Raw genomic sequence first — 115,343 nt, forward strand, 5'->3', positions numbered from 1 at the left:
ATGACGGCAAGGATCGGGTCGCCGTCGCGCAGCGCGTCCGAGAGCCGGCGAACGAGGATCATGCCCGCCCCTTCGCCGCGCACATAGCCGTTGGCTTGTGCCGAGAAGGTCTTGCAGCGCCCGTCGGGCGATAGCATGCCGGCCTTGGCGAAATTGATATGCGCTTCCGGCGTGACGATGGTATTGACGCCGCCGACCAGCGCCATCTCGCAGTCGCCGCCGCGGATCGAGCGGACCGCGCGGTGCAGCGCGACGAGGGAGCTTGAACAGGCGGTTTCCACCGGCTCGCTCGGCCCATGCAGGTCGAGGAAATAGCTGATGCGGTTGGGCCCGACCGAGGGCACCGCGCCGGTGGCGACATATCCTTCGCCGCCGGTGTCCTCGCCGATGAGCTCGCGATAGCCGCTCGACGAGGTGCCGACAAAGACCCCGACCTTACGCCCTGCGAGATCGCGCGGCGAGTGGCCGGCATCCTCGATGGCGTTCCAGGCATGCATCATCATCAGCCGCTGCTGCGGGTCCATCAGTTTAGCTTCGCGCGGCGAGATGCTGAAGAACAGCGGGTCGAACTCGAAGACGCCGTCGATGAAGCCGCCCCAATGGATGTTGGTCTTGCCGGGATCCGCCTTGGGGTCGCCGTCCACCTCCTGCCAGTCCCAGCGGTCGGGCGGAATGCGGGTGATGCAGTCGCGCGCCGAAACGAGGTTCTGCCAGAAGGCATCGGCATTGCGCGCCAGCGGGAAGGCGCAGCTCAGCCCGACGATGACGACCGGATCGTCCGACAGCGGCTCATCGCGCAGGGGCGCAAGCGTTTCACGTGCCGATTGGCGAGGCACCGGCACGGGCTGGGTCGGCTCCGCCAGCGTGGTGGTCGGCGCGGAGCCGGCCGCGACATCCGGGCCGATCAGCCCGCCGACATGGCGCGCGAGGCGGGCAAGCGTCGCGAACTCGAAGAAGTCGGCCGGCGTCAGCGAGAGGTCGAGCTCGTCATTGATGGCGGCGGCAAAGCCCGTCATCGTGATGGAGTCGAAGCCGAACTCGCCCAGCTCCGTCTCCGTGTCGAGAACGGAAGGGTCGACTTCCAAGACGCGCGCGGCGATGGCGGTCACGCGGTGAAGCACGGCCGTTGCGGCTGGTCTCGTGGACGGCGCCTCCTCCACCGGCGGACGGACAGGCGCCGACGGGCTGACGGTGCGGGCGGCGAAGCCCTCGAAAAGCGCCAGAACGCGGCCTGTCTCGTCGCAGAGCCGCAGGGTATGCGTGGCCTCGTCCCGTTCGCCGACCGCCCACATGACCGGTTCGGTCGGGCCGGCCACGACAAGCCGGCGCAGGGCATAGGGCACGGCGAGCGCGGCCTCGGCGCCTGCGGAGAGCGCCAGCAGCGACTGCAGCGCGCCGTCCAGCATCGACGGATGCAGGGCCATGCCGTCCGTCGCGGCTGCCGGGAGTTCGAGCCGCGCAAGCACGCAGCCATTGCCGGTCGCAAGATAGGTGATCGGCCGGTGGGCGGGGCCGTAGCCGAGGCCCAGCGCCTCGAACCGGGCATAGAGCCCGGACGGATCGAGCGCGCCGGACATGGCTCCGCGCAAGGCATCGAGATCGACCGGCAGCAATACGATGTCCGGCGCTGCGCGGACGCGGCCCTCGCCATGCACCTGCCGGCCCTCGCGGCCGGAAGTCACAAGATGATAGCCGTCGCCGGCCTCGTCCATCTCGACCTGAAGCCGCACGGGCGCCGCATCGACGACAACCGGCCGCAGCCAGGTGTGCCCGGTGAATTCCAGCGGCAGGTCCGCAAACCCGCGCCGTTCCAGCTCGGCCCGCACAAGTTCGAACTGGACGACGCCGGGGAGGACCTTGCGCCCGCCGACAAGATGATCGCACAGGAAGCTCTCGCTCCCCTCCAACAACAGGCTCGCGGCACTCGCCGATGCGGATTCGCCGCCGCGCACCCAGTGGCGCGTGCGGGCGAAAGGATAGCCCGGCAGCCGCACGCGCCTGCGCCCGGCGCTGCCGGGAAGCTGCGTCCAGTCGACGTCGAGCCCGCGCACCCACAGGGCCAGCAACTCGTCGTGGCGACCGCGCGAGACGAGGCCGGCGGCGGCCTGCCTCAGGTCGGCATCGCCTTCCAGCACCGAGATGACAGCGCGGTTCGCCCGCACCCGGCCGAGATGCAGACCGCCCGTCTCCTCTCCGGCAAGGAAAGCGTCGAGCCGCCGGATCGCCTCACTGCTGCCGCTGGCCACGAAGGCAAGGCGGTGCTCCATGGCATCGCGCGCCACCTGCAGCGTGTGCGCGACATCGGCCAGCGAGACCGCGTCTCCCGCCTCGTCCAGATGGCGGCGCAGATCGCTTGCCATCGTCCGCAGTTGGTCCTCGCTGCGGGCGGAGAGAACCAGCACGGCCGGCGCGCCGGTCTCGGCCGGCCGGGCCACCGACGCGGCGACATATTCCTCCAGCACGACATGGGCGTTGCTGCCGCCGAAGCCGAAGGAACTGACGCCGGCCCGGCGCGGCAGCTCGCGGCCAGACCCGTCGCGGATGCGCGGCCAGTCGCGCGCCTCGCGCACGACATAAAAGGGGCTGCCCTCCAGCTTGAGATAGGGGTTCAGCCGGTCGCAATGGAGCGTTGCCGCCATCTCGCCGTGACGGATCTGCAGCAGCACCTTGATCAGGCCGGCAATGCCGGCGGCAAGCTCGAGATGGCCGATGTTCGACTTGACCGAGCCGATGCCGCAGGACGGCGCGACGCCGGCGCCGAAACGGTCTTCCGCTTCTCGCGCGAGATCGGCGAAGGCGGCGGAGAGTGCCTCCACCTCGATCGGATCGCCGAGCGGCGTGCCGGTGCCGTGCGCCTCGATATAGCCGACGGTGCGCGGATCGAAGCCGGCGGCGCGATAGGCGCTGCGCAGCAGCTCTCCTTGCGCCTTCGGGTTGGGCGCGGTCAGCGAGGCGGCGTGGCCGCCATGGTTTTCCACCGAGGCGCGGATGACGGCGAGGATGTCGTCGCCGTCGCGCTCGGCCGCTTCCAGCGGCTTCAGGAAGACGAGGCCGACGCCCTCGCCGCGCGCATAGCCGTTGGCCGCATCCGAAAACGGCTTGGAGCGCCCGTCGGGCGACAGCATGCCGGCGCGCGAGAAGCCGACAAAGGCTTCCGGCAGGAGCAGGGCATTGATGCCGCCGGCGATGGCCGCGTCGCAATGGCCCGAGCGGATCGCCTCGACGGCGCGGTGCACGGCGACCAGGGCGCTGGAACAGGCGGTCTCGACGGCAACGCTGGGGCCGTGGAAATCGTAGTAATAGCTGATCCGGTTCGGCCCGAGCGAGGGGGCAAGGCCGGTCATCGAGTAGCCTTCAACGCCGCTGCCGGAGGCCGCGACCAGCCGGCTGTAGCCGGTGTCCGCGGTGCCGAGGAAGACGCCGGTGCGCGAGCCGGCAAGATGCGAGGGAGCGTAGCCGGCATCCTCCATCACCCGCCAGGCCTCGGTCAGCAACAGGCGCTGCTGCGGGTCGATCATCCGCGCTTCGGGCGCGGAAATCCCGAAGAAGGCGGCATCGAACTCCGCAAGCCGCTCGCCGATGAAGCCACCCCATTTGACATTGGTGCGGCCGGGTTCGCGCTGCGGATCGCCCCACCAGTCGCGCCAGTCCCAGCGCTCGGCCGGCACCTCGGAAATGCAGTCGCGGCCCTCGACGAGGTTCCGCCAGAAGGAGGCGACATCGGCAGCGCCGGGGAAGATGCCGCTCATGCCGATGATGGCAACGGCCCCGGAGGCGATGTCGGCGACAGCAGCGGGACGAGGGACGGTCGCGGCGACGGGTGCCGGCGCGGGACCCGTTGGCGCAACCGGCAGCAAGGCCTCAGGTGCCGGCGCGCCGCCGAGGACGGCGATCATCGCTGCGGCATGATGCTCCGCCAGATGCGCGGCGAGCGTTTCCAGCACGGGATGCTCGAAGAACAGGGTCGGCGTCAGATCGAGGCCGAAGCGGTCGTTCAGCCGGTTGGCGAACTGGGTGAAGCTGATGGAATCAAAGCCGTATTCGGTCAGTTCCACATCCGCGTCGAGATCGTCGAGCGCGACCTTGAGGATCGCGCCCGCCTCCTCGGTGACCGCGCGCAAGACCCGGAGCCGGAGATCGCCGGTATCGACGGCGGTGGGCTTCGGCGCGCTCTCGGCTTTTTCCTGCGGGCGGATGGCGGTGCGGGTAACGAGATCGCGGATGCGCTCGCGCTCGCCCACTGTTACCAGCACGCGGGCGGTGCCCGGCGCGATCTCGCCGGCCAGCAACCCGGCCAGTACGCCGAGCCCCGCGCCGGTTTCCAGCGGAACGAGGCCGGTGGTCCGGCGCATCAAGGCCTCGCTGGCCGCGTCCATGCCCATACCACCGTCGCGCCATAGCGGCCAGGCGACGGAGAGCGTGCGGCCATGGCATGCGCCGCGCCGGCGCCGGGCCTCGCGATCCTCGGCGAAACCATCGAGGAAGGCGTTGGCCGCGCCGTAGTCGGCCTGCCCCGGATTGCCCAAGACGCCGGAGATCGACGAGAAGAGAACCAGGAAGTCGAGAGGCGCGGCCCCGAGGGCCCGGTCGAGAGCGACGAGGCCGCGCACTTTCGGCGCGAAGACCTCCTGCAACTGCGTCGCCGTCTTCTTCTTCAGCGCCTCGTCGCGCAACACGCCTGCGGCATGGAACACGCCGTCGAGGCGGCCATGCCGTGCGCGGATCCCCTCCACCAGCGCCTGCGCGGACTGCGCGTCGGAAAGGTCAGTCGCCGCATAGGACAACCTGCCTTCGGCATGCGCGGCGGCGCTCCGGCCGGCAAGCACCACCTTCGCATTCGGGGCTGAGGCAAGGATCGCCCGCGCAAGATGCCGACCGAGCCCGCCGGTCCCGCCGGTTATCAGATAGACGCCGTCGTCGCGCAGCGGCAGGGCGCTGCCGCCGATCTCTTTCCCATCCTCTTCCCATATCTCGGCGGCAAGGCCGTCCAGCCCGGCGCGGAAGCGGTCGAGCGGAAGATGGCTGGCCGCTCGCAGGAGGTGCGCGGCGACCGAGGCGGGATCGAGACCCGGCGCCAGCGCGATCAACTGGCCGGTCAGCCCGGACGGCTCGCGCGCGGCGCTGCGCAGCAAGCCGACGAGGCCGGACAGCGCCCCATGCCCCTCCGCGTCCGGCACCAGCACCTGCACGAGCGCGCCGCCTGTCTGTGCCTTCAGCACGTCGAGCAGATCGAGGGCCGCCGCCTCGAAGATTTCGGCAAGATCCTGTCCGCGTGCGCCCGCAAGCGGTCTGATCTCGGCGCCGGGGAGATGCCGGGCCAGTTCCTCGCGGTTGGCGGCCTCCGGCACGACGAGCACGAGGTGCCGGGCGGGCCGGCTTGCTCCGCCCTCCCCCTCGACGCTGCGCCAGATCGGCACGAAGCACGGGGTGTCCTGAGGCGGCGCCTCGACATAGCTGCGGGTCGCGAAACCGCGCAGGGCGACGCGCGCCGTGCCGGCATCGTCCAGCAGCAGCAGGTCCATGCGCCGGGTGCGGGGATCGCCGCCGGACGCGGGGCGTGTCTGGATATGCACCCAAAGGTCGGTGTCGAGCGGGCCGAAGATCTCGACCGCCTCGATGGCAAAGGGGAGCGCCGCGCCCTTCGGCGCCGTGCCATCTTCCTCCATGACGAGGCCGATGGCGGCCTGGAAGGCCCCGTCCATCAGGCTCGGATGCAGGGTGAAGGCCGAGGCGGTGCCTGCCACCGCGTCCGGCAGGCAGAGATGGCCCAGCGCCGAGCGCTCACCGTTCGCGTCGCGCCCAAGGCCAAGCGACAGGATCGCCTTGTGCCCCGGCCCATAGGCAAGACCCATGGCGCCGAAGGCGGCATAGACCCGCTCCGCCGGGATCATGCGCGGATGCGCCAGCCTCAAGGCAGCCAGATCGGACGCGGCCGGGGCTTGAGACACACCATCGGCCACCAGCATCTGCGCATGCAGGCGCGGATCCTCGCCGGCCGCAAGGCTCAGAACCTCGGCGCGGCGGGAACCATCGGCGGCCCCGGTGAAGACCACCCGCACCCGCACGGGTTTCTCGACGGCAAGCGGGCTCATCCAGACGACCTGGCGCAGGAGCGGCTGCCCAATCCCTGCCTCCACGGCCGCCGCCCGCACCAGCTCCAGATAGGCGACGCCGGGCAGGACCGCCCGCCCGCCGATCCGGTGGTCGGCGAGGAAGAACTCGTGCCCCGTCAGGTCGATCTCGAACGTGTCGGCGCCGGCCGGTTGCGGCGACAGGCCGGGCGCGACAGCCGCCGGCGTGACTTCCAGCGGCAGCCAGTAGCGCTTGCGCTGGAACGGATAGGAGGGAAGCGCCAGCCGCCGGCGCGGCATGCCCGCATGCAACTGCTGCCAGTCGACGCCGGCGCCGCCGACCCAGGCACGGGCGACGTCGAGCGGATCGCGGCCGGCAGGATCGAGTGCCGGCTCTTCGGCGCGCCGGCCGCGCGGAACGGAGCCGCGAAGCGCGTCGCCGCCCTCCCCCGCCAGCACGGCATCGATCTGGCTGAGAAGGTCGTCGGCATCGCGCGCAACAAAAGCGATCCGTTCGCGCATCGCGTCGCGCCCGACTTGCAGCGTCCAGGCAAGGTCGCCGAGATCAGCGCCGGCCACATGCGGCCGCAGGCGGCGGATGACATCGGCCAGCGCGTCCGGCGTGCGGGCCGACAGCGGCACGATCATCGGAGACGAGACGGGCGCCGGCACAGGCTGCGGCCCGCGATATTCCTCGATCACCATGTGGACATTGGCGCCGCCCGCGCCGAAGGAGCTGAGCCCGGCGCGGCGGGGTTGCTCGACGCCTTCGACGACGGGGCGGTCCCAGCTTCGCGCGGCCTGCAACAGGTAGAAGGGACTTCCCTCCAGTTCCAGCAGCGGGTTGGGTTCCTCGCAATGAAGGCTCCGGAACAGGGTCCCGGCGCGCATGGCGAGCAGCACCTTGATCAGCCCGGCAACGCCCGCCGCCGTTTCCGCATGACCGATATTCGACTTGACCGAGCCGAGCCCGATATGCGGCACGGCCGGCGCGGGGAGACCCTTCTCGCGGTAGAGCTCGGCAAAGGCGGTCTTCAGCCCCTCAACCTCGACCGGATCGCCGAGCGGGGTGCCCGTGCCGTGGCACTCGATCAGGCTGACGCTGCGCGGGTCGATGCCGGCGAGGCGATACGCCTCCGCCACCAGACGGGCCTGGGCCTTCGGGTTCGGCGCGGTCAGCGAGGTTGCCCCGCCGCCGTGATGCTCGACGGAAGCGCGGATGACGCCGAGGATCGGGTCGCCGTCGCGCTCGGCAGCGTCGAGCCGCTTCAAGAGCACCGCGCCGACGCCGTCGGCGCGGGCATAGCCGTTGGCGGCGGCCGAGAAGGTCTTGCAGCGCCCGTCGGGCGTGATCATCCCGACCTGCGAGAACATGATATGCTGCATCGGCGACAGCATCAGGTTCGAGCCGCCGGCGATCGCCATCTCGCAGCCTTCATGGCGGATGCTCATGATCGCGCGGTGGATCGCGACGAGCGAGCTGGAGCACGCCGTGTCGATGACCGAGCTCGGTCCGTGAATGTCGAGCAGGAAGGACAGCCGGTTGGGACAGAAGGCGTGACCGAGGCCGGTGAGCTGCTGGGCATCCATGATGCCGGCCCGGTTCACCATGTCGGTGTAGTCGAGCAGGTTGATGCCGAGGAACAGCCCGACCTTGCGCCCGGAAAGCGAGCCAGGTGCATGCCCGGCCTTCTCGATCAGGCTCCAGACGCATTCCATGAACAGCCGGTGCTGCGGGTCCATCAGCTCGGCTTCGCGCGGCGAGATGTTGAAGAAAGCGGCGTCGAACAGGTCGTGCCCCGGCGTGAAGCCGCCATATTTGACGTCGGTGAAAGGTCCCTTCTTCGGATCGCCGTGGACCACGCGCCAGTCCCAGCGGTTCGCCGGCACTTCCTCGATGCAGTCGTCGCCGGCCGCCAGATGCGCGGCGAAGGTCTCGAGGTCCGGGCTCTGCGGAAAGCGCCCCTCCATCGAGATCACCGCGATGGGGACCTGCTCGCCGGTCGCGGCCGCGGCCGACAGAGGCTGCGGGGCGGGACGCGCCGCTGCGCCGGAGCGTGCGGTTCCCCCCCCCGTTGCGAAGGCGCGGTGACGGGCGAGCCATGCCTCCGGCACGTCGGCGGCCTCATCGGTGGCGGTCGGCGGAAGCGATTGTGCCGGGGCAATAGTCGGAGCGGCCTTCGCCGGCGCCGGCTCAGGGGCGCGGGCAGCGTAGGCGGCCTCTACCGCCTTGCCGTAGCGGGCGAGGAGGATCGCCGCGAGATCGTCGAGATGCTTCGCCTCGAAGAAGGTCGTCGGCGCGACGGTGATCGCGAAGTGCCGCGAGATGCGCGCCATCACCTCGGTGATCGCGATGGAATCGATGCCGAGATTGGCAAGGTTCTCCGTCGGGTCGAGCTTGTCCTGCGGGATGCGCAGCGCCTCGGACGCCAGCCGGTGAACGTCCTCGGCGAGCCGGACGGCAAGCGTTGCCGATGCGGACGGCGCGCCCACGTCCTCAGGCTCCGGCCGGCGCGAGGCGGCGCGCGCGCGGGCCCGCTCGACCAGTTCCTGGTCGAGCTGCCGCGCCATGCGCGCCTTCAGATCCTCGGGCCGCCGGTCGTCGGTCATGGCGCCAGCGTCTCCACCAGTTCCCGGCCCGGCGCCGGATCGCCCTCCGCCAGCATGTCGCGATAGCGGCGCATATGGGCGAGCAGCTTCCACAGATCCGCCTCCCACCGGTGGCGGTAGCTGTCGATGAAATAGCCCTGCCCGAGATCCGGCTGGTCGGTCTTCTTCGCTGCCAGGAAGCGCTCGAGCCCGGCGCTGCGGGCGAAGAGAGCGCGGGCATAGTTGCGCACGAAGAGTCCTTGCGTCTTCAACCCGTCGCCGAGGCCGCCGGCGGCATTGATGAAGCCCATGAAGAGCAGGCTGTCATGATTGCGCGGGGTCGAGTGCAGGAAGAGGTCCGGAATCTCGCCCTTCCACTCCAGCAGGCCCCGGTCGAGGAAAGGAAAGTCGCGGCTGTAGCCGGTGGCATAGAGGATCGTGTCGAATCCGCCAGAGCTGCCGTCGGCGAAGGTGACCGTGTTGCCGTCCAGCGCGACAAGGTCGCCCTTCGGCATGATGTCGCCATGGCCGATGTGATAGAGGATCAGCGAATTCATCACCGGATGGGCCGCATCCAGCGGATAGTCCGGGCGCGGCAAGCCGTAATCGGCGCCGTCATAGCCGGCGAAGCGGAACACTTCCTCGATATAGGCCAGCGTTTCCTCGCGGGTGGCGAACTTGTTGCCGAGTTCCATCATCCATTGCGGGGTCGGCTTCCCGTTGATGAATTTCGGCTGGTAGTAGTAGCCGCGGCGGGTGCTGTGATGCACGCAAGCGGCCGTGCGCACCGCATCGACGGCGATGTCGCAGCCGGAATTGCCGCCCCCGACGACCAGAACGCGCCGGTCCTTGAACTGCTCGGCGCTCTTGTAGTCGCGGGCATGCAGCACCTCGCCGGTGAAGGTTCCGAGCCCGCTCGTGTCGGGGAAGCGCGGCACCCGCTGCAATCCGTTGCAGACGATCACCAGGGGATAGGTCTGGGAATGCCCGGCGGCGGAGCGAAGGCGCCAGCCGCCCGCCTGCGGCTCCAACCGCTCGACGGCGGCATTGAAGCGCGTGCGCTCATAGACGCCATGCGCGCGGGCATAGTCGCGGATATAGGCCAGCATCTGGCGATGGTTGGGATAGGCCGGATAGTCCTCCGGCATCGGGAAATCCGGCACCTGAGTGTTGAATTTCGGCGAGATCAGGTGAAGCGAGGCATAGGCGCGCCCGCAAGGTGCGTCCGCGTTCCACACGCCGCCGAGATCGGCCTCGGCCTCATAGAGATCGACGGCGAACCCGTCCTCAATCAGCTCGCGCGCGACGCCGATGCCGGTCGGGCCGCCGCCGATGATCGCGATCTTGTCACTCATCGCGCCGCCTCCCTGACAAGACCGATCCGGCTGCCGCCGGCCTCCGGCGATCCCAGCCGCACGTCCCGCATCACCATGCACGCATTGCCCTGTTCGTCGTAAAGGGAAAGAACCAGCGGGAGGCTGTTGCCGCCCTCCACATGAAGCACGGCCCGCTCGCCGGCACTCGCCCAGGCGAACATGCTCTCGATGGCGGCGGGTGCCGAAAGAGCGCTCGCCACCGCTTCGGCGAGATGACCGCCGAGCCGGAAGGCCAGCAGCCGCCAGGCCGCATCCAGCCATGCCGGATCGAACAGCATGGCGCCCGCCGAGCCCGTCTCGCCGCGCGGACGGCGAAGCTCTGCGACAAGGCGATCCCCGACGAGGCTCACCCTGCCGACACTCGCGGCCTCGGGCACTGCCGGTCCCGAATGGATGGCGCAGCGCTCGGCGAAGGCGCGATAGGCCTCGCCAAGGTCTGTGCCGGCAGCGGGCGCGAGCCGTTCCGCCCTAGCCGGCCGTGGCGGAAGCTCATCCTCTGCGACCGCCGCACCGAAATGCCAGGGCGCGGCTTCCTCGCCGTCCGCCACGACACGATAGAGCAGCCCCTGCCCGTCGTCGCCGACCACGACCGTCAGATGCCTCGGGTGGCCGTTGACGGCAAGCGGTGCCCCCCACAGCAGATGCCGCAGCCCGTGGACCGGGCTGCCACCGGTACGCTCCAGCGCCCCGCGCGCCAGCTCGGGCAAGAAGAGACCGAGAACCAGCCGCCGGTCGGCGGACAGATGGCTGGTGAGATAGGGTTCATCGCCCGTGAGCGAGACGGAAAAGCGAGCGATCTCGCCACGCGCCGCGGCGCCGTCCAGCAGCGGATGGGTTTGCAGCGCGGGCGGCACGACGGTTGCCGGCGGTGCCGCCTCGGCACTCTCGCCCGGCTCGACCCAATAGCGCTCGCGGGCAAAGGGATAGCCCGGCAGGCGCAGGCGGGCTTGCGGCGGCAGCACCGACCAGTCGACGGCAAGCCCCTTGGCCCAGAGTTCGCCGACGCGCGACAGGCGGTCCCTGTCGCCGGAAGCGAGCCAGCGTGCGACAAGCGCCCTCGCCTCCGCGTCCGCCTCGAACGGTGCGGTCGCCGAGCGGTCGCCTTCGGAGACATGCACCCCGGCGAGCGGATGCCCCGCCGCGACCGAGGCGAGCGCACGCAACAGGTCCTCGCGGCCGGCGAAGGCAAAGGCGAGCCTGCTGGCGAAGGCCGTGCGCCCGACCTGCAGCGTCTGCGCCAGCGCGCCGAGATTGAGGCCCGGCGTCGCCGCAACGAAGCGCTCAAGACCGGCGGCATAGTCCTGCAAGCGCTCGCGGTCCCGCGCCGACAGGACCAGCAGCCAGGGGCCGGACGACGCCGGCAGCCTCGCCGGGGCCGGCGCCTCTTCGAGCACCAGATGCGCATTGGTGCCGCTGAAGCCGTACGAACTGACGGCGGCGCGGCGCGGCGCACTGCCTTTCGCAGGCCACGGCTCCGCCGCATGGGTCAGCGCGAAGGGCGTGCCCTTCAGCGAGATATGCGGGTTCAGACTGTCGAAGTTCACCACCGGCGGCCGTTCGGCCTGCTCCAGGGCGAGCATCGCCTTCAGCGCACCGGCAACACCGGCGGAGGCGAGACAATGGCCGATATTGCTCTTCACCGAACCGATCCGGCAGTCCGCGTCCGCCGGCACGCCGTGGAAGGCGTCGCGCAGGCCCTCGATCTCGATGGGATCGCCGAGCGGGGTGCCGGTGCCGTGGCATTCGACGAGGCCGATCGTCGCCGGATCGATGCCGAAACGGGCCTGCACGGAGCGCATCAGCGCGGTCTGGGCCTGCGGGTTGGGCGCGGTGATGCCGTTGGTGCGGCCGTCCTGATTGGTGCCCCAGCCGCGAAGGACCGCGCGGATCGGGTCGCCGTCGCGCAAGGCGTCGTCCAGCCGCTTCAGCAGCACGGCGCCGACGCCCTCGCCCGGCACGAAGCCGTTGGCGCGGGCATCGAAGGTGAAGCAGCGGCCGTCCTTCGACAGCATCGCAACCTTGGACGTGTCGATGAACATCTTCGGGCCAATGAGAACGCAGGCACCACCCGCCAGTGCCATGTCGCAGGTGCCGGCAGCGAGGCTCTCGCAGGCCTCGGCAATCGCCACCAGCGAGCTGGAACAGGCCGTGTCGATCGACAGGCTCGGGCCGCGCAGGTCGAGCAGGTAGGACATGCGCGCGGCGAGGATCGAGCCGGAGCTGCCGAGCAGACTGTAGGCGTTGCGCTCCTCGATCAGGTCTTCGTAGCCGCTCGGGCCGGAGGAGACATAGATGCCGCAGTTCTGACCGCCCAAGGCCTGCGGATCGATGGCCGCATCCTCGATCGCGTGCCAGGCGACCTGCAGGAACAGACGCTGCTGCGGGTCCATCAGCTCCGCCTCGCGCGGAGTGATGCCGAAGAAGCGGGCGTCGAACAGGTCGACCCCGTCGAGGGCGCCCATCCACTTGCAATAGGACGAGCCGGGATGCGCCGGGTCGGGATGATAGAAGCGCGCGACATCCCAGCGGGAGGGCGGCACCTCCTCGATGCAGTCGCGCCCCTCGCGGATGTTGCGCCAGAGGGCATCAAGATCGCCGGCCTTGGGGAAGATGCCGGACGCGCCGATGATCGCAACGGCGGGCGGCTCGTCGGACTTCGGAGCTGGTGCAGCGACGGCGGCAGCGGCTGGCGCGGGCGGCGGCGGAGCCGCGCTCTGGGTGACGGCCGGAGTGGCGGCCGGGGTGGCGAGCGGGGCGGGAGCTTTGACCGGGGCCAGGTCCGCCACATGGCGGGTCAGCGCCCCGATGGTCGGATGCGCATAGACCGCGGTTGCCGGCAGATCGATGCCGAACAGCGCGTTCAGCTTGCGGATCCAGGTGACCGCGAGGATCGAGTCGAGACCGAGCTCCAGGAACCCGGCGTCGTCGCGGATCTCGCCCACGTCGATCATCAGGTCCTCGGCGAGCGAGGCGACAAGCCGCTCGCGGATCCCTGGCTGATGCGCGTCGGCCCCGCCCGTTGCGGGCGGCGGGGCGACCTCGACAACCGGTGCTGCCGGCGCAGGCACGGGCTGCGGAACCGCCGAGGACGGAACGAGCGTCGCGACATGATCGGCCAGCGCACCGACCGTCGGGTGCGCGTAGACGGCGGTCGCCGGCAGTTCGATCCTGAACAGCGCGTTGAGCTTGCGGATCCAGGTGACGGCGAGGATCGAGTCGAGACCGAGGTCCAGGAACCCAGCCGCGTCGCGGATTTCGTCTGCGTCGATCATCAGATCCTCGGCGAGCGAGGCGACAAGCCGCTCGCGGATAGTCGGCCGCAGGTCCGCACGCCCGGCGGAGGGGATCGTCGCTCGCGGCGGCGGCACGTCGCCGAACTTCTCCGCGATGCGGGCGCGGACGCGGGCATTGCCGATGAAGGTCGTCTGATGCATGGCGAATTCGCGCTCCAGCACCTCGTCGAGATGCCGGGCGACGGTGGCCGCCCCTTCCGCCTTCGCCGCAATCAGCTCCGCCTTCGGCTGGCGGGCCAGCGCATGCGCCCGCGCCAGCGCCTCGTCCAGCACCCGCGCGGCCGGCAGCACATCGAGATGCGGCGCCCGGCCGGCCAGCTCGCGGCCGCGATACTCGCGCGCGCTGAACAGCACTTCCCGGCCGAGATCGTCACCCAGCCGGTGCGGGAAGATCAGCGTCGCGCCTGCGCCCGGCGTGAAGCCGTACCAGAGATAATTGCTGTGATAGAGCCCTTCGGTCGCGAAGATCGCCGCGTCGCAATAGAGCCCGAGCGACCAGCCGGCGCCGATGCCGTGCCCCTGCATGGCGGCGATCACCGGCAGCGGACAGGCGAGCGGCAGGCTGTAGATGCGCCGGTCGGTGAAGCGCGCTTCGCCGGCCTGCAACTCGGTCAGGCCCTCGGACGTCCCGCCGCAGGCGAAGTAACCGTCGTGACCGGTGAGGACGACGATCTTTGCCTCCGGCATCGCGGCAATGGCGGCAAAGGCCTCCTCAATCCCGTCCATGAAGGCGGTGGTGAAGGTGTTGCGCCCTGCCCGCTCCAGCATGCGCAGCAGCACGACGCCGTCCGGGAAGGCCTCCAGTTCCATCACGGAGGTCGCCAGCGGCACCCGGCGCGAAGACATCGCAGGCGTGCCCGAGGGTCCCGCATCGCGCATGAGCTGCCGCAGGCGGTCTCGCTCCGGCGATCCCGTGAGCCCGACGCCGACAAGCTGAGGCATGGCCTTGCGCATATGCGCCTTCAGCAGCACCAGCGCCTCGCGCGGCGCCTCGGCGATGGAGGCAGCGAGCTCTGTCGCGGTGGTTTCGACGCGGTTCGCGGCAACGGGTTCCACTCCCATCTCGATCCGGCGCGCGGCGAGTTGCCAGGGCAGCCCCTCCGGCAGGACCGGCACGGACGAGATGGCCGCGCCCTCGGCACGGACGACGAAGTCGGCCAGCAGGGCGGACGCCGCACCGTCTCCCGCGACCGGGGCGTCAATGACGGCGACCACCGGCAGCGGGCAGTCGAGCAGCGCGGTGGTGAGCGTGCCGCCGGTAGCTGCGCCCGAGGAACTCCAGCCCTCACCGCCCTGGACGACGACAACGCGGAGCGTCGCGTCCCCTCCCGCCTCGCGCAAGGCACGCTCCAGCTCGCGGCGTATCGCCTCGCTCCAGCGCCCCGTCAGCTCCAGTTGGCGCACGCCGTCCTGATCGCCGGCAAGGCGCACGCCGCCCGTCTCCTGCAGAGGCTGCGCCGCAGGGGAAACAATGGCGACCTCCAGCGGCGCAAGCACCACCGGAACCCTGTCCCTTGCGCTCACGGCATAGGGGCCGGCGAGCGCCGCCGGATCGGCAAGGCGAATGGGCAGAGCCGGTTCGGCAGAGGCAACAGGCGCGGGGTGCGGCTCGATGCGAGGGGTTTCGGCCGCCACGGCCCGGGATACCGATTGCCGGGCAGCGTCCTTCGGCGCCTCGGTCACCCAATAGGATTTTCCGGCAAGCGGCGAGGCCGGCAGCGGCACCCGGCGGCGGCCGGCGCCGAACAGCCCCGCCCCATCGATCTTAGCGCCCTTGACCCAGGCGCCGGCAAGCTGCTGCAGCCCGTCGCGCCAGGCTTGCGGATCCGCGCCTTGCGAGGCTGCAAGGGCACCGACGATCCGGCGGCAGTCGGCCGCAAGCGCTGCAGTGCCGCTCTCGTTCGCCGGCGATGCCGCTGCGCGGTGGACACCCTCCGCGGTTTCGCCGCGCAGCCATGCGCGGAGCTTCGTGGCAAGATCGCGAGTCCCATCGGCAACGATGGCGAGCCGCTCGGCCATGGGACGCCGACCGACGAGCAGCGTATGGGCGATGTCGGCCGTCTCGCTGTCGGCTGCCGTTTCCAGATGCTCCGCCATGCGTTCGGCGAGCTGGCGCAGCAGCGCCTCGTTGCGCGCGGAAAAGACGAAGAGGAACGACGGCAGGTCGCTTGCCGCCTGTGGCTGCTCGGGGGCTTCCTGCAAGACCGCATGCGCGTTTGTGCCGCCGAAGCCGAAGGAGCTGACCGCTACCCGGCGGGGGATTCCGTCCTGCGCGGGGAAGCCAAGCGGCTCGCCATTGATCCGGAACGGGCTTTGCGAGAAATCGATGCCAGGGTTGCCGCCGCCGAAATGCAGCACCGGCGGCACCATGGCGTGCTTCAGGCTCCACACCGCCTTGATGAGGCCGGCAATGCCGGCGGCCGTCGTGGCGTGACCGATATTCGCCTTGACCGAGCCGAGCAGCTTTTCGCCCGCCTGCCCGCCCCCATACACACGGGCAAGCGCCGCATGCTCGATCGGATCCCCGAGCGGGGTGCCGGTGCCGTGCGCCTCGACCACGGCAATGCTCGCCGGATCGATGCCGAAACGCTCATAGACCTCGCGCATCAGGCGCTCCTGCGACAGCGCGCTCGGGGCGGTGATGCCGTTGGTGGTGCCGTCCTGATTGGTACCGCTGCCCAGGATGACGCCATGCACCGTGTCGCCGTCGGCCAAGGCCTTCGACAGCGGCTTGAGCAGCACGGCGGCCACCGCCTCACCCGGGACGATGCCGTCTGCGCCCGCCCCGAACGGGGCGCAGCGGCCGCTCGGCGACAGCATGTTGGCCTGATTGGCATAGAGGAAGAAGCGCGGCGAGCTCTGGACGAAGACGCCACCGGCGAGCGCCATGTCGCATTCGCCTTCGCGCAGGCTGCGGCAGGCCATGTGGACGGCGACCAGCGAGCTGGAACAGGCGGTGTCGACCGCAATCGCCGGCCCCTTGAGGTCCAGCCAGTAGGAGAGCCGCGAGGGGATCAGCGACGTGGTGTTGCCCCAGAACGCCTGGCCCGGCGGCTGCTCGCGGAACAGTTCCTGATAGTCGCCATGGGCGCAGCCGACGAAGACGCCGCAGCGCGCGCCGACGATATCGGGGCCCGCGTGGCCGGCATGCTCCAGCGTCTTCCAGGCTTCCTCCAGGAACAGCCGCTGCTGCGGGTCCATCCAGGTCGCTTCGAGCCCGGAAATGCCGAAGAACACCGCATCGAAGCGGTCGACGCCCTCGATGAAGCTGCCGTGCCGGCCGTAGCTGCCCTCCGGCACATCCCGGTAATTCGGCGCAAGATCGAAGCGGGTGACGGGGCCAACGAGATCGTCGCCCGCCATCAGGTGCTGCCAGAACTCTTCGACGGTCTGCGACCCGGCGAAGCGTCCGCTGGCGCCGATAATGGCAATGGGCTCGGCGGCGCTTTCCGCCGAGCGTGCCGGAACAGGAGCAGGAGCCGGAGCAGGTGCTGGCGCGGCGAGCGGCATGGTCGGCGCGGCATCCGTGCTGTCCAGCGCGGCCAGCGCGTCGGCATGCTCCCGGCGCAGGAAGGTTTCCAACTGGCCGACGCTGGCGAAATCGAACAGGCGTGTCTGGTCGAACGGGATGCCGAGCGCCTTGCGCAGGCGATGGGCGAATTCCGCGCCAAGGATCGAGTCGAGACCGTAATCGGCGAAGCTGCGCGTCGTGTCGATGCTCTCGGGCGCGACGTTCAGCGTCGTCGCGACGAGCCTCAGCAACAGGCCGCGCAGGTCGTGGCTGGCCTCGCTTGCCGCCGCCTGCGGGCGGGATGCCGGAACTGGGGCGGCAGCCGGCCGTTCCGCAGGCGCCGCAGCCTGCTCGGCCATACCTGTGGCACGCCCGGCAAAGAGCTGCTGGCCGAGGCGTCGTTCGGCCTCTCCCGAACCGGCGATCCAGTCAAAGCCCGCCTCGCGCAGGGCTTGCGCCCAGCTTTCGGGCGCCAGCGACGGCGTGCCGGGTATACGGCGCTCGCCATCGGTGAAGCGCCACCACCCCTCCAGCAGGCCGAAGGTCACATGGGTGAACAGCGTCGCCCGGCTCGTCTCGTTGACCAGCAGCACGCCGCCCGGCGCCAGGGTCTCGCGCACGGTCTTGAGCGTGCGCACGATATCGGCGGTCGCGTGCAGGACATTGGCGGCGATGACGAGATCGTAGCGGCCGGGCTCGACGCCCTGCCCGGCAAGCGGCTTTTCGATATCCAGCAGCGCCGTCCTCAGGCCCGGCACCCGGCCCGCATAGCGGCGCTCGGCATGGATCAGGAAGGCGCGCGAGACGTCAGTGTAGCAATACTCAGTGATGCGACCGGCAAGCGGCGCGAGCGCTGCGAACACCGGCTCGCTGGTCCCGCCCGTCCCGGCGCCGATCTCCAGGATGCGCAAGGGGCGCTCCGGTCGGCTTGCGCCGACGTGTTTCGCGGCGGCCTTTGCGAGGGTCTCGCTGAAGCGCGCGGCAACCGCGTTCTGCTTGTAGACCGCCTCGACCAGCTCCAGCGACCCTTGCGGGAACAGCACGTCGGTTGCCTTGCTTGCCCCCGTCAGGATCTCCGGCAGGGCCGCGAGCGAGGCTTCGGCAAGGCGCATCTGGGCTGCGAGGCCGCCCGCCTCGCGGCAGGCGTGCCAGCGGGCCCAGGCGTCGTCCTCTGAGAGGGCGTCCACGCCGTCCCGCGCCAACAGATCGCGCGCCGCGCGATGCCAGCGGCGGAGGTCCTGCGTGACAGCTCCCTCCGGCACGCGGGCAAGCTGCGCCGCCAGCACGCAGGCGACATGCCGGTCGAGCCGGTCCTGCTCGGCCTCCAGCCGCGCGTCGCCCTGCGGGGCTGTGATGGCGCGCAGAAGGTCGGCCGACGCCAGCGCTTCGGCCTGCGGCAGCCAATAGCGATCCCGCGCGAAAGGATAGGTCGGCAGCGACACGATGGCCGGGCGGGTGCTGCGCGGCAGGCGCGCCCAGTCGATATCGATGCCCTCTGCCCACAGCGCCAGCAGCTTGTCGAGCCGCCCCTCCTGCCAGGCGCGCTCCGCGAGTTCCTGCAAAACGCCGTCGCCGCGCAGGGTCGCCAGCAGTCCGTCAGCGGCCTTCGCCTCGGCGGTATGGATGCCCGTTCCTGCCTTGCCCGCGAGCCAATCGCCCAGCCGCGCGACCAGCTCGTCGACGCTTTGCGCCTCGATGCCGAGACGATGGGCGAAGGCCTCGCGCCCGACCTGCAGCGTGTAGGCGACCGCGTCGAGCGGGAGGGCTGTCCTGCTCTCCGCCGAGAGCCCTTGCGCAGCCAGGGCTTCGGCCAGCGTCTCGATACTGGCGAACCGGTCGAGCGACGGCAGGCGCGCGGCGGGAAAGCGCTCTTCGAGCCGGTGCCGCAGCGCCAGCAGCTCCGGCCCCTCCAGCCCCAGAGCATCGAAGCTCTCGCCCGGGTCGATATCGGCCACCTCGACGCCGAGCACGGCGGCAAGATCGTTCGCGATGCCGGCCGCAACCGCCGGCGGGGCAGCAGGCGCGCCCGCCGCGGCACCGGAGCGCAGCGCCGCCACTAGGTTCTCCGCCTGCGCGCGCAACTGCTCCGGCGTGCGCGCCGACAGGACGATGGCCTGCGGTGCGGGTGCGGGCGCGGCGCTTGCAGGTTCGCCCCGCCAGTCCTCGACGATCACATGCGCATTGGCGCCGCCTGCCCCGAAGGAGGAAATGCCGGCGATGCGCGGTCTGTCCACGCGCCACTCCGCCGCCTGCCGCTGGAGCGCGAAGGGCGTCGCGGCAAGGTCGAGATTGGGGTTCGGCGTCTCCGCATGCAGCGTCGGCGCCAGCATGCCGTGGCGCATCTGCAGGATCACCTTGGTCAGACCGGCGATGCCGGCGGCCGCCTCAAGGTGCCCGATGGCGGACTTCACCGACCCCAGCGCGCAGAAGCCCGCCTCGGCTGTATCCGGGGCGAAGGCCTGGGTCAGGCCGTCGACCTCGATGGGATCTCCGAGCACCGTGCCGGTGCCATGCGCCTCGATGTAACCCACATCGCGCGCCGACAAGCCGGCCTGCTCGAGCGCGGCGCGCACCACGTCGCGCTGCGCCGCCGGGCTCGGCACCGTATAGCCGGTCGCACGCCCGCCGTGATTGATCGCGCTGCCGCGGATCACCGCATGGATGCGGTCGTCGTCGGCGAGCGCGCGCGACAGCGGCTTCAGCAGCACGCAGCCGACGCCTTCGCCGGGCACGAAGCCGTCGGCCGCTGCGCCGAAGCTGTGGCAGCGGCCGCTCGGGCTCAGCATGTGCGCGGCGCAGAGTTCGACATAGTTCGAGGGGTGCAGGTAGAGATTGACGCCGCCGGCCAGTGCCATGGCGCAATGTCCTGCGCGCAGTTGCTCGCAGGCCTCGTGGATCGCCGTCAGCGACGAGGAACACATGGTGTCGACCGGCAGACTAGGCCCCGCGAGGTCGAGTGCGTGCGAGACCCGGTTGGCGACGCTGGCGAAGAAGGTCGAGGGGCGCACCATCGCCCCGCCCTCGCCCCGGAACGGGCCGTGCAGCGCGTAGCCGGTCTTGGTCACGCCGGCGAAGACGCCGACATTGGCGCCTTCGCGTCCGCCGGCTACTTGCTTCAACCGCGCGCGGGTGTAGCCGGCATCCTCGCAGGCCGCCCAGGCGCACATCAGGAACAGGCGCTCCTGCGGATCCATCGCTGCCGCGTCCCTCGGCGAGATGCGGAAGAACAGCGGGTCGAACCCGGCGAAGTCCTGAAGGAACGCACCCCAGCGGGAATAGCTGCGGCTCGAGGCCACCGCCTCATCGACATCCGGCTCGAAAAAGCCCGCAAGGTCCCAGCGCTCGGCCGGGATCTCGCCGACCATGTCGCGGCCGTCCCGAAGGTTCTCCCAGAAGGCATCCAGCGTGTCGGCGCCGGGATAGCGACCGGCAAGGCCGATCACCGCAATCGGCTCGGCATGGGGTAGCGGCGCGGCGCGCGAGGGGGCAACCGCCGCCTGTGCCGGTGCCGCGATGGCGGGTGCAGGGGTGGCGCTATTGTCGCTCAGGCCTGTCCAGCGGCGGCAGGCGTCGGGCTGGCGCTCCGCGAGCCAACCGGCAATCGCGGCGAGCGTGCGATACTGGAAGAACAGGGTTTTCGGCAGCGCCTCGAAGATCCCGCCCAACTCGCTGTTGAGCCGGGTGATCACAAGAGAGTCGATGCCATAGTCCTCCAGCGGGGCCTGCGGATCGATCCGCCCGGCCGGATGGCCGCTGACCTTCGCGAACAGTTCGCCGAGCCGGGCGGTCGTGCGGGAGAGAAGCTGCGAGGACACGGCGCCGCCCCCTGTCACGGCCTTGGGCTCGCTCGGCAGGGTTTCGGGCGCCTCCTGCCGCGAGAAGAAGCGACGAGCGCGCAAACCATCGCCGGCAATGACAGCGGCTTGCGCATGGCCGGCGCCGAGAATGGCATGCAGCGCGGAAAGACCTGCCTCCGTTTCCATCGGCCGCTGGCCCATGCGCTCGAACAGCGCCGCCTGCACCTCGTCGCCGGCCGCCATGCCACCGTCCCGCCACAGCGGCCAGCCGATGGCGGTGATCCGGCCGCCAGACTGCCCGGCGAGCGCGTCGAGGAAACCGTTGGCGGCGGCATAATCCGCCTGCCCGGCATTGCCGAAGGCCCCGGCCAGCGAGGAAAACAGCACGAAGGCTTCGAGGTCCAGCCCGCTGCATGCCTCGCGCAGGGCCAACGCGCCCGTCACCTTTGGGGCGAGAACCTCGGCAAGGTCCGCATCCCGCTTCCAGGCGAGATGTCCGTCGCGGAGCGTGCCGGCGCAGTGCACCACCGCATCGAGCCTGCCATGCACCTCGATCACATGGGACACGAGACCTGCGACCGCATCGGCATCGCCCATGTCCACCTGCCGGTAACCGGCGACCGCACCCAGTGCACGGAGTTCGTCGAGGAACGCCTCTCGGGCGTCATCGAGTGGCCGGGAGCCGGTCAGCACGATCACGGAGCCCCTGGCCGTTTGCGCGATATCGCGCGCGACCAGCCGGCCGAGCCGCCCCATGCCGCCGGTGACCAGCGCCACGCCGCGCGGCCGCCAGGCGAATGGCGTTGCCGCCACCAGGTTCTCGCGCCAGCCCCGCACGAACCGCCGGCCGCTCGGATAGCGAATGCGCTCACCCGCCGGTGCTCCGGCCTCGGAGGCCAGCAAGCGGGCGGCATGATCGGGCGCGGCCCCTTCAGGAAGCTCGATGACCTGTCCGGCGACGCGAGCATCTTCCAGCGTTACGGTGTCGAGCATCGCGCCAAGGCCCGCAAGCAAGGCGCCGTCGCGCGTCGGCGAGAGCGCCAGTTGCACCAGCACCCTGCCCTCGCCCGGCTGCCTCACGAGATCGCGCAGCAGGCTCAGCAGATGTGTCGCCGCCTGGGCATAGCGCGTGGCGGGACTGCCCCTTCCCAATGGAAGCGTGACAAGTTCGCAGCCCGGACGCGCCTCGATATCGACGCCGCAGGCGACGACGATGCGCCGACCCGCAAAGCGTCCTGCCGGGGCGTCCTGCTCCCGCCATTCCGGCACGAAGATCAGCGTCTCGCTCACGGGCGTGCTGCCGGGAATCCAGTAGCGCGTTGCGGCGAAGCGGCGCGGCGGCAGCGGTGTGCGCCGCGGCTGACCGTCGGCCGCGTAGTCCTCAAGCACCACATGAGCATTGGTGCCGCCGAAGCCGAAGCTGCTGACGCCGGCCCGGCGCGGCAGCAGGGTGCCGGTATCGTCGCGGCGTCGGGGCCAGGCCTCGCGGGTGCGCACCAGACGGAACGGGCTGCCGGCCAGCTCCACATGCGGATTGATCTCGTCGCAGTGCAGCGTCGGCGGCACTTCGCCCCGTTGCATCGCCATCAGCACCTTGACGACACCGGCAAGCCCCGCCGCCGCTTCCAGATGGCCGATGGACGACTTGACCGTTCCGAGCCCGATATACGGCTGCGCGACGCTCTCGTGCCCGGTCAGGTTGGCGAATGCCCGCTTGAGGCCGTTGACCTCGACCGGGTCGCCGAGATGGGTGCCGGTCCCGTGCGCCTCGATATAGCCGATGCTGGCCGGGTCGATCCCGGCCAGCGCCTCCTCGACCAGCGCCGCCTGCGCCTTCGCATTGGGTGCGGTCAGGGCACCGGCGCGGCCGCCATGGTTCTGCGCCCCGCCGATGATCGTGCCGAGAATGCGGTCGCCGTCGCGCTCGGCATCCTTCAGCCGCTTGAGCATCAGCACCGCGACGCCCTCGCCGCGCGCATAGCCGTCCGCACCGGCGCCGAAGCTCTTGCAGCGCCCGTCCGGCGACAACATGCCCGCATTGTGCGGCCCCTCGAAGCCCTCCGCCGCCAGACAGAGATTGACGCCGCCGACGAGCGCGACGTCGCAGCGCCCGTCCTTCAGCGCCTGCGCGGCGCGCAGCAGGGCGACCAGCGAGCTGGAACAGGCCGTGTCGATGGCCTCGCTCGGACCATTGAGATCGAAGGCATGCGACACCCGATTGGCGACCATGGCGAGCGAGTTTCCGGTCGCGACATAGCCATCCGCCGCAACCCCATGGGCCGCCAGCAGGGCCGCATAGTCGAGGCTGGTGACGCCGACGAAGACGCCGGTCGCCTTCGGCAGGTCGGACGGCTCGATGCCGGCATGTTCGACCGCATGCCAGGCGGTCTCCAGCAGCAGCCGCTGCTGCGGGTCCATCCGCTCGGCCTCTGCCGGCGAGATGCGGACCGCCGCCGCATCGAAGCGGTCGATATCGGAGAGGAACCCGCCGCGCCGGGGGAACGATGCGGCCGCAACGCGGGTACGATAGGCCTCGCCATACCGCTCGAACGGCAGGTCACCCGTCAGGTCACGCCCGGCCAGCAGATTGTCGAAGAAGCTGTCGATATCCGGGCTGCCGGGGAAGCGGCCGGCCATGCCGACAATGGCGATGCGGCCGCCTGGCGCCTTCCCCGCAGGGCTGGCGACCGGCTGCGAGATGATCGGCGCTGGCGCTGCGGCCAAGGGCGCGGCGCGGACGGGCGTTGCGGGAGAGCCGTCCGTCGGCGCCCCGATCTCGTAGCGGCGCACCAGGTGCTCGGCCAGCGCCTCGACATGCTCGCATTCGAAGAAGATCGCCGGCGAGAGCTCGATGCCGAAAGCGGCGCCGATCTCGCCGGCATAGCGGGTCAGCGAGATGGAATCGAAGCCGAGATCGTGGAACGGCTCGCGCGGCCCGACATCGTCGGGGTTGAACTTCAGGATCGCAGCGGCGATCCGGCGAAGCTCGTGCGCAACCCGGTCCGCCGTCTCGCCGCTGCCCTGTGCAACGGCTTTTGCCGGCTGGAGATCTGAAACGGATGCCGCGACGAACTCAGCCACGGGAACGGCCGCAACGCCCTCGCAACGCGCGACGATGCCTCCCGCCGCATCCAGGAACGACAGGTCGTACGCGCCATCACTGCCCGGCTGGCAGAGCACGGCGGCAACGTCGCAGCTTGAGACCTCCGTGCGACTGATACCCGCCAGCGCCAAGGGTTCACCGCCGCCCGCCAGCAGTTCCAGCGCCTGCCAGGCGGCGCCGAGAGCGGTGGAGGGAAGGGCTAGGGTCTTGCGGAACCAGTCCTGCTGCGGCGCGTCCTCGCGCAGCACGCAAAGCAGGCCGCCATCGGCAAGGCGAAAGGCGCGCGCGATCCCCTCCAGATAGGGGCCGAAGCCGAGGCCAGTGCGGGCAAGCTCGCCATAGATCCGCGCGTGCTCCAGCACCTCGGTGCTGGCAGCCTTCAGTCTGTCGACATCGGTCCGTCCGGCGGGACCCGCAGCAGAGGATATGCGCGCCTCCAGCCAAGGCGTTTCGGCCTCCTCGCCACCCTGCGCCACGACACGCGCAAGGAACCCATCTCCCGCCGGCTCCAGCGTTAGGGTGAGGTGCTTGACCACAGGCCAGTCGGGCAGACCGAGAACCTGCAGACCTTCGACCGCAAGAGGACCGGCGAGCCCGGCGATCCGCGCCAGGGCCGCGACCGTCTCCACCGCCGCCATTGGCAACACGGTCTGCCGGCGGCCCTGCATGTGCACATAGTCCAGCAACTCGCCGAGATGGATGTCCGTCTCGTAGCGCAGGCCCGACAGGGTCGAGACATTGCGCCCGATGAAGGGATGCAGCTTCAACCGGGAGCCGAGCGGGTTGACCACCGAGGGCGCGTCCGGCTGCTCGGGATACCAGCAGCGGACCTTTTCGAACGGATAGGTCGGCAGCGGCACGCGGCGCGGCTCGCGGCCCTCCCAGAGCGCGAACCAGTCGATGGCCGCGCCATGCGTCCAGGCACGAGCCACCTGATCGAGGTCACGCGCGGCGAGGGCCTCCGCCAGTTGATCGCGGTCGTCGGATGGATCGACGTCGAGGATCGAACGGACATAGTGCCAGGCCTCGCTCACCCCCGGAGCTGCCGCGAAACCCGCAAGGCTTCGGCGCGCATCGGCCAGGTCGCTCCCCCCCAAGGCCAGCCGGCACGGCAGCTCGGTGCGCCCGACCTGCAGCGTGAAGGCAATGTCGGAGAGATCCGCCTCCGGATGCTGTTCCATCCAGGAAAGATGCCGCTGGACCAGCGCCACCAGCCGGTCCTGGTTCATCGCCGAGAAGACCAGCAGTTCCGGCCCACCCTGCCCGCTCGATCTGGGGCGCGGCCGATATTCCTCGATCAGGATATGCGAGTTCATGCCGCCCGCGCCGATGGAGGTCACACCGGCGCGGCGCGGCAGTTCGTGCCCATCCCGGCCGCGCGGCCGCAGCCAGGGCGCAAGCGTGCGCTGGACGCGGAAGGGCGAGGTCGCGAAGGGAATGTCGGGGTTCAGCGTCTCGGCATGCAGCGAGGGCGCCAACATGCCCTTGTCCAACTGGGCCACCACCTTGGCGATGCCGGCAAGGCCGGAGGCCCCGAGCAGATGGCCGACATTGCTCTTCACGGTACCGATGGGACAGGCGCCGACCGCATCGGTGTGCTTGCGGAAGGCCTGTGTCAGCGCCTTCACCTCGATGGGATCGCCGAGCGCCGTGCCCGATCCGTGCCCCTCGATATAGCTCACGGTGTCGGCGGTGATGCCGGCATCGTCGAGTGCCCGCTCGATCGCCACCGCCTGCTGGTGCGGGTTCGGCACGGTGAAGCCATTGCGCACGCCGGCATTGCTGATGCCGGTGCCGATGATGACGCCGTGGATATGGTCGCCGTCGCGCTCGGCATCGCAGAGCCGCTTCAGCACCAGCGCGCCGACCCCCTCTCCGAGGATCGTGCCTTCGGCACCAAGGCCATAGCCGCGGATCACATCGGCCGATTTGGTGGTGAAATGCTCCTGCGAGGTGGCGATGAGCTTTTGCGGGTGCAGCAGCAGGCTGACGCCGCCGGCAAGTGCCATCTCGCAGCGGCCCGCACGCAGCATGTGCACCGCCTCGTGCACACAGGTCGAGGCGGCCGAGCACATGGTGTCGAGGAAGTAGGACGGGCCGGTGAAGCCGTAATAATAGGACACCATATTGGGCACGGTGCCGGTATAGCTGCCGCTGGCGGGCGAGCCGCGCATCAGCATGTTCTGGAAGCCGTAGAGATCGTATTCGTTGGTCATCGACCCGACGATGACCGCGACGTCGCCGGCGTAGCGCCGCTGCAGCGTCTCGCGCGAATAGCCGGCATTCTCGAACGCCTCGACGCTCGCCTGCAGGAACAGGCGCACCTCCGGCGACATCAGCTCCGCTTCGGTCTGGGAAATGCGGAAATAGCGCGGATCGAACCGGTCGATATCGTCGAGGAAGCACCCCGTGCGCACCACGGTCTTGCCGAGAACGTCGCGCTCGGGATGCAGCAGGGCCGCGTGGTTCCAGCGCTCCTGCGGATAGGACCGGAACCCGTGGATGCCACCCGCCAGCATCTCCCAGAACTCGTCCTGCGTCGCCGCGCCGGAGACATGCAGCGACAGGCCGACGATGGCGATGGCATGGCTGTCGGTCTCGGGGTTGGGCTGCGAGACGCTCGGGCCAGGGTCCGCGCGCGCGGGGATCGTCTCGGCGGGAGCCGTCTTCTGCGGTGGAACAGCCTCGCCCAGTCCGTCCTCGGCAAGGGCGGCGGCCAGCGCATTCCGGTGGTTCTCGACGAGATGGCCGGCCACCCCCTCCAGGTCGACATATTCGAAGAACAGGGTCTTCGACAGCGGGCCGAGCCGCTCCTCCAGACGGTTCGTCGTCTCGACGATGGAGATCGAGTCGAGGCCGTATTCTTCGAGCTTGCGGTTGAGGCGGATGCGCGCAGGATCGAGCTCCAGGACATCGGCGAGGATATCGCGCACGAACAGCGCGCCCTGTCGGGCAAGCGCGCCATCATCCGGCGCAGCCACGCCTTTCGGCGCTACGGCCCTATCGTCGCTCGGGGCCGCTCTCTCCCGCTCGGCGAGAAACGCCCCGATCCGAGCCGTGTCGCCATAGAGCACGGTGGCGCATGGCGCCTGCCCGGCGACAAGCAGCCGCTCCAGAGCGGCAAGGCCGGCCGCGCTCGGCAGCGGCACCGTGCCGAAGCGCCGTTCCATCGCCTCCAGCGTCGGCCTGTCGACGCTCATGCCGCCCTCGGCCCAGAGCGGCCAGGCAACGGCGAGCGTCCGCCCCCGCCGCTCTCCGCGCGCGACCATCTCCGCGCGCTCGATAGCGAAGCCGTCGAGGAAGCCGTTGGCGCCGGCATAGGCCGCCTGTCCGGCATTGCCGAACCGGGCCGCGACCGACGAAAACAGCACCAGGAAGTCGAGCGGCGCTGTGCGCGTTGCCCGGTCGAGGTGGAGCGTGCCGGCGAGCTTCGGCGCGAAGACAGGCGCGAAATCCCGTCCCGCCTGCGTCAGGATATAGCCGTCGTCGAGCAGGCCCGCCGCATGGACGACGCCCTTGAGCGGGCCGATCTCGCGCGCAATCCGCTGCGCCAGGTCCTCGACCGCCGACGCATCGCCCATGTCGCAGACGGCATAGGTGACGCTCGCGCCGTCCGCGCGCAGCGCCTCGAAACGGCTGTTCTCCTGCGCGCTGCGACCGCTGAGGACGATGTTGCGTGCGCCGCGCGCCGCCAGCCAGCCGGCCAGGATCAGCCCGAGACTGCCGGCGCCGCCGGTGATCCAGTAGGCGCCCGCCGGATCGAGTTGCATCTCTTGCGGCGAGGCGGAGAGGTCCACCGGATCGATGCGCAGCGCCTCGCGCGTGCCGTCGGCGCGGTGGCGCAGTTCGGTGAAGGTGTCGGCAGCCCCGACTTCCTGCCGCAGGATCCCGGCGAGCCGTCCTGTGTCCGCCGGGCCTTCGATCCGCACCAGCGCGCCGGAGATCTTCGGGTTCTCGGTCGCGGCCGTGCGCAGGAGCGCCGCAAGCGGCGTGGTGACCGACTGGGGCAGGCTCTCCGGCGCCAGCACGAGGAAATGCCGGGGGCGGCGCGGCTTCTCCCGCATCGTCTCGACGATCCGCGCATGCAGGGCGTTGAAGAGCCCGGCCGCCGCAGCCGCCGGATCGCCCTCCGGACCAGCGGCAAGCACGCTGACGCTCTGCCCACTCGCCTCCGACAGATTTCTGGCGAAGTTCGCCGCCGCAAAGCCCGCCAGCAGCACGGAGACATCCCGCCCGGCGGCGTTGCCGATGCCTGCCGGCGCGGGTCGCCAATGGCTCTCGGCCAGTACCAGCGGCAGTTCGTCGGCGACCTCATCCCCGGATGCCTCCGTCGGCACCTCTTCGGAAGCGACGATGCGCAGAGCCAGGTCCTCGAAGGCGACACGCAGGTTGCCGTCCCGGTCCAGCATGTGGATGTCGAGATGGCGCACGGCAGCCGTCGCACGCGCCGTTCCCCGCTCGGTGACGAGCGCCCACATCATCGGCTCGCAGGCCCCGTGCACCACCACCCGGCGGCAGGCAAACGGCACGGCCGCGCCGGACGGACCCGCCTCGTCCAGCGCGATCCAGGCCTGGATCGCGGCATCCAGCATCACCGGATGCAGCGGCAAGGCGGCCAGCGTCGGATGCAACCGCCGCGGCAGCTTCAACTGCGCCAGAACGCGGCCCCCGCCCCGGCCGACCCGCGCAAGCGCCCGAAAGGCGGGGCCATGATCGACGCCGCTGGCCTGCAGGCGCTCATAGCAGAGCGCCACCGGCACCTCCTCGCGCAACTCGGCCTGAAGGTCCGACAGCACTGGCACGGACGGCGACGCTTCCACCACCGGCGAGAGGGTGCCGCGCACATTCGCGCCCTGCCCACCGGGGTCGCGGATCTCGAAGCCGATGCTGCGATCCGCCTGCCGCGTCAGATGCGTCTCGACCGTCACCGGCGTCTCGCGCGCCGCGATCGGCCGCGACCAGACCACATCCTCCAGCGCAAAGGTGCCGCCGAGCTCCGCGCCGGCAAGATCGGCAGCGGCACGCGCCAGTTCCAACGCCGCAACACCCGGCAGGATCTGGCGACCGCGCACCCTGTGCTCGGCCCAGAAGAGTTCGGGCCCACGCAAGCTGCTTTCGAAGACCGGCCCGGCAAAGCCGGAGATATTCCGCCGGATCATCGGATGCGGCGCCGGCCGGTCGTCCTTCACACCGAGCGACTCGTCCATCCAGTGCCGCTCGCGCGCGAAAGGATAGAGCGGTGCGCGCACCCGCCTGCCCTTGGGCAGGCCGGCGGTCGTCCACTCGATTGTCTCCCCTGCGGCCCAGCGCGCGGCGAGGTCGACCAAGACACCGCCGTCCGCGCTCGCCTCCGCATCGACCACCGCCGGATGGGCGATACCGCCGAGACGGGCGCGAAGGGCATCCGCCAGTTCCCGCCGGTCGCGGACGAGAAAAGCGACACGGGCCTCGAGCGGATCCCGCCCGATCCGCAGCGTATGGGCAAGATCGGCAAGCGCCGGCGCATCAGGTGCCTCTACGGCCTCCAGCAATTCGCCGAGAAGCGCCTGCAAGCGCTCCTCATCCGCAGCCGACAGCGGCACGAGGTGCACCTGCCCGTCGCCTGCTGCGGGCGCGGCCTCCACCTTGGGTGCTTCCTCGATCAGCACATGCGCGTTGCTGCCGCCGAAACCGAAGGAACTGACGCAGGCGCGCCGGGGCGCACCGTCGATGCGCGGCCAGGGGCTTGCCTCCGTCTGGATGCGGAAGGGCGTGCCGGCCAGATCGATCAGCCGGTTCTGCGCGGTGAAACCGACATTGCCGGGCAGGTCCTCGCGGGCCAGCGCGATCAGCACCTTGACGATGCCGGCAACGCCCGCCGCGCCTTCCAGATGGCCGATATTGGTCTTGACCGAGCCGATGCCGCAACTCGCCGCGCGCGGGGTGGTGCCCGCCTCGGCATGCAGGGCGGCAAAGGCCTCCTTCAGGCCGGAAATCTCGATCGGATCGCCCAGCGGCGTGCCCGGCCCGTGCGCCTCGACATAGGACACGCTGTCCGGCGCAACGCCCGCCTCGCGGTGCACCGCCTTGATCAGCGCGGCCTGCGCTCTCGGATTGGTAACGGTGAGCGAGTTCGTCCGCCCGCCATGATTGACGCCGATGCCGCGAATGACCGCGTGGATCGGATCGCCGTCGGCGAGCGCCTGCTCCAGCGGCTTCAGCAGCAGCACGGCGCCGCCCTCGCCCCGGACATAGCCGTCGGCGGCATCGTCGAAGGCATTGCTGCGGCCCGTCTTCGACAGCATGCCGGCCTTGGAGAAAGCGACGAAATGGTTGGGCGACCAGATCAGGTTGACCCCGCCAGCCAGCGCCATGTCGCATTCGCCGCCCTGCAGCGCCCGCACCGCCTCGTAAATCGAGGTCATCGACGCGGCGCAGGCCGTGTCGTTGGTGATGCTCGGCCCCTGCAGGTCGAAGAAATGCGAGACCCGGTTGGCGATGATGGAAAAGGCGATGCCGGTCGGCAGATAGGCGTCGACATGCGGCAGATGCTTTTCCAGCAGTTCCGCATAGTCCCAATGGCAGACGCCCATGTAGACGCCGGTGCGGCTGCCGGCGAGGTCCGAGGCGCGGTAGCCGGCATCCTCGATCGCGTGCCAGGCCATCTCCAGCGTGAAGCGCTGCTGCGGGTCCATCCAGGCAGCCTCGCGCGGCGAAATGCCGAAGAAGGAGGCGTCGAAGCAGTCGGCATCCTCGACGAAGCCGCCCCAGATGCTGCTGGTCCTGTTGCCGCGCGCCGGATCGCCCAGCAACTCTTCCGCATTCCAGCGGCTCGCCGGCACCTGCGAGATCAGCGAGCGGCCGACGGCAAGATGCGCGCCGAACGTCGCGAGGCGATCCGCGCCCGGAAGCCGCAGCCCGACGCCGATGATCGCAACCGGTGCCTTTCCCCCCTCACGGCTCATCGGCTGCCACCTCCTCCGCCGATCATCACCGAAAGCCGGCGGCCGAGCACGTCGGCCGCGCCCTCCAGCAGCCGGGCGGCGATGACATCGGCATGGCGGGCGCGCCAGGGGGCGAGGTCGCTGCCTTCGACCCACTGGTTGAAGGCGCCCTGCGCCGGGCCGCAATGCACCTGGAAGTCGACCTTGTGGTCGAGATCGCCGGCAAGCGCCCAGGTGGTCGTGTCCTTGAAATAGCGGCGGAAGACGAGGCCCATGCGGTGGCGGGGCGAGCGCTCCGCGCGTTCGATCTCCGCTGCCGGATAGCTCTTCGCCACATCGCGGAACACCTCGTCGAAGCTGCGGCGGAAATAGCGTTCCTCGATCTGCTGGCGCAGCTTCGGGTCGATCTCGTCGAGGCTCTCGTGCTGGCGGTAGAGCGAGACCAGCTTCTCGGCGCGCGCGGGGAAGAACAGCCCCTTCTTCAGCACCTGCACCTTGGCGCCCAGCTCGAACATCTCGCCCGACGGCGCATAGGCCGTGTCATGGACGTTGATGCCTTCCAGCAGGTCCTTGACCGCCTCGCTGGTCCCGGCCTCCACCGTGCACTGGTTGACGGAGCCGGTGACGATGAAGTCGGCGCCCAGCATGAAGACGGCGGCCGCCGCCTCCGGGGTGCCGATGCCGCCGCCCGAGCCGACGAAGATCGGGCCGAATTTCGCAAAGCGCGCCTGCGCCTCGTCCCGCACCTTGAGCACCGCCGGGATCAGCGCGAAGGGCATGCCCTGGTCGGTATGGCCGCCGGAATCCGCCTCGACGCAGATGGCATCGGCCATCGGCACCTGGCGCAGCAGGTTGGCCTCGTCGGCAGTGATCGCACCGCTTGCGAGCAGCTTGCCCAGCAGGCGCTCGGGCGCGGGCGCGAGAAACTGCGCGGCAACGTCCGGCCGCGACACCTTGGCGATGATGCGGTTGCGCGCGGCGATCCGCCCGCCGCCCTCGTCCTTGAGTCCGGCGGCGCGGTAGCGCACCAGCGCCGGCGTCACTTCCATGAAGGCGGACGCCTCGATGATGCCGACGCCATGCCGGATCAGCAGATCGGTAAGCTCGTCCTCCAGATGTGGCCGATTCACATGGGCGATGAAATTGATGCCGTAGGGCGCCCCTTCGGGAAGCTCGTCGCGCAGGCGCAGGATCGCGCGCTCCACCTCGGCCATCGGCAGGCCGCCCGCCCCGAAGAAGCCGAGCAACCCGGCCCGGGCCATACGCTCAACCAGCTCGACCGAGGCAATGCCCTGGTACATCGCACCAGCGACGTACGGATAGTCGAGCCCGAAGGCCTCGCAGAAGGCGCGCGAGCCGAGGTTTTCCGGGCGAAAGCGGAACGAGGCATGGCCGTTGAGCTGGGGCGCAGGGTTTTCGTCCGGCGCCTCGCGGGCGGGTTGGGGCTCCGGCTCGGCGATCCTCGCGGCTGTGGCGGCCTCCGCCTCCTCGCGCGCCAGCATCCCGGCATCGAGCGGCCCGGCCTCCAGTTCCGTGCGCTTCACCATCGGCTTGACGACGGCGCTGCCGGCCGGCCCCAGCTCGGTGACATCGGCGAAGGTGACGCCCTTGGCCAGCAGATAGCGGATGCTCTCGGCCCAGCGCACCGGCGCGGTGATCTGCTCGACCATCCGCTCGCGCAGCCGGCCCGCCTCGTGCGGCCGTGCCGTCACGTTGGAGATGACCGGGATTTCGGGCGCGTTGAAGGCCAGGCCCGCGATGTGCTCGGCGAACGCTGTACGCGCGGCCTCCATATAGGGCGTGTGGAAGGCGCCGCTCACCGGCAGCACGACATAATGGCTGGCGCCGGCCTCGCGGAACATCGGCTCGGCGGCAACCACCGCGTCCCGCCGGCCGGACACCACGATCTGCCGGGGCGTGTTGTAATTGGCGGCAAAAACGTCGCTCAGGCCGTGGCGCTCGATCACCACCGCGATGCCGTCGGCATCGAGACCAATGACGGCGGCCATGCCGCCGCCGCTCGCCTCGCCCATCAGCGCGCCGCGCCGCGCCACCATCTTCAGGCCGCTGGCAAAATCCACAGCGCCTGCGGCAAACAGGGCGACATATTCGGACACGCTATGACCGAGGACATAGTCCGGCCGCTCGCCGCTCTCGCGGACATGGCGAAGATAGGTCAACGCATTGACCACATAGAGCGCCGGCTGGGTGAACTCGGTCCGGGTCAGCCGCTCCATCGGCCCCTCCAGACAGAGCTGTGCGACCGAGTATCCAAGGACAGCGTCCGCCTCGGCAACGAGCTGCGGGAAGGCCGCAAACAGGCCCTCGCCCATGCCGACGCGCTGCGCGCCCTGCCCTGGAAACATGAAGGCCTTCATTGCTCCTCCAACTCGGCCTTGTCCTTCACCCATTCGATCTGACCAAGGTCCATCCGGATGACCCGGTCGGCCACGCCCCAATATCGCTCATCGTGTGTTGCCGCGATGACAAGTTTTCCTGACGCTTTGAGTTTCGGGATAAACGTCTCGTAAAAATATTCGCGAAAATGAATATCCTGTTCCGCCGACCACTCGTCGAAGACATAGATCGGCCGGTCCTCCAGAACAGCGGCGATCAGCGCCAGACGCTTGCGCTGCCCCGTCGACAGGTGAAGCTGCGAGAAGCGACCGTCGGTGAAGCGGACCTTACCGGCAAGCCCCATCTCGTCGATCAGCGCGTTGACGCGGTCCGGATCGATCCGCTCCAGCCCATACAGCCGGTCGAACAGGTGGAAATCGACGAAGATCGCCGAGAACAGCTCCCGATAGCCGCCAAGCTCGGCGCCTTCGACCGCATGCCCGTCCACGTCGATGCGCCCGCTCGCCAGCGGATAGAGGCCGCACATCATCCTCAGCGCGGTCGACTTGCCGCTGCCATTGCCCCCGACCAGGAACACCACCTCGCCCCGCGACAGGGTGAGCGACAGCGGCCCGACATGATAGCCGACGCCTTGCTGCGCCGGATAGCTGAAGCCGATCTCGCGGAAGTCGATTTCCTTGAAGGACCGGAAGGCGTGGGCGTGTTGCCGTGCCTCATCCGTCGAAATGCCCTTGGCGGCGGCGAGTTCGCGCTCCACCGTCAGGATCGACTGCAGGCCGAATTCGGCGCGCACGAACATCGGCGATTGCGCCACCGTCTTGGTCAGCGTGCCGAGGCAGAACAGCAGCACCGGCACGAGCTGGAACACAATCACCGTATGCCCGGACACGAAGGCGGGAAAGCCGAAGGCGACGACGCCGAGCAGCGCGAAGGTGACCAGGCTGCCGAGCAGGATCAGCGATACCCAGTGGTCGATGGTGCGCACCAGCATCACCTCGAGCACGTTCGACCGCTTGCGATAGGCGTTGGACACCGCCTCGCTGCGGCGGGCGTTGAGGCGCAGTTCCTTGCTACCGTGGATGATGTCGGCAATGGCGTCGAGCATCTGCGCCTGCAGCGTCTCGACAAGGCCGAGAATCCGGCGGAAGCGGTTGTTGATCGCCTTGTAGCCGTAGACGCCGCCCATGACCGCCAGCGCGAAACACAGGAAGGCTGCCGGCGACAGGTAGAGCAGGTAGAGCAGCGCCACCGCCAGCAGCACCACCTGCTGAACCGCGTCCATCACCAGCGGGAAGGTCACCGAGAGGTGGTTGGTCTCCTTGGCGACAAGCCCGTAGAGCCGCCCGCGGCCGATGCGATCGACGGCGAGCAGTTCCGACTGGCGCAGCTTTTCCGCCAGTTGCAGCCGCAGATCGTTGAGGCGCTCCTCGATCAGCGTCGTCGCCCGCACCAGCGCCAACTGGTTGGCGAGGTAGTAGACCAGGAACGCGACGCCGAAGGCCGCCCAGACGATCAGGCCGGGGTGCTCCGCCCGGGCGACCCGCTCCGCCACCGTGGTGATCACCACGACCAGCACCGCGTTGGCGATGCCGGCCAGCAGGCTGAGGGCGAACATCATCTGAAGCTTGCGGCGGCCGGCGCCGCGGACAAAGGCGACGAGTTCCATGCTCATGCCTCCCCTGCCGATTCGGCAAGGCGGCCGAGATCGAGTTCCAGCCGTCGGTCACAGCAGGACCAGAAGCGGTCGTCATGGGTCACCGCCACCACCGTCTTGCCGCGCGCTTTCAGATCGGGCAGCAGTTCGGTGTAGAACACCTCCCGGAAATGCGCGTCCTGGTCGGCCGCCCATTCGTCGAACAGATAGACCTCGCGATCCTCCAGCAACGCTACGATCATCGCCAGCCGCTTGCGCTGGCCGGTCGAAAGATCCGTGGTGGAAAAGCGCCCGTCCTCGAACCGCACCTTGTCGCCGAGTTCCATGCGGGCGATCAGCCGCTCCACCTCGCGCGGTTTGATGGTCTCCAGCCCGTAGAGCCGGTCGAAGAGATGGAAATCGGTGAAGATGGCAGAGAAGAGCTCCCGGTAGTCGCGCCGGGTCTCCGCCGTCACCGGCGCGCCGTCGCAGGCGATCTCGCCGCCGTCCGGCGCATAGAGCCCGCACAGGAGCTTGAGCGCCGTCGACTTGCCGCTGCCATTGCCGCCGGTGAGGAACAGGATCTCGCCGCGCTTCAGCGTCAGGTCCCAGGGTCCGGCGGCGAACAGGGCGACCCCTTCCGCATCCCGGTAGCTGAAGGTGACGCCGCGCATCTCGATGGTCCGGAACGAGCGATAGCGCGAGGGCGCCCGCACCGCTCCGCGCGGCTCCGGCGTCAGGCCCGCATCGAGGCGCCGTTCGAGGGCGTAGACATGGGCAAGGCCCGCCTCGGCACGGGCGATCAGGCGCGCAACGGAGGTGATCGCCGCGATCGGCCCGAGGGCGAAGACGGTCGCGGCGGTGATCTTGTAGATCGTGTCCGTGTAGCCCTGGAAGAACACAGGCAGCACCAGCACGACGACGCCGACCAGCAGGAAAATGAAGGCATTGGCGAATTGCAGCAGGCTGACCCAGCGGTCGCCGAGCCCGACCACCACCTGCCGCAGCCGCGCGGTGACGTCCGCGAAATGCGCCTGCAGCGCGTCGTTCTTGTCGGCGTTGAGCCGGATTTCCTGAAATCCGAGTGTGAAATGCGACAGGCTGTCGAGCATCTCGGCTTCCCGGTGATGCACCTCGGCCAGCGCTCCGGTCAGCGCGCTCTGCCGCCGCCAGAAGAGATAGAGGCCACCGGCGAGGAAGACCGTCACCACCAGGAAGGAAATCGGCGACAGCAGCGCCACATAGAGCAGCAGGAAGGCGAGCAGGAAGGCGTTCTGCCCCGCGCCGATCAGCAGCGGCAGGGTCTGCGACAGATGGTCGGTCTCCTGCGATACGGTGACGAAGACGTCGCCATGGCCCAGCCGTTCCAGCGTCCGCAGGTCGACGCGGCGGATCTTGCTGACGATGCGCCGGCGGGTCGCTTCCAGCCGCGATTGCACGAAACGGTTGGCCTCATGCAGCGAGGCCCGGCTCGACAGCAGCACGAAGGCAAGCGTCGCCAGATAGATCAGCAGCAGTTGGGTGCCGATCGGCTCGGCGAGTACGGCCTTTTCAGCCGCCTCGTTGATCAGCCCGACCAGGCCGGCATTGCCGAGCCCGGCAAGGCTGGTGATCAGCAGGATCGACCGGCGGTTCACCGGCGGGCCGGTTCTGAGCAGCCGCAAGATGTTCATACTGATCGAACCACGGTGAATGCCCCTGTGCCAATGCCGTGCGATCCGCGCCCAAGCGCCCCCGGCGCTCCGGCGGCAACCTGTTCACCGGTCTGATTTCGCTGGTCTTTCGCTGTCGTCGGGTGGCAACGGCCGCCTCCCGAAATGCTATTCAGCGAGCCTTCCGGTTGCAAGTGCGCGCCTTGTCGTGGCGTCCGGGATTGTCCCCCTTGCATGCATCCCCATCCCTTTCACAGTTCGCTCATCAACATGTAGCGGAAGGGCTGTTGCGGCGCACACTTATTCGATACCGTAGGGTCGTTCCGCCTCGGGCGGCGCATCGGGGGGCGAAACGGGATGTCGCGTGGCGGCCTCCCGCCGACCAGCCTCCCCTCAAACTCCACCGGGTTTCCGGCCCCTGCTGCAAGCGATCGGAGCGTATGGATAAAATTCGGGATTTCATCGAGAACCAGTTTCTGATCGAGTTCGACGACTCGTTTCCCGAGGACTCCGATCTGTTCAAGGAGGGCGTGATGGACTCCTTCGGCTATGTGCAGTTGATCCGCTTTCTGGAGCAGGAGTTCGACATCCGCTTCACCGAGCAGGAAATGACCGGCGACGTGCTGGTCAGCCTCGTCCAGATCCGCGACACCGTGGCCCAAAAGGTCGCTGCCCGCGCGGCGGGCTAATCGCCGGGCGCCAGACGCCAGCAAGCAACGATCGACCAGGGGGCAAGCGACTTCATGTGCGGCATCGCCGGTTTCCTCAGTGCCGCCCCCATCTCAGGGGATCAGGGCGCCCGGATCCGCGCCATGCTCGCGGCAATCGCCCATCGCGGACCGGACGGCGCCGGCTATCTGGTGGACGACGGTTTCGCCATGGGCACCGTGCGCCTCGCCATTCTCGATCCGGCGGCCGGGCTGCAACCGGTCAGCGACGAAAGCGGGCGCTACTGGCTCTGCTACAATGGCGAGGTCTACAACTACCGGGAGCTGCGCGAGACGCTTGTCAGTCTCGGCCATGTCTTCCGCACCGGCTGCGACACGGAAGTCGTGCTGCGCGCCTGGATCGCCTGGGGACCGGACTGCCTGACGCGCTTCAACGGCGGCTTCGCCTTCGCGCTCTACGACCGCGAGCGGCGAGAGCTGTTCCTGGCGCGCGACAAATACGGCAAGCGCCCGCTCTTTCTCGCCCAGCATGGCGAGACCATCCTCTTCGCCTCCGAGATGAAGGCCTTCCTCGCCGTTCCGGGGTTCCGGTTCGAGCAGGACCTGAAACAACTGGCCTCCATTCTCGGCCAGTGGACGCCGCTGCCGCACCAGTCGGGCTTCCGGGGCATCGAGAGCCTGCCGATGGGAGAATGGGCAAGGGTGCGCGAGGGGCGGATCGAGCGCTTCGCCTATGACACTCTGTCCTTCGCGCCGACCGAGGCCGTCGCCAGCGAAGGGGATGCCATCGAGCGGATCCGAGAGCGCATGACGGATGCGGTGTCCCTGCGCCTGCGCAGCGATGTCGAAGTCGGCGTCTATCTCAGCGGCGGAGTGGACTCGGCCATCGTCGCCGCGCTCGCCCGCGAGTTGACCCCGCATCCGCTCTCCACCTTCTCAGTCGAGTTCGAGGATACGGAGTTCGACGAATCCGCCGAGCAGCGCCTCGTCGCGGAGCACCTGGGCACCCGCCATCACGCCCGCCGCATCAGCCATGCCGATATCGCCGAGGCCTGCCCCGATGCGGTCTATCACGCGGAAGTTCCCGCCTTCCGCAGCGCCTTCATCCCGATGTTCCTGCTGTCGCAGCGCACCCGCGAGGCGGGCATCAAGGTCATTCTCAGCGGCGAAGGCGCCGACGAGGCCTTTCTCGGCTACGACCTGTTCAAGGAAACCCTGCTGCGCGCCGCGTGGAACGAGCTTCCAGAGGACGTGCGGCGCAGCCGGCTGGAGCGGCTCTACCCGCATCTCGCCCATTACGGGCCGAAGGACATTGCCGCCGTCACCGGGCTCTACCACCAGTTCTCGGCTGAGAAGATGCCGGGCCTCTTCTCGCATGAGCTGCGCTTCCAGAACGGTCAGTTCTCGGCCCGCCTGCTGAACGCGCCCAGCGATCCCTTTGCCGAGATTTCGGCGCTCGTTGCCGGCAGCCCCGAGTTCGGCTCGATGAGCGCGGTCGAAAAGGCGCAGTGGCTGGAATACAAGACCTTGCTGCCCGGCTACCTGCTGTCGACCCAGGGCGACCGCATGAGCCTTGCCCACGGGGTGGAGAACCGCTGCCCGTTCCTCGATCCGTCCGTGATCGGGCTCGCCGCCTCCGTCAACCTGCGCTTCGACGACGGGTTCACCGAGAAACGGCTGTTGCGCGAGGCCTTCCGCGACCGGCTGCCCGGCGCCGTCGCCGACAAGCGCAAGTTCCCCTACCGGGCACCGGACGCGGCCGCCTTCGCCGCGCGCCGGCCGGACTATCTCGATCTCGTCCTGTCGGAGAGCGAACTGGCGAACCTGCCCTTCCTCAATGCGAAATTCGCCCAGCGCCTTGCCGCCAAGGTGCTGACCAGGCCGGCCGAGGAGGTCAGCACCAAGGAAAACCAGACCTTCCTGTTCCTGCTCTCCATCGCCCTGCTCGACCGGTTCTTCGTGCGCAGGCAGGGCCTCGGACAGGCAGGAACCTCAGGCGCCCTACCGCCGCTGCAACGCGCGGTGGACCTGCGCGAGGAGGCCGCGCCTCACGCCTCCCAGGGGAACTTGGCGTCCCTCACGTAGCGGCGGATATCGGCCCGGATCCGCGGATCGGCGAACATCTCGCGATTGGCGGCGAGCGCCGCTTCGCGCTGCCCCTCAAGGTCATCGAGCCCCGCACCGGCATGTGCCTTGAAGCGGGCGATGCCCGCCCGTCCCGGCAGCCGCAGCCGCATCAGGTGCTGGCGCAGGACCTCGTCGGCCCGCTCGCCCAGCGCATCGACCAGCCCGAAGGACAGGGCATCGCGCGCGCCCACCGGCCGCGTCATCAGCGTCATGTAGCGGGCGCGCTGCGCCCCCACGCGGCGCGCCAGGAACGGCAGCACGCAGGCCGGATAGAGGCCGAACAGCAGCTCCGACAGGGCAAAGCTCGCGGTCTCGTCCGCGATCACGATATCGGCGGCCGCCGCCAGTCCGACGCCCCCGGCATTGGCCCTGCCGCGCACCACGCTCACGGTCACAAACGGCCCGCGCGCCATGCGCAGCCACAGATCGTAGAGCGGCGCCGGGTCCATCGGCTCGGCATCCTCGGCGACCGCGTCGAAATCGCCGCCCATGCAGAAGACGTCGTCGCTGCTCTCCAGCACCGCGACCGTGACGGGCCGGCCATCCGCCCCCTCGCCCGCCTCGCAAAGGTCGAAGGCCGCCTGGAGCTCCGAGACCATCTGCGGTGTGATGCTGTTGCCCGCCTGCGGCCTTGCGAAGCGGATGCGGCAAATGCCTTGAGCGATGTCGCAGGAGATCGTCGAGAACTCTGTCATGCCGCACCTCCCTCCGGCGCCCCGAAGACCAGCGCGATATTGCTGCCGCCAAAGCCGAAGGAGAGTTTCAGCGCATGGCGGATGCGGTGTTCCTGCGCCGCGCCCCGTACCCAGCCGAAACCCTCGTCCAGCGGCGTCTCGAGATACAGCACCGGGTGCAGCAGCCCCTCGCGCATCTGGATCAGCACGGCTGCCGCCTCGACCGCGCCGGCCGCGCTCAGCCCATGGCCGATGATCGACTTGGTGGCGTTGACCCGCGCATGGGCGAGGCCGAGCCGGCGCAGGGTCTCAAGCTCGGCGTCGTCGCCGGAGGGCGTTCCGGTAGCATGGCCGTTGACATAGTCGATGTCGGCGGCCGCCAGTCCGGCGGCGGCCAGCGCGTCTTGCGCGGCGCGCACCTGCCCGTCGGAGTTCGGCTCCGGCCCTCGACTGCCATCGGCGCAAAAGCCCGCTCCCAGCACGCGGCCATAGATCGTGTCCCCGGCATGCTCCGGCCGGGTGATGACCAGCGCGGCGCAGGCCTCGCCATAGAGGAAGCCATCATGGCCCCTGTCCATCGGCCGGCAGACTGACCCCGCGCCCAGCGCGCCGAGCGCCCGGAAGCCCTGCAGGTCCATCAGGGACACGTCCTGCAAAGCGCCGAGGGCGATACAGGCGTCGACCCTGTCGCTCGACACGGCCTCGACCGCCGCGACGATGGCGGCCGCGCCGCTCGCCGAGGCCGCGCCGATCGTGTGGGCAAAGCCGCGGATCGGAAACTGCGAGGCGCACAGGCCGCAGATATCGGTATCGAGGAAGACATGGCCGTGGCGCGGCGGCAGAAAGTCCAGCCGCTCGGCATAGTCGCGCAGGCTCAAGAGTTGCTCGCGCGCCATCAGGTTCGTTCCGCCGATGATCAGGCCGATGCGCTCAGGCGCCACGCGGTCCAGCCCCGCCTCGCGCCAGGCCTCGTCGAGGACGGCGACCGCGGCGCGCCCGCTGAGGCCGGCGGTGCGCTCGATCCGGGGCGGCAGGATCGAGGGCGGATCGGGCATTTCGACGCCGAAGAACGGCGGGCTGCTGTCGCCGCGTTGCCGGCCGGGACGGGCAAGCAGCGCGAAGACGCTCCGCCCCTCGAACAATCCCTGCCGGAACGCGTCCTTGCCATGGCCGAGGCCGCTGGCGACCCCGATGCCGGTGACGACGGGCGGACGGGCGTCAGGCCTTGGACTTGGCATGCAGCAGATCGGCCAGTTCGCCGATGTTGCGGGGGCCGTGCAACTGGACCATCGGCACTTTCAGGCCGAGGACCTCCAGCGTTGCCAGGATGACCTCGCTGCGCTCGATGGAATCGACCCCGAGATCGGCCATGGAATCGGCGCGGGTGATCGGCTGCGCCTCCAGCTCCGGCACGGTGCTGCGGATCTCGGCAATGATGATCTCGGCAATCCGGTCGCTGTCCAACTCGCCCCCTTTTCCGGCTCCGTCGCTGTCGCGGCAGCCCGGCTCAGATCCAGATATACTTGCGGTGGTAGCCGACGACCGCATCCAGCACAAGCCGGTCGCCTGCCGCATCAACCGGCCAGGCATCCGGCACGATCTGGTGGTTCAGTTCCGCGTCCCTGGTGCCGAAGCGAACGACGCTCTCGCCGCGCAGCAGGGTCTCGTAGTCCGCGATGGTGAGGCGATGGCGGCGGTCGAGTGCGGCCGGGATCCGCATCGCGCGCAGCCGCGCCTGGCTCTCCGGCGTCACCACGCCGCTGTAGAATTCCGAGCAGCAGCCCGAGCCGTAGGAGAACAGGCCGACCCGCATCGGCGCATTGATTTCTGCCGTCTCCAGCATGCCGGCCAGCGCCACGAAGACCGAGCCCCCGGCGGTGTTGCCGACCCGCTTGCCGAAGGCAAGGCTCGGCGCGAGGCGCGCCTGGAAGTCGGCCTCGATCTCCTTGGGCGGCGCCTTGTAGAGCCGGCGCATCAGGTGCCGGTGGGCGCCCTTGACCATGCCACCGAACGGCGTGTGGAAGCACAGTTGGCCGAAGCTTTCGCGGAAATCGACCTTCTCCACCCGGCGGCTGTAGTCGCGGAACGCGCCCTCGCAGCAGTCGAGATAGGCCATCAGCGACAGGTCCGCGTCGCCCGCCTCCGTGTCAGGACCCGGGCGGCAGGTGTCCATCACCTCGAAGGCATGATTGCCATAGGCGCCCGGATCGATGCGCAGCACATGCGGCGTGTCGGAGACCAGCATCGCCACCGCGCCGGCACCGGAACTCGGCTCCGAATAGGCCCATTCCTCGATAGCGCCGGCATCGGCGAGCGCGAAGCGGGAAATGTCGGTCCCAACCACCAGGGCCTTGGCGCCGGGCGAGGTCTGCGCCAGCACGAAATTCACCGCCATCTGCAAGCCGGCGGTCCCGGAATAGCAGGCCTGCTTGATCTCGAAGAGCCGGCAGTTGGACGGCAGGTCCAGATGCGCATGCACATAGGTGCTGAGCGACTTGCCGAAGTCGATGCCGGACTCGGTGCAGGTCACCACCATCTCGATGCGGGCGCGCTCCTCCGGCGCCAGCGCATCGATCAGCGGCCGGGCCGCATTGACCGCGAAGGTGACCGGGTCCTCGTAAGGAAGCGCCACCGTCTTTTCCTGCATCAGCAGGTTCTCGAAGCGGGGCATGTCGAGACCGCGATGCAGGCACAGCTCCTTGACGTCGAGACAGGCCATGCCGCCATAGACGTTCATCGCCTCGATGCCGGCGGCGCGGGCCTCGATGCCGACGGCACGGGTCATGCAGCACCTCCAACGCGGACCGGCAGCCGGCCGAGCCCGCGGGCGTTGAGCCGGTCGAGCCGCCACTCGGGCTCGCCCGCCAGTTCGATGGAGCCGTAGCGGTCAAGCAGGGCGGAAAAGGCGATCTGCGCCTCCAGCCGCGCCAGCGGCGCGCCGATGCACACATGCGGGCCGGATCCGAAGGTGAGCTGGGCATTGGCGGGGCGACCGATATCGACCTCGTCGGCGCGCTCGAAGCGGGCCGGATCGCGGTTGATCGCGCCGATGAGGCCGAGCACCGGGGCGCCGGCCGGGATCAGCGTGCCCTCGACCTCGACGTCCTCGCGCGCCACCCGCAGGATCATGTTGCCGCCCGGCTCCATGCGCAGGAACTCCTCGATGGCGGTGCGCAGCAGGCTGCGGTCGGCCCGCAGCCGCGCCATCTCGCCGGGGTGCCGGAGAAGCAGCAAAAGGCCGTTGCCGATCAGCGTCACTGTGGTCTCGTGGCCCGCGACCAGCATGGAGACGAGATTGGTCAGCGTCTCCTCCTCGTCGAGCGTGCCGTCGTCCTGGGCGCGGATCGCAAGATCCATCAGACTGTCGCCGGGGCGCGCACGGCGGGCGGCGATGTGCTCGCGCAGGAAGGCCTTGAACTCGGTCAGCGCCTCCAGCGCTTCGCTCTTCTGGTCCGGCGTCATCAGGATATCGCCGATGCGGATCAGCGAGGCGCTCCAGCGCGCGACCGTCTCGTCGAGGCTCTGCGGAATGTCGAAGAGCTTGCACAGGACCCGCAGCGGCAGGGGGCCGGCAAAGGCCTCGATGATGTCGACGGTCCCCTCGCGCGGCATCGCCTCCAGAAGCTGCGCCGCCTCGGCCTCGACCAGGGCGCCAACGTCGCGCACCGCCTGCGAGCGGAAGGCCGGCTCGTAGACCTTGCGCATGCGCGCGTGCTCGGCGCCGTCGCAATTGATCATCTGCGGCTGGAACTCGCTGAACAGGCGGTAGCCGACGGGGTCGTGCACCCGGTAGTCCGGCGCGGTCCAGCCGTTCTTCCAGTGGCGGGTGTCGCGGCCGAGTTCCGAGGACTTCGCGACCTTCAGGAAGGCGCGGTGCCCGAGCACGAAATAGACGCCGGAGGCCTCGTCGAGATGGACGGGCCCGAGCGCCTGCAGCCGCTTCAGCTCACTGTAAGGGTCCTCCAGGAAGGCCCGATCGGTGAGGATGCCCCACCAGTCGATCCGCTCGCCCTGCGTTTCCGCGCCGCGCTCGCTCATGTGCCCGTCCCCTATCGTGCCGCGTAGAGATGAAAAACCGCCGCCCCGCCCTCGGCGAGCGGATGCGCGTCGGTCGTCACCCGGTAACCGCGCGCCTTCAGGCCGGCGGCGATCTCCTCCAGCTTCGGCCGGCCCAGATGCACCTCGACCATCAATTGGCGGATGCGCGGCCAGTCGGCGTCGGTGATGCCGGCAAGCACCTCCTCCTCGGCCCCTTCCGTATCGATCTTCAACAGGTCGATCGTCTCGACACCGTAGGCAGCCATCTGCGACGACAGCGTGTCGATGCGGGCCCGCACCCGCTCCACCCGGAGCAGGTCGTCGAGAAAGCCCTCCGTCCGCGCCAACTCGCCCGCGCCGGTCCGCTCGATCACCGCGCGCACCGCCTCGCCGGCGCTTCCCGTGAGAAGATCGCGGATGCCGCCGGCCATCCGCGCGCCGACATCGCTATGCGCCGTCGACAGTGCCGCGACGCCGGGGAAGTAGTCGAACGCCACCTCGCTGGCCTCGGCGCCAAGTCCCAGCGGGACGGCAACGGCCTGCGGCTGGATCAGCGCCATATTGCGCTCCAGCGCTGCGAAGACCTGTGGCACCGGCTCGAAGGCGAAGATGCGCGCGGACGGCGCCTGCTGGCGCAGATGCAGCGAGAACAGGCCGATATTCGCGCCGACATCGAAGACCGCTCCGTCCGGCTGCAATGTCAGGCCATGGGCTGCAAGATCCTGCGAAAAGATCTCGTGTACCGCGAAATCAACCTCGTAGGGGTTGATGCAGGCGATTTCCCGGCCGTCGGGCAGCAGGGCTTTCTTCAAGGTCACGGGGCCGTCCATCCGGGTCGGGAAGAATCGCGACGCCCCTTGAGGGTTGACGTCGGCTGCGAGTGTTCCCCATGTGAAAACAGGGGTCAAGGAACGATCCCGGTTATGGTTCCCGCCAAGGCTCCTCATGAAACTGCGCGCCATCAGCGACCTGCATCTCGCCAGCCCGGCCAACCGCGACGCGCTGCTGGCGCTGCCGGATTATGCCGACGACTGGCTGATTCTCGCCGGCGATGTCGGCGAGCGGTTCGACCAGATGCGGCTTGCCTTCACCGAACTGACGAAGCGCTTCGCGCGGGTGTTCTGGGTGCCGGGGAACCACGACCTGTGGGCGATCCCGGAGGAGGCCGGCCTGCCGGCTCTGGTGGGAGAGGAGCGCTACCGCCGCCTTGTCGCCACCGCCCGCGCGCACGGCGTCGTGACGCCCGAGGACCCTTACCAGATCTGGACCGGCGACGGCGGCCCCTGCGCCATCGCGCCGCTGTTCCTGCTCTACGACTACAGTTTCCGCCCGGCCCATGTCAGCCGCGACGGCGTCGTCGGCTGGGCGCGGGAGACGGGCTCGGTCTGCGCCGACGAGATGTTCCTCAATCCCTCGCCCTTCGCCTCGCGCGAGGCCTGGTGCGCCGAGCGCCTGCGGCACACGGAGGCGCGGCTGGCCGCCCTGCCCGCCGACATGCCGACCGTGCTGATCAACCATTTTCCGCTGCGCGAGGACCTGATCCACATTCCGCGGGCGCCGCGCTTCACCCCCTGGTGCGGCACCCGCGCAACCTTCGACTGGCACCGGCGGTTCAACGCGCGGGCGGTGGTCTCGGGCCATCTGCATGTGCGGCGCACCGACTGGCGCGACGGCACGCGCTTCGAGGAGGTCTCGCTCGGCTATCCGCGCCAGTGGGACCAGGCGCGCGGCATGGCCGCCTATATCCGCGAGGTGCTGCCCGGTCCCGCTCAGCCGGAGGACGAACTCGCCGCGCCGAGGTTCCGCAAATAGTCGAGCGGCGCCGCGCCGATCTCCATCGACAGGCGCTCGGGATGCGGATGGCGCACGCCGACCGCCAGCTTGTGACGGTCGGTCGGTTTCAGGTGCCGGAAGCGCCAGAGCGCCGCATCGTCCGCCGCGATGTTGTCGAAGCGGATCAGCGGCGGCTCCAGGGTGAAGGCGAAGGCATCGAGCGGCTGCGACAGACCCTTGCCGATGGCCTTCACATAGGCCTCCTTCAGCGTCCAGAAGGTGAGGAAGATCTCGGTCTTGCGCTCGCTCGGCGTGGCGGCAAGCAAGGCGCGCTCGTCGGCGGCGAAGACGCGCTTGGCAAGCTGGTCGACGTCGTTGACCCGCTCCAGCCATTCGACATCGACGCCGACATCATTGTCGACCGTGAGCGCCACGGCCGCCAGCTCACGCGTGTGGGAGAGGTTCACCCGCAGGCGCGGCAGGCCGGCGGGCGGCGTCACCTCCGGCTTGCCGTGATCGCCGGCGGTGAAGCGCCAGTCGCGTGCCGGCAGGCCGGTCCACCAGGTCAGGAGGCCGCGCGTCAGCGCATGGGCGGCGATGTAGACATCCCGGTCGCGGTCGAAGTGGAAGCGGGTGGAGCGCTCCAGCTCGCTGTCTTCCAGCAGGCTTTCGAGCAGGCCCCAGTCGTCCTCGCGGATGCTCTTCAGGTCCAGCCACCAGACGGTGACGTGATCGCGCCCTGCGGCGAGCTTGTCGCGAAAGGGCGAGCCGTGCGAGATAGGCTGCTCCTGCTTCGCGCCGCCCTGCCAGGATTCCTGCATGCCGCCTGCTCCCAAGTCCCTGCCGCTCGTCTTCTGCTTCGCCGGCCAGGGCTCGCAGTATTACCACATGGCCGCCGACCTTCTTGCCGAAGAACCGGTGTTCAGGCAATGGATGGACATTGGCGATGCCATCGTGCGCGACCGGCACGCCTTCTCGCCGCTCGCCGAGATCCATGCAAGCGGACGGCGCGCCAGCGGGCCCTTCGACCGGCTGGAGCACACCCATCCGGCGATCTTCATGACCCAGTTCGCCATGGCCAAGCTGCTACAGCACAAGGGGATCCGCCCCGACATGCTGCTCGGCGTCAGCCTCGGCGAGTTCGCCGCGATGAGCGTTGCCGGGATGGTGCCGTTCGAGACAGCGCTTGCCGCCGTCGCCCGCCAGCCGCGCCTGTTCCTGGAAAGCTGCGCGCCCGGCGCGCTGATCGCCGTGCTCGGCCCGCCGTCCCTGCGCGAGAGCGAGCCACGGCTCGGCACCTTGAGCGAGCTTGCCGGCATCAACGCCGAACGCCACCATGTCCTGGCGATGCCGGGCGAGAATGCCGCGGAGGTCGAGGCGATCCTCACCCGGCTCGACGCGCCGTTCCAGCGGCTGCCGGTGCCCTTCGCCTTTCACTCGCGCTGGATCGAGCCGGCGCGCACGGGCGTTGTCGCCGATGCGGCGAGCGAGCGGCTGGAAAGCCCGTTCTGGCCAGTCTGGTCGGCCTGCCTCAGTGCGCCGGTGCAGCCCGGCGTTGCGGATCTCGCCTGGCGGATCGTCCGCGAGCCGATGCGCCTTGGCGCAACAGTGGCGGCGATCGAGGCACAGGGCGGCGCCCATTACATCGATCTCAGCGCCACAAGCAGCCTCGCGGCGATCATTCGGCAGGATCTCGGCGAGGCCTCGCGATCGCGCATCAGCGCAGTGCTGTCGCCCTTCGGCGGCAACCTGCGGCGCCTCGCCAAGCTGCTGGAGACGGCCTGATCCCTGAGGTCAGCCCTCCATGATGTCGCGCAGGAAGTCGATGAAGCGCGGATTGGTGCCATAGGCGACGTTGACGCGGATCGCCGCGCGGCCGCGCCCTGCCCGCTCAGCCGCCGTACGATCCGGCGTGAACACGCTGCCCGGCGCCAGGAAGATGCTGCGTTCCGCCGCCTTGCGGCACAGCTCCATCTCGTCGATGCCTTCGGGAAACTCGGCCCACAGGTAGAAGCCCGGCGTCACGCTGGCGCGCACCGTCAGCCCCAGCGCCTCCAGTTGCGCCAGCGAGGCCTTGTGCGCCTCCTCGACGCGCGTCCGCAGTCGCCGCAGATGGCGCAGGTAGTGGCCGTCCTGGATCAGCTTGAAGACGAATCGCTCGACATAGTCGGCCGTCGCCACGCTCGTCAGCATCTTGAGATTGCCGAGCGAGGCGATGATCGACGGGTGCCCGGCGACGAAACCGCAGCGCAGGCTCGCCGACAGGGTCTTGGAGAAGGTGCCGACATAGAGCACCCGGTTGAGCTGGTCGAGCGCGGCAAGGCGCGGCAGAGTCGCCGGCAGGATGTCGCCGAGCACGTCGTTCTCCACCAGCAGGAAACCCCAGCGCTCGGCGAGCCGCATCAGCCCGAAGGCCACCGCCGGCGACAGCGAGCCGCCGGTCGGATTGTGGGCCAGCGACTGGGTGAAGAAGATCTTCGGCCGGTGGATGGCGAGCTTGGCGGCAAGGTCTTCCAGGTCCGGCCCGTCCTGGGCGCGGCGGATGCCGACCATCCGTGCCTTCGCCAGCGTCAGCTTGCCGAACAGCGGATAGTAGCCGGGATCGTCGACAAACACCGTGTCGCCGGGCTCGATCAGGTGCCGGATGATCAGATCGAAGCCGTGATTGACCCCGTGGGTGAGCAGCAGCCCGTCCGGCTGCACCGCGATCGCCCGCTCCATCAGCAGCACCCGCAGCCGCTGGCGCAGCGGCGCATAGCCCCAGGAACTGCCATAGCCGAAATCGACGGAGGACGGGCCCGCCGTCTTGAACACCGAGAAATAACGCTTGAGCTCGGAGCCCTCCATCCAGAAGGGCGGCGGACGGCCGTCGCCGGGGCGCACCTCGTAATGCTGGTCGAGCTGTTCGCGCAGCAAGGAGACCACATCGACGGCGGCCGCCACATGCGGCGCCGGCGGCACGGAACGCGGCGGCTGGAACTGGGCGACGTAATATCCGGAGCCGGCCCGGGATTCGAGCAGGCCCCGAGCCACCAGCCGGTCATAGGCCTCGGCCATGGTGTTCTTGGAAACGCCGTGTTCGCGCGCCGCCTGGCGCACGGAGGGCAGCCGCTCGCCCGCCTTGTAGGCGCCGGCGGACAGCAACCCGCTGACATGGCTGACGATCGTATCCGCCCTGGAACGCCTTGGCATGCCTCGTTTCCCGCACACTGTCCCAATGATGGAACTGGGACAGTCATCGCAAATTTGACAGGAACTGTCCCTTGATTGTCCCAGTCATTCTTAGGACAGTTCGCGGACATAACAAACCGACTATCCGGGAGGATGCACATGAAGGATGTTTCCAGACGCCGTTTTCTCGCCGCTTCCGCCATTGGCGGCGGTGTGCTTGCCATGCCCGCGGTCGCCCGCGCGCAGGAGGCCGTCGAGTGGCGCATGCAGGCGCTGTGGGACGGTGGCACGACGCCGTTCGAGTTCGAGAAGGCCTTCGTCGCCCGTGTTGCGGAACTGACCGACGGCAAGTTCGACATCAAGCTGTTCTCCGCCGGACAGCTCGTACCGGCGGCGCAGGCCTTCGATGCCGTGCGCAGTGGCGCCTTCCAGATGATGAAGACCTTCGACGGCTATGAGGCGGGCAAGATCCCGGCCTTCGCCTTCACCTCGACGATTCCCTTCGGTTTCCCGGAAGCCGACCAGTACGAGGCCTGGTTCTACGAACTCGGCGGCCTCGACATGGCGCGCGAGGCCTATGGCAAGGCCGGCCTCTCCTACATCGCCCCGACCGTCTACGGCGAGGAGCCGATGCACTCGACCGTCAAGATCGAGAGCATTGCCGAGATGGCCGGCAAGAAGGGCCGCTTCGTCGGCCTCGCCTCCGCGGTGATGGGCGATCTCGGTGTCGCCGTCGCGCCGATGGCGACCGCCGACGTCTATTCCGGCCTGGAGAAGGGCCTGATCGACTTCGCCGACCGCGGCGACCTGACCGCCAATTTCGAGGCCGGTCTCGGCGAGGTGGCGAAGTTCATCATCCTGCCGGGCGTGCATCAGCCGACCACCGCCACCAGCTATGTCGCCAACACGGCCGCCTTTGAGGCCCTGCCGGCCTCCTTCAAGGCGGCGCTGGCGGTTGCCGCGCGCGAGATTTCCGGCTCGCTGCGCCAGCGCATCCTGGTGCAGGACACGCTCGTGCTCGACAAGTATCGCGCGCAGGGCGTCGAGGTGATCCATCTCGATCCGGCCGACATCGCCGAGGCGCGCGTCAAGGCGGTCGCCTCCTGGACCACGGCAACCAAGGGCGACGCGCTCGCCACCCGGATCGTCGAGAGCCAGACCGCCTTCATGCAGTCGCTCGGGCTTCTCTGAGCCCTTCCTCCCCGGCGGGCGGCGCCCTTGCGTCGCCCGCCGTTTTGCTGCGTCCTGCCTGACCCACAGCAGACGGTCACCGACAGCAGGCTTTCTTCATGACCCCAGTTTTCAATTTCGTCACCGGCCTCAACCGGATCCTCTTCGGCATTGCCGCCCTTGCGATCTTCGCCGTGGTGCCGATGCTGCTCTACGAGGTCGTCGCCCGCTATGCCTTCCAGGCGCCAACCGTCTGGGCGATGGAGGCGAGCACGCTCCTGTTCGGTCCGCATTTCATGCTGGCCGGCCCCTATCTGCTGCATCTGCGCGGGCATGTCGCTGTCGACATCTTTAGCGAACGCAGCTCAGGCCGCACGCGCAAGGCGCTGGAAATATTCAGCTTCCTGGTGATCGCGATCTTTGCTGCGGTGTTCGGCTGGGTGAGCTGGCCGCTCGCGGTCAATGCCTTCCAGTTCGGCGAGACCAGTTTCTCCGCCTGGAACCCGCCGATCTGGTGGGTCAAGTTCATCGTTCCCTTCGCCTTCCTGATGCTTTTCGCCCAGGCGCTCGTCGAAGCTGGCATGGCACTGCGCACGCCCTCCGCCGCCGCCGGCAAGGAGGCCCGCCCGTGAGTTCCGAACTCGTTCTCTTGGTGATGTTCAGCGGCCTTGTCGGCCTGCTGCTCACCGGCCTGCCCCTCGCCTTCGTTCTCGGCTCGCTGGCGCTGTTCTTCACCGTCGTCCTGTGGGGACCGTCGGCGCTGACCGTCACCGTGCTGAACCTCTACGACACGATGCGCTCGGAATCGCTGCTGGCGATCCCGCTCTATGTGATGATGGCCAGCGTGCTGCAGCGCTCCGGCGTGATCGAAAGCCTTTACAACGCGATGGAGATCTGGTCGCGGCGCCTGCCGGGCGGCCTTGCCGTCGGCACCGTGGCGATCTGCACGATCATCGCCGCCATGACCGGCATCGTCGGCGCGGCCGTCGCCGCCATGGGCATGCTGGCGCTGCCATCGATGCTGAGACGCGGCTACCAGCCGGAACTGGCCATCGGCACGATCTGCGCCGGCGGCACGCTCGGCATTCTCATTCCGCCATCGGTGATCACCATCGTCTACGCGGTGACGGCGCAGGCCTCCATCGGCCAGATGTTCATCGCCGGCGTGGTGCCGGGGCTGCTGCTGGCCTCGCTCTATATCGGCTATATCGTGCTGCGTTCGGCGCTGAACCCGTCGATCGCCCCGCGCCCGACGGACGACGACGAGATCACTTGGGCCATGCGGCTCGGCGCGCTGAAGTCGCTGATCCTGCCGATGCTGATCATCGTCGGCGTGCTCGGCACGATCTACATGGGCATCGCCACCCCGACCGAGGCGGCGGCCGTCGGCGTCGCGCTCGCCTTCGTCTCGGCGCTGCTCGAGCGCCGCTTCAACGGCGAGCTGATCACCGGCGTCGCGCTCGACGTGGTCAAGGTGACGACGATGATCCTGTGGATCACCATCGGCGCGCGCGCCTTCGTGGCGATCTTCACCGGCACGGGCGGGGCCGACTTCCTGCTCGGCTTCATCCAGGACCTCGACACCAACCGCTGGCTGGTGCTGGCTGTGATGCTGGCGATCCTGTTCTTTCTGGGCATGTTCCTGGACGAGATCGGCATCATCCTGCTGTGCGTGCCGGTGTTCCTGCCGGTCATCGACTTCCTTGGCTTCGACCGGCTGTGGTTCGGCATCCTGTTCCTCGTGTCGGCGCAGATGGCCTATATCTCGCCGCCCTTCGGCTACACGCTTTTCTACATGAAGGGGGTGCTGCCCGCCGGCATCGGCATGGGCACGGTCTACCGCGCCATCATCCCTTTCATGCTTCTCCAGGCCCTCGGCATCCTGATCTGCGCCATGTTCCCCGAACTGGTGCTGTGGCTGCCGAAATCCATGATCCAGTAAGACTTTACCCAGGACAGGACTGACCATGAGCGACGCGCGATCTTCCCGTATCGAAGGTCTCCACAAGATGACGCCGGCTGAGCGCCTTCAGGCGGTGGCCGCCAAGGCCGGCCTTGGCAACGAGGCGATCGCCAATTTCGCGACTGCCGCGGAAGGCCGGATCGAGCTGGCCGACCGGCTGGTCGAGAACGCGATTTCCAGCATCGCCATTCCGATCGGCGTCGCCACCAACATGATCGTCGACGGCCGCGAGGTCCTGGTGCCGATGGCGACGGAGGAGTCCTCCGTCATCGCCGCGGTCTGCAACGCGGCCAAGCGCTGCCGGCCGACGGGGGGCTTCTTCACCTCCTCGTCGGGGCCGGTGATGGCGGCACAGATCCAGTTGCTCGGCGCCAGCGATCCGGAGCAGGTGCGCCTCAAAGTCTATGAACGCATTGAGGAAATTCGCGCGATCTGCGACGAGACCGACCCGCTTCTGGTCAAGCTCGGCGGCGGTTTCCGCGACATCGAGGTGCGGGTGATCGAGACGGCCGAAGGGCCGATGACCATCGTCCACATCATCGTCGACACGCGCGACGCGATGGGCGCCAACGCGGTCAACAGCATGGCCGAGGCGCTGGCGCCGCGGCTGGTGGAGTGGACCGGCGCCCGCAGCCTGCTGCGGATCCTGACGAACCTCGCCGACCGCCGCGTGGTGCGGGCCCGCGCGGTGTGGCCGCTGGAGGAGATCGGCGGCGAAGAGGTGCGCGACGACATGATCTCGGCCTATCATTTCGCCGATGCGGACCCCTATCGCGCCGCCACCCACAACAAGGGAATCATGAATGGTGTCAGTGCGGTAGTGCTGGCCACCGGCAACGATACCCGCGCCATCGAGGCCGGCGCCCACGCCTTCGCCGCGCGCAAGGGCCACTATGGCTCGATGTCGCGCTGGGAGGAGGACGCGGACGGCAATCTGGTCGGCATCCTGGAGATGCCGATGGCCGTCGGCCTGATCGGCGGCGCCACCAAGATCCACCCGACCGCGCAGGCCTGCCTCAAGCTCCTGGGCGTGGATAGCGCCGACCAACTGGCGCGGATCATCGTCGCCATCGGCCTTGCGCAGAACTTCGCGGCGATGCGGGCGCTGGCGACCACCGGCATCCAGAAGGGCCACATGGCGCTGCATGCCCAGAACGTCGCCCTGCTGGTCGGCGCGGTCGGGGATGAAATCGACCAGGTGGCCCGCGAACTCAAGGCGCGCGGCAAGGTTCGCCAGGATATCGCCGAGGAAATCCTCGCCGCCTTGCGCGCCGGAAAATAGGCCGGAGCGGATGAGCGAGCCCGTCACCATCGTCGAAGTCGGCCCGCGCGACGGGCTGCAGGCGCGCAAGGAACCGATCGCGACGGCGGCGCGCATCGGCCTTGTCGAGCACCTGCGGCGGGCGGGGATAAGGCGGATCGAGGTCGGCTCGTTCGTCTCGCCAAAAGCCGTGCCGCGGATGGCCGACACCGCCGAGGTGATGGCCGCGACGGGCTCGCGCGAGCGGGACGGCGACATGGTGCTCATCGCCAACGAGCGCGGCCTTGAGCAGGCCATCGAACACGGCGCCCGCGCGGTCGCCGTGTTCACCGCCGCGAGCGACGCGTTCGCCGAAAAGAACATCGGCTGTACCGTCACCGAGTCGCTCGCCCGCTTCCGGCCGCTCGTTGAAAAAGCGAAAGATTACAATATCTTCGTGCGCGGCTACGTGTCGACGATCACCGATTGTCCCTATGCCGGGCGGGTCGCGCCGGCCAGGGTCGCGGAGGTGTCGCGGGCGCTTCGCGACATGGGCTGCGGCGAGATTTCGCTTGGCGAAACGCTCGGAAAAGCAACGCCGGCGCGCATCGCCGCGGTCGTCGAGGCGGTCGCCGGACACGTTCCGCTCGCAGACCTTGCCGCGCATTTTCACGACACCTACGGTATGGGCATCGCCAATGTCGCCGAGGCGCTGCGGCTCGGAATTCGCACCGTCGATGCGGCGGCCGGCGGGCTCGGCGGCTGCCCCTTCGCGCCGGGAGCGGCCGGCAACGTCGCCACCGAGGACGTGCTCTATCTGCTCCTAGGCGATTGTTACGACTGCGAAATCTCGATGGATCCGCTGCTCGACGCGGTCGCCTTCATCGCGCGCGAGATGGGCATCCGCCCGACCAGCCGGGTCTACAAGGCGCTGCGCGGCAGTTCCTGATAGGCGCCTAAAACCGGCGCGACAGCCGTCTCGAAAATTGAGACGGATTTTGCAAAATTCCGTCTCAATATCGCGCGAAATTGCGTTTTGCCTCTCGAAATCGGCAAAGGCGGCGAGCCGCCCGAATTCTGCCCGGATGTCGCTGGCGCGGCGCCGGAGCGGGTCGGTCGCGCGTCGGCCGGGACGGCTCATATGACGTTACGTAATGCCAAATTGGGTCACGTCAGCGACAGGCGCTGCGCGAAGGCGCGCAGCCGCGCGACCGGGTCGGAGCCCGGCCGGGTCGCGGCCGGATCGGTGCCGATCAGCGTCACGACCGCCTGCGCCTCGCCCTGCCAGTCGAGGATCGGCGCGGCAATCGCCACGAGACCGGGGATAAACCGGCCGTCGACGGTGGCATAACCGGCGGCGCGGGTCGCCTGGCGCAGATCGGCGACGCCCTCGGTTGTGGCGGTCAGGTCGGAGATGAGGTTCGGGTTGTGGCGCGCGTGCTGCAACTCGACCTCCAGCGCCTGCTGGATCGCGCCCTGGGGCGCCCAGGCGAGGAAGGCGCGACCGGTCGCCGAGTTGAGCAGCGGCAGCGTCGTGCCGAGCCCCATCGAGGTTATCACCGGCGAGGCCGTGCGCTCCCAGCGGATGACCGTGGCGCCCTGGTTGCCCCAGACCGACAGCAGGCCGGTGAGGCCGGTCTCGCCGCACAGGTCCGGCAGTTCCTCCGCCGTGCGGTTGACGAAGTCGTGCCGGGCCAGGGCGGCAAGGCCGAGACGCACGGCGCCGGCGCCGAGATCGTACTTGCCGGAGCGGCCGGCCTGCTCGACCAGCCCGGCATGCAGGAACGAGGCAAGGTAGCGATGCGCCTTGCTGAGCGGCATGCCGCAATCGCGGGCGATCTCCGACAGGGCCATGGGGCGGCTGTAGCCGGTCATCACCCGGAGCAGCCGCAGCGCCGCGTCGAGCGACTGTATGCCGCCGGAGGGCTCGCCGTCTTCCGTCTCACCCTGCCTGTTTTTCATGGTCTTCCAGCACATCGCGCAGCGCATCGAGTCGCGCCGCCATCATACCGTCCGGGCCTTGCGCGAACAGTCCCCTGGTCTCGTGGCCGAGCGCCACCAGCCGGTCGTTCGAGCCGATCCGATAGGCGAGCCGCACCGCCCGCTCCTTCCACTCCTCCACCGCCAGCTCGACCGTCAGCCGGTCGCCCTCGCGGATCGGCGCCAGGAAGCGGGCCGAAACCTCCATGACGCCGATGCCGCGCGCGCCAAGCCGCGCGCACAGGGCGGCATGACCGCCGAACTCCCAGAGCCAGTCGTGAAAGGTCCGGTCCAGCCAGCCGAGAATGTTCGGATAGAAGGCGATCCCCGCCGGATCGCAGTCGCCGAAGCTGGCGCGGGTCGAGAAACTGTGGGCTGGCCGGCTCATAATTCCACCATATGAAAGATGTTGCATATTGTGGAATTGTTTGTATCTTCCCCTCCCACGCTTGTCGAGAGGGAAAGGGAGGAGCATGCGCGGGCTTTCCAAGGTCGAGGTGCTGGGCGGCGGCCCGGCCGGGCTGTACACGGCGATCCTGTTTCGCCGCCTGCTGCCGCATGTGCGGGTGCGGGTCAGCGAACAGAACCCGGAAGGGGCGACATTCGGGTTCGGAGTGGTGTTTTCCGACCAGGCGCTGGACTTCCTGAAGGCGGACGATCCGGACATTCACGACCTGGTCACGCCGCATATGGAGCGGTGGCGCAACATGACGCTGAACCTGCCGGGCGGGCAGGTGCTGCTCGACGGGGTCGGCTTCTCGGCCATCGGCCGGCTGGAGCTGATCGAGATCCTGCGCCGGCACGCCGCCTCGCTCGGCGTCGAGATGCGCTACTCCTACCGCGTCGACGCGCTGGACGAGCTGGACGCGGACCTGATCGTCGGCGCGGACGGGCTGAACTCGCTGGTCCGCGCCAGCCTGGCCGACGCCTTCGAGCCGAGGCTCGAGCATTTCGACAATCACTTCGCCTGGTTCGGCACGCCGCGTCCCTTCGACACGCTGACGCAGAGCTTCGTGCGCAGCGCCAAGGGCTCGCTCAACGCCCATCACTACCGGTTCGCACCCGACCGCAGCACCTTCATCGTCGAATGCGACGCGGCGACCTTCCGCGCCCATGGCTTTGCCGAGATGGACGAGGAGGAGAGCGCCCGGGTCTGCGGCGAGATCTTCGCCGAGGTGCTGGAGGGGGGGCCGCTGATCACCAACCGCTCGATGTGGCGGCAGTTTCCCCGGCTGTGGTGCCGCAACTGGGTGGCCGGGCGCCACGTGCTGCTCGGCGACGCGGTCCACACGGCGCATTTCTCCATCGGCTCGGGCACCCGCCTTGCCATGGAGGACGCCATCGCCCTGGTGCGCGCGCTCGCCGCGCAGGACGATGTCGACGCGGCGCTGGCCGCCTATCAGCGCGACCGCCAGCCGATCGCCCGCAAGATCGTCGACGCCGCCAACACCTCGGCCGGCTGGTACGAGAGCTTCGCGACGAAGATGGACCTGCCGCCGCTCGACTTCGCCTTCGACTACATGACCCGCTCGGGCCGGGTCGACATGGACCGGCTGCGCTCCATCGCCCCGCAATTCATGGCGCGCTACGAGGCCGCCAAGGCCAATGCGCCGGCGCCGGCCATCGTCGATCCGGTCGGCGACGACACGCCGGGAGCGGCCGAGATCGGCTTCGACAAGGCCAACCACGCCAATTGTTCGGCGATCCTGTGGGACAATCTCACCCGCTACCCGGACAAGCCGGCGGTGACCGGCCCCGCCGGCACGCTGACCTATCGGGAACTGGTCGGCGAAGCGGCGCGCTGGGGCAATGCCTTCCTTGCCGCCGGGCTGCGGCGCGGCGAGCGCATCCCGTTCTTCCTGGACGACACGCCGGCCTACCCGGCCGCCTTCTTCGGCGCGGTGCGCGCCGGGCTGGTGCCGGTGCTGCTGAACATCCAGACGACGCCCGAGGTGCTGAACTTCTTCCTGAAGGACACCGGCGCACGGCTGGCGCTGTGCGAGGCGGCGCTCGCCGACCGGTTCGCCGGCGACACGCTGGCCGGCACCGCGCTGGAGCGGGTGATCCTCGTCAACGGCCCGGCCTCAGGATCGGTCGCAGGGTTGGCGGGCGGCGACCGGCAGATGGCGGCGGAGGCCTTCCTTGCCGGACAGGCCACGGAGCTTGCCTGTGCCGATACCGGCCCGGACGACATGGCCTTCTGGATGTATTCGTCCGGCTCGACCGGCCGGCCGAAGGGCGTCGTGCACCTGCACCACGACATGGCCTATACGCAGGCCTCCTTCGGCAGCCATGTGCTGAAGCTGTCGCCGGACGACATCTGCTTCTCGGTGCCGAAGATCTATTTCGCCTATGGCTTCGGCAATGCCCTCACCTTCCCGTTCTCGGTCGGCGCGACGACGCTGCTGATGCCGGGTCAGCCGCGCCCGGACGACGTACTGGCGCTGATCGAGAGATGGCGGCCGAGCGTGCTGTTCGGCCTGCCGACGCTCTACACCGCGCTGGCGCGGGCGCCGTCGCTGGCGGCGCGGGACCTGTCGTCGCTGCGCCAGTCGATGTCGGCGGCCGAGATCCTGTCGCAGGAGGTCTATGACGCCTGGAAGGCACGCACCGGCCACGGCCCGACGGAGGGGCTCGGCTCCACCGAACTGCTGCACATCTACCTGTCCAACGCGCTGGACGACCACCGGATCGGCGCGGCCGGCCGGCGGGTGCCCGGCTACGAGATCCGGCTGGAGACGGCGGACGGACGGCCGGCGCAACCGGGCGAGGAAGGCGTGATGCTGGTGCGCGGCCATTCCTCCGCGCCCTGCTACTGGAACCGGCCCGACAAGACCCGCGACACGATGCGCGGCGGCTGGATCCATACCGGCGACCGCTTCGTCGAGCGGGACGGACATTATTACTTCCAGGGCCGCTCCGACGACCTGATCAAGGTGTCCGGCCAGTGGGTCTGGCCGCTGGAGGTGGAGCGCTGCCTCAACGAGCATCCGGACGTGCACGAATGCGCCGTGCTGGCGCATGAACTGCCCGACCGGCGGATGACGCTGCGGGCGATCGTGCGGCTGCGCGAGGGCTCGCGGCAGGGCGACGAGCAGAGCGAGCGGCTGCGCGACTACGTCAAGTCGCGGCTGCAGCCGTTCAAGTATCCGCGCCTCATCGACTACATCGACGAGCTTCCGAAAACCGGCACCGGAAAGATCGACCGCCAGGCGCTGATGCAGCGGGCGTGACCGGGCCGGCACGCCGGGAGGACCGAGGCAGCCTCGCGCACCAGGGACGGAGCGGGCCGCCAAAGCCAAAACGACAGGTTTTTGAAGGGGAGGAAGACATGACACGCATTGGACAACGAGTTGCAACCTGCGCCCTGGCCGCCGCCGTGCTGATCGGCGGCGCCGCAACCGCGCTGGCCCAGGTGGCCTCGATCTCGACGCCGCCGCAGGGCTCGGTGTGGAACACCATGGCCTCGGTGATCGCCGGCCAGGCCCGCACCAGCGCCGGCATGCGCATGGTGGTGCAGCCCTATGGCGGCAATGCCCAGATGATGCAGTCGGTGAACGAGGGGCTGGCGGAATTCTCGCTCAACGACGTCAACGACGTGATCTCCGCCGTTGAGGGCAGCGGCGAATACACGGCGGCGATGCCGAACCTGCGGGTGCTGGCCCGCGTCAACCCGTTCCCGGTCGGCCTCTATGTCAAGGAAAGCTCCGGGCTGAAGGCGGTGGCCGAACTGAAGGGCCGCAGCGTGCCCTCCGGCTGGGACGCCTTTCCGATCGCCCGCTCCCATATCTCGGCGATCCTGGCGGCCGGCGGGCTGACCTGGGACGACGTGCGGCAGGTGCCGGTGCCGGAGCTGATCCGCGGCTCCGACGACATGGCCTCGGGCCGGGTCGACAGCGCCTTCTTCGCCCTTGGCGGTCCGAAGGTGGCCGAGGTCGACGCCTCGGTCGGCGGGGTGCGCTTCCTGACCATCGAGGCCAATGACGACACGCTGGCCCGCATCCGCACGGTGCGCCCGGCCTTCTACTTCTCGCAAGTGACCCCGGCACCGCCCCGCGTCGGCGTGCACGAGCCGATGGCCTTCGTCACCTGGGACAACATCCTGGTCGCCGGCGCGCATGTCAGCGACGCGCAGGTCGAGGCGCTGCTCGGCGTGCTGTTCGACGAGGCCGAGGCGATCGGCACCGCCTATCCGCCGCTGCGGGCGCTGGACCTGGCGAGCGCCTTCAAGGCCTATCCGGGGCTCGACTACCATCCGGGGGCGGTCGCCTTCTTCGCCAAGCGCGGCATCGCGCAGACGCCGGTCGAATGACCCTTAGGTCGTGGACGGGCGGGCGGCACCCCGCCGTCCGTCCGGCGCGCGCGATCGAACCTCGTCAGGACAGACAATGGCACCCACCCAGACACCGGAAGGCGACCATGGCAGCAACCATGGCGGCGGCGTCGCCGCGACGCGCCTGCTGCGCGCGGCGCTCGGCGGCACACTGACGCTGCTTTCCCTTGCCCAGGCGGCCGATCTCGGCTCGCGGCTCGGCTACTCCTATTATACGGAGCAGTTCCTCGCCGCGGTCCTCGGACTGGCGCTGGCACTGGTCTTTCTCGGCGATCCGACGGCGATCGGACGGCGCCGCATGAGCCGGCTGCAGCGCCTCGCCGACCCGGTGCTCGGCCTCGCCGGACTGGGGCTGTCGCTCTATGTCGCGGCGGCCTATCCCTCGCTGGTCGGGCGGGCGATGATGCTGCCCTGGGACGCCCTGGTGGCCGGCATCGCGCTGTTCGCGCTGGTGCTGGAGGCACTGCGCCGCTGCGTCGGCTGGGTGCTGGTGATCGTCGTGCTGACGATCTGCGGCTACGGCCTGATCGGCCATCTGGTGCCGGGCATCCTGCAGACGCGGGAAGTGGCGCCGGTGCGGCTCGCGGTCTATCTCGCCTTCGATCCCAACGGCCTGCTCGGCCTGACGCTCAACGTCGCGGCGACCGTGGTGATCGCCTTCGTGTTCTTCGGCCAGGTGCTGCTGCATTCGGGCGGCGCCGGCTTCTTCAACGACATCGCCATGGCGACCATGGGCCGCCGCCGGGGCGGCGCCGCCAAGATCTCCATCGTCGCCTCGGGCCTGTTCGGCTCGATCTCCGGCGTCGTCGTCTCCAACATCGTGGCGACCGGCGTCGTCACCATCCGCCTGATGATCAAGTCCGGCTTCCGCCGCACCACCGCCGCCGCCGTCGAGGCGGTCGCCTCCACCGGCGGCCAGATCGCCCCGCCGGTGATGGGCGCGGTCGCCTTCCTGATGGCCGACATCCTGCAGAAGCCCTATTCGGAGATCGTCGTCGCCGCCATCGTCCCGGCCCTGCTCTACTACGTGTCGCTGTTCGCGCAGGCCGACCTGCTGGCGGCCAAGCAGGACATCCGCCCGGTCGAGGGCGAGGAGATCCCGCGGGCGGCGCAGGTGCTGGCGCGCGGCTGGGTGTTCGCCCTTCCCTTCGCGGCGATCGTCGCGGCGCTGTTCTGGTTCAACCAGCGGGCCGAGACGGCGGCGCTGTGGGGGGCGCTGGCCGCCCTCGGCATCGGCCTGAGCTGCGGCTACGGCAAGCTGCGCATGGGCCTGCGCAACCTGTGGGACTGCCTGGTCGAGACCGGCGTCGCGATCACCGACATCATCATGATCTCGGCCGCCGCCGGCTTCATCATCGGCGTGCTCAACGTCACCGGCCTCGGCTTCGCCGTGACCTATGCGCTGGTCGATCTCGGCCAGGGCAACCTGTTCCTGCTGCTGCTGATTTCCGCCGCCGTCTGCCTGGTGCTGGGCATGGGCATGCCGACGGTCGGGGTCTATCTGCTGCTCGCGGTGCTGGTCGCCCCGTCGCTGATCGAGTCCGGCGTCGAGCCGATCGCCGCGCATCTGTTCATCTTCTATCTCGGCATGATGTCGATGGTGACGCCGCCGGTGGGCATCGGCGCCTTCTTCGCCGCCTCCATCGCCAAGGCGCCGCCGATGGCGACCGCCATGGAGTCCATGCGCTTCGGCTGGACCGCCTATATCGTCCCGTTCCTGTTCGTGTTCTCGCCGGCCCTGCTGCTGATCGGCGACCCGCTCGACAGTCTGGTGGCGGTGGTCACCGCAGCGCTCGGCGTCTACGCGATCTCCGCCGCCTTTGTCGGCTGGCTGCACGGGCCGGCCGGCCCGGCCCGCCGGCTCGCCACCGCCGCCGCCGGCCTTGCCCTGCTGCTGCCGCCGGGGATCGGCGGCGAGGCGACGCTGTGGATCAACGGCGCGGGCCTTGTCGCCCTCGCCCTGTTGTGGCGGGCCGGAAGCGCCCCGGCGCCGGCGACCGCCTCTCCCCTGACACGCGACTGAAGGAAGGACCGATCGATGTCGTATATTTTCCCACCGCTCCCCGTGCCGACGGTGGCTGTCGCCGGCAGCGAGGCCCTGCTGCCGGTGCGCCGCATCTTCTGCGTCGGGCGCAACTATGCCGCCCATGCCCGCGAGATGGGCAAGGACCCGGAGCGCGAGCCGCCGTTCTTCTTCACCAAGCCGGCCGATGCGGTGGTGGCGAGCGGCGAGAGCGTCGCCTATCCGCCGGAGACCGAGAACTTTCACTACGAGGCCGAGCTGGTGGTGGCGATCGGCCGGGCGGGGCGCGACATCGCCCGCGACACCGCCCTGTCGCATGTGTTCGGCTACGCGGTCGGCAACGACCTGACCCGGCGCGACCTGCAACTCGCCGCGCGCGACAAGGGCCGGCCCTGGGACTTCGGCAAGGCCTTCGACCGCTCGGCGGTGATCGGCCCGGTGCATCCGGCCGAGCAGATCGGCCATCCCGACAGGGGCTTCATCCGCCTTGCCGTCAATGGCGAGATCCGCCAGGACGCGGATCTTAGCGAGCTGATCTGGTCGGTGCCGGAGATCGTCTCGATCCTGTCGCACTCCATCGCGCTGCGGCCGGGCGACCTGATCATGACCGGCACGCCGGCCGGCGTCGGCCCGCTCGCCCCCGGCGACACCTGCACCGTCGCCATCGAGGGGCTCGGCGAGATCGTCACCCCCATCGGCCCGCGCGAGTGATCCCATGACCCTGGTGCTGCACAATTTCTTCCGCTCCTCCACCTCGACGCGGCTGCGCGCCGCGCTGAAGCTGAAGGGGCTCGACTACGGCTATGTCTCCTACGCGCTGCGCAAGGGCGAGACGCGCACACCGAAGTTCCTGGCGCTCAACCCGCAAGGGCTGGTTCCCGCGCTCGAGCGCGAGGACGGGCGGGTGCTGACCCAATCGCTGGCGATCATCGAATGGCTGGAGGAGACCCGGCCGCAGCCGCCGCTGCTGCCGGCCGATCCGGACGGGCGGGCACGGGTGCGGGCGCTCGCCAACATGATCGCCTGCGAGGTCCATCCGCTCAACAACCTGCGGGTGCTCGGCTATCTGGCCGAGCAGTTCGGCGCCGACGAGGCGGCGCAGGCGCGCTGGTTCACCCATTGGGTCACGACCACCTTCGACGCGCTGGAGACGATGCTGGCGCGGGACGGCGAGACCGGCGCCTTCTGCCACGGCGACACGCCGGGCCTTGCCGACATCTGCCTCTACGCGCAGGTGTGGAACAACCGCCGCTTCCAGATCGACACTGACGCCTGGCCGACCATCGCCGCGATCTTCGGCCGGCTCGACGCCATCCCGGCCTTTGCCGAGGCGGCCCCGCCGCGGCAGCCGGACGCCGCCTGACCCGCCACCCGAGACGGAACGGAGAGTGCCATGAACGACGCCCTGACGCACGAGACGGTCGAGCACGCGATGCAGCCGCAGGACAGCCCCGAGCTGCGCGCGCTGTATCGCGGCTTCGCCGACAATCACCTGATCCCGCTCTGGACGCAGATCGGCGACCTGATGCCGGTCCACCCCAAGCCGCGCGCCCGCCCGCATGTGTGGAAATGGGCGGACCTGCTGCCGCTGGCCGAGGCCTCCGGCAAGCTGGTGCCGGTCGGGCGCGGCGGGGAGCGGCGGGCCATCGGCCTCGCCAATCCGGGGCTCGGCGGCCATGCCTATGTCAGCCCGACCCTGTGGGCGGCGATCCAGTATCTGGGCCCGCGCGAGACCGCGCCGGAGCACCGCCACTCGCAGAACGCCTTCCGCTTCGTCGTCGAGGGCGAGGGCGTGTGGACCGTCGTCAACGGCGATCCGGTGCGCATGAGCCGGGGCGACCTGCTGCTGACGCCGGGCTGGAACTTCCACGGCCACCACAACGACACCGACCGGCCGATGGCCTGGATCGACGGGCTCGACATCCCCTTCTCCCAGCACAACGATGTCGGCTTCTTCGAATTCGGCTCCGACCGGGTGACCGACTATGCGACGCCGCGCTTCTCGCGCGGCGAGCGGCTGTGGTGCCATCCGGGCCTGCGCCCGCTCTCCGGGTTGCAGGCAACCGTCAGCTCGCCGATCGGCGCCTATCGCTGGGAGGTCACCGACCGGGCCTTGAGCGAGCAGTTGCTGCTGGAGGAGGAGGGCCAGCCGGCGACGGCAGCGCCCGGCCACGCGGCGGTGCGCTACGTCAACCCGACGACCGGCGGCGACGTGATGCCGACGATCCGCTGCGAGTTCCACCGGCTGCGCGCCGGCTGCCAGACGCCGGCGCGGCGCGAGGTCGGCTCCAGCGTGTTCCAGGTGTTCGACGGGCGCGGCGCGGTGGTCATGGGCGGGCACGAGCACCGGCTGGAGACCGGCGACCTGTTCGTCATCCCGTCCTGGATCGCCTGGTCGCTGCAGGCCGAGACCCGGTTCGACCTGTTCCGCTTTTCCGATGCGCCGATCATGGAGCGGCTGCACTTCGCCCGCGCCCATGTGGAGGAGGCCGGACGATGAGCGATCCGCTGGAGGCGGCGCGCGCCGAACTGCGCCGCCGCCAGGGCGCCGGGGCGCGCTACGACGCGGCGACCGCCCCGGCCCGCACGCTGGCCTGGGCGCGGCAGGGCACCGCCTTCTTCGCCCGGCTGCTGAACGGGCTGGACGATGGCGATCTCGACGCGCCCTCCGCGATCCCCGGCGCGACGCGACGGCAGCTCGTCGCCCATGTCGGCTATCATGCGCGGGCGCTCAGCGGGATCGTCGCCTGGGCGCGGGGCGGCGCGGCCGGGCCGATGCCGGGACGCGCGGCGGTCGACCCGGACGACGTCAGCCGCAAGGCGAGCCAGCCGGCACGGGCGCTGCGCCACCTGTTCGCCCATTCCGCGATCCACCTGGATGTGGAATGGCGCGACCTGGAGGCGCCGCAGTGGGAGCGCGCGATCGAGGATGCGGCCGGGCGGCGGATCGCGCTTGCCGAGACGCCGTGGCTGCGCGCCCGCGCGCTGTGGCGGCACGGGCTCGACCTTCGCGCCGGCGGCCGGATCGCCGATGCACCGCCCGGCCTTGCCGAGACGCTGGCGCGGGACAGGCCGTCGCCGAGCCCGGCGCTGCTCGACCTGTAACGCCCGCAAAGCGCCTTCAGGCGCTCGGGCCGCGACCGGCAGTCACACGCAAAAGCCGCTTTCCTGCCGAAATACACGCCAGGATAGACCCAAATTGAGCCCTGCGGATCATATCAACGGGGCGCCATCCCAAATAGTCTTTTCCTCGACGACAGACGTCGGCTGCGAGGAAAGAGACTATGTCATCCCTTGAAAGACCATATTCAGCCGCTCCCGAAGATTTCGAGAGCGGATATGAGCTGATCTGCGTCCGGGAAGCCGGAAAGAAGGGCCGCGGCGTCTATGCACGCAGGGCGGTCGACGCAGGTACCCTGCTGCAGCGCGCCCCCGGCATCTTCTTCGATGCCGATGAAAGCGCAGTGCTCAAGCCCACCGCCGTCTTCGATCATCTGCTCGCCAACCCGGCCGACTACGCGCCCGGCAATCCCGGCAACACCTATGCGCTGATCAATGGCGGCATGTCCTACTGCAACCACGCAGCCGACAACAACGCCGTGATCCAGTGGAGCTTCGAGGCCGACGGCCTCTGGCTGCAACTGCGCGCCCTCACCGCCATCGCCGCCGGGGCGGAAGTCACCATCCACTACACCAATCTCGACGAGTACCCGGACGGCGACAGCTTCGCCGCCTGACCCCGCGCCATATCGACGAAAGGACCCTTCCATGCTGAAAAAAGCCCGCAAGATCAAGCTGCAAGGCATTCACGACGAGGCCTTCTACAAGGAGCGCGTGTCCCGCTCCCTGTGCTTTCTCGGCCTCGACGAGGAGCAGCGCCAGCTCTCCCAGGACAAGCTCGCCAATGCGACGGTCGGCGTCGCCGGCTGCGGCGGCATCGGCTCCTATCTCGCCGTGCAACTGGCGCGCATGGGGGTGCGGCATCTCAAGCTCGCCGATCCGGACCATTTCGACGCCTCCAACATCAACCGCCAGCTCGGCGCCGGCAAGAACACGGTCGGCCGCAACAAGGCGATGGTGGTCGGCGAGATGGTGCACGAGATGACGCCCGACGTGACCGTCGAGATCTATCCGGACGGGATCCAGCGCCACACCGCCGAGGACTTCGTGGAGGGCTGCGACCTGCTGCTCGACATGACGGATTTCTACCTGATTTCCGAGCGCTACGCGCTGCACCGGGCCTATCGGGCGAGCCCGCGGGCGATCACCATGCTGTGCGCCTGCGTTTGGGGCTGGGCGTCGACCGTCTACAAGTTCGACAAGCACGGCATGACCTACGAGGAGCTGCTCGGCATTCCCGAGGACAAGACGCTGGACCGCGACGACGTCGAGCGGCTGATCAAGATGCAGGCCAACTACTTTCCGCGCTTCCCCGACCGCGACACCGTCTACGAATGGATGGACGATGTCGGCAACATCCCGATCCTCGGCGCGGTGCCGCCGATCGCCTGCGGCTATGTCGCCGCCCGCTCCGTGCTGGTCCTGTGCGGCCTGGAAAAGGCGCCCTATTGCGAGCCGCTGCCGCCGATCCCGGCCTATTACCTCGTCGACACGGCGACCTTCGATGCCGGCTTCTACGCCTTCGACGGCAACTGGGCCAACGACGGCGTGCACGAGGCCCATTTCAAGCCGGACTTCGACTGGCGCGCGGCAAGCTGAGCGCAGCCGCCCCGCCTCTCTTCACGACATCCAGACCTCCGGGAGCCCGCCATGCCGGCCGCAACCAAACCACGGCACCTGCTGTCCATCGACGATCTGGGCGGCGACGCGATCCGGGCGATCCTCGCGCGGTCGCGCGAGATCGCCGCGGGGGCGGCCGGCCGGATTCCCGGAGCCCTTGCCGCCATGCTGTTCTTCTCGCCCTCGACGCGCACGCAATACGGCTTCCAGTCGAGCGTGCTGCGGGCCGGCGGCGGGGTCATCACCATCGAGCCGGAAAGCTCGCGGGCCGGCTCCAACTGGGGCGAGAGCCTTGCCGACACGGCCCGTGTCCTGTCCGGCTTCGCCGATCTCGCGGTGATCCGCCATCCGCAGGCCGACGGGGTCTACGACTTCGCCGCCGCCAGCACGATCCCGGTGATCAACGCCGGCAACGGCATGGGCCTGCGCGCCGAACATCCGACCCAGGCGCTGATCGACCTCTACACGATCGAGCAGGCGTTCGGACGGATCGACGGGCTGAAGATCCTGATCATCGGCGGCACGCATCTGCGCGCCTTCCGCTCGCAGATCCGGGCGTTGGCGCATTATCCGCAGGCCGAGATCTTCGTCCTGTGCCCGGACAAGTTCTGGATGGACCATGCCGATGCCGAACACTATCGCCGCGCCGGCATCCGCTTCACCCGCATCGCCCATCTCGACGACGTCAAGCGCAGCGTCGACGTGATCTATCACAACGGCATCACCGAGCGCCGCGGCGAACCGGTCGACAGCTATTTCGCGCTGACCGCCGCCCGGCTCGCCGATATCCGGCCGGAGGCGATCGTCCTGCATTCGCTGCCGCGGGTCGAGGATCTGGCGCATGACGTCGATGCCATGCCCCAGGCCCGCTATTTCGAACAGGCCCATAACGGCGTGCCCGTGCGGATCGCCGTCATGGAACACCTGCTCACGGCCAAGCGCGAATAGCCTCGACTTTTTTCGCAATTCCGCACGGAAGACCGGTTCCCGCTTTTCCCGGAATTGCTCGGGCACTCCAGATTTCACCACCGCCACCGCCACCGACCTCGCCCCGTCCGCCGGCCCGCCGGACCGGACACGGGAGAGGCTTGCCCAGAAGGACCGCACTCATGCCCCGCATCCCGACGCCCCTCTGCCTCGCCGCCGCCGGCGCGCTTGGTCTTGCCTCCCCCGCCGCCGCCGATCAGGTGACCATCACCGGACTGAACTGGGACGCCGCCAAGGTGATCGCCGAGGTGCTGTCGCAGGTGATCGAGCAGGAGCTCGGCGCGCCGGTGCGGATCCGCGAGGCCGACACCGACACCTCGCTCGCCTCGATGGATGCCGGCGACGGCGAGCACGACGTCTTCCCCGACATCTGGATGCCGAACCAGCAGAAGGCCTGGGAAATCCATGTCGAGCAGCGCGCCACCATCGGCCACAATGCCGGCTACGAGGCCGTGCAGGGCTTCTTCCTGCCGACGGCGACGGCGCAGGCGCTCGGCATCGCCACGATCGAGGACCTGAAGTCGCCCGAGATCGCCCGGCGCTTCGACACCGACGGCAACGGCCTTGGCGAATACTGGGCCGGCGAGGAGAGCTGGGGCGCGACGCGGCTCAACCGCATCAAGATGAAGTCCTACGGCCTCGACAAGCTGTGGGAGCCGTGGATCGCCAGCAACGAGGAGTTCAAGGCGGCGCTGGAGAGCGCGCGGGCGGAAGACCGGCCGCTGCTGTTCTACCACTGGACCCCGGAATGGGTGTTCTCCGTGCATCCGCTGACCCAGGTGGCCGAGCCCGCCTACCGGCCCGGCTGCGACACTGTCTACTCGCCGAGCGAGCGCGAGGACTGGCTGGAGGCGTCTTCCTTTCCCTGCGCCTTCGAGACGAGCCGGGTCTATGTGTTCCATTCCCGCTCGCTGGAAACCCGGTTCCCGAAGGTCGCCGCCTTCCTGACGCGGGTGACCTTCGACCCGGCGGTGATCAACGGCTGGGTGACGGAAACCGGCGTCGCCGGCAAGTCGCCGGACGAGGTGGCAGGCGCGTGGCTGGCGGCCAATCGCGACACCGTCGCCGAATGGCTCGGCCCGGCACAGGCGCAGTGAGGCCGGCATGACCGATCCCTCCGACACCGCCCGGCAGGTGCGCATCGGCATGATCCTGCTGGTGCTGTCCGCCGCCTGCTACAGCACCGCCGGCCTGTTCACCCGGCTGATCGACACCAGCGTCTGGACGATGCTGTGCCTGCGCGGCCTGGTCGCCGGCCTGTTCATCCTGGCGGTGATGCTGGCGCGCGAGGGGCGCGCCGGGCTGGCGCAGTTCTCCGTGTTCCGCAGCCTGCCCGGACTGGTGGCGATCGCCGCCAGCGTGCTGGCGATGATCTTCAACCTGAATGCCTATCTGAACACCTCGGTCGCCAATGTGGTGCTGATCTACGCGACCGCCCCCTTCGTCGCGGCCGCCTTCTCCTGGCTGCTGCTGCGCGAGCCGGCGGCCCCGGCGACGCTGTGGGCCAGCCTCGTCGCCCTTGCCGGCGTCGCCGTCATCGTCGGCGGATCGCTCGGCGGCGGCGGGCTCCTCGGCGACCTCTACGCGATGGCGATGACCGTGTTCATGGCGCTGATGATCGTCGCGGTGCGCTGGGGCAAGGCGCACTCCATGGTGGCGATGGCCTGCGTCTCGGCCTTCGCCTCGTTCCTGATCACCCTGCCCTTCGCCGAGTTCGGCCAGGTCGACGGCCGCGCCCTCGCCCTGCTCACGGCGTTCGGCATCGCCCAGCTCGGGCTCGGCATCCTGTTCCTGACGCTCGGCGCCCGGCATCTCAACTCGGGCCAGGCGGCCTTGATCAGCACGCTCGACGTGCCCCTGGCGCCGCTGTGGGTGTGGATCGCCTTCGCCGACGTGCCGCCGCTCACGACCGCCCTCGGCGGCCTGGTGGTGATGGCCGCCGTCATTTTCTCGATCCTGCAGGGCCGGCGCGCACCGGCACCGGCCCCCGCACCGGAGGCAAGCTCATGAAGATCGACCGTATCGCGGTGTACCGCCTGCCCATCGACTTCGGCGAGACCCGCTACACGACCGGCGCCTCCGGCACGGCGCAGGCGAGCATCGACGGCACGATCCTGCGCCTCGACACCGACGAGGGGCTGGTCGGCTGGGGCGAGATCAGCCCCTGGGGCCGCAGCTACCTGCCCGAATTCGCCGAGGGCGCGCGCGCCGGCATCGACGTGCTCGCCCCCGCGCTGATCGGCGCCGACCCGACCGACATCGCCGCGCTGCACGCGGTGATGGACCGGCATCTCGACGGCCATGCCTATGTCAAGTCGGGCTTCGACATCGCCGCCCACGACCTCTTCGGCAAGAGCGCCGGGCTGCCGGTCTACCGGCTGCTCGGGGGACTGGGCAGCGACCGGATCCCGATGAACTGCGCCGTCTATCACGGCCCGTTCGAGGAGATGGCCGAGCGGATCGCCGCCTATCGGGAGCGCCCCGGCTACCGCATCTTCTCCACCAAGCCGGGCGGCGAGGCGGTCGCCGACATCGCGCTCTACGAACGCCTCGCCGGCATCCGCCGACCGGACGAGATCTTCATCGCCGATGCCAACCGGCTGTGGACACTGGCCGACGCGCTGCGCGTCGCCCGCGCGATCGAACCGCTCGGCTTCAACCTGGAGCAGCCCTGCGCCACCTACGAGGCCTGCCTCCGGGTCCGCCGCGCCACCGGGGCGACGATGACGCTGGACGAGAGCGTCACCGACGGCGACGTGCTGGCCCGCCTCGCCCGCGACAATGCCGCCGACATCGTCCATGTGAAGCTGTCCCGCATCGGCGGCCTTGCCGCCGCCCGGCGCTTCACCGCCTTTTGCGAGATCGCCGGCCTCTCGCTCAGTTGGGCGTCGTCGGGGGGCACGGAGATCGCCGACATGGCGGCGCTGCACGCCGCCGCCGCGACGCCGCGCGCGCATCTGTTCGGCCTGTGGAGCTGCCGCGAGTTCAACACCGAGAGCCATGCGCAGGGCGCGTTCGAGATCGTCGACGGCGTCACCGTGCCGGGCACCCGTGCGGGGCTCGGGATCGTTCCCGACGAGGCCGCGCTCGGCCAGCCGATCGCCCTGTTCCGATGACGGACCGCCGGATCGCCGCAGAGCCCGTCGACCCCCCGACCGCCTGGGAGACCGTCAACCCGACGCCGCACCCGCTCAGCCACCCTTGCCAACCGCCGGAGAGAGACAGATGAACCAGATCGATTACCTGATGGACATGCGAGCCGAGAAGATCAACTCCGCCTTCTATCTTTACGACAACGAGAAGATCGAGGAGAATTTCGCACGCTTCGAGAGCGTTCTTTATCCGCATACCAGCGTCTTCTTCGCCTCGATGGCGAATGACAACCCCGTCCTGCTCGGCAAGATCCGCGAGCGGGGCATGGGCCTGTTCGTCAATTCGCTGAAGCACCTGCGGCTGGCGGAGGCCTGCGGCTTCCCGTCCGAGCGGATCATCTTCGCCAGCACCGGCCTGACCAGCGCGATGATGCGGCACCTGGTGGCGCGCGGGATCCGGCTGCATCTGGATTCGCTGACCCAGATCGGCCAGTTCGGCAAGCTCGGCCTCAAGACCGAGGTGGGCCTACGGCTGAACACGTCCGAGCGCTCGCGCATCAGCCCGTTCACCGGCAACGACAGCCGCATCGGCATCCAGGACCACGAGCTGGACGCGGCGCTCGAGACCTGCCGCAGCCTCGGCCTCGCCGCCACCGGCAGCCATGTCTATATCGGCACGGACATCGTCAGCGTCGACGAGATGGTCGCCGGCATCGAGCGCGCGCTTGAGCTCTCCGACCGCTTCCCCGACCTTGCCTATGTCGATGTCGGCGGCGGCTTTCCGCTCGACGAGACGCGCTTCGACTTCGACGACTACAACGCCCGCATCACCGCGCTGATGTCCGACTTCTCCCGGCGGCGCGGCCGGCCGATCCGGCTGGTGATCGAGCCCGGCCGGGCGATGTTCGGCAATGCCGCGCGCTTCTATGCCCAGGTCACCGACGTCAAGCGGCGCGAGGGCCATTACTTCGTCTGCGTCGACGCCAGCGCGTCGATGATCCCGAGGGCGATGTTCTACGAGGACTACAACCCCGTCCGGGTGATGACCAACGGCAAGGGGGCGCGGCCCGACTTCGACCAGCCGGTCGATATCGTCGGCAACACCACCTATTCCCGCGACTTCCTGGCCCGGCGCCAGACGATCCCGCAGGTCGAGATCGGCGACTGGATCGAATTCTCGCAGGCCGGCTCCTACTGCTACTCGATGATCACCCGCTTCCTCGGGCAGACCTTTCCGCCCGAGTACCTCGCCGAGCGCTCCGGCGCGCTGACGCTGATCCGGCCGGGCGACCTTGCCGAGGAGGCGGTCCAGTGAGCGCGCGAGCCGGGATCGCCGTCGCCGGCCCGCCCGCCGCGACGAGGCCGGTGCGCTGGCCGCAGGAATGGACCTTCGAGGCGGTCGCCGCGGGAGAGGCGCATTGCCACGAGATCGTCGAGCGGCAAGTGCTCGCCGGCGAGGGCGGCCAGCGCATCGAGGTGGTGCGCACCCGCGCCTTCGGGCGCGGCCTGCTGCTCGACGGCCGCATCCAGCACCTGGAGGGCGACGAATACATCTATAGCGAGGCGATCGTGCATCCCGCCGCGCTGGCCCTCGGCAAGGACTGCCGCCGGGTGCTGGTGGTCGGCGGGGGACCGGGCGGGGCGGTGCGCGAGGCGTTGAAGCACCGGGGGGTCGAGGAGGTCGTCCAGGTGGAGATCGACGCCCGCATGGCGGCGCTCACCCTCAGCCATTTCGGCCATATCTCGCAAGGCTTCCACCACGACCCGCGCTATCGCCTGGTGATCGCCGACATTCGCGACCACCTGGCCTCGGCACCGGCGCCCTACGACCTCGTCATCCATGACGTGAGCGAACCGCTGCCGGGCTCGCCGGCGGAGTTCCTGTTCGCCCCCGCGCATTTCGCGGCACTGGCGAGGGTGGTGTCGCCGGCCGGTGCCTTCGTCACCTGGGCGGGCGCCGCCGGGCCTTGCGCGGGCGCGGATGCGGCGATGATCCATGCGCTGACGGCCGGCCACTTCGCCCATGCCGAGGCGCTGGTCTGCCACGCCCAGTCCTATGGCACGTCCTGGCTGTTTTCCGTCGGCGCCCACCGGGATCTCGATCTCGCGGGGCGGCCGGCGAGCCTTGTCGACCGTCTCGTCGCGACCCGGCTGGACGGGCCGCTCACCTATTACGACGGCACCACCCATCGCCACATGGTGTCGCTGCCGAAGGACCTGCGCGCGCGCCTGGCCGGCCGCCGCAGCGCGCCCGGCCGGCAGCCAATGGAGGACCGCAGATGACCGCCGAACAGTCCCTCGCCCACGCACCGGCGCCAGCACCGGCACCGGAGGACTTTGCCGCCGTGCAGGCCCTGTACGACCAGACGATGGCCGACAATGCGCAGGTGCACGATCTGATCTACCCAAAGGTGTTCGGAGCCGACCAGTATATCGGCCAGTTCAGCGACAACAGCGCCGACGAATTGCGGCTGATGGCGGCCCTGATGCAGATGCCGGCCGGCGCCAGGGTGCTGGACCTTGGCTGCGGCCGCGGCCTCGTTGCGGCGTTCCTGGCCGGCGAGATGGGCTGGACCGTCACCGGCATCGACCTGTCGCTGGCCTCGCTGGCCGCCGGGCGGGAGGCCGGCCACGGGGTGGAGCTGATCGCCGGCAATGTCTACGAGCACGCCTTTGCCGAGCGGTTCGACGGCATCTACAGCACCGGGGCCGCCTGCCATTTCGACGCCGCCCGGCTGTTCGCCCGCGCAAGGTCGCTGCTGGTGCCCGGCGGGCGGCTCGCGATCTTCGAGCGCGTGCGCCTCGGCGATATCGACGCCGCCGACTGGCACAAGCTCACCACCGACTGGAAATGCCCGCATGTCTACACCACCGTCGACTATGGCGAGTTGCTGACCGTCGCGGGGTTTCGCGTCCGCCATGTGCTCGACACGACGGAGCGGTTCCGCACCTGGCAGGCGCGCTCCGTCGAGGTGCGCCGGGAGTTGCGGCGGGAGATCGTCGCGGCCACCTCGCAAGAGTATTTCGAGACCTCGCTGGCGCTTGCCGCCTATGAGGCCGACGTCTCACGCAAGGGGCTGCTCGGCTATGCGGCGGTGATCGCGGAGGCGCTGCCGTGACGCCGCCCCTCCACCACCCGCTGCTGGAGGCGGGCGACACCCGCCTGCTCGCGGTCGACGCGGTGCTGGCACAGGGCGATACCGGGCTGACCCGCTACCGCATCGTCCGCTTCGCCGCCTATGGACGGGCGCTGCTGATCGACGGGCTGATCCAGTCCTGCGAGTTCGACGAGGCTCTCTATCACGAGATGCTGATGTCGCCGGCCGTCGCCCTGCATGGGCATCCGCGCCGCATCGTCGTGATCGGCGGGGCCAATGGCGGCATCGTCAACCGCCTGCAGCACCTGCCGTCGCTGCGCGGGCTCCACCATGTCGACCTCGACCCGACGCTGGCCGGGCTCTGCCGCTATCACCTGCCGCACCTGCAGCCGCAGGAGCCGTTTTCCTTCGACTACCGGCTGGAGTTCGAGGATCCCCGCGCCTGGCTGGCGCGAAAGCGCGGCGATCTCGGCGGCTGGGCGGATCTGGTGCTGCTCGACCTGCCCGATGCGGCCGACACGTCCTATGCGGCGGGCGTCTTCGACATGGAGGCGCTGGCGGCGGCGGGCGACCTGCTCGCCCCCGGCGGGCTGCTCGTTACCCATGTCGGGCACTGCCATCCGGCGGCGATCTCGTTTCAGGCGGAGACGGTGGCGCGCCTGCGGCGCCTGTTCGCCGATGTCGTCGTCTACGAGCACCCGATCCCGAGCCTCGCGGTCGCCTGGGGCTTCGCCATCGCCAGCCGCGACCGCAGCCTCGACCGTTTCGCAGGGGCCGCGATGGCGCGGCGCATCGCCGCCCTGCCCGCCGCGATGCGCCGCCACTACGACGCGGAAACCCATCTGGCGCTGCTGCACCGCCCGGCCATCGTGCGGGCGGCGCTCGACGCGGCAACCCCCATCCCCGTCCCCACTCACCCCACCCTCATGGAGACGACAACATGACGCTGTTTCCCCAGATCGAGATCGAAACCGGATCGGACCGGCTGGCGGCATGGGAGCGCGAGGCGGCCCTGCGGCTGCTGGAGCGGCTGCAGATGCCGACCAACTTTCCCTGCTTCTTCTCGCAGAATGCCTGCCGGCGCGGCCGCATCCTCTTCGCATTCGTCGGCGGGCTGGAGGCCGAGGACCTTGCCCGCGGCAGCGCGGCGCTGTCCGCCTATGTCGAGCGGTCGCGGAACTGGGACGGAGACGTCGCCACCGCCGAGCCGCTGGCAATGATCTTCCACCCCGAAACGGTCGCGGCCGACAGTGTCGAGGCCTATCACGAGATCGGCTGGCGGGTGCTGCAGGCCTGGCACGAGCGGGACGGCGCCCCCTGGCCGAGCGAGGTCTCGCGCCTGCCCTCGAGCCCGTTCTGGACCATGTGCTTTGCCGGACTGCAGCTCTTCGTCAACATGAGCAACCCCGCCCACCGCGTCCGCCGCAGCCGCAATCTCGGACCGTCGCTCGCCTTCATCATCAATCCGCGCGAACGTTTCGACATCGTCGCCGGCGACAATCCGCGCGGCCATGCGGTGCGCGAGCGGCTGCGCCGCCGGATCCATGCCTATGACGGGCTGCCGCACAGCCCGGCGCTCGGCAGCTACGAGGCCGGCGATATCGAGTGGTGGCAATACGGCCTTGCGGAAACCAATGCGCTGCCGGCCGGCACCTGCCCGTTCAAGATGAGGTCCGAGCCATGACCCGGATGCATGAGCGGCAGGACGGGGAGACGCTGTCCCTGGCGGTCTGCGAGCTGCCCGACGGCCTCAGCCCCGGCGATGCCGCCTGGCGGGACCTGCTCGACGGCGTCGCGCGGACCCGGCCGCAGGCGCTGCTGCTGAACGAACTGCCCTTCGGCCGCTGGCCGGCGGCGAGCCTGACGTTCGAGCTCGGCCGCGCCGGCAGGACGGCGGCCGCGCATGCGGCCGGCATCGCCGCGCTGGATGTCTTTGCCTCCCTCACCCCCCTCGCCCCCCTTGCCCTGTTCGGCTCGACGGCGCTTCCAGCCGGCAGCAAGCTGATCAACGAGGGTTTCGTCCGGCTGGAGCGGCGCTATCACGCGCTGCATCACAAGCTCTGCCTGCCGGAAGAGCCGGGGTTCCACGAAGACACCTGGTTTTGCCCCGGCAGCCGCACCTTCGGCACCTTCGATCACGGCGGCTTCCGCTTCGCCTTCGCCATCTGCTCGGAGCTGATGGTGCCGGAGGTGCCGCGCATGCTGGCCCGCCTCGGCGCGGATGTTCTGCTGGTGCCGAGGGCCAGCACCGCCGAGGGGTTCGACCGCTGGCTGACGGTGGCGCGGGCGACCGCGCTGGTGACCGGGTGCTATGTCGCCAGCTCCAACCGCGCCGGCGGCGGGGAGCCGGCTTTCGGCGGCGGCGGCTTCGTCATCGATCCGGGCGGCGAGTTGCTGGCGCTGACGGACCCGGCGCGGCCGCTTGCAGCAGTGAGACTGTCGAGGGCGGCGCTGGACCGGGCAAGGGCGGCCTATCCGATGACCATCCGCACGCATCTCGTCCTCACGCCGCCACGCCCCGCGTGACGGGCGCACCGGCGCCGCTCACGGGGCAACAAGCTCAGGGGGCAAGCTCGAGGCGCATGATCGGCCGCGTCGGCGAGCGGCGCGCCACTTGCCGGAAGCCGGCGCGCAGGAAGATCTGGTGAAACCCCGTCCAGGCATAGGAGACGGGATAGGAGGCCTTGTCCGGCGCGATGGGATAGCCCTCGAGGCACGCGGCGCCGTGGCTGCGCGCCAGATCCGCCGCGGCCCGGAGCAAGGGCACGGAAATCCCCTTCCGGCGATGGCCGCGCGCGATGTACAGGCAGGACACCGACCAGACCGGCCGCTCGTCGACCGGCTTCAGCACCCGCGAGGACGACAGGCGCACAAACACCTGGCGCGGGGCGACCGAGACCCAGCCGACCGGCAGGTCGCCGTCATAGGCGAGCACGCCCGGCGGAGGGCCGGCGCGCACGACGTCCTCCATCGACGCGCGGTTGGCCGCGCCGCGGCCCTCGTCATAGGCCGCCTTGCCGAGCCGCCAGAGCATGCACCAGCAGCCGCCATAGCCGCCCTTCGGCCCCATCAGCCGCTCGAAATCGCCGAACCGGTCGGGAGTCAGCGGGTGCGTCTCGACGGCCGGGAGGCTCACGGCAGGATCCCGGTCGGCTTGCCGTCGATGCTGAGGGTATTCTTGCGCCGCCAATAAGCCTCGACGCCCGCCGGCCCCATGTCGGCATAGAACGGCACCAGCTCCTCCTCGCCGCGCTGGCGTTCCAGGGTCATGACCGGAACGCCGGAGCCGCAGGAGGTCTGGACCATGTCGATCGCCAGGTCGAAGATCTGCCGCGTGCCGGCCATCGGGCGGAACATCCCGGCGAGGTCGTCGAAGCCCGCGTCGCGCGGATGCAGCACCTGTGCCCGGCCATAGACCCGCAGGATGCGCGCCTCGCCGGTGAAGGCGCAGAACATCAGCGTCATGCGATCCGCTTCGCGAAGATGAGCGGCCGTCTCGTTGCCGCTTCCCGAGAGATTGAGCCATACGATCCGGTCGTCGCCGAGGATGCGCAAGGTATCGAGGCCCTTGGGCGAAATGTTGACCCGCCCTTCCGGTGCGGCGGTGCCGACAAAGAACAGGTCGCATCCTTCGATGAAGGTCCGCAACGTCTGATTCAGCTTTTCAGCAACAGCCATGTCGCACACACGTCCTTTCGATCCGGAATCCGGAATTGATACCATGGGTTGCAGGAGACGGTCGAGCCGTCACAACTTCGGAGGGTGCCGCCAACGGCATCCGCGCCTTACGAGGGCGCAGGCGCCGCGACCACCGGCGACGACCTGGCCCGCAGGTAGGCGGCGACCTTGCTCCGCCGGTCGAGGTGCAGCCTGCCGAGGATCGCATGCACGTGGTTCTTGACCGTGGCGGGGCTGATGTTCAGCTTGTTGGCGATCTCCTTGTTGGTCAGTCCGCGCTCCAGCAGATGGGCGATCTCAGTCTGGCGCCTCGTCAGATCGAGGCCGAGGGCGGGACAGGCCGCGTCCGCCTGCGAATGATCGACGACCAGATGGAAGTTCAGGGTGATGCGATCGTCAAGGCAGGGTCGGTCGTCCACCTCGTCGCCGTGCTCGCCATGCCGACAGGCTGTCTTCATGCCTTCAATGAGGGCGAGGAGACTGGAACTGCTTATGCCGAGACCGCCCTGCGACAGTTCCGCCAGTTCCAGGACCACGTTGAATTTTGCAGGCTCCGTCATGCCAGGCACCCTCAAAATATTTTCGCTGTCGAATTAAAAAATAAGCAAATCAATAAAGACAAATAAATAGACCGCATTTCCCATTTTCAGGTTCATATCAAGTTTCAACAAATGCGTTTCATAAATATATTACAAAATACAACAATCATATTTTTATAGAAACAGAACATTACGCGACGATAGACAAATGTATTCCGCATAAATACGCGAAACTTGCGCTTTCAAAACAAGGTATTGCCGCAGGAAACGGCGAGCGACGGGGACAGGAGTCGACCGACAACGATGGCCGGAGGCGTCAAGTCCGCTCTTTTTAGTTGAGTGTTGACGGACTACATCTTTCGGATGCAGGGAGGCTGCTTCGCCCCAAGCGGCGGGCCGAGGGCGGGGCGGGGCGCCCGACCGCTTAGGTCCCGAGGAACATCGACCGGATCACCGGGTCGTTGCAGGGCGGCCCGGAGGCGATCCGCAAGGGTCGCCGCGCGGGGTCGCCGGCACCAGCACGGTTTCGTCGAAGGAGGTTTCGTCCGGCGTCTCGACATAGCCGACCGAGTGGACGGTGACGTCCGAATCGGCAAATGCGATCAGGCGCGGGATGCCCCAGTCCGTGCGGGCATGGCCGTGGCCGGCGATCACCACCACCGGCGGGCCATGCGTCGCCAAGGCTGCCAGCGCAGCCTGCGCCAGGGCCGCATCGCGCAGGCGCTGCGCCTCGACGAAGCCGCGCAGCAGCACCGGCGGCAGCGCGCCGCAATGGGTCCGCGCCTTCAGCGCCTCGCGCGCGCCCTGCTCGTCCGGCGGCAGCGGACGGTCGAGGCCGAAGCGGGCGCCGTCCGCCCCGAACACCGCGCCGAACACGGCATCGGCGCCGAGGAACATCGCCTTGCGGGCGTCCTCACGCGTCACCGCCATGCCGAGGATCGCCGCCTCGCGCGCGGCGAGAAACACCGGCGCATAGAGCTCGAAGGGCGGCCAGCGCGTCTCGCGCCAGCGCGCCGCCTCGGCAATCGCCGCCGGATCGGCGCGGTCGGCGGCCATGACCCGCTCGGCCGCCTGCGGCGTCAGCATCTCGAACACCACCGCGGTCGGGCGAAGCGCCTCGATGCGGCGGGCCTGCGCCAGATGGGTCGCGCGGTTGTCGTGCACCTCGCCGAGGATGACGATGTCGGCGGACGCGGAGCGGGCCGGCAGGGGTTGGGCGAGCGCCAGGAGAAGACCGGCGGCAAGGCACCGCGCCGCGCCTACCATGTCAGGCTCGCCTCCAGATGCAGCTCGACCGCATGGCTGCCGCCGCCGGCACGGGCGAGCCGGTCGGCCGGGCCGGGAAGCACCTCCTGGAACATGACGGTGCGGCTTTCGCGCAGGATCCGGCGCAGCAGGGCGACGCAGACCGGATTGGCGATGTCGATCCATTGCGGCTTGCGGTGGCGGTTGGCCATCGAGTTGCTGGCATGCCAGTCCATGCCCGGCTTGCGGGCGACGAAGACCTGCTCGGGCATGCCGCGGGCGCGGAAATAGCGGGCGAGCGCCGTCATGGCGCCGACCGTCGGCAGATGCGCCTCGCCCTCCCCGCGCCAGACCGCGTCCAGCAGATCCTGCGAGGTCTCGTACCAGGTCTCGCGGAAGAGCACGCAGTCGCCATGATATTCGCGCGGCCGGTGGCGCGCGGGCACCGTCTCGTCGCCGACGAAGCCCTTGTCGAGACCCGGCCGCATGACCGCGACGGGGGCGGTCAGATGGATCAGCCAGTGGTGCAGGCCCCAGGCCGGCGACGGCAGCACGCTGCCGAGATTGGCGAAGCGCAGCAGCCCTCCCTCGCCGTCTTCCACTTGCAGGCGCCGCCCGCCCGGCGCCAGCGACACCCGGCAATCCGCCGGCGACAGCAGCGGCACCGCCGCGCCGGGCGGCGCGAAGCCGGCAAGGTAGCGGTCGACGAGGCCGCGATGGCGCTGCAGGCTGCTCACCTCGCTGCCGCGCGACAGGCCGACGAACCGTTCGCCCGTCAGCTCGCTCTGCCGCGCCAGCCAGGCGCGCAGATGGTCGCGCATCGCCGCTGCGTCCTCGCCCTCGCCCTGGGTGTAGCGGGCGAGCAGCCAGACCGGCTCGTCGAAGGTGCCGTTGAGCACCAGCCGCAGCGCGCCGTCCTCGCGGAACGGCTGGACATGGGCGCAGAAGGGATGATGACCGCTGCCGGGGCCGAGCCCTTCGGCGGCAAGGCGGCGGGCCAGCGCCGGATCGGACAGGCGGGCGAGAAGCTGCGGCCCGGCCTGCTGGATCTCCTCGGCAAAGCGCGACAGCGGCATCGCCCCGGCGCCGGGCGGGGCGAGCGCCTGGAACAGGTCGCGCAGCAACCGGTGCTCGGGCGAAGGCATCGACAGGTCCGCGACCGCCCGGCAGACCCGGTCGCGGAGGCCGGCAAGGTCGTAGTCCGGCTGGTCGTGCAGCCGGACCCAGCAGTCGCGATGCAGCCTCGGCGCGTCCTGCAGCAGCGGATCGGCGGCAAGGCGGGCCAGCAGCGCCGGAGCGGGGGCGCCGGCAAGCATCGCCTCCGCCGCGCCGGGCGCCGCCGGAGAGCGCCGCACCAGCCCCCGGTCGACGAGGCCGCGCACGAGACCGGCAGCTTGCGCCTCTGCGATGCCATGCGCCCGGCATGCGGCCGTCAGCTCGGCCAGGGAGAAGCTGCGCCCGGCAAGGGCGCGAAACACCCGGTCCATCGGCGGGCGCAGGCGAAAGCTCCGGTGCCGGGCGGTCTGCCACAGGGCGCCGCGCGTCAGGCCGAGGCTGGTCAGCTCCGCGTCCAGCCGGTCGCCATCCGGGGAAAGGTCTCCGGCGAGTTCGAACCGTTCGCCTTGGCCGAGCGCATCGGCATGATTGTGCCGCAGCACGGCGATCCATTCCTGCGACAGGCTCTCCCGGCTCGAAAGGTCGAAGCGCAGGGGCGACCGCGTCCGCGCGCCGCCCTCCCCGCCGCAGATGCCGATGCCCATGTAGCGCTGGTACGGGCTGGTCTTGTGGGCAACGCGGGCAAGATAGCGAAACAGCCGCATCGCCGCGCGGAACCGGCGACCGGGCTTCTCAGTCGGGTTGCCGAGCGTGGCGGCGAGCCGGGCAAGCCGCTGCCGCACCTCGTCCAGCACCCAGAGCGTACGCGCCTCCAGCGCGAGAGCGCGCAGTGCCTCGAAGATCCGCTCAAGTTCGCAAGGCCAGAGGCTGGCAAGGCCGGCGGTCGGCGGCGCATCGTCCTTGCCCGCCTCGGCAAGTGCCCGGCGGAAGGCGGGCGAGACGAGGTCCTCGAGGATTTCGGCCGGCAGCGGCGCCAGCCGCAGCACCAGCATATCGGCGGAGGCGGCGCGCGGCCCCGTCCATCCTGCGGCGACGGCGGTCTGTGTCCGTGGCTCGGCGAGCCCCGTCATGTGGCGATCGCCTCGACCCAGCGCCCGGACGGGGCGGGGCGGCGCTCGCTCAACTCCCCGGCCCGCCCGTTCACCACATGGCCGCCCTGCATCTCGACGACGAAGTCCCCCAGTTCGGCGATGTCGGGATCGTGGGTGACCAGCACGACGGTGGTGCCCCGCGCCCGGCAGGCCAGCAGCGCCTCCAGCACGCCGGCGCTGCTGTCGCGGTCGAGATTGCCGGTCGGCTCGTCCGCCAGGATCAGGTCGGAGCGCATCGCCAGCGCCCGGGCGATGGCAACCCGCTGGCGCTGGCCGCCCGAAAGCTGGAACGGGAAATGCTGCGCGCGAAAGCCGAGGCCCATCTCCTCCAGCGCCTGCTCCGCCCGCGCCCGGCATTCGCGCGCCGGCAGCGACATGTAGCGGGCCGGCAGCGCCACGTTCTCCAGAACCGAGATCTCCTCGATCAGGTTCAGCGACTGGAAGACGAAGGACACCCGCTCCCGGCGCAGCACCAGCCGGCGGCGGCGGCCGAGGCGCGAGACCGGCGCGCCGTCGAAGCGCACCTCGCCCTCGTCGGGCGCCTCCAGCAGGCCCATGATCGCCAGCATCGTCGTCTTGCCGCAGCCGGACGGGCCGATCACCGTGGTGAGACGGCCGGAGGGGATCTCCAGCGACAGCCCGTTCAGCGCCGTGGTCTCGACATTGCGGCTGCGGAACCGCCTGGTAACGCCGTCCAGCTCGATCTGCATGGCCGTCCTGCTCACTCGATCCTGAGATAATCGGCCTCGGCAAGGCCGAGATAGGAGGAGACGACGACCGCGCTGCCCGGCGCGGGGCCGGTCTTCAGCGCGACCTCGTCGCGGGTGGTGGCGAGGATCTCGACGGGCACCCGCGTCGCCCGGCCGCTCGCCTCGTCCAGCACGAAGACCCAGTTGCCGCCGGTCTGGGCGAGGAAGCCGCCATTGGCGAGGATCAGCACGTCCTCGGCAAGCGCGCGGGTGCGGATCTGGATGTCGAGGCGCTGGCCGTGGACGAGCCCCTCCGGCGGCGCGTCGACGAAATCCATCTCCAGCGTGATCTTGCCGTCGATCACCTCCGGCAGGATCCGCCGCACCCTGAGCCCCCGCCAGCCGCCCCCGCCGTCGCGCCAGCTCGCCTCGTCGCCGATCGACAGACGGTCGAGATAGATCTCGTCGACCTCCGCCTCGATGATCGGCGTGCCGAGCTCGAACAGGGTGACGAGGTTGGCGCCGCGCTCCACCACCTCGCCGCGCTTGACGCTGAAGTCGGAGAGCGTGCCGTCCATGGTGGCGCGGATGTTCAGCGCGTCGAGCGAGGCGCGCGCCGTCTCCAGATTGCGCATCAGGTTGCCGGACAGGGTCCTTGCCTGCTGCGCCTGGTCGCCCTGCCACTGGATCCGCGACTTCAGCATGCCCACGCGCATTTCCAGCACGGCACCCAGATGGGTCTGCTGGCGCATCAGCGCGTCGACCTCGAAGGGTTTGTCGTGGCCCCGCGTCAGCAGTTGGCGGCGGCGCTCGAGCTGGATGCGGAGCTCGGCGATCTCGTTGGTCAGCCGCAACACTTCCAGCTCGTCCTCCTGGCGGCCGCGCTCCAGGCTCTGCTCGCGCTGGGTCAGCGCGTTGAGCTGTTCGGCGACCTGCACCTCAAGCGTGAAGAAGCTCATCTCCGTCTCCGGATTGGAGAGTTCGAACAGCAGCTTGCCGGCGCTCACCCGGTCGCCCGGCTTGACATGGACGGCATCGACCCGCCCGGAAATGCTGTTCTGCAACGCGACGGAGGTGCGCGGCTTGACCTGGCCGGTGGCATGCAGCACCGGCTGGAAGGGACCGAGGCGGACCCGGTCGAGAACCACATCCGCGCGCGCCACCTGGATCACCCGGTCGTCGGACCAGTCGAACCGCGTCACCGCCAGCACGATCACCGCGGCGCAGAGCACGGCCAGGCCGGTCCAGGCGGCGGCGCCCTTCCACACGGGCCGTTTCAACGGCCGGTCCATCGCCTCCAGCCGCTGCTGGGCGGCCGCCGGCGCACCGCCCTCGGCTCCAGGGCGGCGCCCGGCTCCGGCTCCCGGCCCGGGCCGCACGACAGGATGCGGACGCGGCGCCTCGTGCAGGGTCATCGCACCTCCAGCAGGAGTTCGCTGCCGGGGATCGCCTGCGCGCCGGGTGAGGCCCGCCCCGCATCGGAGCGGAAGACGATGTGGAAGGCGCCCTCGCCGCCGGCCTCGATCCTGCGGGCGATCTCCGCCCCGCGCTCGGGATGGTCCGGCGAGACGAGGCGCAGGACCATGCCGCTGAGCACGTAGACGCGCTCGCCCTTCTCGGTACCCTGCTCCTCGCTTGCGACCAGGGCCAGTTCGGCGAGGTGCCGCTCGCTCGCCGCGAGGTCGCGGACGCCGAACCAGATTTCCGACAGGCCGTCGGCGCCGTTGCCGTGCTCCTGCCACTTGCGGTCGTCGTATTCGGGATAGTCCGCCCGCACCGCCGCGATGCCCGCGTCGTCGCGCTGCGCGAAGCTGAAGTTCCACAAGGGAAAGTCGAAGGAACGGATGAAGAGCAGGTCGAACATCTTCGGGTAGCTCGTCTCGCCGCCCGCATGCAGCGGAATGATGTCCGTGGTCGGCACGCCGCTCGCGGCCAGCGCCATCATCGCAGCGCCGATGTCGCGCACATAAAGCGCCAGCGCGACGGTGCGCGCGCCGCTCATCTCCAGCCGCTCGTAGAACGGGCGGCGGCTGAAGAACTCGACGCTCTGCCCGGAGGACAGCATCACCATGACGCTCTCTTCGCCGCTGGCGCGCGCGCCGATCTCCCAGGGGGTGAAGCCCATCTCCTCGCGCAGCCAGCGGCTGGTCGCGGCCACGTCCTCCACCGCGATGCGCAGGAAGCCGAGGGTCTCGACATTCTCCCGCGCGCCGGCCACAAGTCCGCCGGAGGGGCCGCTGAGGCCCGGCGGGACGACCGCGTGCTGCGCCGTGGCCGGCGACACGGCAAGGAGCAGGCCGAGCAGGACGGAAACGAGAGCTTTCATCGCAGGATCCTTGAAAGGGTGGCAAGACACAGGAGCGCCGGCGCCAGCGCCAGCACCGCGAGATAGAGGCGGGCGAACCGCTTCAGGCCGGGCGGACCGGCGAGCCGACCCCGCCGCAGGCGGCAGGGACCGTAATCGGGGTCGGCGCGGGCAGCGCGACAGGCGCCGACCAGATCGCTGCGGCCGAAGGGCGTGAGATTGGCCAGCAGCAAGGCGCTCCCGGCGAGCGCGAGCGCCTGCAGCGGGGCGACCGGCGCGGCCCCGACCCACAGCAGCAGCAGCGCAAGCGCGGTCAGCAGCAGGTCGCAGAACGGTCCGGCGAGATGCACCAGCGCGTGGTCGCGCGGCGCCAGGTTCCAGGCCTCGCGCAGGTCGAGCCAGGGCATCGGCAGGCCGGCCCGCCCGCGATGGAGGCCGATGGCCGAGGGCCTGACGGCGAAGAGGCGCGCGACCAGAAGATGCGCCGCCTCGTGCGCCACGACGAGGACCGGCACGGCGAGCGCCAGCCAGCCGAGCGTCGCCAGCGAGAGCGGCGTGCCGGTCTCCCCAGACGGCGCGACTTGGGCAATGAGGAAGCCGGTACACAGGACGATGGCAGCCAGCGCCAGGACGCTGCCGGCGACGAGCAGCACGGCGCCGCTGCGGCGGGGCGGGCTCCGCTCCGGCAGGCCCGCCAGCGCATGGCGGGCGATCAGCGCCTCGGCGGCGGACAGCAGCGCCCCCGCCGAGGAGGGCTCGCCCGCCGCCGCCAGATCGTCCAGAACGGCGCCTCGGTCGCGCCCGCCGAGCAGCGCCAGCACGGCGCGCGACAGCGGGCCGCCGACCCTGAGATAGGGCGCGGTGCCGCGCGGGATGAGGAAGAGACGGCCGCCGGCCTGCACCAGCATCGGGGCGGCCTCCGCCATGCCGGGTGCGGCGGGCCGGCTCATGAGCGCGCCCCCTGCCCGACCGCCAGTCCGGCAATCGGCGCGATCCGCCAGCTTTCGCCCGGCAGGCAGGCATTCAGCCCCTCGTTGAAGACGCCGCCGAGCAGCGTGCCCTGCAGCCCCCTTGCGCAGGCGCCGAGCCAGGCGAGATGCAGGCCGGCGCCGAGCGCCTGCAGCGCGTAGCGATAGCCCGGCGCGCCGGTGTCCCGCGCCAGCGGCGCCATCTCCAGACCGGCGACCAGCAGGGCGGGAGCCGTGTCGGGCACGGACTGCCAGAAGACGCGGGTGTCGCCGATGCCGGGCGACCAGCGCGGCTGTCCTTCGCAGCCCGCCGCCACCAGGCCGCGGGCGCGATCGACCGCGACGAGACGCAGATAGGGCGCAAGGCTCGGCGCATGGCGGGCAGCGCCGGCCCGCGCCTCGGCGAGAAGCGCAAGGATCGTCTCCGGCGACAGGGGCGCGGGCGGCAGCAGGCGCACCGCCCGGCGCGCGCGCAGCACCTCCTCCATGCGCGCCAGATCCCCCAGCGAGGGCTGCGGCTCGGCCGGCGCAGCGCGCAGGCGATCCCGCAGTGGTGCCTTGCCGAGCGCGACGATCCAGTGCGGCAGGCGCGGTTCGTGAAGGGCCTGCGGGTCGTCCAGCGGGTCGTCCAGTGGCTCGTGCGGCGGCGCATCGGTGTCGTCCGGAGCCGCGAGGCAGAGCGACAGCATGTGGCGATCGTCGAGGAAAGGGAGCGGCAGGCGGCGCTCGATGGCACCCATGTCGAGGTCGGTGCGCACGACAAGGTCGAGGCCGAGCCGCGCTGCCGCCTCCATCAGCACGGCACTGGAGACGCCGGCGTCGAGGCCGCAGATCTTATAGGCCGCGTCCTGGTACTTGCGCGCCACCCGCCGCAGCCGCGAGACGACGAGGAAGGCAGGGCCGTTGTCCGGCAGGCCGGTTTCGGCGCCCACCAGCGGCGCCCCAACACGCTCAAGCAGATGATCGGCGTCGCGATAGCGATAGAGGCCCGCCGGAAGGTCGGTGTCCTGCGGCAGGTTGACGATGAGCGCGGCCGAGCGCAGATCGCCGCCGGACGGCGTGAGGCGCCGGCCCTCGTCCTCGCCGAAGGCCCATTTGCACAGCAGCGACAGGCGAGAGGCCATGGTCGCCCCAGCGCCGGGATCAGCGCCGGGATCGGCGCCGGGATCGGCATCGGGCAAGGCCAGCGTCGGCACGCCGTGGAAGGCCGATGCCGGGCCGGCCGCCAGCTTCCGGTTCTTGCTGGCATAATGCATCAGATAGGTGCGCGGGCTGAGGTGCCGGCTGAACAGCTCCTCGATGCCCGACTGGGCGGCGGCCACCAGCATCGCCGCGTCGGGAAGGTCCGCCGACGCCGCCGCGACATAGGGCGAGACCAGCACGATCTCGCGGGTGATCGGAGCGCCCGGCGCGCGGCGCGCGAACACTTCGACGCTGTTGAACTTGCGGCCGCGCTCCAGGCCGCAGGCAAGGCGGAACAGCCGCGCGGCGGAAAGGCTGGCGCGCAGACCCTCCAGCACCGGCGCGGACCGGTCATGGCTTGGTGCCTCCAGCCAGGGACCGGCAAGCCAGCCGGCGACGGTCGCCGCCGCTTCCGCCGGGACCAGCGGCCCGAGCCGGAAGCTCTCCGGCCCGCCGCCGGCGAACAGCACCAGCGTGCCCGGTTGCAGGGGCAAGGGCGACAGGGGCTCCGGCGACAGGGGCAGATCCGCCGGATCGTCATACAGCACCAGGGCGACATCCGGCGCGCCGGCATCGGCGAGGCGCAGGCCGGCGGCCCGGATTGCCGCTTCCGCTTCGCCGCAAAGGGAGGCCGGGCCGAGGACGCGCACCCGGAAGCGGTCGACCGCCGCGCGCAAGGCGGCGCGCGAGCGGTGGACGCTGTCGGCGGCGACGACCTGCTCCCAGAACCGCTCTGTCTCCGCCTCGCGCAGCGGCACGCCGTCCGCCGCATCGGGCGCACCGTCCTGCATCACCCCGCGCCGGTCCAGCAGGGTCACCAACTCGTCGACATTGCGCAGCGCCTCCCCGGCGCCGCCGAAGTCGGGGGCAAGGCCTTGCGCGATCTCGGCGGGCGTCCGCGTGCCGTCGCACAGGCCGAGCAGCCGCCTGACCAGCGCGTGCGGAACGGTGCTGCGCAGGACCTCGCGCCGGCCGCCGCACAGGATCGCCAGCCGCGACGGCCCGAACGGCAGGACCGGAACGCTTGGGGGAAAATACGGCCTTTGCAGCGACAGCCGCAGCAGTTCGGGATCATGCGCCCGCTGGGCGGCAAGCTCGCGGGCATGGGCGCGCTCGACCGTCACCATGCCGGCGCCTCCCGGATCTCCGGTTCGGGTGCGGCGTCTTCTGCGGCGGGCAGGCCGAGCATTGCGGCAAGATGGCGGGTGGTGCGCCGGCCGCCGGGGACCGTGCCGCGACAGCGGCAGCCATGCAGCGCCAGCAGCCGCCCCTCCTCCAGGAAGCTGCCGTCAGTGAGGAAGCGCAGGAAGCGCCCGTCGCTCTCCTCTGCAGGGCGGCGCAGCCGCGCGGCAAGAGCCCCGGCGGCCAGCGCCGGCAGATAGGGCGGAAAGCCCGGCCGGGCCTCCGGCAGGCGCGCGAGACAGGTGCGGCTCAGCTTGTCGAGGCGGCCGGCATCGTCCTGGCTCGACACGGCAAGGCGGCGGCGGGCGAAACACTCCGGACAGCCCGGCCGGCCGGCGCGGAACTGCGGCCCGATGGTCAGCCCGTCGTTCAGGAGGCCGATCAGATGCAGCCGGCAGCCGCTGCCGGCGAGCCGGTCCCACAGCCGCGTCAGGACCTCCGGCCGGTCGACGTCGAGGATCGCCAAGGTGTCGGCGGCCGGCAGCCCTGAGAGGGCTTCGACCGGGTCGGCCGCGCCGTCGAGATCGACGGCCGCGGCAATCGCCACCCCTTCCGCGCACAGCGCCTCGAGCACCCGGCGCCCGAAGGCACCGGAGATGACGCATTGCAGGACCGGCGCGGCGGCGGGGGCGGAGCTTGGGGAGGCAGGCGCCAGGGAATCGGCCATCTCGTCGGTTCCTCTCACGCGAAGGGCTGGGGATAGGGATTGGCGGCGGCGGGCTCGAAGCGGCCGTAGCCGGCCTTGCGCGGATAGGCGCGCAGCCGCGCGTGGCCGAGGTAGCGGGCCGAGGGCAGGAAATCGAGCGGCATCAGGTCCGGCGTGACGGCACGGATGACGCTCAAACCCTGCTCGCGCAGATCGTCGGTGGTGAGGTCGACCAGCGTCAGCTCGAAATCGAGCGCCCGGAACCGGGCGACGAGCCAGTCGAACTCTTCGCGCGCATCCGCCTGGCTGCCGGGCGCGAGCCGCGAGATCGGGCTCTCCCGGCCGTGACCGGAGAGAAAGTCGAAGGCGCCGGCCTGCTCCGGCCGGCCCATGTAGCTGGCGCCGAATTCGAGGCGGGTGAACTGCAGCGGATCGTCCGGGATCTCCTGGAAATAGGGGATCGCCGTGCGCGCGACGCAGGCCTCGCGCACCACCTTGCCGCAGGCCGTCCAGGGGTCGAACTCGGTGCTGCAACCGACGAAGCTGGCAAGCTGCGGATGGCCCTCGTATGTCTGCAGCAGATAGACCGTCGGCACGCCGAGATCGGTGGTCGCGTCGAAAAACTGGTGCTGCAGCGGCAGGCCGGCGGTGCGGGCGAGCGCCTCGCCGACCTCTCGCGGCGGCGCGGCGTCGAGGACGAGCCGGGGCAGCGGCAGCCGGCAGATCCAGGTGAGCGCGATGGCGTCGCGCTCGATGCTCTCGCAGATCGCCGCGACCGCCGCGCGATAGGGACAGTCATGCAGCGCGATGCCGGTGGTGATCGGCGCCCAGAACGCCTCGCCCGGCAGCAGCTCGAACACCAGATGCGACATCACCAGCGGCAGCCAGACCTTGCGGCCTCGCGTCACCGAATATCCCTCGACCCAGCGGATCGGCCGGTCGGGGTCAAAGGCATGGAGCTGGCAGCGCGGATCGGCAAGTTCCGCCGCATCGCATTTCGGCCAGCGGCGATGATCGAGGGCGGCCGAGCCCAGCTCGCGGGCGCTGGCGAGGATATAGTCGGTCTCGTCGAAGACCGAGCTGGCATAGCGTTCGGCCGCCTCCGCCACCGCCCGCACATAGGCGAGATCGGCGCGCAGGTCGCCGCCATTGCCGGCGGTCAGGGTCTCGGCCGTGCTGGTGCCGTCGCCGGCGCGGATCCAGGGATAGGCCAGCGAGACGTTGCACAGGCGTGCGGTGCGCCGGCGGAAGTCCGGCACGCCCAGTTCCTCGTCGTCGATACCCGCCACGCTCTGGACGATGCCGCAGGAAGCACTGAGGATCGAGGACCAGGGAACGCGGGCGGAAAACGCGCTCTTGTCGAACACGTCGATCATGCCGGCACCCGGTCGAAGGCCGCGACGAGGCTGGCAAGATAGGCCTCGTCGGCGGCCGGGAAGCCGAGCCGGTTCATCATCAGGTGGCACAGGTTGAAGGCCAGTTGGTCGCGGAAATTGTCGTTGCGCGCAAAGTGCCGCCCGGCCGCGCGCGACACCTGCCGGATCGACGCCTCCCAGCGGGCGAGCAGATCCTGTTCGCCGGCGACGAGCAGCGCATCCGCATCCAGCGGATCGAAGGGGAGGACGCGAAGGTCGGCGATCCGTTCGGCGAAGCGGCCGCGATGGTCCTCGGCCGGGTCGGCGCCGCGCAGCCAGTAGTCGCAATAGTCGGCGAGGAACTGGCGCGAGGGTCTCGGCAGCTCGAACAGATGGACGCAGCGCGCCATCAGCAGCGGCGCGATCCCCTTGCGCGAGCGGCCCTCGAGCAGTTCGGCGCCGATCGCGGCAACGGCGATCTCGCTCGACACCTGGAAATGGGTTTCGCAGGCCTCCAGCATCTCGCCAAGGCCATATTTGCCGGTCTCCGGCTCATAGGCGTCGCGTTGGACATGAGCACGGGGGGCGCGGGGAGCCGGCACCATTGCTGCCGCCGCGCCCTCCGTCCGGCGGGTGGCGACCAGCGGCGTGAACGGGCTCTCCGGCGTGAAGGGCAGTTCGTCGGCACGGGTGCGCAGCTCCCGCTCGATGCGTGCGGCGAGCGACTCCCGCGCGTGCGGATCGGCCGGCAGGAACCGTGCCCGCAGATGCGGCCCGCCATCGTCGATCATGCGCAGGAAATGCCATTTGGCGACATCGCCGCGCCCGGCGAGCGGCGCCAGATCGTTGGCGATCAGATGATCGAGGCCGGCGCCGAACAGGCCGGGATAGAGCTTGAAATAGATCCAGCGCGCGCCGTGCGCCGCCGCCATGTCCTTCGTCCCCGTCATGCCCTGCTCCCCCTCATGCCCTGCTTTCCCTCATGCCCTGCTCCCCATGTCGAACCGGAAGAACCGGACGGACACCGCCGTCAGCAGCACCGTCGCGCCCGCCAGCACCGCCAGGACGAGCCCGATCGGCAGGGCCTGCGGCTCGCCGGTCGCGGCCAGCCGCAATCCGTCGACCAGATAGGTGATCGGCAGCGCGTTCGAGATCAGCGCCAGGGCGCTGCCGGGCGGCACCTGGAAGAAGACGTTGCCGAAGCTCAGCATCAGGAAGTTGATGGCGAGCGTCAGCAGCACGCCGACCTGCTGGTTGCCGACGATGCCGCCGAGCGCGAAGCCCATGGCGACGAAGCAGCCGGTGCCGACCGCCAGCAACGCGGCGAAGAGCACGCCGCTGCCCTCGATGCGAAAACCGAAGAGACCGGCCGCGATCGCATAGAGCCCGACCATCTGCACCAGGGCGATCGCCAGCCGCGTCGCCAGCAGCGCCGCGACGATCTGCACCACGGTGATCGGCAGGGTCTTCATGTGGCGGAAGACGCCGCGCGCGCGCTGCTGCAACAGCGGCGTCGAGGTGCCGAACAGGCCGAGTTGCAGCAGCGACATGGCGAAGAAGGCCGGCAGCAGTTGCACCAGTTCGGAGGACCGGCGCACCGGCTCGAACCGGTAATCGAACGGCAAGGGACCGGCCTGCCGGCCCGCCGCCGCCAGCACCGCCGTGTGCAGCAGGGTCGCCAGCGCCGGATCGGCCGAGACCTCCAGCCGGATACGGTCGTCGGCGCCGACCGCGACCGAGACGACGCCTGCCGCCTTGTGTCCCGCCGGCAGCAGGCGCAGGCCGGGAACGCCGGCCAGCGCCTCGACCAGCGCCTGTGCCTGCGGCGCGCCGACATCGCCCTCAAGCGCCAGCGGCAGCGGGCCCGGCGCCCCGCCGCCGGAACTGCTCATGAAGAAGATCACCACGAAGATCAGCGGGAACACGAAGGTGAAGAAGCTGGAGGTGAAGTCCCGCAGGTATTCGCGGAAATTGTTCAGCACCAGCACGGCGAGCAGCGGCGCGTTCATCGCCTCGTCTCCTTCAGGCCCGGCCCGAGCAGGGCGACGAAGACATCCTCCAGCGTCGAGCGGCGCTGACTCAGCCGCGCCAGATCGAGATGCGGGCGCAAGGGAGAGACGAGCACCGCGTCGAGCAGACCCGCGTCGAACACGGCCCGCGTCCCGCCGCCCCGCTCCCGCTCCAGCGTCAGGCCCTCGCCCATGGCCGGATGCGCGGCAAGGATCCGTTCGGCGGCCAGGGCATCGGTGACGGCGACGGCAAGGCGCGGCGGCGTGCCGTTGCGGGCAATCAACTCGTCGGGCGTGCCGCTTTCGCGCACGCGGCCGTTTTCGAGAATGACCACATTGCTGCTGAGTTCCGTCGCCTCGGCCATGTCGTGGGTGGCGAGCAGGATGGCGGAGGGTGATGTCTTGCGGTCGCAGAGCCGCCGCAGCTCCGTCCAGAAGGCCAGCCGGCTGAAGGGATCGAGGCTGGCCGTCGGTTCGTCGAGGATCAGCACGGCCGGCTCGCCGACCAGCGCCGCGACCAGCGCCAGCTTGCGCTGCTGGCCGCCGGAAAGCTGGCCGATGCGCTTCTTCCAGGCGGCGTCCAGGGAGAACGCCTCGATCAGCCCCGTCGGCAGATCCGGGCTGCGATAGGCCTTGCGGACCATCGCCAGATATTCGTCGGTGCGCAGCAGCGGCGGCAGGCTCTGGGTCTGCAGCACGATGCCGACCCGGCGCCGATGCTCCAGCGGCAGGCCGGCAAAGGGCGCGCCGAGGATCTGCGCCCGCCCCGCATCCGGCTTGCGCAGCCCGACGAGGATCTCCAGCAGGGTCGTCTTGCCGGCGCCGTTCGGCCCGAGCAGCGAGGTCAGCGTGCCGGGCCGGCAGTCGAGGCTGACCCCGTCCAGCGCCTGGTGATCGCCATAGCGCTTGCGCAGCCCCTCCACGGCCAGCCCGGACGCGGCGGAAGGTCCGGAGACGCGCAGCCGGCTGCCCTCCTCCGCGACAGCGGCTCTTTCGCGAAAGGCCGCGGCACCGCCGGTATCGGTCATCGTCTTCATCGTCCCCGGACCCGCTCCGCCAGCCTATTCGTGACAGCTACTGCAGCCGGTGTTGTAGCCACCGGTGCCGGTTATGCAGCCGATGCAGAAGAAGGACCCGACCGTGGAGCCGGCGCCGCTGCTGATCGTCGTGCCGGTCGACAGACAGTCGCTGGTGGTCGCCCGGGCCAGCATCGGCTCGGTCTCCTCGATATAGCTTTCGTAGACGGCCGCGTGCGCGGACGTGGCCGCGATGTCGAGTACATGCTGCATTCCAGTCTCCTTCCGTATCCTGGTGTCGATGCGGGAAACTCCCTCGCGCCGGCCGGCCCGCTCTCCCGGCCGGGCGGCTTTCATTGGAGATCAGTGGTCGGGGACGGCCCGTCCCCGTCAGGGTCCTCCCGTGGCTGTGGCGACAAGATCGGTCCCCCGCGAGATCAGCAGGAGTTCGACGGCGATGCAGGCGGCAAGGGCCAGCGCCGACGACAGCACCAGGCCGAGGCCGAGGGTCGCCAGCACCGCCGGCGAGGCGACCGCGATCCGCTCCGCCTGGCCGGAGAGCCAGGCCTCGCCGAGCAGCACGGTGGCGGCGGCGGCCACCGGCATGGCGAGCAGCAGCGGCGCGACCTGCCGGCTGGCGAGGACCGGAGCCAGTTGCACCGCCGTCGCGCCCAGCAGCCGGCGCAGCCCCAGTTCGCGGCGGCAGGTCACCGAGCGGAAGCGGATCACCGCGAAGAGCGCGCCGCCGACCACCGCAAGGGTGGCGAGCCAGGCGCCGAGGCCGAGCAGCGCCGCGCCCTCGGCCGGCCGGTTCGCCGCCCGGTAGAACGCGTCGACCTCGATGCGCGAGGGCGTCGCCTGCGGCCACAGGCGCCACCACACGGGAAGGATGCCGGCAAGGCGGGACGGCGCGGCGGCGCCGTCGAAGCGCACCGTGGCGACGCGGAACAGCCGGGGATCGTGATAGACGACCAGCGGCGGGCTCGGCATATGGCGCCCGTTGAGGCGGAAATCCTCCACCACCGCCGCCACCCGAAGGCTGATCTGCGGTCCGCCGTCGAAGCTGAGCACCTGCTGGCCGACGGCCTCGCCCGGCGAGGCGAAGCCGAGAAGGGCCGCCGCGCCGCGGTTCAGCACCACCTGGTCGCGGGCCTGCCTGCTGCTGTCGGGCAGCGCGCCGGCAATCGGCTCCACCCCGATGGAGCGCAGGAAGCCGGCATCGGCCGCCAGCGCCTGGTAGCGCTTCTCGCTCTGGCGGCGGTCGGTGGCGGCGCGCAGCTCCATATAGCTGTAATCGTGCAGCGTGCCGGGCAGCGTCTTGGCAAAGCCCACCTCGCGCACGCCCGGCAGCGTCAGAAGCTCCTGGCGGAAGGCCTCGTGACGCTCGCCGAGCACGTCGTCCTGGTCGACCTGCAGGGCAAGGGTGCGCTCCAGCGACAGGCCGCTGTCGCGGCCGGCGAGATGCAGATGCTGCAGCACCAGCACCAGCGACAGGCCGGCCGCCGTGCCGCAGACGACGAAGGTCGCCCACAAGGGCACGGCGCGCCGGACGGCACCCGGAGCGGCGTCGGGCCGGGCGAGCGGCGCCACGGCGACGAGGACGAAGGCCGGCGCGGCGAGGGCGACCAGCGCCAGCCCCTCGACCGGCGTCAGGGCGAAGGCCGACGGATCGAGCCGCAGCAGCCCGGCGACCAGCCGCGACAGGCCGATGCCGGCGAGCGCACCGACAGCGCAGACGCCGACGGCAGCGGCGGCTGCGAGCGCTGCCAGGGCCGACCGCCCGCTCGCCGCCGGCACCGCGAGACTGGCGAGGATGCGCATCAGCTCCGCCACCTGCAGGCGCGCCAGCCCCGCCCCGTAGCCGAAGGCCGCCAGCGCGACGCCGGCCAGCGCCGCGGCACCGATCCACAGCAGACGCGCCGAGGCCGGTGGGATCGCCGCCACGAGTTCCTCGTAGACGCCGTCCGACAGCCAGATGGCCGCCGCCGGCCGGGCGCGGAACTCCGGCGTCCAGCCGCCGAGATAGGGGGCGCGGGCGGTCAGCGCGGCGGCGATCGCCTCGGCCTTTTCGCGCCCGCCCTCCCCCTGGAACCGCAGGAAGGTGTAGGCGCTCGGGCGCAGCCACTCCATCGGCAGTTGCCGGAGGCTGTCCGGCAGCAGCGCCCGGTCGATGGCGCCGGGCACCGCATCGACAAGCACCACGTCGGGACGGAAGACGGCGTTTTCGGCGAAGGGCTGGAATACGGCGGCGACGGTGTAGGTCGTCCGGCGGCCGCGCCGGTCCGGCTGGGCCGGGGTGATGCGCTGGCCGACCGGATCGCGCGTGCCGAACAGGCGCCGGGCCTCGGCGGTGCTGACCAGCGCCTCGCCCGGCCCGAGCCGGTCGATGGCGGGCGCCCCCTGGCGGATCCGCCAGTCGAAGACGGCAAGCGACGGCGGATCGCTGCGGAAGACGGCGCCGCCGGGCAGCGACATGTCGTCGATGGTGAGCTGCGAGCGCAGCGGCGTGAAGCGGCCGGCATGCGCCAGCGCCCCGTGATCCTGACGGATCAACAGGGCCAGCGGATCGGGCGAGGTCGCCCAGCGCCCGCTCTCGCCGGAATGGCTGGAACTCCAGAGCGTATCGATGCGCCACAGGTCGGCATCGACGAGACGGCCCGGCGCGAAATAATAGCGGATCGCCCCGATGAGGACGATGCAGACCGCCACGGCCAGCGACAGGACGACGAACAGCAGGAGGAAGCTGACCCACTGGCGGTGGAGCTTCGCGGCGACAGCGCGAAATACAGCCCGTCTCGGAACATATCCGGATAGATCCACAGCCACCGCCCCGAAAACCGCACCGGCGACCCTGCCGGCAGGGTCGGCCGAATGCGTGTCGCTGGCTGGCCGGCAGGTGGACCGCGTGCCCTCGTCTGGCTTGCGGTCCATGCGCAACGGCTGGCTATGGCGCGATCTTAAAGTGAACCCCCGAGGTGTCAACTTGCTATTACTGTCTATTCTTCATGTATAAATTTCATTTCATAAAACTCATCATAGGAATTAAGTATTGTCATTTCTCGCAGGATCGTTCCATTTATATGATGAAAATATTTATTGATACGCAACACGGGAAATGCACCCGTCCGGACGGGCCGCTGGCGGCAGGAGAAGGGCAGCTTGCGGAGCCGTCTTGCGGGGAGCGGCTTGTTCGGGGGGCCGTTCGCCCCTACCGTTTGCGCGACGATCCTGCGTTCAGACGATCCTGCATTCACCAGCGACCCGGTCCGGCGGCATGTTTTCCTGGCACCAGCAACTGCGCTCGAAAGGCACTGTCGAACCGCTGGTGGGGGCGGCCATCGGCGTCGGCATGACCGCCGAGGCGGCCGAGCGGGGCGGCGCGGACTTCCTGCTGGCGCTCAATGCCGGGCGCTACCGGGTGATGGGCGCGACCTCCATCGCCGCCATGCTGCCGCTCGACAATGCCAACCGCTTCACCGATCATTTCGCCCGGCGCGAGATCCTCGACCGGGTCGGCGTGCCGGTGTTCTTCGGCGCCTCCGCCTTCGATCCAAAGCTGGACCTGCGTGCCTTCGTCGCCGAGCTGGCCGCCGCCGGCTATCACGGCATCGCCAATTTCCCGACCAGCATCCATTACGACGGCCGCTTCCGGCGGGCGCTGGAGGAAGCGGGGCTTGGCTATTCGCGCGAGGTCGAGCTGCTAGGGGAAGCACAGCGCCAGGGGCTCGCCACTTTCGGCTATGCCAAGAGCCGCAAGGAAATCCAGCACCTGCTGGAGATCGGCGTCGACATCCTGTGCCTGAATTTCGGCTGGAACGCCGGCGGCACGCGCGCCGTGGCGCAGGCCTTCACCCTGGAAGAGGCGGCCGACCGGGCGCGGCGCATCTTCTCCGAAGTGCGGCAGGCGAGCCCGCAGACGATCTGCGTCTTCGAGGGCGGGCCGATCGTCAGCCCCGACGACATGTACCGGGTCTGCCGGGATGCGCGGGCCGACGGCTATGTCGGCGGCTCGACGCTCGACCGGATGCCGCTGGAAATCTCGGTGATGCAGAAGACCTCGGCGTTCAAGGCCTTCAGCGTGCTGCAACAGGCGGACGCGGCGCAGTCGCGCGAGACGATGCGCGCCGCACGGCTGACCGGCATCGCCGGCCAGTCGAAGGCCGTCGCCCGGCTGCTGGAGCAGGTGGTGAAGCTTTCCGGCACCAACCTGCCGATCCTGATCGTCGGCGAAAGGGGCCTGGGGCGCACCACCCTCGCCCGCAGCCTGCATGCGCTGGCCAACCGCAAGGGCGGCCTCGCCGTGCTGAACGGGGCCGAGCGCGAGGTGCCGCCGGCCGAATTGCTGTTCGGCGCGGAGGCGGATTTCGGCCGGGTGCGGCGCAACGGCGCGCTCGATGCGCGCGAGGCGACGGTGGTGGTGGAGAATGCCGGCGCGCTGGACGAGGCGGCGCAGCAGCACATCCTGTCCTGGCTGGAACGCGGCGAGACCGAGCGCGTCGGCGGCAGCCGCAGCCACAGCCCGCAAGGGCGGCTGGTGCTGATCGCAAACCCTGAGGACCTCGCGGAAGGCCGGCTGGCGGAGGCGCTCGCCGCGCGGCTGCAGCCGGGGCGCATCGACGTGCTGCCGCTGCGCGACCGGCCCGAGGACATTCCCGCCCATGCCCGCGCCTATCTGGAGGCGATCGGCGAGGCGCGGCAATTGGGGCCGCTGGAGATCTCGGCCGACGGTTACCGGGTGCTGTTCGCCCATGGCTGGCAGGAGAACACGCGGGAACTGCGCCGGGTCGTCGAACAGGCGGCGGTGCTGAACGAGGGACGGGTGATCGGCTCGCAGGTCTTGCGGGCGGTGATCGAGGCCGCGGACGGGGCGCAAGGGACGACGACGCCGCTCGCCGAGAAGGACTGGATCCTCGACGCGCTGCGCCGCCACCGCTTCCGCCGCGGCGAGACGGCGACCTTCCTCGGCATCTCGCGCAAGACGCTCTACAACAAGATGCGCCGCGCCGGTCTCTTGGACTGAGGCCTATTGGATTGAAAACCGCTCAGTCGGCGACCCATACGCGGCCGTCGGCCAGCGCCTCCGCCTGATCGAGCTCCGGGCCGAAGCCATGCGGACGATAGACCAAAAGCTGCGTGTCGCACTGGTCGCGCAAGGCCGGGATCATGTGGGCGACGGCAAGGCTGGCGGCGGCCCGCTCGCGCCAGTCGGCAAGCGCCAGGCCCGGATGCAGCACCAGCCGCGAGGGCCCGTGGCGGAGCATCGCCCGGGCGGTGTCCAGCGAGGCGGCGAAGGCGACGGTCTCGAAGCCGGCCTCGCGAAACGCCGTCAGAACCGCGATCTCGCGCGCAACCCCGGCCCCGGCGCTGTCGAAGACGCGCGCCGTCTCGCCGTCGATGAGCTGCACCGTCGGATAATTCGCGACGCCGCTCACCCCCGCCTCGGCCAGCGCCAGCGTCGCATCGCGCAGGCGCAGGAACGGATCGACCAGCATCAGGCCGGCCACCGCCCGGCGGCAGGGAGGCGATGCGGGGGACACGGCGCGCAGCCCCGCCAGCGCGGCGGCGTTGACATCCACCACCGGCAGCATGCCGACAAGCTCGCGATGGGCGGGCGCCACCTGCGCGACGAAGGGCGCGAGGAGGTAGTCCCCGTCGGGACGCTCGGCGGGCGGGCGGGCTGGCGGCTGGGCCAGGATCGGCAGCGTCAAGGACATAATCGTTGACCCATGTTACCCATTCTTACCCGAAATTGCCGAAAATTCCTTCTGGCACGGATCTTCCGCGCTTGTAAACATTCGTAGCAGATCGGGAGGTTTTGGGAGGAGCCGAAACTTACCCTCAAAACAAACAAAAACGATGCGTGGAAGATCGATGATCTTTCGCACGGGAGGGATTTTTGTCGCTTCAGTTCATGATCACGGTGACGTTGAACGGCCTCACCCTGGCCGCTCTCTACTTCATCGTCGCCAGCGGTTTCTCTCTGATATTCGGCCTGATGCGCACGGTCAACATGGCGCATGGATCACTCTACATGATCGGCGCCTATGTCGGGTTCTCGGTTTTCGACAGCCTCTACGCCTCCAACGCCACGGCCGGCTATGCCTGGTATGTCGGGCTGCTGGCCGGCGTGGTGGCGGCGGCGGTGGCCGGCGTGGTGATCCAGGTCGTCTTCCTCGGCTGGATGCAGGGGCAGGAGCTGCGCCAGGCGCTGGTGACCATCGGCCTGTCGATCATCATCGCCGACCAGTTGCTGGCGCATTTCGGCGGCAACCCGTTCCAGTTCTTCGCGCCTGATGCCCTGTTCGGCCCGACGCCGGTGCCGGTGATCGGCCGCTACTCGACCTTCCGCCTGTTCCAGATCGGCCTTGCGCTCGCCGTCGGCGTCGGGCTGTGGCTGCTGCTCAACAAGACGCGGCTCGGCATCATGGTGCGGGCCGGCGTCGACGACCGGCAGATGCTGGCCGCCTGCGGCGTCAACGTGCCGCTGATCTCGGTCGCCACCTTCGCGCTGGGCGCCGGGCTTGCCGGCCTTGGCGGCGTCATCGGCGCCACGGCGCAGCCGGTCGCGCTCGGGGTCGACGTCAAGTTCCTGCTGACCTCGCTGGTGGTGGTGATCGTCGGCGGCATGGGCTCGATCGGCGGCACCGCCATCGGCGCGATCCTGATCGGCGTCGCCGAGCAATGGGGCCAGGCGCTGTTTCCGACCTACTCGGTGATCCTGACCTTCGCGATCATGGTCGCCGTGCTGGCGGTGCGTCCGCAGGGCCTGCTCGGGAGGACCGGACGATGATCCTGATGTCCCGCACGCAATGGGCCGTCACCGCGCTGGCACTGGCGATCCTCGCCGTCCTGCCGCTGCTGCTGCCCGATTTCTGGCTGAGCGGCATTCTCGGCCGCTCGCTGATCTACGGCATCGTCGCCCTGTCGATCACCTTCCTGGCGAGCTATGGCGGCTTCATCTCGCTGGCCCAGACGATGCTCGCCGGCATTGCCGGCTACACGGTGGCGATCCTGGCGCCGACGGCGATCCCGGCCGGCCAGAACGCCGTCAGCTACTGGCTCGCCATGCCGCTCGCCGTGCTGGCCGCGACCCTTGCCGGCGGCGTGGTCGGACTGATCGCCATCCGCACCCGCGACATCTACCTGCTGATGATCACCCTGGCGCTGGCGGTCGGCTTCAGCCTGTTCGCCCAGTCCAACATCGACTGGTTCAACGGCTACGAGGGCATCCGCAACGTCGTCGGACCGGAGCTCTTCGGCCAGCCGTTCCGTGCCCATGCGGTGTTCTATTACGTGGCCCTGACCGTCTCGGCGCTGCTTTACCTGCTCGTGCTCTATGTGGTGCGCACGCCGTTCGGCTTGGTGCTGCAGGGCATCCGCGACAACCCGCGCCGGGTGTCGGCGCTCGGCTTCGACGTCGCGGTGCACCGCATCGCCGCCTTCGCCATGGCGGGCTTCATCGCCGGCTGCGGCGGCGTGCTGATCACCTTCTACAATATCGGCATCACCCCCGGCTCGATCGGCATGACGGCGACGGTCAACGTGCTGGTGATGTCGGTCATCGGCGGGCTGGGGCACCCGATCGGCGCCTTCATCGGCGCGGTGATCTTCACGCTGATCGATACGTTCGCCGCGACGATCTACGACCGCGACCGCTTCAACACGCTGATCGGCCTCGTCTTCCTCGGCATCGTCGTGGCCTCGCCCGACGGGGTGCTGGGGCTCGGCAAGCGCCTGACCGGCTGGCGCAAGCAACGGGACGCGGGGGACGGCGGCACGCCGCACTGAGGAATTGCCTGCGGCAGCCCGGCTCCGGCGCCGCAGGCAGGCACCGGCCGCAAGGCCGGCATCACCGGAGCCCGGCCGTGGAGGAGAAATGGCCGAGCAAGACCACCAAGGGGAGAAGACCATGCTCAGGAAGAAACTGGCCTATAGAACCGCGACGGCGCTGGCCGCCGGCCTGTTCGCACTGGCGGGGATCGGTGCCGCCGCCGCACAGGACGTCATCAAGCTCGGCTCGATCACCACGCTGGAAGGCCCCTTCGCCACCGGCGGCCAGGACGCCTACCGCGCCATGGAAATGGCGCTGGAGGAGATCGACTACACGATCAACGGCAAGAAGATCGAGTGGATCCGCGAATCCTCCAACGCCCAGGCCGATGTGGCGCTGGCCCGCGCCCGCAAGCTGATCGAGCAGGACAATGTCGACATCATCGTCGGCCCGCTGTCGGGCGCCGAAGGCATCGCGCTGCGCGACTACTCGCGCACGCTGGAGGGCAAGACCATCGTCAACGGCTCGTCGGGCGCCGCCGACACCACCTTGCGCGATGCCTCGCCGAACTTCTTCCGCTTCAGCACGGAAGGCACCCAGTGGATGGCCGGCCTCGGCAACCACGTCTACAAGGACCTGAATGTCGGCCATGTGGCGCTGGTCGCCGCCGACTATGCCTTCCCCTATGCGCAGGTGATGGGCTTCATGCTCGAATACTGCCAGGCGGGCGGCGCGGTGACCAAGCTGTGGTCGCCGCTCAACACCACCGACTTCGGCTCGATCATCGCCAACATCCCGCAGGATGCCGGCGCCATCGTGCTGATCCAGGGCGGCACCGACGCCCTCGCCTTCCTGACGCAATATGCCGAGGCCGGCGGCGACCTGCCGATCATCGGCGGCTCGATCACCGCCGACCAGACGCTGCTCAGCGCCCGCGGCCCGCACCAGCGGCTGATGGAGGGGATGCTGGCGGCCGGCCCGATCGCCGACCTCAACGAGGACCCGATGTGGGTCGCCTGGGTCTCCGCCTATCGCGAGCGCTTCCCCGACGGCTTCGACTCGCCCTCGATCCACGCCTTCAACTACTACACCAACACCAAGGCGGTGCTGCTGGCGCTGGACGAGGTGGGCGGCGACCTGTCGGACGGCCAGAAGGCGTTCCAGGAGGCGCTGGCCAAGGTCGAGTTCAAGAACCCGATGGGGGCGAATGTCCGCCTCGACGAGAACCGGCAGGCGATCTCCGACATCTTCCTGACGCGGATCGTCAATGACGGCGGCACGCTGCGCACCGCCGCCTTCGGCAAGACCGAGGGCGTGACCCAGACGATGGGCATGGACCGCGAGGCGTTCCTGGCGCTCGGCGCCCCCTCGCGCGACAATCCGGACTGCCCGCCGGCCAACTGAGGCTCCCTCCCAGCCTGCCTCCTCCCGCGTGCCGCGCGGGGGGAGGCTCCTTCCGATACCAGCATGCAAAGACAGCAGATGCTCGACACGACGACACGCAAGGACCGGACGGAGGCTTTGGCGCCGACGGCTGCCGCGCCCCCTGCCCTGGTGACGGAAAACGTCGGCCGCAGCTTCGGCGCCCTCAGGGCCGTCAGCAATGTGTCGATCACCATCGCGCCGGGCGAGCGGCGCGCGATCCTCGGCCCCAACGGCGCCGGCAAGACCACGCTGTTCAACACGATCTGCGGCGACCATCCGCCGACCGCCGGGCGCATCCTGCTGTTCGGCGAGGACATCACCCACCTGCGGCCGCACAGCCGCGCGCGGCGCGGCATCGGCCGCACCTATCAGAGCTCGCTGCTGTTCGACGGGCTGAGCGTCCTGGAAAACCTCTATCTCGCGGTGCGCGGGGCAATGCCCGGGCGGCTGTCGCTGTGGAAGGCGGGACGCAGCGATGCCGCGCTCGCCAAGGCGCGGCGGCTGGCCGAGCAGGTGCGCGTCGACACCATCGCCGGGGCGCGCATCCAGTCGCTCTCGCACGGCCAGCGCCGGCAGGTGGAGGTGGGCATGGCGCTCGCCTCCGATCCGCGCCTGTTGATGCTGGACGAGCCGGCGGCGGGGCTTTCGGCGGCAGAGCGGCCGGAGCTGGTCAAGCTGATCCGCGACCTGCCGCGCGAGCTGACCTTGATCCTGATCGAGCACGACATGGATGTGGCCCTGCCCAACTCGGACATCGTCACCGTGATGAAGGACGGCGAGGTGGTGGTGGAAAGCACGCCCGACCGCATCGCCGACGATCCGGTGGTGCAGGCGATCTATCTTGGAGGCGAACACTGATGGGCGGCCGTCTGGAGATCGACGACCTGCATGTGACATTCGGCCAGGCGGTGATCCTGCAGGGCGTGACGCTGTCGCTCGATCGCGCGCCGCTGTCGCTGGTCGGGCGCAACGGCATGGGCAAGTCGACCCTGTGCCATGCGATCATGGGCATGGTGGCGGCGCGCCAAGGCTCGGTGACGCTGGACGGCCGGCCGCTGCTGGGCCTTGGTCCCAGCCGGGTGGCGCGCGGCGGCATCGCCCTGGTGCCGCAGGGGCGGCGGATGTTCCCCTCGCTCTCGGTGCATGAACACCTCTTGCTGGTGGCCGGGCGGAGCAAGGGCGCCTGGACGGTGGAGCGGGTCTACGAGACCTTCCCGCGCCTTGCCGAACGGCGCCGCAACGGCGGCCACCAGCTCTCGGGCGGCGAGCAGCAGATGCTGGCGATCTCGCGGGCGCTGTTGATGAACCCGCGCATCGTCATCATGGACGAGCCCTCGGAAGGGCTGGCGCCGGTGATCGTCGACCACCTGATCGAGACGCTGCGCGCCATCGCCGCCGAAGGCATGGGCGTGCTGCTCGTCGAACAGAACATGCGGGTTGCGACCTCGGTCTCCGACCAGGTCGCGATCATGGTCACCGGGCGGATCGCCACGACCATGCCCGCGCGCGACCTGGAGGCCGACCGCGACGCCCAGCGCCGCTATCTCGGCGTCAGCCATGGACATTGAAGGGCGGGAGACGGCTTGATGGGCAGGACGGTCTATGTTGTCGGCACCTGCGACACCAAGGCGGAGGAACTGGCCTATGCCAGGTCGCTGATCCGGGCCGCCGGCGTCGAGGCGGTGCTGGTGGATGTGGGAACCCGGAGCGAGACGGACGTCGCCGACGTGCCGGCGCGCGAGGTCGCCGCCAGGCACCCGGGCGGGGCGGAGGCGGTGCTCGGCGGCAGCGACCGGGGCGCGGCCGTCGGCGCGATGGCCGAGGCGCTGACGATCTGGCTGACGGGCCGGGACGACATCGGCGCGGTGCTGGGCCTCGGCGGGTCGGGCAATACGGCGCTGGTGACGCAGGCGATGCGGGCGCTGCCCGTCGGCGTGCCCAAGCTGATGGTCTCCACCGTCGCCTCCGGCAATGTCGCGCCCTATGTCGGGCCGACCGACATCGCCATGATGTATTCGGTCACCGATGTGGCCGGGCTCAACGCCATCAGCCGGCGGATCATCGCCAATGCCGCCCATGCCGCCGCCGCCATGGCGCTGTGGCAGGCACCGGCGGCGACCGACGACCGGCCGGGCGTCGGCATGACCATGTTCGGCGTCACCACGACCTGCGTCGATCAACTCCGCGAGCGGCTGGGCGACAGCTACGAGTGCTATGTCTTCCATGCCACCGGCACCGGCGGCCAGTCGATGGAGAAACTGGCGGAATCCGGCCTGCTCGCCGGGATGATCGACGTCACCACGACCGAGGTGCCGGACCTTTTGATGGGCGGGGTGTTTCCCTGCACGCAGGACCGGTTCGGCGCGGTGGCGCGCACCCGCCTGCCCTATGTCGGCTCGGTCGGGGCGGTCGACATGGTGAATTTCGGCGCGCTGGAAACGGTTCCGGAGAAGTACCGGGACCGCAACCTCTATGTCCACAATCCGCAGGTGACGTTGATGCGCACCACGGCGCAGGAGAACGTCGCCATCGGCCGGTGGATCGCCGAACGGCTGAACTGCTGCGAGGGCGAGGTCCGCTTCCTGCTGCCGCTCGGCGGGGTCTCGGCCATCGACGTTCCCGGCATGCCCTTCCACGACCCTGAGGCCGATGCGGCGCTGTTCGCCGCCATCCGCGACACCCTCGCCATCACCCCCAAGCGCCAGTTGATCGAACTGCCCTTCACCATCAACGATCCGGCCTTCGCCGATGCGGCGGTCGCCGAATTCCGAAAGATCGCGTCATGAACGAAGTACCCAACCCCAAGACCTCCTCCCGGCCCGCCCGGCCGACGCGCCGCGAGCTGCTGGACCGGTTCCAGGACATGGCAAGGCGCCGGATCCCGATCATCGGCGGCGGCGCCGGCACCGGCCTTTCGGCGAAATGCGAGGAAGCCGGCGGCATCGACCTCATCGTCATCTACAATTCCGGCCGCTACCGCATGGCCGGGCGCGGCTCGCTGGCCGGCGTGCTGGCCTACGGCAATGCCAATGAGATCGTGCTCGACATGGCGCGCGAGGTGCTGCCCGTCGTCAAGCACACACCGGTGCTGGCCGGCGTCAACGGCACTGATCCTTTCGTGATCATGCATGACCATCTCGACCGGCTGAAGGCGCTGGGCTTTGCCGGGGTGCAGAACTTCCCGACCGTCGGGCTGATCGACGGGATGTTCCGGCAGAACCTGGAGGAGACCGGCATGGGCTTCCACCACGAGGTCGAGATGATCCGCCTTGCCGCCGAGAAGGACCTGCTGACGACGCCCTATGTCTTCTCCTCCGAGGAGGCCATCGCGATGGCCGAGGCCGGCGCCGACATCCTGGTCGCCCATATGGGCCTGACCACCGGCGGCTCGATCGGCGCGGAGACCGCGCGCACGCTGGAGGACTGCGTGCGCGACATCGGCGCCTGGGCCGAGGCGGCGCGCAGCGTGCGCCCGGACATTCTCGTCATGTGCCATGGCGGGCCGATCGCCAACCCGGAGGACGCCGAATTCGTGCTGCGCAACACACCAAGCTGCAACGGCTTCTACGGCGCCAGCTCGATGGAGCGGCTGCCGGCGGAATCGGCGCTGATCGACCAGACCCGGCGCTTCAAGCAGCTCAGCTTCTGAGGGGAGAACGATCCATGGCAAGGGCTTTCGCCAGCACCCTGATCGACGCGCCGGTGGAGGCGGTCTGGGCAATGGTCCGCGACTTCAACGGCCTGCCGGACTGGAACCCGGCCGTGCGCGACAGTTCCATCGAGGGCGGCCTTGCCTCCGACGTGGTCGGCTGCGTGCGCGCCTTCACGCTTTCCAACGGCACTTTCGTGCGCGAGCGGCTGCTGTCGCTCGACGACAGCCGCTACAGCTTCACCTACAATTTCGAGACGCCGGCCTTCCCGGTCGACAACTATGTCGCCGGCATGGAGCTGATCCCCGAGACGAAGAGCGGGCGCACCTATGTGCAGTGGTGGGCGACGTTCGATGAGAAGCCGGACGATGCGGGGCGCTTCACCGAGATCGTCTCGCGCGATGTCTTCGCCGCCGGTCTCGCGGCGCTTGCCGAAAAGCTCATCGGCGCGAGCGCGCCGGCGGGGGCCGAGCGCTGGCAGGGCCTGCGCCCGGCCAAGGTGTTCACCTCCAGTACCATCACCGCGCCGGTCGAGACGGTCTGGGCGAAGATGCGCGACTTCGCCGGCATGGGCGGCTGGCACGAGGACATCACGAAGATGCACATGCTCGACGGCGTGCGCTCCGACAAGGTGTCGGGGGTGCGCGACTTCCTGTTCGGCGAAGGCCTGCTGTGGGAGCAGCTCACCTATCTCTCCGACAGCGAGCGTGCCTTCCGCTACCGCATCCTGAAAAGCCCGATGCCCTGGCTCAACTACCATGCGGGCGCGCGGCTCTATCCGGTCACCGACCGGGATCACACCTTCGCGGTGTGGACCGCCGACTGGACCGCCGCGCCGCAGGACGATCTGGAGCTGATCCCCAACGTGCATGGCAATGTCTTCCAGAAGGCGTTCGACACGCTGGAGGCGCAACTGGGAGGCGGGGCCGACCGCTAAGTCAGGATCACCGATCCGGCGCCGGCCTTGCGGGCCGCGGCGATGGCAAACGTGGCGATCGCGGTGTCCTGCGCGCCCGTGCCGGTGAGATCGCAGAGGGTGATCTCGTCGTCCGAGCCCCGGCCCGGATGGCGCCCCGCGACGATCTCGCCGAGCTCCGGCGGCGTGCCGCCCTGCCACAGGCCCGCGGCGATGGCGGCGCGCAACTCGCCGAGGGCCTCGCACTGGCTGACCCGGTCGCAGACATAAAGATCGGCGGCGGCGAGCGCGGCCGGGTCGATCTCGTTCTTGCCGGCCTGATCCGAGCCCATCGCCGTGATGTGCAGGCCGGGATGCAGCCATTCGGCCTTGACGACCGGGTGCTCCGCCGGGGTGGTGGTGACGACGAGCTGGCTCTGCGCCACAGCCTGGGCCGGGTCAGAAACGACCTCGGCCGCAATCTTCAGCCGCTCGGCGATGTCGGCGGCGCAGGCCTCCGCCTTCGCCCTGTCGCGCCCCCAGACGAGGACGCGGGAGAGCGGGCGCACCAGATGGGCCGCCTCGATCTGCAGCCGCGCCTGGACGCCGGTGCCGATGACCGTCGCCGTCTCGACCGTTGAGGGCGCAAGATGGCGCGCGGCGACGGCGCCGGCAGCGGCCGTGCGCACATCCGTCAGGTAGCCATTGTCGAGCAGCAGCGCCTCGACCAGGCCGGTCTTGGCGGAAAACAGGATCATCAAGCCGTTGAGGCTCGGCAGGCCGAGCTTGGGATTGTCGAAGAAGCCGGGGCTGACCTTGATCGCGAAACCGTCGAAGCCGGGGATATAGGCGGTCTTGACGTCGACCTCGCCATTTGCCTGCGGGATCGCCATCGACAGGATCGGCGGCATGATCACGGTGCCGGAGGCGAGAGCGGCGAAGGCACGCTCGACCACATCGACGGCGGCAAGATCCAGATGCACGAGACCGCGCAGCTCGCCGGCGGTCAGGACGGTTACCTCATGCGCCATAGCCACGCCCTTTTACCTCGACCTCGCCGAGACGAATGCCGCGCCCGACGACGATGTCGGTGAAGGTGATCATGTCGACATTGCGGCCCGTCAGGATGGTGGCGACCGGGCCGTCGAAGGCCGGCAGTCGGCCGGCCCGCATCGCGGCGACGCCGACGACGCTGGCGCCTTCCGCCACCATGCGGTCCTCGTAGTAAAGCGCCTGCATCGCCTCGTAGATCTCCTGCTCGGTGACGAGGACGCAGTCGTCGAGCAGGTCGCGGCACAGGGCGAAGGTCAGCCGGTTGTCGAGGCCGATGCCGCCGCCGAGGGAATCGGCAAGGCTCGCCACCTCCTCCACCTCGACCGGGTGGCCGGCGCGGATGGAGGCGAACATCGCCGCGCCGCGCTCCATGGTGACGCCGACAACGCGGATCGACGGCTTGATCGCCTTGGCCGCCAGCGCGACGCCGGCGGCAAGCCCGCCGCCGGACAGCGGCACCAGGATCGCCGCAAGATCCGGGCGGTCCTCCAGCATTTCGAGGCCAATGGTGCCCTGGCCGGCGATCACCAGCGGGTCGTCGAAGGGAGAGATCTCAATGAGCCCCTCCTCGCGCGCCAGCCGGCGGCTTTCGGCATGGGCCTCGTCCTGGCTGCGGCCGGCAATGCACACCTCGGCGCCGAGCGCCAGGATGCCCTCGACCTTGGCTCGCGGCACCAGCTCGGACATGCAGATGACGGCGCGAAGTCCGGCGGCGCGCGCCGCGAAGGCAACGCCGCGGCCGTGATTGCCGGTGGAGCAGCAGGTGACGCCGGGCGCCCCATCGGGCACGGCGGCGACCGCATTGAGCGCGCCGCGCAGCTTGAACGCGCCGATCGGCTGCGCCGTCTCCAGCTTCAGCAGCAGGTCGCCGTCCACGGCGAGCGAGGGCACCATAGGGGTGCGCGCGGCAATGCCGGCAATGGCGCGCCGCGCCGCCAGGATGTCGGCGAGATCGACGCTCACGTCGCCTCCTTGACCGCGCTGAGGAACTGCTGGGTGCGCTCCTTGCGCGGATTGCCGAACAGCTCGTCCGGCGTGCCCTGCTCCTCGATGCGGCCGCCATAGAAGAAGCAGATCCGGTCAGAAATGTCCTTGGCGAAGCCCATCTGGTGGGTGACCATCAGCATGGTGAGATTGTGCTCGGCGACGAGCTGGCGGATGACGTTGGTCACCTCGCCGATCACTTCCGGATCGAGCGCCGAGGTCACTTCGTCGAACAGCATCACCTTGGGCCGCATGGCCAGCGCGCGGGCGATCGCCACGCGCTGCTGCTGGCCGCCGGACAGGCGCGAGGGATGCTGGTCGCGCTTGTCGGCCATGCCGACCATCGCCAGCAGTTCCTCGGAGCGCTCGCGCGCTTCCCGCTTGGACAGGCCGAGCACATGCACGGGACCTTCCATGCAGTTTTCCAGCGCCGTCATATGCGGGAACAGGTTGAAGTGCTGGAAGCACATGCCGATCTTCGAGCGCATCTTGCGCATGTGGCGATTGTCGGCGCGCACCAGCCCGCCGCCGCGCGGCATATGCGTCAGCGGCTCGCCGTCGACATAGATGACGCCGCCATTGATGGTCTCCAGCGTCATCAACATGCGCAGCACGGTTGTCTTGCCCGAGCCGGAGGGGCCGATGATGGTCACCATCTCGCCTTCCGCAACGTCGAGGTCGAGCGAGTCCAGCACCACCAGGCTGCCATAGGACTTGGTGACCTTCTTGAAGCTGACCATCGGGGTCGCCTCGCCCTCGAGCCTCAAGGGGAAGGCGGAAACGTCTGTGGTGTCCATCAGCCCATTCCGAGTTTGCGGCGAACCCAGGTCTCAAAGACCCGGATCAGCGCCGCCGTTGGCAGCGAGATACAAAGGAAGATGATGCCGACCAGCGTGAAGGGCTCGAGAAAGCGGTAGGTTTCTGAGCCGATGGCGTTGGCGGTGTGCATCAGTTCCGCCACGCCGATGACGGAGAGCATCGGCGTATCCTTGAAGATGCCGACGAGATAGTTGCCCATGCCGGCAAGCGAGGGCGGCAGCGCCTGCGGAAGGATGACGCGGAAGTAGGTGCGCGCCGTCGACAGGTTGAGCGACTTGGCCGCCTCCCACTGGCCCTTCGGCACGCATTCCAGCCCGCCGCGATAGACCTCCGACAGGTAGGCCGCATAGTGCAGGCCGATGGCGATCATGCCGGCCGTCCAGGGCGACAGGCGGATGCCGAATTGCGGGCCGACATAGAAGACGAAGAAGATCTGCAGCACCAGGGGCGTCGAGCGGATGAACTCGACCGCCTCGCGCACCACCACCGTGAGCGGGCGGAACGGCGTGCGCTGCGCCAGCACCAGGGCAAGGCCGAGCACGACGGCGATGGCATAGCCGAGGCCGGCGGCGAGCAGGGTGTTGCCGGTGGCGACGATCAGCCGGGGCAGGATCTGGAAGGTGAAGTCCCAGCGCCAGTCGAACATGGCTCAGGCCCTCCCCATCTTGCGCATCATCACCCGCTCCAGCCAGCGCATGAACGGCGTGATCATGAAGCGCGCCAGCACATAGTAGATGATCAGCGCGGTGCCGAAGGTCTCGGCCGAGAGGAAGGTGGTACCGTTGATCTGCTTCACCTGGAACATCAGGTCGGCGACGGAAATCAGCGCGACGAGCGCGGTGCCCTTCAGCAGCTCGATCAAGAGGTTGCCCCAGGACGGCAGCATGATCAGCACCGCCTGCGGCAGGATCACCCGGATCATCCGCTTGGCCGGCGACATGTTGAGCGCCAGCGCCGCCTCCCATTGCCCCTTGGGCACCGAAAGGATCGCGCCGCGCACCAGCTCGGCGCCATAGGCGCCGAGATTCATGCCCACGGCGACGAAGCCGGCGGTGAACTTCTCCAGCGTGATGCCGAACAGCGGCAGCACGAAGAAGATCCAGTAGAGTTGGACGAGCAGCGAGGTGCCGCGAAAGATCTCGATATAGACGGTGGCGAGGCCGCGCACCGCCATGTTCGGCGCCATCCGCATCAAGCCGGCAGCAACCGCGATCGCCACCGCCAGCAGCGCCGAGAGCACCGTCAGCGCCATGGTGATCAGCGTGCCGCTGGCGATGCGGTCGCCATACTGGCCGAGGAATTCGAAATAGGACATGCCGCCCAGCCCTTTGCTCTCCGACCTTGCTCAAGGCCACGACGGCGCGGCGGGCACCGCGCCCCGCGCGACTGCAGGGGAAAGGCGGCGGACCGGCCGCGCCGGCCCGCCTGTCGTCGTCATGTCAGCGGTTGGCGCAGACCCATTCGGTGGTTCGCTCGCCCGGCAGCGAGCCCTCGCCATAACCGTATTCGGCAACGGCGGCGAGCATCTCTTCAGAGCCGATATAGGCGGCCTGGGCCTCGTTGAACTTGTCGAGGAAGTCCTGGTCGGCCTTGCGGAAGCCGATGCCGGCCCAGTTGAAGGAGTCCTCCGGCATGGCGTTGGGGTCGGAGGCCTCTACGGCACCGCCCGAGCTGTCGGCGAGCTGCTTCATGGTGAAGTAGGTGCCGGCGCCGGCATCGGCGCGGCCAGCGCGCACGGCGGCGAGGATTTCGGTCGGACCGGGCACCTGCATGATGTTGGCATCGGCAACGCCGGCGGCCCTGGCGGCCTCGATGTTGGAATAGCCGGCGCCGGTGACCATCACCGCATTGGCCGCCACGAGGCTCTCATAGTCGCTGATGTTCTTGGGGTTGCCCGGCGCCACGATGAAGCCGTCCCCGACCTTGGCCATCGGCTCGGAGAAGGCGATGTTCTCGCAGCGGCTCGCCAGGATGTTCATGCCGCCGGTGACGATGTCGAAGCGGTTGGCATTGAGGCCGGGAATGAGGCCGCCCCACTCGGTCTGCACCGGCTCGATGGTCTCGTAGCCCATCGACTTCAGCACGCCGATGGTGAAGGCGTTGACGAAGCCCTTGGGGCTGCCGTCGTCGCCCGGATAGGCGAACGGGATCTCGTTGGCGAAGCCGATGCGGATCGGCTCGCCCTTGTCGGCGCGCTCCAGCAGGGACTGGGCATTGGCGGCGCCCACGAACCCATAGGCAACCGCGGCCATGCCGAGCGCGGCAAGGCCCTTGAAGATGGCACTTTTCATCAGACAGCTCCTCTGTTCCACCACGTTTTGCTTGTTATGTTGTGCACAACATCATGCCGCATCCGAGCCTGTCAACGAATTTTCTCGGAGAAATCGAGAGACATCTCAACGCCTTTTCGAAATTCGGATTTAGTTGTACACATTGGCAAAAATACCCTGCCGTCGAAGGTGAGGGAGACATGACGCCGCGCCCGGGCCGGGCGCCTTGCCGTGCGCGGGGAAATGCCGGACAAGGGCGGCTGGAACGGAATGCGGGAGTGGCGCGGTTGGCGGCGAAAGAAGACGGGAACCGGATGGGAGGCTGGAGGGGAAAAGCGGACGCGCCGATGACAGTGGAGAATGGCACCCAGCGACCTGCCGAAGAGGGGGCGCGCGGGCGCTTCGAGCGAATCTACCGGACCTTGCGGATGCGCATCTGCCTGCTCGACCATGCGCCGGGCAGCCGGCTGCGCGAGGAGGACCTGGCCGAGGAGTTTCGCGTGTCGCGGACCCCGATCCGCCGCGTTCTCGTCAAGCTGGAGGCGGAGGGGCTGCTGCGCTCGGTGCACGGGGTCGGCACCATCGTCACCGATATCGACGTCAACGAGCTGGCGCAGGTCTACGAACTGCGGGTGGAACTGGCCGAACTGGTCGGCAGGCTGTCGCCGGCCCCCGTCGACGCGGCGCTGATCGCCCGCTTCCACGAGATCCGGGCGCGATGCGACGCGATGGTGAGCGAGGGCGATCCGCGCACCTTTTCGCGGATCAACATGGACTTCTTTCATCTCTACAACGCGCTGACCACCAACGGGCCGCTGCGCGAGATCAACGAGCGGCTGTATTATCAGACGGCGCGCATCTGGCTGAAGACGGCGTTGCGGCTGAGGAATTCCAAAGAACTGATCCACACCGAGTTCACGACCTTTCAGCGCGAGGTCGCCGACACCACCGAGGCGATCGAGCATGGCGACCTCGTCGCCGCCGGCCATGTGCGGCGGGCGCATATTGCCATGAGCTTCGCCAGGATCCGCAAGGCCAGCGAGACGGAGGGGCGCCCGGTGATCGCCCCGACGGCGGGATAATCGTGCTTGCAGCAAAACCCGCTGGACCATGCTCCAGATCAATGATTCCCTCGTTGCCGGCGGGCACTATGCCGGCGGAGGGCTCTTCCGATGGACATCACCTTTCTGCTTGAGATCGTCGACGAGGCCGAACTGGCGGCGCTGTTCGGCCTCGCCACCGGCGCCGTCTTCGGCTTCGCCGCCCAGCGCTCGTCCTTCTGCCTGCGCGCGGCGACGGTGGAGTTCGCGCGCAAGCGGCTCGGGCCGCGCATGGCGGTCTGGCTGCTGACCTTCTCGGCGGCGGTGATCTGGGTGCAGGCGGCCCAGCTTGCCGGCCTGTTCCGCAGCTCCGACGCGCGAATGATGGCGGTGGCCGGCTCCTGGTCCGGCGCGATCGTCGGCGGCCTGATGTTCGGCGCCGGCATGGTGCTGGCGCGCGGCTGCTCCGGCCGGCTGCTGGTGCTGGCGGCGACCGGCAACCTGCGCTCCGTCATTTCCGGACTGATCTTCGCCGTGGTCGCGCAGATGACCCTGCATGGCTGGCTGGCGCCGCTGCGCCAGTGGCTGGCCGGACTGTGGGTCACCCCCGGCGGCCACAATGTCGACCTTCTCCCCGCCCTGTCGCTGCCGCAGGAGGCGGGGCTGGTGCTCGGCCTTGCCTGCGCCGCCCTCGCCCTGTGGCTGGCGCTGCGCAACGCCATCGGCTGGTCGACGCTGGTCTTCGCCTCCGGCGTCGGCTTCGCGATCGCCCTCGGCTGGACGCTGACCTTCACCCTGGCGCAGGTCGCCTTCGAGCCGATGAGCGTCACCTCGGCGACCTTCTCCGGCCCCTCGGCCAATACCTTGATGTTCTTCCTGACCGACAATCCGGTGCTGGATTTCGACATCGGCCTGGTGCCCGGCGTGTTCCTCGGCGCACTCGTCGCGGCGGCGCTGGCGCGCGAACTGAAATTCCAGGGCTTCGACGGCGAAAGCCAGATGCGCCGCTCCATGCTCGGCGCGGCGCTGATGGGCTTCGGCGCCATGCTGGCCGGCGGCTGCGCCGTCGGCGCGGGCGTCACCGGCGGCTCGATCTTCGTCGCAACCGCCTGGCTGGCGCTGGCCTGCATGTGGGTCGGCGCGGTGGTGACCGATGCCCTGGTCGACCAGGCGCCCAGCGCCGCCACTCCCAGTACCTCTCATCATGATCCGGCCGCCCCCGAGACCGTGCCTGCCGAGTAGAGGGCCGACGTAGACGGGCGGCAGGCCGGACCGGCCCTCTCAGATGTCGGCGATGAAGCGATAGGCGCCGCCGGCGCGTTCGGCGCGGCCGATGCCGCCGTCGGGCAGGTGGAAGCCGACGAGGCGCATCCGCTCGCCGGCGAGCCGGTCGAGCAGGGCAAGCCGGGTGGCGGCGGCAAGATCCTGGTCCTGATCCGATCCCGAGGCCCAGCCCGGCTGTTCGAAGGCAATGTGGTGATTGCCGATGGCATCGCCCACCACCATCACCGGATCGCCGCCGGCGGCGATCTCGAAGCCCATGTGGCCGGGCGTGTGGCCGGGCGTCAGCCGGGCGACGATGCCCGGCAGGGCCTCATCGCCCTCCTCCAGCCGGCGCAGTTGGTCGGCGATGACCTCGAGCCGCCGCTGGGCGCCGATGGCGAATGTCGCCCGCGCCTCGCCGATGCTGGCGACCGTGTCGGGGTCCATCCAGTAGTCCATTTCCGCCGCGCCGATCATGAATTCGGCATTGGGAAACAGCGGCTCGTCGAACTCGTCGAGCAGTCCCCACAGATGGTCGGGATGGGCATGGGTGAACAGCACATGGGTGATGTCCTCGATCGTCACGCCGAGCGCGTCCAGCGCCTCGCCGAGCTTGCCGGCGCTCGGCTGAAAGTCCGGCCCGGCGCCGACGTCGAACAGGATCGTGTTGGTGCCGTCGCGCAGCAGCGTGACGTTGCACGGCGGGGTGAGCTGGTCGCGGGACAGGCCGTGACGGGCGATGATCCCGGCAAGCTCGTCCTCGGGCATGCCGCCGAGGATGAAGTCGCCCGGCAGCATCAGCATGCCGTCGGACAGGGTGTCGAGCCGGGCCGCGCCAAGCTCCAGCGAGGCGGCCGACCAGACACGGTGGCCCGACAGAGGCAGGGCGGCGGCGGCGCTGGCGGCGAGAAACTGGCGACGGGAGAGCATGGCATGGACTCCGAAAGACGGGGGACTCCGAAAAAACGCGGGGGGTCGGAAAAGAAGGCGGGCGCCCGGACAAGGGGCGCCCGCAGGTGGGGAGGAGGCGTTATCCGAAGATGTCGGCGGTGATGCCGGCATACCAGCCGAGGGATTCCTCGAAAGTGACCTTGCGCAGGGCCGCGTCCTCGCCGGTCTGGCTGATGAAACTGTGCACGGAGGCGATCTTGTCCGGCGTCGGCTCGTAGGAGGCGCCGACCTTGACCCCGTCCTCCGGCGCGATCAGCGACCAGCAGGTGTTGGAATATTTCGCCGGGAAGGTCCTGGAACCGGTCAACTCGCCGCGAATGGCCATGGCCGCGACCTTGGCCTGGGAATTGGCGGAGAAGGCGGACTTGGGCATGTCGCCCTGGGCCGAGCTGTCGCCGAGCACCCAGACATTGGCATCCAGCTTCGACTGCATCGAGGCCGGATCGACCGGCGCCCAGCCACTGTCGTCGGTCACGCCGGCGATCTGTGCGATCTTGCCGGCCATCTGCCCGGGAATGACGTTGCAGACGTCGACCTTCTGCACCTCGCCGTCGACGACGACCTCCATCGCCGCCGGCCGCACCTCGACCGAGCCGCCGCCGAAATCGGGTCCGACCCAGGTCACCATGCCGTCGTAGTGCCGCTGCCAACCCTCCTCGAACAATGCCTGCTTGGAGTATTTGTCCTTGGGATCGAGCACCAGGATCTTGGCGGTCGGATTGCTCTGCTTCAGCAGATGCGCGACCATGCTGATGCGCTCATAGGGCCCGGGCGGGCAGCGATAGGGGTTCGGCGGCGCCACCATGGCGAAGGTGCCG

Annotated in this window: 81 protein-coding genes and 1 pseudogene (2 of these 82 cut by a window edge); 40 read left to right on the forward strand and 42 right to left on the reverse strand. The window is 69.5% G+C overall.

Annotation, left to right across the window (positions count from 1 at the left end; translation table 11 throughout):
• The 6 genes in view from TSB10GB4_RS15155 to TSB10GB4_RS15180 are tightly spaced (each overlapping or abutting the next) and all read right to left on the reverse strand, a layout consistent with a single transcriptional unit that may run on beyond the window.
• On the reverse strand, positions 1-8,681 hold the 5' end (the start) of the coding sequence (locus TSB10GB4_RS15155) for a non-ribosomal peptide synthetase (protein WP_186396393.1). Its footprint begins 11,599 nt before the window's first position; 8,681 of the gene's 20,280 nt are visible here — the first part of the coding sequence; the start codon lies at positions 8,679-8,681; the stop codon falls past the left edge of the window.
• A complete protein-coding gene (locus TSB10GB4_RS15160; RefSeq protein ID WP_186396394.1) occupies positions 8,678-10,015 on the reverse strand; it encodes an NAD(P)/FAD-dependent oxidoreductase in 1,338 nt (445 codons plus the stop codon). Before TSB10GB4_RS15160 ends, TSB10GB4_RS15155 begins: the two co-directional genes overlap by 4 nt.
• Positions 10,012-30,684, reverse strand: coding sequence for an SDR family NAD(P)-dependent oxidoreductase (locus TSB10GB4_RS15165; protein WP_186396395.1), 20,673 nt, complete (start codon positions 30,682-30,684; stop codon positions 10,012-10,014). Before TSB10GB4_RS15165 ends, TSB10GB4_RS15160 begins: the two co-directional genes overlap by 4 nt.
• On the reverse strand, positions 30,681-33,041 hold the full coding sequence (fabD, locus tag TSB10GB4_RS15170) for an ACP S-malonyltransferase (protein ID WP_186396396.1): 2,361 nt from the start codon (positions 33,039-33,041) through the stop codon (positions 30,681-30,683). The genes TSB10GB4_RS15165 and fabD overlap by 4 nt, the downstream gene beginning before the upstream one ends.
• Positions 33,038-34,693, reverse strand: coding sequence for a cyclic peptide export ABC transporter (locus TSB10GB4_RS15175; RefSeq protein ID WP_186396397.1), 1,656 nt, complete (start codon positions 34,691-34,693; stop codon positions 33,038-33,040). Before TSB10GB4_RS15175 ends, fabD begins: the two co-directional genes overlap by 4 nt.
• Positions 34,690-36,327 (reverse strand): cyclic peptide export ABC transporter, encoded by a 1,638-nt coding sequence (locus tag TSB10GB4_RS15180; RefSeq protein ID WP_186396398.1) that lies wholly within the window; start codon positions 36,325-36,327, stop codon positions 34,690-34,692. Before TSB10GB4_RS15180 ends, TSB10GB4_RS15175 begins: the two co-directional genes overlap by 4 nt.
• Positions 36,328-36,746: 419 nt before the next feature.
• Between TSB10GB4_RS15180 and TSB10GB4_RS15185 the strand changes: the two genes are divergently transcribed.
• The gene (locus TSB10GB4_RS15185) at positions 36,747-36,995 is read left to right on the forward strand and encodes a phosphopantetheine-binding protein (RefSeq protein WP_186396399.1); all 249 of its coding nucleotides are present in this window, start codon (positions 36,747-36,749) and stop codon (positions 36,993-36,995) included.
• Positions 36,996-37,049: 54 nt separating this feature from the next.
• Entirely contained in the window at positions 37,050-39,059 is a 2,010-nt protein-coding gene (gene asnB, locus TSB10GB4_RS15190; protein WP_186396400.1) for an asparagine synthase (glutamine-hydrolyzing), read from the forward strand.
• On the opposite strand, the gene TSB10GB4_RS15195 is transcribed toward asnB, so the two are convergent.
• The 6 genes from TSB10GB4_RS15195 to TSB10GB4_RS15220 are packed head-to-tail and all read right to left on the reverse strand — an operon-like array spanning position 39,023 to position 44,631.
• On the reverse strand, positions 39,023-39,796 hold the full coding sequence (locus TSB10GB4_RS15195) for an enoyl-CoA hydratase/isomerase (protein ID WP_186396401.1): 774 nt from the start codon (positions 39,794-39,796) through the stop codon (positions 39,023-39,025). The two genes, asnB and TSB10GB4_RS15195, sit on opposite strands and share 37 nt — an antisense overlap.
• Positions 39,793-41,013 (reverse strand): beta-ketoacyl synthase N-terminal-like domain-containing protein, encoded by a 1,221-nt coding sequence (locus TSB10GB4_RS15200; protein ID WP_186396402.1) that lies wholly within the window; start codon positions 41,011-41,013, stop codon positions 39,793-39,795. Before TSB10GB4_RS15200 ends, TSB10GB4_RS15195 begins: the two co-directional genes overlap by 4 nt.
• On the reverse strand, positions 40,994-41,239 hold the full coding sequence (locus TSB10GB4_RS15205) for an acyl carrier protein (RefSeq protein ID WP_186396403.1): 246 nt from the start codon (positions 41,237-41,239) through the stop codon (positions 40,994-40,996). Before TSB10GB4_RS15205 ends, TSB10GB4_RS15200 begins: the two co-directional genes overlap by 20 nt.
• Before the next feature lie 43 nt (positions 41,240-41,282).
• Positions 41,283-42,560: a hydroxymethylglutaryl-CoA synthase family protein gene (locus TSB10GB4_RS15210; protein WP_186396404.1), complete on the reverse strand. Its 1,278-nt coding sequence runs from the start codon at positions 42,558-42,560 to the stop codon at positions 41,283-41,285.
• Positions 42,557-43,813 (reverse strand): cytochrome P450, encoded by a 1,257-nt coding sequence (locus TSB10GB4_RS15215; protein ID WP_186396405.1) that lies wholly within the window; start codon positions 43,811-43,813, stop codon positions 42,557-42,559. Before TSB10GB4_RS15215 ends, TSB10GB4_RS15210 begins: the two co-directional genes overlap by 4 nt.
• A gap of 11 nt (positions 43,814-43,824) precedes the next feature.
• Positions 43,825-44,631: an FkbM family methyltransferase gene (locus TSB10GB4_RS15220; RefSeq protein WP_186396406.1), complete on the reverse strand. Its 807-nt coding sequence runs from the start codon at positions 44,629-44,631 to the stop codon at positions 43,825-43,827.
• A 127-nt stretch (positions 44,632-44,758) separates the two neighbouring features.
• On the opposite strand from TSB10GB4_RS15220, the gene TSB10GB4_RS15225 reads away from it, so the two are divergent.
• Positions 44,759-45,625, forward strand: coding sequence for a metallophosphoesterase (locus tag TSB10GB4_RS15225; RefSeq protein ID WP_186396407.1), 867 nt, complete (start codon positions 44,759-44,761; stop codon positions 45,623-45,625).
• Here the strand turns inward: TSB10GB4_RS15225 and TSB10GB4_RS15230 are convergent.
• On the reverse strand, positions 45,583-46,407 hold the full coding sequence (locus tag TSB10GB4_RS15230; RefSeq protein WP_186396408.1) for a 4'-phosphopantetheinyl transferase superfamily protein: 825 nt from the start codon (positions 46,405-46,407) through the stop codon (positions 45,583-45,585). The two genes, TSB10GB4_RS15225 and TSB10GB4_RS15230, sit on opposite strands and share 43 nt — an antisense overlap.
• Between TSB10GB4_RS15230 and TSB10GB4_RS15235 the strand changes: the two genes are divergently transcribed.
• Complete coding sequence (locus TSB10GB4_RS15235) at positions 46,406-47,371, forward strand: acyltransferase domain-containing protein (RefSeq protein WP_186396409.1); 966 nt, start codon at positions 46,406-46,408, stop codon at positions 47,369-47,371. The genes TSB10GB4_RS15230 and TSB10GB4_RS15235 overlap by 2 nt on opposite strands.
• A 9-nt stretch (positions 47,372-47,380) precedes the next feature.
• On the opposite strand, the gene TSB10GB4_RS15240 is transcribed toward TSB10GB4_RS15235, so the two are convergent.
• A complete protein-coding gene (locus tag TSB10GB4_RS15240) occupies positions 47,381-48,778 on the reverse strand; it encodes a PLP-dependent aminotransferase family protein (RefSeq protein WP_186396410.1) in 1,398 nt (465 codons plus the stop codon).
• 138 nt (positions 48,779-48,916) lie between these two features.
• Between TSB10GB4_RS15240 and dctP the strand changes: the two genes are divergently transcribed.
• From dctP to TSB10GB4_RS15265, 5 genes are all read left to right on the forward strand, one after another.
• Positions 48,917-49,948, forward strand: coding sequence for a TRAP transporter substrate-binding protein DctP (gene dctP / locus TSB10GB4_RS15245; protein WP_186396411.1), 1,032 nt, complete (start codon positions 48,917-48,919; stop codon positions 49,946-49,948).
• A gap of 98 nt (positions 49,949-50,046) precedes the next feature.
• Positions 50,047-50,559: a TRAP transporter small permease subunit gene (locus TSB10GB4_RS15250; RefSeq protein WP_186396412.1), complete on the forward strand. Its 513-nt coding sequence runs from the start codon at positions 50,047-50,049 to the stop codon at positions 50,557-50,559.
• Positions 50,556-51,869, forward strand: a complete 1,314-nt coding sequence (locus tag TSB10GB4_RS15255; protein WP_186396413.1) for a TRAP transporter large permease subunit — start codon at positions 50,556-50,558, stop codon at positions 51,867-51,869. The genes TSB10GB4_RS15250 and TSB10GB4_RS15255 overlap by 4 nt, the downstream gene beginning before the upstream one ends.
• Positions 51,870-51,894: 25 nt before the next feature.
• On the forward strand, positions 51,895-53,172 hold the full coding sequence (locus tag TSB10GB4_RS15260) for a hydroxymethylglutaryl-CoA reductase, degradative (protein ID WP_186396414.1): 1,278 nt from the start codon (positions 51,895-51,897) through the stop codon (positions 53,170-53,172).
• A gap of 10 nt (positions 53,173-53,182) precedes the next feature.
• On the forward strand, positions 53,183-54,079 hold the full coding sequence (locus TSB10GB4_RS15265) for a hydroxymethylglutaryl-CoA lyase (protein WP_186396415.1): 897 nt from the start codon (positions 53,183-53,185) through the stop codon (positions 54,077-54,079).
• A 218-nt stretch (positions 54,080-54,297) separates the two neighbouring features.
• Here the strand turns inward: TSB10GB4_RS15265 and TSB10GB4_RS15270 are convergent, their stop codons facing one another.
• Both TSB10GB4_RS15270 and TSB10GB4_RS15275 read right to left on the reverse strand, forming a co-directional pair.
• Entirely contained in the window at positions 54,298-55,092 is a 795-nt protein-coding gene (locus TSB10GB4_RS15270; protein WP_186396416.1) for an IclR family transcriptional regulator, read from the reverse strand.
• On the reverse strand, positions 55,073-55,498 hold the full coding sequence (locus TSB10GB4_RS15275) for a thioesterase family protein (protein ID WP_186396417.1): 426 nt from the start codon (positions 55,496-55,498) through the stop codon (positions 55,073-55,075). Before TSB10GB4_RS15275 ends, TSB10GB4_RS15270 begins: the two co-directional genes overlap by 20 nt.
• 436 nt (positions 55,499-55,934) lie before the next feature.
• Here TSB10GB4_RS15275 and TSB10GB4_RS24060 point away from each other — a divergent pair.
• The 20 genes and pseudogenes from TSB10GB4_RS24060 to TSB10GB4_RS15370 form a co-directional block, all read left to right on the forward strand.
• Positions 55,935-56,540: pseudogene (locus TSB10GB4_RS24060) on the forward strand (FAD-dependent monooxygenase); the annotation flags it as partial.
• Positions 56,541-56,687: 147 nt separating this feature from the next.
• On the forward strand, positions 56,688-58,343 hold the full coding sequence (locus TSB10GB4_RS24065; RefSeq protein WP_371328912.1) for a benzoate-CoA ligase family protein: 1,656 nt from the start codon (positions 56,688-56,690) through the stop codon (positions 58,341-58,343).
• A 98-nt stretch (positions 58,344-58,441) separates the two neighbouring features.
• Positions 58,442-59,422 (forward strand): TAXI family TRAP transporter solute-binding subunit, encoded by a 981-nt coding sequence (locus tag TSB10GB4_RS15285; protein WP_186396419.1) that lies wholly within the window; start codon positions 58,442-58,444, stop codon positions 59,420-59,422.
• A gap of 76 nt (positions 59,423-59,498) precedes the next feature.
• Entirely contained in the window at positions 59,499-61,466 is a 1,968-nt protein-coding gene (locus TSB10GB4_RS15290) for a TRAP transporter fused permease subunit (protein WP_186396420.1), read from the forward strand.
• A gap of 15 nt (positions 61,467-61,481) precedes the next feature.
• Entirely contained in the window at positions 61,482-62,177 is a 696-nt protein-coding gene (locus TSB10GB4_RS15295; RefSeq protein WP_186396421.1) for a fumarylacetoacetate hydrolase family protein, read from the forward strand.
• Between the two features lie 4 nt (positions 62,178-62,181).
• The gene (gene maiA, locus TSB10GB4_RS15300; protein ID WP_186396422.1) at positions 62,182-62,829 is read left to right on the forward strand and encodes a maleylacetoacetate isomerase; all 648 of its coding nucleotides are present in this window, start codon (positions 62,182-62,184) and stop codon (positions 62,827-62,829) included.
• A gap of 30 nt (positions 62,830-62,859) precedes the next feature.
• Positions 62,860-63,966, forward strand: coding sequence for a cupin domain-containing protein (locus TSB10GB4_RS15305; RefSeq protein WP_186396423.1), 1,107 nt, complete (start codon positions 62,860-62,862; stop codon positions 63,964-63,966).
• On the forward strand, positions 63,963-64,571 hold the full coding sequence (locus tag TSB10GB4_RS15310; protein WP_186396424.1) for a maleylpyruvate isomerase N-terminal domain-containing protein: 609 nt from the start codon (positions 63,963-63,965) through the stop codon (positions 64,569-64,571). Before TSB10GB4_RS15305 ends, TSB10GB4_RS15310 begins: the two co-directional genes overlap by 4 nt.
• Before the next feature lie 179 nt (positions 64,572-64,750).
• The gene (locus TSB10GB4_RS15315) at positions 64,751-65,203 is read left to right on the forward strand and encodes an SET domain-containing protein-lysine N-methyltransferase (protein WP_186396425.1); all 453 of its coding nucleotides are present in this window, start codon (positions 64,751-64,753) and stop codon (positions 65,201-65,203) included.
• Between the two features lie 31 nt (positions 65,204-65,234).
• Positions 65,235-66,185: a ThiF family adenylyltransferase gene (locus TSB10GB4_RS15320; protein WP_186396426.1), complete on the forward strand. Its 951-nt coding sequence runs from the start codon at positions 65,235-65,237 to the stop codon at positions 66,183-66,185.
• 51 nt (positions 66,186-66,236) lie between these two features.
• Entirely contained in the window at positions 66,237-67,154 is a 918-nt protein-coding gene (locus TSB10GB4_RS15325) for an aspartate carbamoyltransferase (RefSeq protein ID WP_186396427.1), read from the forward strand.
• A 161-nt stretch (positions 67,155-67,315) separates the two neighbouring features.
• Positions 67,316-68,290 carry a glycine betaine ABC transporter substrate-binding protein gene (locus TSB10GB4_RS15330; RefSeq protein WP_186396428.1) on the forward strand — a complete coding sequence of 325 codons (975 nt, stop codon included), beginning with the start codon at positions 67,316-67,318 and terminating at the stop codon, positions 68,288-68,290.
• A 7-nt stretch (positions 68,291-68,297) separates the two neighbouring features.
• Positions 68,298-69,203, forward strand: a complete 906-nt coding sequence (locus TSB10GB4_RS15335) for a DMT family transporter (protein ID WP_186396429.1) — start codon at positions 68,298-68,300, stop codon at positions 69,201-69,203.
• Positions 69,200-70,309, forward strand: coding sequence for a mandelate racemase/muconate lactonizing enzyme family protein (locus TSB10GB4_RS15340; protein WP_186396430.1), 1,110 nt, complete (start codon positions 69,200-69,202; stop codon positions 70,307-70,309). Before TSB10GB4_RS15335 ends, TSB10GB4_RS15340 begins: the two co-directional genes overlap by 4 nt.
• Before the next feature lie 109 nt (positions 70,310-70,418).
• The gene (locus TSB10GB4_RS15345; RefSeq protein WP_186396431.1) at positions 70,419-71,600 is read left to right on the forward strand and encodes a hypothetical protein; all 1,182 of its coding nucleotides are present in this window, start codon (positions 70,419-70,421) and stop codon (positions 71,598-71,600) included.
• Positions 71,597-72,568, forward strand: coding sequence for a hypothetical protein (locus TSB10GB4_RS15350; RefSeq protein WP_186396432.1), 972 nt, complete (start codon positions 71,597-71,599; stop codon positions 72,566-72,568). The genes TSB10GB4_RS15345 and TSB10GB4_RS15350 overlap by 4 nt, the downstream gene beginning before the upstream one ends.
• Positions 72,565-73,404 carry a cyclopropane-fatty-acyl-phospholipid synthase family protein gene (locus tag TSB10GB4_RS15355; RefSeq protein ID WP_186396433.1) on the forward strand — a complete coding sequence of 280 codons (840 nt, stop codon included), beginning with the start codon at positions 72,565-72,567 and terminating at the stop codon, positions 73,402-73,404. Before TSB10GB4_RS15350 ends, TSB10GB4_RS15355 begins: the two co-directional genes overlap by 4 nt.
• Positions 73,401-74,327 (forward strand): hypothetical protein, encoded by a 927-nt coding sequence (locus TSB10GB4_RS15360; protein ID WP_186396434.1) that lies wholly within the window; start codon positions 73,401-73,403, stop codon positions 74,325-74,327. The genes TSB10GB4_RS15355 and TSB10GB4_RS15360 overlap by 4 nt, the downstream gene beginning before the upstream one ends.
• Positions 74,324-75,067: a YqcI/YcgG family protein gene (locus TSB10GB4_RS15365; RefSeq protein WP_186396435.1), complete on the forward strand. Its 744-nt coding sequence runs from the start codon at positions 74,324-74,326 to the stop codon at positions 75,065-75,067. The genes TSB10GB4_RS15360 and TSB10GB4_RS15365 overlap by 4 nt, the downstream gene beginning before the upstream one ends.
• Positions 75,064-75,909, forward strand: coding sequence for a carbon-nitrogen hydrolase family protein (locus TSB10GB4_RS15370; protein ID WP_186396436.1), 846 nt, complete (start codon positions 75,064-75,066; stop codon positions 75,907-75,909). Before TSB10GB4_RS15365 ends, TSB10GB4_RS15370 begins: the two co-directional genes overlap by 4 nt.
• Before the next feature lie 34 nt (positions 75,910-75,943).
• Here the strand turns inward: TSB10GB4_RS15370 and TSB10GB4_RS15375 are convergent, their stop codons facing one another.
• The 17 genes from TSB10GB4_RS15375 to TSB10GB4_RS15455 all read right to left on the reverse strand — a co-directional run bounded on the left by TSB10GB4_RS15375 (position 75,944) and on the right by TSB10GB4_RS15455 (position 95,224).
• Positions 75,944-76,519 (reverse strand): GNAT family N-acetyltransferase, encoded by a 576-nt coding sequence (locus TSB10GB4_RS15375; protein ID WP_244570923.1) that lies wholly within the window; start codon positions 76,517-76,519, stop codon positions 75,944-75,946.
• Complete coding sequence (locus TSB10GB4_RS15380; RefSeq protein ID WP_186396437.1) at positions 76,516-77,061, reverse strand: pyridoxamine 5'-phosphate oxidase family protein; 546 nt, start codon at positions 77,059-77,061, stop codon at positions 76,516-76,518. The genes TSB10GB4_RS15375 and TSB10GB4_RS15380 overlap by 4 nt, the downstream gene beginning before the upstream one ends.
• Positions 77,062-77,168: 107 nt before the next feature.
• Positions 77,169-77,621 (reverse strand): LuxR C-terminal-related transcriptional regulator, encoded by a 453-nt coding sequence (locus tag TSB10GB4_RS15385; RefSeq protein WP_186396438.1) that lies wholly within the window; start codon positions 77,619-77,621, stop codon positions 77,169-77,171.
• A 429-nt stretch (positions 77,622-78,050) separates the two neighbouring features.
• Positions 78,051-78,866 carry a ChaN family lipoprotein gene (locus TSB10GB4_RS15390; protein ID WP_186396439.1) on the reverse strand — a complete coding sequence of 272 codons (816 nt, stop codon included), beginning with the start codon at positions 78,864-78,866 and terminating at the stop codon, positions 78,051-78,053.
• Entirely contained in the window at positions 78,860-81,031 is a 2,172-nt protein-coding gene (locus tag TSB10GB4_RS15395; protein ID WP_186396440.1) for a hypothetical protein, read from the reverse strand. The genes TSB10GB4_RS15390 and TSB10GB4_RS15395 overlap by 7 nt, the downstream gene beginning before the upstream one ends.
• Entirely contained in the window at positions 81,028-81,762 is a 735-nt protein-coding gene (locus tag TSB10GB4_RS15400; RefSeq protein WP_186396441.1) for an ABC transporter ATP-binding protein, read from the reverse strand. The genes TSB10GB4_RS15395 and TSB10GB4_RS15400 overlap by 4 nt, the downstream gene beginning before the upstream one ends.
• 11 nt (positions 81,763-81,773) lie before the next feature.
• Positions 81,774-83,156 (reverse strand): efflux RND transporter periplasmic adaptor subunit, encoded by a 1,383-nt coding sequence (locus TSB10GB4_RS15405; RefSeq protein WP_186396442.1) that lies wholly within the window; start codon positions 83,154-83,156, stop codon positions 81,774-81,776.
• Complete coding sequence (locus TSB10GB4_RS15410) at positions 83,153-84,067, reverse strand: VOC family protein (protein WP_186396443.1); 915 nt, start codon at positions 84,065-84,067, stop codon at positions 83,153-83,155. The genes TSB10GB4_RS15405 and TSB10GB4_RS15410 overlap by 4 nt, the downstream gene beginning before the upstream one ends.
• Positions 84,064-84,996, reverse strand: a complete 933-nt coding sequence (locus TSB10GB4_RS15415) for a hypothetical protein (RefSeq protein ID WP_186396444.1) — start codon at positions 84,994-84,996, stop codon at positions 84,064-84,066. The genes TSB10GB4_RS15410 and TSB10GB4_RS15415 overlap by 4 nt, the downstream gene beginning before the upstream one ends.
• Positions 84,993-87,323, reverse strand: coding sequence for a nitroreductase family protein (locus TSB10GB4_RS15420; protein WP_186396445.1), 2,331 nt, complete (start codon positions 87,321-87,323; stop codon positions 84,993-84,995). The genes TSB10GB4_RS15415 and TSB10GB4_RS15420 overlap by 4 nt, the downstream gene beginning before the upstream one ends.
• Positions 87,317-88,045, reverse strand: coding sequence for a hypothetical protein (locus TSB10GB4_RS15425; RefSeq protein WP_186396446.1), 729 nt, complete (start codon positions 88,043-88,045; stop codon positions 87,317-87,319). The genes TSB10GB4_RS15420 and TSB10GB4_RS15425 overlap by 7 nt, the downstream gene beginning before the upstream one ends.
• Before the next feature lie 14 nt (positions 88,046-88,059).
• Positions 88,060-89,400 (reverse strand): YcaO-like family protein, encoded by a 1,341-nt coding sequence (locus tag TSB10GB4_RS15430; protein WP_186396447.1) that lies wholly within the window; start codon positions 89,398-89,400, stop codon positions 88,060-88,062.
• The gene (locus TSB10GB4_RS15435; RefSeq protein WP_186396448.1) at positions 89,397-90,329 is read right to left on the reverse strand and encodes a thiopeptide-type bacteriocin biosynthesis protein; all 933 of its coding nucleotides are present in this window, start codon (positions 90,327-90,329) and stop codon (positions 89,397-89,399) included. The genes TSB10GB4_RS15430 and TSB10GB4_RS15435 overlap by 4 nt, the downstream gene beginning before the upstream one ends.
• Positions 90,330-90,359: 30 nt before the next feature.
• A complete protein-coding gene (locus TSB10GB4_RS15440) occupies positions 90,360-91,388 on the reverse strand; it encodes an ABC transporter permease (RefSeq protein WP_186396449.1) in 1,029 nt (342 codons plus the stop codon).
• On the reverse strand, positions 91,385-92,425 hold the full coding sequence (locus TSB10GB4_RS15445) for an ABC transporter ATP-binding protein (RefSeq protein WP_208984830.1): 1,041 nt from the start codon (positions 92,423-92,425) through the stop codon (positions 91,385-91,387). The genes TSB10GB4_RS15440 and TSB10GB4_RS15445 overlap by 4 nt, the downstream gene beginning before the upstream one ends.
• A 24-nt stretch (positions 92,426-92,449) precedes the next feature.
• Positions 92,450-92,677, reverse strand: coding sequence for a hypothetical protein (locus TSB10GB4_RS15450; RefSeq protein WP_186386632.1), 228 nt, complete (start codon positions 92,675-92,677; stop codon positions 92,450-92,452).
• A 117-nt stretch (positions 92,678-92,794) separates the two neighbouring features.
• Entirely contained in the window at positions 92,795-95,224 is a 2,430-nt protein-coding gene (locus TSB10GB4_RS15455) for an ABC transporter permease (RefSeq protein ID WP_186396451.1), read from the reverse strand.
• A 454-nt stretch (positions 95,225-95,678) separates the two neighbouring features.
• On the opposite strand from TSB10GB4_RS15455, the gene TSB10GB4_RS15460 reads away from it, so the two are divergent.
• On the forward strand, positions 95,679-97,424 hold the full coding sequence (locus TSB10GB4_RS15460; protein ID WP_186396452.1) for a phosphoenolpyruvate hydrolase family protein: 1,746 nt from the start codon (positions 95,679-95,681) through the stop codon (positions 97,422-97,424).
• 22 nt (positions 97,425-97,446) lie between these two features.
• Here TSB10GB4_RS15460 and TSB10GB4_RS15465 read toward each other — a convergent pair whose 3' ends face one another.
• Positions 97,447-98,112, reverse strand: a complete 666-nt coding sequence (locus tag TSB10GB4_RS15465) for a phosphoenolpyruvate hydrolase family protein (RefSeq protein WP_186396453.1) — start codon at positions 98,110-98,112, stop codon at positions 97,447-97,449.
• Between the two features lie 188 nt (positions 98,113-98,300).
• Here TSB10GB4_RS15465 and TSB10GB4_RS15470 point away from each other — a divergent pair, with 188 nt between their 5' ends.
• From TSB10GB4_RS15470 to TSB10GB4_RS15505, 8 genes are all read left to right on the forward strand, one after another.
• Positions 98,301-99,194 carry a branched-chain amino acid ABC transporter permease gene (locus TSB10GB4_RS15470; RefSeq protein ID WP_208984831.1) on the forward strand — a complete coding sequence of 298 codons (894 nt, stop codon included), beginning with the start codon at positions 98,301-98,303 and terminating at the stop codon, positions 99,192-99,194.
• Complete coding sequence (locus tag TSB10GB4_RS15475; protein ID WP_208984832.1) at positions 99,191-100,192, forward strand: branched-chain amino acid ABC transporter permease; 1,002 nt, start codon at positions 99,191-99,193, stop codon at positions 100,190-100,192. The genes TSB10GB4_RS15470 and TSB10GB4_RS15475 overlap by 4 nt, the downstream gene beginning before the upstream one ends.
• A 121-nt stretch (positions 100,193-100,313) precedes the next feature.
• The gene (locus TSB10GB4_RS15480) at positions 100,314-101,579 is read left to right on the forward strand and encodes an ABC transporter substrate-binding protein (protein WP_186396454.1); all 1,266 of its coding nucleotides are present in this window, start codon (positions 100,314-100,316) and stop codon (positions 101,577-101,579) included.
• Positions 101,580-101,657: 78 nt separating this feature from the next.
• Positions 101,658-102,458 (forward strand): ABC transporter ATP-binding protein, encoded by an 801-nt coding sequence (locus TSB10GB4_RS15485; protein ID WP_186396569.1) that lies wholly within the window; start codon positions 101,658-101,660, stop codon positions 102,456-102,458.
• Entirely contained in the window at positions 102,458-103,168 is a 711-nt protein-coding gene (locus TSB10GB4_RS15490; protein WP_186396455.1) for an ABC transporter ATP-binding protein, read from the forward strand. Before TSB10GB4_RS15485 ends, TSB10GB4_RS15490 begins: the two co-directional genes overlap by 1 nt.
• Positions 103,169-103,186: 18 nt before the next feature.
• Positions 103,187-104,386, forward strand: coding sequence for a Tm-1-like ATP-binding domain-containing protein (locus TSB10GB4_RS15495; protein ID WP_186396456.1), 1,200 nt, complete (start codon positions 103,187-103,189; stop codon positions 104,384-104,386).
• The gene (locus tag TSB10GB4_RS15500; protein WP_186396457.1) at positions 104,383-105,249 is read left to right on the forward strand and encodes a phosphoenolpyruvate hydrolase family protein; all 867 of its coding nucleotides are present in this window, start codon (positions 104,383-104,385) and stop codon (positions 105,247-105,249) included. The genes TSB10GB4_RS15495 and TSB10GB4_RS15500 overlap by 4 nt, the downstream gene beginning before the upstream one ends.
• Positions 105,250-105,263: 14 nt before the next feature.
• Positions 105,264-106,187, forward strand: coding sequence for an SRPBCC family protein (locus TSB10GB4_RS15505; protein ID WP_186396458.1), 924 nt, complete (start codon positions 105,264-105,266; stop codon positions 106,185-106,187).
• On the opposite strand, the gene TSB10GB4_RS15510 is transcribed toward TSB10GB4_RS15505, so the two are convergent.
• The 6 genes from TSB10GB4_RS15510 to ehuB all read right to left on the reverse strand — a co-directional run bounded on the left by TSB10GB4_RS15510 (position 106,184) and on the right by ehuB (position 111,292).
• A complete protein-coding gene (locus tag TSB10GB4_RS15510; RefSeq protein WP_186396459.1) occupies positions 106,184-107,176 on the reverse strand; it encodes a cyclodeaminase in 993 nt (330 codons plus the stop codon). The two genes, TSB10GB4_RS15505 and TSB10GB4_RS15510, sit on opposite strands and share 4 nt — an antisense overlap.
• Positions 107,166-108,161 (reverse strand): hydroxyectoine utilization dehydratase EutB, encoded by a 996-nt coding sequence (eutB, locus tag TSB10GB4_RS15515; protein ID WP_186396460.1) that lies wholly within the window; start codon positions 108,159-108,161, stop codon positions 107,166-107,168. Before eutB ends, TSB10GB4_RS15510 begins: the two co-directional genes overlap by 11 nt.
• The gene (gene ehuA, locus TSB10GB4_RS15520; RefSeq protein WP_305849851.1) at positions 108,158-108,979 is read right to left on the reverse strand and encodes an ectoine/hydroxyectoine ABC transporter ATP-binding protein EhuA; all 822 of its coding nucleotides are present in this window, start codon (positions 108,977-108,979) and stop codon (positions 108,158-108,160) included. Before ehuA ends, eutB begins: the two co-directional genes overlap by 4 nt.
• A complete protein-coding gene (gene ehuD, locus TSB10GB4_RS15525) occupies positions 108,979-109,647 on the reverse strand; it encodes an ectoine/hydroxyectoine ABC transporter permease subunit EhuD (protein ID WP_186396461.1) in 669 nt (222 codons plus the stop codon). Before ehuD ends, ehuA begins: the two co-directional genes overlap by 1 nt.
• A 3-nt stretch (positions 109,648-109,650) precedes the next feature.
• Positions 109,651-110,316, reverse strand: coding sequence for an ectoine/hydroxyectoine ABC transporter permease subunit EhuC (ehuC, locus tag TSB10GB4_RS15530; RefSeq protein WP_186396462.1), 666 nt, complete (start codon positions 110,314-110,316; stop codon positions 109,651-109,653).
• A gap of 124 nt (positions 110,317-110,440) precedes the next feature.
• A complete protein-coding gene (ehuB, locus tag TSB10GB4_RS15535) occupies positions 110,441-111,292 on the reverse strand; it encodes an ectoine/hydroxyectoine ABC transporter substrate-binding protein EhuB (RefSeq protein WP_186396463.1) in 852 nt (283 codons plus the stop codon).
• A gap of 326 nt (positions 111,293-111,618) precedes the next feature.
• Between ehuB and TSB10GB4_RS15540 the strand changes: the two genes are divergently transcribed.
• Both TSB10GB4_RS15540 and TSB10GB4_RS15545 read left to right on the forward strand, forming a co-directional pair.
• Entirely contained in the window at positions 111,619-112,353 is a 735-nt protein-coding gene (locus TSB10GB4_RS15540; RefSeq protein ID WP_186396464.1) for a GntR family transcriptional regulator, read from the forward strand.
• Between the two features lie 90 nt (positions 112,354-112,443).
• A complete protein-coding gene (locus TSB10GB4_RS15545; RefSeq protein ID WP_186396465.1) occupies positions 112,444-113,553 on the forward strand; it encodes a YeeE/YedE family protein in 1,110 nt (369 codons plus the stop codon).
• Between the two features lie 39 nt (positions 113,554-113,592).
• Here TSB10GB4_RS15545 and TSB10GB4_RS15550 read toward each other — a convergent pair whose 3' ends face one another.
• Positions 113,593-114,504 carry an MBL fold metallo-hydrolase gene (locus TSB10GB4_RS15550; protein WP_186396466.1) on the reverse strand — a complete coding sequence of 304 codons (912 nt, stop codon included), beginning with the start codon at positions 114,502-114,504 and terminating at the stop codon, positions 113,593-113,595.
• A gap of 100 nt (positions 114,505-114,604) precedes the next feature.
• A protein-coding gene (locus TSB10GB4_RS15555) for an NAD(P)/FAD-dependent oxidoreductase (protein ID WP_186396467.1) crosses the window boundary here: on the reverse strand, positions 114,605-115,343 show its 3' portion. Its footprint extends 524 nt past the window's final position; the window shows 739 of its 1,263 coding nt (coding positions 525-1,263); its start codon lies beyond the right edge, outside the window — the gene reads right to left on this strand; it ends in the stop codon at positions 114,605-114,607.

This window comes from Stappia sp. TSB10GB4 (genome assembly GCF_900185745.1).
GTDB lineage: Bacteria > Pseudomonadota > Alphaproteobacteria > Rhizobiales > Stappiaceae > Stappia.

Excerpts from the sequence above, each read along its gene's own strand:
- TSB10GB4_RS15160 (WP_186396394.1), bottom strand. The coding sequence starts at position 10,015 with ATGAGTGACAAGATCGCGATCATCGGCGGCGGCCCGACCGGCATCGGC.
- TSB10GB4_RS15165 (WP_186396395.1), bottom strand. The coding sequence starts at position 30,684 with ATGAGCCGTGAGGGGGGAAAGGCACCGGTTGCGATCATCGGCGTCGGG.
- fabD (WP_186396396.1), bottom strand. The coding sequence starts at position 33,041 with ATGAAGGCCTTCATGTTTCCAGGGCAGGGCGCGCAGCGCGTCGGCATG.
- TSB10GB4_RS15175 (WP_186396397.1), bottom strand. The coding sequence starts at position 34,693 with ATGAGCATGGAACTCGTCGCCTTTGTCCGCGGCGCCGGCCGCCGCAAG.
- TSB10GB4_RS15180 (WP_186396398.1), bottom strand. The coding sequence starts at position 36,327 with ATGAACATCTTGCGGCTGCTCAGAACCGGCCCGCCGGTGAACCGCCGG.
- TSB10GB4_RS15185 (WP_186396399.1), top strand. The coding sequence starts at position 36,747 with ATGGATAAAATTCGGGATTTCATCGAGAACCAGTTTCTGATCGAGTTC.
- asnB (WP_186396400.1), top strand. The coding sequence starts at position 37,050 with ATGTGCGGCATCGCCGGTTTCCTCAGTGCCGCCCCCATCTCAGGGGAT.
- TSB10GB4_RS15195 (WP_186396401.1), bottom strand. The coding sequence starts at position 39,796 with ATGACAGAGTTCTCGACGATCTCCTGCGACATCGCTCAAGGCATTTGC.
- TSB10GB4_RS15200 (WP_186396402.1), bottom strand. The coding sequence starts at position 41,013 with ATGCCAAGTCCAAGGCCTGACGCCCGTCCGCCCGTCGTCACCGGCATC.
- TSB10GB4_RS15210 (WP_186396404.1), bottom strand. The coding sequence starts at position 42,560 with ATGACCCGTGCCGTCGGCATCGAGGCCCGCGCCGCCGGCATCGAGGCG.
- TSB10GB4_RS15215 (WP_186396405.1), bottom strand. The coding sequence starts at position 43,813 with ATGAGCGAGCGCGGCGCGGAAACGCAGGGCGAGCGGATCGACTGGTGG.
- TSB10GB4_RS15225 (WP_186396407.1), top strand. The coding sequence starts at position 44,759 with ATGAAACTGCGCGCCATCAGCGACCTGCATCTCGCCAGCCCGGCCAAC.
- TSB10GB4_RS15235 (WP_186396409.1), top strand. The coding sequence starts at position 46,406 with ATGCCGCCTGCTCCCAAGTCCCTGCCGCTCGTCTTCTGCTTCGCCGGC.
- TSB10GB4_RS15230 (WP_186396408.1), bottom strand. The coding sequence starts at position 46,407 with ATGCAGGAATCCTGGCAGGGCGGCGCGAAGCAGGAGCAGCCTATCTCG.
- TSB10GB4_RS15240 (WP_186396410.1), bottom strand. The coding sequence starts at position 48,778 with ATGCCAAGGCGTTCCAGGGCGGATACGATCGTCAGCCATGTCAGCGGG.
- dctP (WP_186396411.1), top strand. The coding sequence starts at position 48,917 with ATGAAGGATGTTTCCAGACGCCGTTTTCTCGCCGCTTCCGCCATTGGC.
- TSB10GB4_RS15250 (WP_186396412.1), top strand. The coding sequence starts at position 50,047 with ATGACCCCAGTTTTCAATTTCGTCACCGGCCTCAACCGGATCCTCTTC.
- TSB10GB4_RS15260 (WP_186396414.1), top strand. The coding sequence starts at position 51,895 with ATGAGCGACGCGCGATCTTCCCGTATCGAAGGTCTCCACAAGATGACG.
- TSB10GB4_RS15265 (WP_186396415.1), top strand. The coding sequence starts at position 53,183 with ATGAGCGAGCCCGTCACCATCGTCGAAGTCGGCCCGCGCGACGGGCTG.
- TSB10GB4_RS15270 (WP_186396416.1), bottom strand. The coding sequence starts at position 55,092 with ATGAAAAACAGGCAGGGTGAGACGGAAGACGGCGAGCCCTCCGGCGGC.
- TSB10GB4_RS15275 (WP_186396417.1), bottom strand. The coding sequence starts at position 55,498 with ATGAGCCGGCCAGCCCACAGTTTCTCGACCCGCGCCAGCTTCGGCGAC.
- TSB10GB4_RS24065 (WP_371328912.1), top strand. The coding sequence starts at position 56,688 with ATGGCGCGCTACGAGGCCGCCAAGGCCAATGCGCCGGCGCCGGCCATC.
- TSB10GB4_RS15285 (WP_186396419.1), top strand. The coding sequence starts at position 58,442 with ATGACACGCATTGGACAACGAGTTGCAACCTGCGCCCTGGCCGCCGCC.
- TSB10GB4_RS15290 (WP_186396420.1), top strand. The coding sequence starts at position 59,499 with ATGGCACCCACCCAGACACCGGAAGGCGACCATGGCAGCAACCATGGC.
- TSB10GB4_RS15295 (WP_186396421.1), top strand. The coding sequence starts at position 61,482 with ATGTCGTATATTTTCCCACCGCTCCCCGTGCCGACGGTGGCTGTCGCC.
- maiA (WP_186396422.1), top strand. The coding sequence starts at position 62,182 with ATGACCCTGGTGCTGCACAATTTCTTCCGCTCCTCCACCTCGACGCGG.
- TSB10GB4_RS15305 (WP_186396423.1), top strand. The coding sequence starts at position 62,860 with ATGAACGACGCCCTGACGCACGAGACGGTCGAGCACGCGATGCAGCCG.
- TSB10GB4_RS15310 (WP_186396424.1), top strand. The coding sequence starts at position 63,963 with ATGAGCGATCCGCTGGAGGCGGCGCGCGCCGAACTGCGCCGCCGCCAG.
- TSB10GB4_RS15315 (WP_186396425.1), top strand. The coding sequence starts at position 64,751 with ATGTCATCCCTTGAAAGACCATATTCAGCCGCTCCCGAAGATTTCGAG.
- TSB10GB4_RS15320 (WP_186396426.1), top strand. The coding sequence starts at position 65,235 with ATGCTGAAAAAAGCCCGCAAGATCAAGCTGCAAGGCATTCACGACGAG.
- TSB10GB4_RS15325 (WP_186396427.1), top strand. The coding sequence starts at position 66,237 with ATGCCGGCCGCAACCAAACCACGGCACCTGCTGTCCATCGACGATCTG.
- TSB10GB4_RS15330 (WP_186396428.1), top strand. The coding sequence starts at position 67,316 with ATGCCCCGCATCCCGACGCCCCTCTGCCTCGCCGCCGCCGGCGCGCTT.
- TSB10GB4_RS15335 (WP_186396429.1), top strand. The coding sequence starts at position 68,298 with ATGACCGATCCCTCCGACACCGCCCGGCAGGTGCGCATCGGCATGATC.
- TSB10GB4_RS15340 (WP_186396430.1), top strand. The coding sequence starts at position 69,200 with ATGAAGATCGACCGTATCGCGGTGTACCGCCTGCCCATCGACTTCGGC.
- TSB10GB4_RS15345 (WP_186396431.1), top strand. The coding sequence starts at position 70,419 with ATGAACCAGATCGATTACCTGATGGACATGCGAGCCGAGAAGATCAAC.
- TSB10GB4_RS15355 (WP_186396433.1), top strand. The coding sequence starts at position 72,565 with ATGACCGCCGAACAGTCCCTCGCCCACGCACCGGCGCCAGCACCGGCA.
- TSB10GB4_RS15365 (WP_186396435.1), top strand. The coding sequence starts at position 74,324 with ATGACGCTGTTTCCCCAGATCGAGATCGAAACCGGATCGGACCGGCTG.
- TSB10GB4_RS15370 (WP_186396436.1), top strand. The coding sequence starts at position 75,064 with ATGACCCGGATGCATGAGCGGCAGGACGGGGAGACGCTGTCCCTGGCG.
- TSB10GB4_RS15380 (WP_186396437.1), bottom strand. The coding sequence starts at position 77,061 with ATGGCTGTTGCTGAAAAGCTGAATCAGACGTTGCGGACCTTCATCGAA.
- TSB10GB4_RS15385 (WP_186396438.1), bottom strand. The coding sequence starts at position 77,621 with ATGACGGAGCCTGCAAAATTCAACGTGGTCCTGGAACTGGCGGAACTG.
- TSB10GB4_RS15390 (WP_186396439.1), bottom strand. The coding sequence starts at position 78,866 with ATGGTAGGCGCGGCGCGGTGCCTTGCCGCCGGTCTTCTCCTGGCGCTC.
- TSB10GB4_RS15395 (WP_186396440.1), bottom strand. The coding sequence starts at position 81,031 with ATGACGGGGCTCGCCGAGCCACGGACACAGACCGCCGTCGCCGCAGGA.
- TSB10GB4_RS15400 (WP_186396441.1), bottom strand. The coding sequence starts at position 81,762 with ATGCAGATCGAGCTGGACGGCGTTACCAGGCGGTTCCGCAGCCGCAAT.
- TSB10GB4_RS15405 (WP_186396442.1), bottom strand. The coding sequence starts at position 83,156 with ATGACCCTGCACGAGGCGCCGCGTCCGCATCCTGTCGTGCGGCCCGGG.
- TSB10GB4_RS15410 (WP_186396443.1), bottom strand. The coding sequence starts at position 84,067 with ATGAAAGCTCTCGTTTCCGTCCTGCTCGGCCTGCTCCTTGCCGTGTCG.
- TSB10GB4_RS15415 (WP_186396444.1), bottom strand. The coding sequence starts at position 84,996 with ATGAGCCGGCCCGCCGCACCCGGCATGGCGGAGGCCGCCCCGATGCTG.
- TSB10GB4_RS15420 (WP_186396445.1), bottom strand. The coding sequence starts at position 87,323 with ATGGTGACGGTCGAGCGCGCCCATGCCCGCGAGCTTGCCGCCCAGCGG.
- TSB10GB4_RS15425 (WP_186396446.1), bottom strand. The coding sequence starts at position 88,045 with ATGGCCGATTCCCTGGCGCCTGCCTCCCCAAGCTCCGCCCCCGCCGCC.
- TSB10GB4_RS15430 (WP_186396447.1), bottom strand. The coding sequence starts at position 89,400 with ATGATCGACGTGTTCGACAAGAGCGCGTTTTCCGCCCGCGTTCCCTGG.
- TSB10GB4_RS15435 (WP_186396448.1), bottom strand. The coding sequence starts at position 90,329 with ATGACGGGGACGAAGGACATGGCGGCGGCGCACGGCGCGCGCTGGATC.
- TSB10GB4_RS15440 (WP_186396449.1), bottom strand. The coding sequence starts at position 91,388 with ATGAACGCGCCGCTGCTCGCCGTGCTGGTGCTGAACAATTTCCGCGAA.
- TSB10GB4_RS15445 (WP_208984830.1), bottom strand. The coding sequence starts at position 92,425 with ATGAAGACGATGACCGATACCGGCGGTGCCGCGGCCTTTCGCGAAAGA.
- TSB10GB4_RS15450 (WP_186386632.1), bottom strand. The coding sequence starts at position 92,677 with ATGCAGCATGTACTCGACATCGCGGCCACGTCCGCGCACGCGGCCGTC.
- TSB10GB4_RS15460 (WP_186396452.1), top strand. The coding sequence starts at position 95,679 with ATGTTTTCCTGGCACCAGCAACTGCGCTCGAAAGGCACTGTCGAACCG.
- TSB10GB4_RS15475 (WP_208984832.1), top strand. The coding sequence starts at position 99,191 with ATGATCCTGATGTCCCGCACGCAATGGGCCGTCACCGCGCTGGCACTG.
- TSB10GB4_RS15480 (WP_186396454.1), top strand. The coding sequence starts at position 100,314 with ATGCTCAGGAAGAAACTGGCCTATAGAACCGCGACGGCGCTGGCCGCC.
- TSB10GB4_RS15485 (WP_186396569.1), top strand. The coding sequence starts at position 101,658 with ATGCTCGACACGACGACACGCAAGGACCGGACGGAGGCTTTGGCGCCG.
- TSB10GB4_RS15490 (WP_186396455.1), top strand. The coding sequence starts at position 102,458 with ATGGGCGGCCGTCTGGAGATCGACGACCTGCATGTGACATTCGGCCAG.
- TSB10GB4_RS15495 (WP_186396456.1), top strand. The coding sequence starts at position 103,187 with ATGGGCAGGACGGTCTATGTTGTCGGCACCTGCGACACCAAGGCGGAG.
- TSB10GB4_RS15500 (WP_186396457.1), top strand. The coding sequence starts at position 104,383 with ATGAACGAAGTACCCAACCCCAAGACCTCCTCCCGGCCCGCCCGGCCG.
- TSB10GB4_RS15505 (WP_186396458.1), top strand. The coding sequence starts at position 105,264 with ATGGCAAGGGCTTTCGCCAGCACCCTGATCGACGCGCCGGTGGAGGCG.
- TSB10GB4_RS15510 (WP_186396459.1), bottom strand. The coding sequence starts at position 107,176 with ATGGCGCATGAGGTAACCGTCCTGACCGCCGGCGAGCTGCGCGGTCTC.
- ehuA (WP_305849851.1), bottom strand. The coding sequence starts at position 108,979 with ATGGACACCACAGACGTTTCCGCCTTCCCCTTGAGGCTCGAGGGCGAG.
- ehuD (WP_186396461.1), bottom strand. The coding sequence starts at position 109,647 with ATGTTCGACTGGCGCTGGGACTTCACCTTCCAGATCCTGCCCCGGCTG.
- ehuC (WP_186396462.1), bottom strand. The coding sequence starts at position 110,316 with ATGTCCTATTTCGAATTCCTCGGCCAGTATGGCGACCGCATCGCCAGC.
- ehuB (WP_186396463.1), bottom strand. The coding sequence starts at position 111,292 with ATGAAAAGTGCCATCTTCAAGGGCCTTGCCGCGCTCGGCATGGCCGCG.
- TSB10GB4_RS15540 (WP_186396464.1), top strand. The coding sequence starts at position 111,619 with ATGACAGTGGAGAATGGCACCCAGCGACCTGCCGAAGAGGGGGCGCGC.
- TSB10GB4_RS15545 (WP_186396465.1), top strand. The coding sequence starts at position 112,444 with ATGGACATCACCTTTCTGCTTGAGATCGTCGACGAGGCCGAACTGGCG.
- TSB10GB4_RS15550 (WP_186396466.1), bottom strand. The coding sequence starts at position 114,504 with ATGCTCTCCCGTCGCCAGTTTCTCGCCGCCAGCGCCGCCGCCGCCCTG.